Below are 113830 nucleotides of genomic sequence, written 5' to 3'. Positions count from 1 at the left end.
AACGTGCTGGCCTATAACGACACCTATCTTCTTACCGCCGCGCTGGCTTTCATCACCTTAATCTGGGTGCTGTATCGCCTGACGCGTTTACGCTATATCAACTGGCGTCAGACCAAAATGAATGCGGCACAACCAGTAACCCCGACGGAGAATTCATGAGCCAACAGGACGACATTCAGGCGGCAGAGCGCGAGCGCACCAACCGCCGACGCATTCTTTCCATCGCCGCCGGCAGCGGCATTGTTATCGTCGGCGTGCTGGTGATTCTGTATGCCTGGCAGCTGTGGCCGTTCACCAGCACCGTTCAGTCGACGGAAAACGCCTACGTGCGAGGCCAGGTGACCTTTATTAGCCCGCAGGTGAATGGCTATCTGACCGAGGTTAACGTGGTGGATTTGCAGCCGGTGACCAAAGGCCAGCTGCTGATGACCATCGACGATCGTATTTACCGTCAGCGCGTGCATCAGGCGCAGGCGCAGCTGGATATGAAAATTGCCGCGCAGAACAATAACCAGCAGCAGCGTAAAAGTGCCGAAGCCAACATTCTCAGCAACAAAGCCGCGCTGGAAAATGCCAAAGCGCAGGCGCTGAAAAGCAGCCTCGATCTTAAGCGTGTAGAGAATCTGGCGGCTGACGGTTCGCTGTCGGTACGTGAACGCGATGCCGCGCGCGCGGCGAATGCCCAGGCGCAGGCGCAGTTGCGTCAGGCGGATGCACAGGTTGCCGTTTCACAACAGAATCTGCAAACCGTGGTGGTAAATAAGGCTTCTCTGCAAGGCGATGTCGCCAGCGCGCAGGCGGCGTTAGAGCTGGCAAACATCGACCTGGCGAATACACGCATCATCGCGCCGGACAGCGGCCAGCTTGGCCAGCTGTCGGTGCGTAAAGGCACCTATGTTACCGCTGGCACGCGATTGACTTCGGTGGTGCCGGAAAACAAATGGATCATCGCCAACTTCAAAGAAACCCAGCTGGCGCGCGTGCGTCCTGGTTTGCCGGTGAACATCCGCGTCGATGCGCTGGACGGTAGGCATTACGATGGCCGCGTCGAGTTTATCTCGCCTGCCGCCGGTTCCGAATTCAGCGCTATCTCGCCGGATAACGCCACCGGCAACTTTGTGAAAATTGCCCAGCGTATTCCGGTGCGCATCAAAATTCTTAACGACGATCTGCAGGCGCTGCGTCCTGGCATGTCGGTGGAAGTGAGCATTGATACCGCCGCTGAACCGCACAAGGATGCGCCATGAAGCGCTTACTGTTAGCCACGTGCGTGGCATTAATGGTGGGCGGCTGTGCGACGGAAGTGGAAAAAGCGCCGTCATCGTTGCCGATTCCCGATAGCTGGCGTCAACAGGTTGGCCCGCATGCGCTGCCGGAAGCGCAGTGGTGGCAGAACTTTGGCGATGCCGATCTCAATCGCCTCGTTACGCAGGCGTTGCAGCACAACAGCGATATTCTCACGGCGCGTTCACGCGTCGATCAATACCGTGCCGAATTACGTGCCGCGCAGGGCGATAATTTCCCGACGCTGTCGGCGGGCGTTGCGGCTACGCATCAGCGTGCGCTGTCGGCGGCGACCGGTCAGCCGTATGAAAACGCGGTGTTTCAGGGATTGCTGCAGGCCAACTATGAAGTGGATTTATGGGGCCGCCGCAGCAACAGCATTCGCGCCGCGCAAGCTTCGCTGGATGCGCAGCGTGCCGCCGCGTCTGCCGCTGAGCTCACCGTTGCCAGTTCGGTGGCATCGGGCTATCTCAGCTTGTGCGCACTTGATGAGCAGTTACGCGTCACTGAAGCGACGTTAGCAACGCGCGAAAACTCGCTCAATCTGGCGCAGCGCCAGTTTGAAACCGGCTACACCTCGCGCCTCGAATGGATGCAGGCCGCCTCGGAATATCAAACCGCCAAAGCGCAGATCCCGCAGCTGCAGCATCAGATCGAGCAGCAGGAGAACGCGCTCAGCGTGCTGGTGGGCATGAACCCGCGTGAAATTGCGCGCAGTAGCCAGTTCGACCACATCAAACCGCAAACCTTGCCATCGCTGCTACCATCGCAGTTGCTGAATCGCCGGCCGGATATCGTGCAGGCGCAGCGCCAGCTGCTGGCCGCCGACGCGTCACTGGCATCATCCCAGGCCAAATTGTTGCCGTCGCTCAATCTCACCGCCAGCGGCACCTTGCAAAGCGGCGAACTGCATCAGCTGTTGGATAATCCGTTCCGTTTGTGGAGCATCGGCGGCAGCATTCTGGCACCGCTGCTGAATCGCGAAGCGCTGACTGCTCAGGTTGATGTGGCGATGGCGACGCGCAATCAGGCGCTTTATGGCTATGAGAAAGTGGTGCGCAATGCCTTCTCCGATGTGGATAACGCGTTAGATGCCATTCGCCGCAGTCAGGAGCAGCTTGAAGAGTTGCAGAAGCAGGAAGGTTACGTGGCGGAAGCGTATCGCATTGCGCATAACCGCTATCAAAACGGTTACGCCTCTTATCTGGATGAGCTGGACGCCCAGCGCACGCTATTTAGCACTCAGCTCAATATCGTGTCAGTGAAAAATACGCTGCTGCTGGCACAAATCGATCTTTATCGTTCGCTCGGTGGCGGCTGGCAGGGTTAAACATCATGCGACAAGGCCATTTTTCGGTAGAAATTCCGCCGTAAGAGGGCCTGTGAATAGTTTTAAATCGGCATTAAACGATTCTTAAGTGATTCATGCTTATTTTTACTTGTCTTTACAAATAATGTTATTATCCGCCCGCTTTACACAGTCTGAACGGAACAGTGTTGGTAAGTTTACCAGCGCGGTCGCTCACTGAGGCGGCTTGCAAAGACAGGGGAAGAAAAGGAAATGATGAATAAGAAAATCGGTTTTGCTTTGTTAGTATCTGCGGTCCTGTTAACCGGCTGCGCGCCACGTACCGCGCCGATCGAGAATGTTAGCCAGACCGTGGGTCAGAGCTACTCGGATGACCAAATGAAGCAGGCGATCGTCCAGTCAGGTGCCGCTAACCATTGGGTGATGACGCCAGCCGGTCCAGGCGCGATGAATGGTCACCTGGCCGAGCGCGGACATACCGCAGATATTCGCGTGAATTACACCGCGAATAGCTATCAAATCCAGTATGTCAGCAGCCAGAATCTGAAAGCCGGTAGCGGTCAGATTCACCGTAATTACAACCGCTGGATTCAGAACCTGAGTCAGGGCATCCAAACGCGTCTGGCGGTCGAAGCCGCTAAATAAGCGCGAAGCGTGATTGCTGACATAATGTTGTAAAGTTAGCCGACACGCTGCCGAAATAGAAACAGGCGGGCCATGTGCCCGCCTTGTTAATCGGCGACATCCGCATGGGATGACGGGTATTGAGAGCAAGGAAGGGATGCCGCGCAGCGAAAATCTGACCATCCCTGAGGCTGAAGAAAGAATACAGGTATGAAACTCGCTTACTCCCTTGTTGACTGGCACGCCATTGCGCCGGGCAACAGCACCGCAGAAGAGTGGCAACGTTGGGCGCAACAGGCACCGGCGTTAGATGCCACGCAACCTATCGCGAAACCCCAATTTTTGCCGATGATGACCGCGCGTCGTCTCAGCCCAGGCAGCCGTGCGGCGGTTGAGTGCGGGCTGGCGCTATTGGCGCGGCAAAGCGTGGACGCCATCGTCTTCTCCAGTCGCCACGGCGAACTGGAACGCAATCTGCGCATTCTCACCGCGCTGGCGGAGCAGCAAGCGCTGTCGCCGACCGATTTCGCCATGTCGGTCCACAACTCTGCGGTGGGCAGTTTGACTATCGCCGCGCGTCAGCCGTTGGTTTCATCCTCGATTTCGGCCGGTATCGATAGCTTCCAGCAAGGTTTGATTGAAGTAGCGGCGCTGCATCAGGCGGGTTACGCGCAGGTGCTGCTGGTGGATTTTGACGGCGTGGTGCCGGATTACTATCGTCCGTGGCTGCCGGAAATCGAGCGTTTTAATGCGCCCTACGCGGTGGCGCTGCTGCTGCGCGCGGGCGAGGCGTGGCGCTGCGAAGCGCAAGCCGGCAAACCCTCCGATCCGCATGACGTTCTGCCGCAAAGTCTGCAATTCCTGGCGGCGATGCTGCACAACACGCCAGCTTTTAGCGTGGCTGGCGAACGCCATCAATGGCACTGGGAGCGTCAGCATGGTGGATAATTCGCTGGCGCAGGCGCGTCCAGGTTTCAACTATTACTGGCGGCTGGTTATGACCGCCGTCAGCTTCACGCTGTTCAGCGTGGGCGGCCTGCTGCTGTCGCTGATCTGGTTCAATCTTCTGCTGCTGGTGCAGCGCGATGGGCTGCGTCGTCGCCACATTGCCCGCAGCAGCATTGCGTGGAGCTTCCGCTGCTTCCTGCGTTTCTGCCGTTTTGTCGGCGTGTACGATTACCAGATCATTGGCGCAGAACAGCTGCGGCAGGATCGCGGCTGCCTGATCGTCGCCAACCATCCGTCATTGATCGATTACGTGATGATCGCGTCGGTGCTGCCGGAGATGGATTGCCTGGTAAAAGCCGAGCTGCAGCACAACATTTTCTTCCGTGGCGTGATTCGCGCCGCCGATTACCTGATTAACAGCGAAGCCGATACGCTGCTGCCGGACAGCCAACAGCGTCTGGCGCGCGGCGATACCATCCTGATTTTCCCGGAAGGTACGCGCACGCGTTATGGCGAGCCGCTGAAGTTACAGCGCGGAGCTGCCAACATTGCGGTGCGCGCTGGCTGCGATCTGCGCGTGGTACACATTAGCTGCACCGAGCGCATGCTCGATAAGCAAAGCCGCTGGTATCAGATTCCGCTGGTTAAACCGATTTTTACTGTACGCGTACAATCGCGTATTGCTAGCCACGCCTTTAGTGAAGCTGAAGAGGATGCGCAGCCGCTGGCCGCACGTCGTCTGACGCGTCATCTGCAACAGGCGCTGGTGCCTGACGAGACCAACTAAGTTATGCAAGTACTGATTAACGACATCAAACAGATGATTATCGACACGCTGAATCTGGAAGATATCAGCCCTGACGACATCGAAACCGACGCGCCGCTGTTTGGCGAGGGGCTGGGCCTCGATTCAATCGATGCGCTGGAGCTGGGACTGGCGGTGAAAAATCGCTTCGGCGTACAGCTCTCAGCCGAGAGCGAAACGCTGCGCGCGCACTTTTTTTCCGTGGCTACCCTGGCCGCGTTTGTTGAACAACAGCAAGCCTGAGAGCAGTCAACATGATGAACAAAAACGAGATTTACCAGGAAGTGGCTTCGCTGCTCACCTCGCTGTTTGAAATTGAGCCAGACGATATTCGTCCGGACGCTCGCCTGTATGAAGACCTCGAGCTGGATAGCATCGATGCGGTGGATATGGTGGTGCATCTGCAAAAACGTACCGGCCGCAAAATCAAACCGGAAACCTTCCGCGCGGTGCGTACCGTGCAGGACGTGGTGGATGCCGTCGACCAACTGATGCGCGACGAAGCCTGATCGTATGCTGCTGCGGCTGCTAAACGGCGTGGCGCTGCTGGCGTGGCCGTTTCTGGTGTGGTTAACCATCACCCAGCCACAGTGGCGCGGCGTGACGGCTCTGCTGGCGCTGCTGTTTGTGCTGCGCGTCTGGACGCTGCGCCGCGCCGCCGGGCCGATGGCGCGCGTGATGCTGCTACTGGCGCTGGTCGGCAGCGCGTTATGCCTCGCCAGCCTGCTGCTGCGATCGCAACATCTGCTGTTGTGGTATCCGCTGGTGGTCAATGCGCTAATGCTGCTGCTGTTTGGCGCGTCATTGTGGAGCCCAATGTCGCTGGTGGAGCGGCTGGCGCGGCTGCGCGAACCGGATCTGCCACCGCGCGCGGTGCGTTATACCCGCCGCGTGACGCAAGTGTGGTGCGGCTTTTTCATCTTCAACGGCAGCGTGGCGTTGCTCACCTGCCTGCTCAATGATGTCACGCTTTGGACACTCTGGAATGGGTGCATCAGCTATTTGCTGATGGGCACGCTGATGGGCGGCGAATGGCTGCTGCGTCAGCGCATAAGGAAACAGGCATGAACCTACATAGCCTTCGCGACTGGCTCAGCGCGCCGGATCGCATTGTGGCCTGGCACGGCCAACAACAATATACGCTGCACACTTTGCGTCAGCAGGTGCAGGCGCTGGTTGATCGGCTGCAAAATCAGCCCGGCCAATATTGGGCGCTGTGTTTTGACAACAGTTATGCCTTCACCGCCGCGCTGCTGGCGCTGTGGCACGCCGGTAAAACGCCGGTGATCCCCGGACACTGTCGCGCGGCTCAGCTGGAAGAGATGGCCGATAGCCTCGATGGCGTGATCAGCGATATGCCGCTGGCGGTATCCTTGCCGCAGTTGTACTGGGATGGCGCGTTGGCGAGCGACGCATTACCGCCGATCGCCACCGAAGCCACGCTGGTGCTGTTTACGTCCGGTTCGACCGGCACGCCGCGTCGCGTGGTGAAATCGCTGCGCGCGCTGGATCTCGAAGCCCGCTGGCTCAACACCTTGTGGGGCGCACGCTTACGGGATTGCCATGTGATTGCCTCCGTCAGCCATCAACATTTGTATGGCCTGAGTTTCCGTATCGTGCTGCCGATGGCGCTGGGTTTACCCTTCGCCGCGCAGCAAATTTTCTACAGCGAACAGCTGGCCGACCAATCACCCGATCGTCGCTACGCGTTGATCAGCAGCCCGGCGTTTTTACGTCGTCTCGATCCTGCGCTGGCCGGGCCGCGCTGTGAGCTGATCGTCTCCGCCGGTGGCGCATTGCCGTGGACGGCGGCGCAGCATGCGCAACAGGCGCTAAGCTGCACGGTTGATGAAATCTATGGCAGTACCGAAACCGGCGTGATTGGCTGGCGCTGCGCCAGCGAGGAGCGCGCGCTGTGGCACTGTTTCCCGCAGATTACCTTACGTGAGCAGGAAGCCGGACGCTGGCGGGTGTTTTCCGCTTTGCTGGAAACCGATGCCGGTTGCGCGCTCGACGATCGTATCGTGCAGCAGCCGTCCGGCCAGTTTCAGCTGGCGGGACGTCAGGATCGCGTGGTGAAGATTGAAGATAAGCGCGTCTCGCTAAGTGAAATTGAACGCCGCTTGCTGGCGCTGCCCGGCGTGGACGATGCCGCTGCGCTGGCGATTCAGCGTCACGGTCGTCACGCGATTGGCGTGGTGCTGGCGCTGCCTGAGATGCTGGATGCGGCGACGCTGCATCAGCTAAAAATTGAGTGGAAACGCGCGCTGCAACCCTGGCTGGAGCCGGTGGCGATGCCGCGCTACTGGCGCGTGGTGACAACCATTCCTGTCACCGCACAAAGTAAACGCGCTTGGCCACAAATTGAGGAGTTGTTTGATGTTGCCGGTTGAACTGCATGCTGAACAGCAGGGCGATGCACTGACATTGCGCCTGCACGTTGCCGCCGATCTGTTTTGGTTTCACGGCCATTTCCCTACGTTGCCGATTCTGCCGGGCGTGGCGCAGCTCGACTGGGCGCTGCATTACGGCCTGATGCGTTTAGCTGTCGGGAAATCCTTTGCCGCCATCGACAATATCAAGTTTCAGCAGCCGGTGCCGCCGGATGCCGAACTGCAATTACAGCTGCAGTGGCAGGCAGATAAATCGCTGCTCAGTTTCAGCTACAGCCTGATCAATGGCGACGTAGCGACGATCGCCAGCAGCGGGAAGATCCGCCTGTGTTAAGCCCTGACTTCACGCCCTGCGTACTGATTCCCTGCTATAACCACGGCGCGATGCTGGCGTCGGTGCTGGCGCGGCTGGCACCGTTCAACTTGCCGGTGATTCTGGTGGATGACGGCAGCGATGCCAGCACCAAACAGCAGATTGCAGCGCTGGATGCGCCACAGTTGCAGGTGCTGACGCTGCCGCACAATCAGGGCAAAGGCGCGGCGGTGATTGCCGGCCTGCGCGCGGCGGCGGCGGCGGGTTATAGCCACGCGCTGCAGCTCGATGCCGATGGCCAACATCAGGTGGAAGACACGCCGCGTATGCTAGCCGAAGCACAGCGTTATCCGCACTGCCTGATCTCCGGTCAGCCGCTTTACGACGCTTCGATTCCCAAATCGCGCCTGTATGGCCGCTACATCACCCATTTCTGGGTGTGGGTGGAAACGCTGTCGTTTTCGCTGAAAGACAGCATGTGCGGCTTCCGCGTCTATCCGCTCGCACCGTCGCTGGCGTTGTGCGATCGACGTCCCATTGGTCAGCGCATGGATTTCGACACCGAAATTATGGTGCGCTTCTATTGGCAGGGCACGCCGAGCCGTTTTATCACCACGCGCGTGACCTATCCGGCCAGCGGCGTGTCGCACTTTGACGCACTGCGTGACAACCTGCGCATCTCGTGGATGCACACGCGGCTGTTCTTCGGCATGTTGCCGCGCATCCCGCAGTTGCTGCGCCAGCGTGGCGATGCGCAACACTGGTCGGCGACGCCGGAACGGCGCGGGCAGAGCGGTTTGCGCTTTATGCTGTGGCTTTATCGTCGTGCCGGACGCTTACCTTTTATCTTGTTGCTGTGGCCGGTGGTGGCGGTTTACTGGCTAACCGGACGCACCGCGCGCGCCGCCTCGCAGCAGTGGCTGACGCGGGTGCGGGCGATGGCGCAGCAGCAGAACATCGCGCTACCTGCGCCGCTCAACAGCTATCGCCACTTTCTGCGTTTCGGCTACAGCATGCTGGATAAAGTCGCCAGCTGGCGCGGCGATCTGCAATGGGGACGCGACATTGATTTCGCGCCCGGTGCTGAAGCCACCATTCGCGCCGCCGAAGGCAAAGGTCATTTGATTCTCGCCTCGCATCTCGGTGATATCGAAGCCTGCCGCGCGATGGCCAAACAGGTCAGCGGACTGGTGATTAATGCGTTGGTATTTACCGACAATGCGCAGCGCTTCCGCGAGGTGCTGGAGAGCATTGCGCCGCAGGCGGGCGTCAATCTGATGCCGGTCACCGATATCGGCCCGGACACCGCCATTCTGCTGCAGCAAAAACTCGATGCCGGCGAATGGGTGGCGATTGTTGGCGATCGTACCGCCGTGCATCGCCAGCGCGGCGGCGAGCGTCGCGTGGTGTGGAGCGAATTTATGGGCCAGCGCGCACCGTTTCCGCAGGGGCCTTTTGTGCTGGCGGCAGCGTTGCGCTGTCCGGTGCTGCTGATGTTCGCCCTGCGCGAACAGGGCCGCTTGCGGGTGCATTGCGAAGCCTTTGCCAATCCGCTCTCGCTGCCGCGCGCGCAGCGCCAGCAGGCGTTACAAGCCACCGTTGATCGCTACGCCGAACGTTTACAACAGCACGCGCTGATGGCGCCGCTGGACTGGTTTAACTTTTACGATTTCTGGACGTTGCCCGAGGAGAAAAGCCGCGATGAGTGAAAGCAACTACCGCGCTGAGGTGGAAATTACCGTGTCGTTTCACGACTGCGATCCGATGGGCGTGGTGTGGCACGGCAACTATTTCCGCTTTTTTGAAGTGGCGCGCGAAGCCTTGCTGCGCAGCGTCAATTACAGCTACAGCGAAATGGCCGCCAGCGGCTACGTCTGGCCGGTGGTGGATACCCACGTGAAATACCGCCAACCGCTGCGCTGCGAAGAGGTGGTGCGCGTCGCCGCCAGTATCAGCGAATACGAAAACCGTTTGCGCATCGATTACGTGATTCGCAATGCGGCGGGGCAGGTGACCACCAAAGCACACACGCTGCAAGTGGCGGTGCATGCGGCCACGCAGGAGATGTGTTTTGTCTCGCCCGATATTCTGTTTGAACGCCTGGGAGTGAAACCGTGATCAGAACCCTTTGTCTGCTGCTGCTGGTGATCTGTGCCAACGCCAGCGCGGTCACGCTTGAGCAGCTGCAACAGCGCTTCGCCAGTCAACCGGTGATCCGCGCCAATTTTGTTCAGGTGCGCACCATTGCTGGCATGGCGCAGCCGCTGGTATCACGCGGTCAGTTGCTGATCGCTCAGCAGCAGGGTTTGTGGTGGCAGCAAGCCACGCCGTTCCCGCTGATGCTGATCCTCGATGACAAGCGCATGGTGCAGAGCATGAGCGGCCAGCCGCCGCAGGTGATCACCGCCGACAGCAATCCGCAGATGTTCCAGTTCAACCATCTGTTGCGCGCGCTGTTCCAGGCGGATGAAAAGGTACTGCGTGAGAACTTTGAACTCGATTTCCACGATTTGGGCAACAACCGCTGGCAGCTGGGCCTGACGCCGAAAGCCGCGCCGTTGAATAAGATCTTTAACCGTATCGATCTGCAGGGCGAAGCGTTCCTCAACCGCATCACGCTGGATGACAAGCAGGGCGATAAAACCGAAATCACCCTAAGCGCTACTCGCACCGAACCTAAACAATTGACTGATGAAGAGCGAGCCCGTTTTGCCCCAGCGCAGTGAGAAAACCGTTGCGCTGCTGTGGCTGGCGGTGTGCCTGACGTTAGCGCTGGCGCTGGCGGTTTTGCTGCCGCGCAGCCAGCTGAACAGCAGCGTGCTGGCGTTATTGCCGCAGCAGAATCTCGGCCAGGCACCAGCGGAGATCCAGCACGGCTTTATGCAGCGCCTCGATCGTCAACTGGTGTGGCTGGTGAGCGCCAACAATCAAGACGGCGATGCGGTCGCGGCCTGGTGGCAAGCGCAGCTGCAAGCCTTGCCGATGCTGAAACAGGTCAGCGGCGCGCTGGATGACGATCAAATGCAGCGTTGGGGCGCCTATGCGTTTCAGCATCGCAATGGTTTGATCGATCCGGCCACGCGCGCACGCTTGCAGAACGGCGGCGGCACGCAGGCTGACTGGATTCTGGCGCAGCTTTTCTCGGCCTTCGCGGGCGTCGGCAGCAAAGAGATCGGCAACGATCCGCTGCTGCTGGTGCGCGGCGCACAGCTGGCGATGCAGCAGAGTGCCAACAAAATGCTGCTGCATAACGGCTGGCTGACGGTCAACGATGCGCAGCAGCGCCGCTGGTATTTCCTTCACGGCGAACTGGCGAGCAATGCTTTCAGTATCAAAGAGAGCCATCAGCTGGTGACCGCGCTCAATCAGCTAGAGCAACAGCTGAAAACTCGCTGGCCGGATGCGCAACTGCTGACGCGTGGCACGGTGCTGTTTAGCGACGATGCCAGCCAGCGCGCGCAGCGTGATGTTGAAACCCTTGGCAGCGCGACGTTAGCGGGATTGCTGCTGCTGGTGTGGCTGGTTTTCCGTTCGTTGCGGCCGCTGGCGCTCTGTGCACTGTCGGTGGCGATTGGCGCGATGGCGGGCACGGTGCTAACGCTGCTGTGTTTTGGTGAGCTGCACCTCACCACCTTAGTGATGAGCCTCAGCATTGTCGGTATCTCGGCCGATTATACGCTCTACTACCTGACGGAACGCATGGTGCACGGCGAGCAGGCCACGCCGTGGCAAAGTTTGCATAAGGTACGCGGCACGCTGCTGCTGGCGCTGGGCACCACAGCGATTGCCTGGCTGCTGATGCTACTGGCACCGTTCCCCGGCTTGCGCCAGCTGGCGGTGTTTGCTGCCAGCGGATTGAGCGCTTCCTGCCTGACGGTGATCTGTTTTTATCCGTGGCTGGTGCGCGGTTTACCGGTGCGACCGATTCCGGCAATGGTGTGGCTGGCGCGCTGGCTGGCCGCGTGGCGGCGCAATAACTGGCTGAAGCGCGGCTTACCGGCGCTGGTGGCGATCTATGCGCTGAGCGGCATGCTGCAACTTAAGGTCGATGATGATATTGCGCATCTGCAAAGCGCACCGGCGCAACTGTTAGCGCAGGATCGTCAGCTGGCGCAACTGACCGGTCAGCAGGCCGATCAAACCTGGTTTGTGGTGTGGGGCGATGATGAACAGCAAGCATTGCAGCGGCTGAGCGCGCTGGCACCGCAGCTGCAGCAGGCGCAGCAGCAAGGCTGGTTTGCGAGTTATCGCGTGCTGCCACTCAGTTCGCTGGCGCAGCAGCAGCAGGATGTGGCGCTGCTACAGCAGGCCGTACCCACCATTCTGCAACGGTTGAAGCAGGCGGGCATCACGGTGGCGAATGCCAATCTCAGCTCCATGCCGGTGACCGCCGCCGACTGGTTGGCGAGCCCGCTGAGTGAAGGCTGGCGGCTGCTGTGGCTGTCGCTGCCGGACGGACGCAGCAGCGTGCTGGTGCCGATCGGCGGCGTTAAAAACAGCACCGCGCTGCAGCAGCTGGCGTCACAACAGGCGGGCGTCAGCTGGGTCGATCGCAAGGCCAGCTATGATGAACTGTTCCGCTTCTGGCGCACGCTGCTGAGCGGATTGCTGGCGCTGGCGTTATTGCTGATTACCGCCAGCTACATGCTGCGACTGGGCGTGAAAGCCGGCATGCGCAGCGCGCTGCCGTCGTGGCTGTCGCTGGCGGCGGCGCTGGCGACCTTGGGCTGGATCGGCGCGAGCCTCAATCTGTTTGCCTTGCTGGCGCTGATTCTGGTGCTGGGCATCGGCATTAATTACACGCTGTTCTTCAGCAATCCGCGCGGCACGCCGTTAACCTCGATGCTGGCGGTGACGCTGGCGATGATGACCACGCTGTTAACGCTCGGCATGCTGGTGTTCAGCAGCACCGCCGCCATCAGCGGTTTTGGTACCGTGCTGTGCAGCGGGATTTTTTGTGCATTCTTGCTGGCGCCGCTGGCGCTGGCTCCGGGGAAAAGGAAGCAACGATGAAAATGGGCATTTTGCTGCTGTTGAGCCTGCTGGTAAGCGGCTGCGCGCAGCATCAGAGCGATCTCAATCGACCGAGCGCGTGGCTGAAACCGGGCGTGCGCGTCACGCTGCCAGCGCCGGGCATTTCGCCAGCGTTTCAGCAGCAGTTGCTGACCGGCCACGCCAAAGGCAAAACCCAGTCGCTGCTGGTGCTGCTAAGCGCTGATTCGCAACAGCTGAGCCTCGCCGGTTTGTCATCGCTTGGCATTCGCCTGTTCCGCGTCACCTATGATAAAAACGGCATTCACACGCAGCAGATGATAGCGCTGCCGGAAATGCCGCCCGCCAGTCAGGTGCTGGCGGATGTAATGCTCAGCCACTGGCCGATCAGCGCGTGGCAGCCGCAGTTGCCGCGTGGCTGGACGTTAACCGACATCGACGATCGTCGCGAGCTGCGCGATCCGTCCGGTAAGGTGGTGATGCTGATTCGCTATCTGCAGCGCGGCGAGTTGCGCGAGCCGATCAGCATCGATCAACGCGCCTTTGGCTATCAGATTCAAATCCAACATCTGGATGCCTCATCATGATCTACATCTCCGCCTCTGGCATGGTGAATGCGCTGGGCAATAACCTGGCGCAGATTGCCGCGCAGCTGCAAGCCGGTGAAGCGCCAGGCATGCAACCGCGCGACGGCTGGCTGCAGGACGGCAAACGCTGCTGGCTGGGCGAAGTGCAGGGCGCGTTGCCGCTGATTCCTGCTGCGCTGGCGGCGCATAACACCCGCAACAATCAACTGCTGCTGGCCGCGCTGGCGCAGATACGCCCGGCACTGGATGCGGCTATCGCGCAATATGGGCGCGAGCGCGTGGCGATTGTGCTCGGCACCAGCACCTCCGGCGTCGATGAAGGCGATCGTCAGGTGGATGACGCATTACCGGGCTACGATTACCGCATGCAGGAGCTTGGCGATCCGTCGCGCTTCCTGGCGCACTATTTAGAACTGGATGGTCCGGCTTACACCATTTCTACTGCCTGCTCCTCCAGCGCGCGCGCGATCATCAGCGGCCAACGTTTGATCGATGCCGGATTAGCGGATGTGGCGCTGGTGGGCGGCGCGGATTCGCTGAGCCGCATGCCGATTAACGGCTTCGCCAGCCTGGATTCGCTCTCTGAAGGTCACTGCGCGCCTTTTAGCGCCGATCGCGACGGCATTTCGATTGGCGAAGCTGCCGCGCTGCTGCTGCTGACGCGCGAACAGCAGCCATTGGCGCTGCTCGGCTGCGGTGAATCGTCGGACGCGTGGCACATGTCAGCGCCGCATCCGGAAGGCGTCGGTGCCGAGCGCGCCATGCGGATGGCGCTGCAACAGGCGGGGTTACAGCCGCAGGATGTCGGTTACATCAACCTGCACGGCACCGCCACGCCGCTGAACGATCAGGTGGAATCTGCGGTGATTCATCGCCTGTTTGGCGATAGCGTGCCGTGCAGTTCAACCAAACACCTTACCGGCCACACGCTGGGCGCGGCGGGCGCGACCGAAGCGGCTTTGGCTGCACTGATTCTGCAGCACCATCTGCCGCTGCCGCCACAGGATTTCTCGCAGGCAGCACGCGATACCTCGCTGCCGGAATGCGGTTTGATCACCGCGCCGCAGACGCTGGCGCGTCCGGTGATTGCCTCAAATTCGTTTGCTTTTGGCGGGAACAATACCTGCCTGATTGTAGGAAAGCCTCATGAGTGATTTTCTGCCGGTTGATGCCTATCTGCCGCATCGCGCGCCGATGCTGCTGCTGGATCGCGTCATCCAGGTCACCGACGACAGCGTGATCTGCGAAGTCAGCATCAACGCAACGGGCGTGCTGGCACCGTTTCTCACGCCGCAGGGCGATTTACCGGCGTGGTACGGCGTGGAGATCATGGCGCAGACCGTTGGCGTCTGGTCGGGATTTCATGCGCGTCAGCGCGGCGACAGTGAGATTCGTCCCGGCATGCTGCTTGGCGGACGCGGCTATCGTGCCAGCAGCGCCTTTTTCGCCGCCAACAGCACGCTGCGCGTTGAAATGCGCCTGCTGATGCGTGACGACCGCTTGGGCAGCTTTGAAGGGGAAATCCGCTGCGATGACGCGATCATCGCCAGCGGGCGGCTGAATACTTATCAGCCCAATGAACACGAGTTAATTCAATTGCAACAAGGAATTCAGCCATGACACGCAGCGTTTTAGTGACCGGCGCAAGTAAAGGAATTGGCCGCGCCATCGCACAGCGTCTGGCGCAGGATGGATTTGAGATTGTGGTGCATTATCACCGCGACAGCGCCGGTGCAGCGTACACGCTGTCAGAAATTGTGGCGGCGGGCGGATGTGGGCGCACCTTGCAGTTTGACGTGGCGCAGCGCGAAGCCACACGCAACGCGCTGGAACAGGACATTGCCGCGCACGGCGCCTATTACGGCGTAGTGAGCAATGCGGGCATCACGCGCGATGCGGCGTTCCCGGCGCTGACCGATGATGAGTGGGACAGCGTGATCCACACCAATCTCGACAGCTTCTACAACGTGATTCATCCGTGCGTGATGCCGATGATTGGCCTGCGCAAGGGCGGACGCATTATTACGCTCTCTTCGGTATCGGGGATCATGGGCAATCGCGGCCAGGTCAACTACAGCGCCGCCAAAGCGGGCATCATCGGTGCCACCAAAGCGCTGGCGATTGAGCTGGCGAAACGCAAAATTACCGTGAACTGCATCGCCCCCGGCTTGATTGATACCGGCATGACCGATCTTGAGCCGCTGGTGATTGATGAAGCAATGAAGCTGATTCCGATGAAGCGCATGGGCGCGGCAGATGAAGTCGCCGGATTGGCCAGCTACTTAATGTCGGACATCGCGGGCTACGTCACGCGTCAGGTGATTTCAATCAATGGAGGTATGCTGTGATTCAGCGTGTAGTGGTAACCGGCATGGGCGGCGTAACTGCCTTTGGTGAGAGCTGGAGCGCGGTGGCTGAGCGGATCAGGCAGGGCAAAAATGCGGTGCGTCATATGCCGGAATGGCAGGTTTACGACGGCTTGCACACGCTGCTTGGCGCGCCGGTGGACGACTTTACGCCGCCCGCGCATTACACGCGCAAACGCATTCGCTCGATGGGCCGCGTTTCACTGATGGCGACGCGCGCGACCGAACTCGCGCTGGAACAGGCCGGTTTGATCGACCATCCGGTGCTGACCAACGGTGAAACCGGCATTGCCTACGGTTCCTCAACCGGCAGCACCGGACCGGTGAGTGAGTTCGCCACCATGCTGACGGAAAAGCACACCAACAACATCACCGGTACCACTTACGTGCAGATGATGCCGCACACCACCGCCGTCAATGCGGGTCTGTTCTTCGGTCTGCGCGGCCGGGTGATTCCGACGTCCAGCGCCTGTACCTCGGGCAGCCAGGCGATTGGTTACGCGTGGGAAGCGATTCGCCACGGTTATCAAAGCGTGATGGTGGCAGGTGGCGCGGAAGAGTTGTGTCCGTCCGAAGCAGCGGTGTTTGACACGCTGTTTGCCACCAGCCAGCGCAACGACGCGCCGCACACCTCGCCCGCACCGTTTGACCAGCAACGCGACGGTTTAGTGATTGGCGAAGGCGCGGGCACTTTGATTCTCGAATCGCTGGAACATGCGCAGGCGCGCGGAGCCACCATTTATGCGGAGCTTGTAGGTTTTCACACCAACTGCGATGCCGCGCATATCACTCAGCCGCAGCGGGAAACCATGCAGATTTGTATCGAGCGTGCGCTGAAAACCGCCGGTGTTACGGCGGAGCAGATCGGCTATATCAACGCCCACGGCACCGCCACCGATCGCGGCGATATCGCCGAGAGTCAGGCCACTGCGGCGATTTATGGCAATAGCACACCAATCTCTTCGCTGAAAAGCTACTTTGGTCATACGTTGGGTGCGTGCGGGGCGCTGGAAGCCTGGATGAGCATTGAGATGATGCGCGAAGGCTGGTTTGCGCCGACGCTGAATCTGTCGCAACCGGCAGCGGAATGCGGTGAACTTGATTACATCATCGGCGAAGCGCGCCAGATTGAGACGGATTATATCCAATCCAATAATTTCGCGTTTGGCGGTATTAATACTTCGCTGGTGTTTAAACGCTGGCGCGAGGCCTGATAGCAGGTCGCCATGAATGGCGACCCTACATGACCGCTCAGGCGACTTGTTGCACCACCTCTCCATAATGTGAACGCAGAAAGTAGGATTTTTCTTGCTTTCGGGCAACGACTGCGCATAATCGCAAACCGCAATAATAATGATTATCACTTCGTTTGCATTAGGGGATCCCATGCGCGCTATGCCTTTCAATCCCGGACTGAAACCGACGCTGTTGGCCGTTATGGTCAGCGCCGGTTGTTTGCCAGTGATGGCTGCTACCACCAACACCACAACTCAAACCAACGCGAAAAACGAGCAGCAGACGCTGACCGTGACCGCGACACCACAAACCGATTTCAAACCAGGCGGCGACGATCTGGTACCGGCGTTCCTTGATGGCCAGGTTGCACACGGCGGCCGTCTCGGCATGCTGGGTGAGCAAAACGCCATGGACGTGCCGTTCAACGTCATCGGTTTTACCTCGAAAATGATTCAGGACCAGCAGGCGCAAACCATCGGTGATGTGGTGCGCAACGATGCTGGCGTGCAGAATCTGAAAGGCTACGGCAACTTTGCCGAGAGTTATCGCATTCGCGGCTTCAAGCTGGACGGCGATGCCATGACCTACGGCGGCCTGGCCGGTATCGTGCCGCGTCAGGTGATGGATGCCTCGCTGATTGATCGCGTGGAAATCTTCAAAGGCGCTAACGCCTTGCTGAACGGTTCGGCGGAGAGCGGCGTCGGCGGCATGATTAACCTTGAGCCGAAGCACGCTGATGATACGCCGCTGACGCGTATTGGCGTGGATTACACTTCCGGTTCACAAGTGGGCGGCACCGCCGATATCGGCCGTCGTTTTGGCGACAATAACCAGTTTGGCGTGCGTCTGAATGCGGTTAACCGCGAAGGCGGCACGGAGGTGGATGGCGAGAAGAAACGCACCACCGCTGCGTCACTTGGCCTGGATTATCGTGGCGATCGTCTGCGTACGTCGCTCGACGTCGGCTACCAGAAAAAGACCTTCCACGATGCGCGTAACGGCATCAACATCAGCGGCATCGATTTCATTCCTGATGTGCCATCCAACTCGAAAAACTACAGCCAGAACTGGGTGTTCAGCGATATCGAGTCGGAGTTTGGTCTGGCAAAAGCCGAATACGATCTGACCGATCAGTGGACCGCCTATGCGGGCCTCGGCGCGCAGCACACTCATGAAGTGGGCAACTACGGCATTCCGAAGATCCTCGATAGCGCTGGCAACGCCACCATTGGCCGCTTCCGTACCAATCGCGTGCAGGACAACATGAGCGGCATGGTTGGCCTGCGTGGTGATTTCACCACCGGTCCGGTGACGCATAAAGTGAACTTTGGCTATTCAGCAATGACCGCGAATGCGAAAAACAGCTATCGCATGTCGTCGGGCAACGATGCCAATGTGAACATTTATAACCCGCAGGATGTGGCCGAACCGGATAGCGTGTTTGCCGGTGGCGCTAAGTTCAGCGATCCACTGACCACGTACCGTTCACGCTCGCAGGGCTACCTGCTGAGCGATACGCTGGGCTTCTTTGATGACACTTTGCTGGCAACCGTCGGCGCGCGTCATCAGAAAGTGGTGGTGCGTAACTACGGTTATGACGGCGCTGAAGATACCGCGACACGTTTTGACAGCAGCCGCTGGTTGCCAGCGTACGGTTTGCTGTATAAAGCCACGCAGAATATCTCGCTGTATGCCAACCATACCGAATCGCTGACGCCGGGCACCGCCGCGCCGTTTACCGCCACCAACTACGGTAGCGTGACCGGCATCGTACATGCGAAGCAGAACGAAGTGGGTGTCAAAGCGGACTTTGGTCGCATTGGCGGATCGCTGGCGCTGTTTGAAATCAAACAGCCGGTTGGCGTGCTGAACAATTCGGTTTACCAACTGAATGGCGAGCAGCGTAACCGTGGCGTTGAGCTGAACGTATTCGGTGAGCCGGTGCTGGGCCTGCGTCTCAACAGCAGCGCCACCTGGATCGATCCGGATATGACCAAAACCGGTGACAGCGATCAGAATGGCAAAAACGCCATTGGTGTACCGCGCTTTACTGCGGCGCTGGGTGCGGAGTATGACATCAAGCCAGTTGATGGTTTGACTGCCACGGCATTGCTGAACTACACCGGCTCGCAATATGCTGATCTGGCAAACAACATGAAGCTGGATGATTACACCACGCTGGATTTGGGTCTGCGTTACCGCATGAAGGTTAACCAGAACGATATGGTGTGGCGCGTGGGCGTGGATAACGTCACCAATGAGAAATATTGGGCCAACGTCGATGACAGCGGCACCTATTTGTCTCAGGGTGAACCGCGTACGGTGAAGGTTTCACTGAGCTACGATTTCTAATCTGTTCTCACGGGGCGGTTGCGCCCCGTTATTTTCTCCGCCAGAAATAATCCTGTAACTTAGAGCACATTGCATTACACTCTGAGCGGCAATCCTGCACGAAAACTCGCCTTTATTTTTGAGTCATCATGAGTTCACCTGCACCACCAGACGACCACGACGAACCTTATCGGCAGCCGCTCGACGACGCGCTCTTCGCTATTGTGGTACTTGCAGTCACTTCGGTTACGCTTATAATCTTCGTCCTGATGATTACGCTGTGGATGAGTTAAGGTCAGCACCGGGAAAAGGAAGCCTGCAAGGAGATGTCGATGGAATCCAGAGATGACAAACTGATCGCCATAATTGGCCTGCTCTCCGCCTGTTTAATTGGCGTGGTATTTCTCTTCACTATGACCTGGCTCACCGACGTACGTCATCCGGCTGATCCTTCACTTGATGTGCAAACCTGTCCGCAAAAACCCAACACCACGCAACAGTCTTAGCTTTTTGTCTGCCAGTTCTGCCACTTAATCTGTTGACTGCGCAACTCCAGCGCCAGCGCCTCATGCAAGGTGCGATTGCCATTGGGATCGCCGAGGCCGAACAGCGCGCCCGGTGAACGCCGATCGTCGGCCCACGCTGGATATTCCACCACCGGATAAAGCGAAATGCCTTCCAGCGCCACGCCGTGATCCAGCGCCAGACGCGCTTCTTCACTTATGTGACGCAGCCAGGGCGCACGCGCATCACCTTCAGCGCCGGTTTCAGCCAAAATCATCGGGCGCTGATAGCGTTGCCAGCACTGCATTAATAAACGGTGCAGCGGTTGCCGCGTCGGATGGTCAAGCGGAATGGTTTCGCCAGAGAAAAACCAGTGATTGTCGGGATAGTAATTGAGACCCAGAATATCGAGAAAATCCGCGCGGCCACCCAGTTCCGGCGCATCGCGTCCGCCAATCCAATCCCAGGCTTCAAACTGCGCCTGATGCTGCGCGTCGGCGTAGGGTTTGCTGTCGGGATTATCGGGATCTGTCGCCACCTGCACCAGCGGATCGGTCAGCACAAAACGGGCATCGGGATACACCTCGCGAATGGCGTGCATCGCCGCCAGCGAGGCACGCACCAGTTGGCGCTTCAGCTCGCGACCGCGATCGCTGGCGTAAGGATCGAGCCAGGAGACGTCCGCGCCCGCCCACGACCAAAATGAGATTTGGTTAATCGGCGTGAAAAAGGGCTGTTCGATGCCTTCATCGCGCATCAGTTGCGCCATCGCGCGGGCGAAGCGTTCGAAGTGTTCGACAAAGCTGGCTTTCCAGATATCCAGGTGATCGGGATAGCCAAAGTGCGCCAGCTCCCAGATAATCTGCATGTCGTGACGCGCCGCGGCGTGCACCATCGGCAGAAAGGTGCGCCAGTCATATGCGTTGGGCACGGCTTCAATCAGATGCCAGCGCGCGCCATCGCGTGCGGTGTGCAAACCTTCTTGCGCTAACGCGGCATAATCTTTTTCCAGCAGCATGTCGTGGCCGCTGCTGATCACCATATCGAGCCGACGTCCGCCTGCACGACAGGCGGTTGAACAGGGAAAACTGCCCTGAAAGAAACTGCGGAACAGCTGAGGGTGATGGCGCAGGGATTGCTGAGTCATAATCCTCTCCTCACGGTGAACGCCGGATGCAGAATGCAGAATGCAGAACGCCTGGCTAAGTCTAGACTAAATTGACGGTGCGCCATCGGGCAGAAAAGGAAGCCTCCGATTGCTTGTTAGCGCATTGATACCAACAATAATAGGTCCACAGCTTTCAGGGATTCACTATGAGTGAAGCAGCAACTTCTTTGCCGCCTGAGGAACATTCGGGCAACGGGCTAAAACCGAGTGTTGAGGCGCGTTGTGCGCGGCATCCGGGCATGAGCGGCATTCATCCGCTTAACGACGGATTGGACGCTTTTGCTGCGCGCTATCAGATGATGAGCATGGCGCAGCACAGCATTGATGTGCAGTATTACATTTGGCACAACGACATGTCCGGACGCTTGCTATTTAGCGCGCTGCTGGATGCCGCCGAGCGCGGAGTGAAAGTGCGACTGCTGCTGGATGACAACAACACGCCGGGTTTGGATGAAACGCTGGCGGAACTCGATCGCCACGCCAATATCGCCGTGCGTCTGTTCAATCCGTTCTCGTTCCGCACGCTGCGCGCACTCGGTTATCTCACCGATTTTTCCCGCCTCAATCGGCGCATGCACAATAAAAGTTTGACGGTGGATGGCGCGGCGACGCTGGTGGGCGGGCGCAATATCGGCGACGAATATTTTGGTACCGGCGATGAGCCGCTGTTTACCGATCTCGATGTGCTGGCGATTGGTCCGGTGGTTGACGAAGTGACGCAGGATTTCGAACGCTACTGGCGCAGTAAAGCCGTTTCGCCGCTGCGCAAGGTGGTTGATGTGAGCGGCGATGCGCATCAGGCGGTGCGCTTGCCGCAAGAGTGGCAGCAGAGTGAAGCGGTAGAGCGCTATCTGGCGCGGCTGGAGCACTCGTCGTTTATCAGCCAGATGGAACGGGGCGAGCTGGAGATGACGTGGGCGGAATCGCGCCTGCTGAGCGACGATCCGCGTAAAGGGCTCGGCAAAGCAAAACGCCGCAGTTTACTGCCGCAGCGCATGCTGGAAGTGATTGGCACGCCGCAGCAGCAGTTCGATATTATCTCGGCCTATTTTGTCCCGACGCGTGCTGGCGTGGCGCAGCTGCTGGCGTTGAAGCGGCGCGGGGTGAAGATTGCCATCCTTACTAATTCGCTGGCGGCAAATGATGTCACGGTGGTGCATGCCGGTTATGCGCGCTGGCGCAAAAAACTGCTGCGCCACGGCATCGCGCTGTATGAATTGAAGCCGCAGGACAATCCGCAAAGTGCACCACACGATCGCGGCATCACCGGTAATTCGGGCTCCAGTTTGCATGCCAAAACCTTCACCGTCGACAATCGCAAAGTGTTTATCGGCTCGTTTAACTTCGATCCGCGTTCCGCCATGCTGAACACTGAAATGGGGTTGGTGATTGAGAGTGAAACCCTGGCGCAGCAAACCCATCAGCGCTTTATTGCCGGCATGCGCGATCGCGCCTGGACGCTGCGCCTGGATAATTGGGGACGCGTCAATTGGGTGGAGTTTGCGAACGAGCAGGGCGAAGTGGTGCATAAACACGAACCGCAGTGCACGCTGCTGCAGCGCTTGCTGGTGCGACTGGTGTGGCGTTTGCCGGTTGAGTGGTTGCTTTAGATAAAAGGGCCAGCTTAGCTGGCCCTATTTTTTATTTGCGTTGCGGCTTACCGGAAAACAGGAAGCGCAGCAGCGGGATGCGCAGGTGGATTTCGTACAGCGTAAACGCTACGCCAAACACCATCAACAAGCCGATAAAGAAACCGAGCGTGTCGCTACCAATGTGCGGCGTGATGTAGATGCCGTACAAAATGGTCAGCGGATGGTGCACCAGATAGATAAACAGCGAAGCATTCACCAGATACATAATGCGCGGCGAATGGCTGTTCAGCAGCTTATGCCCGAAGCTAAAACAGACGTTTAGCATGCACAAACCCATCAGCGTCGAAATAATCATATCGATCTCGTACAGCCAACCTTCACCGCTGCTGTAACGCTGATTCAGGCTGTAGGCGATAAATACCGCGATAGCGCCAAAGCACATCACCGGATTAAAACGTACAAACAGCGCCTTCAGCGCCTGATGCTTCCAGCTCAGCGCGCCCAGCATAAAGAATGGCAGGAACATTAGCATTTGCATCACGGCAATGCTGAACAGGCCATCAGCAAAAACGGCCGGGACGAAATAAAACAGCACGCGGCGGAAGGCGCACCAAATCAATGCATAAATCAGTAGCGCCAGCGTCAGTTTACCCCAGCCAATTTGCTGATAATTGATGCCGCGCTGCTGCTTGTTCAGCCAGCGAAACGCCACCATACCCAGCGTGGTCAAAATCACCAGTACCAGTAAAAACCACAGATGCGAGATCAACTCCCACATCAGCGTGTTGTACTTGTCGTACAGCGAGAAACTGCTCCAGTCGCCGATTTTATCGGTGAGATTTTTGGTGATGAAAAACTGCGGCAGCGTGATCAGCGGAACGGCGGTCAACATCGGGATGCCGACACGCTCCAGACGCACTTTCAACCAGCGCTGTGGCTGGTAGCGTAAGTAGAGCATGTAGGAAAAATAGCCTGAGATAACAAAGAACACCTGCATGCGGAAGGCGTGAATAAAGTCGTTCAACACCGTCAACCACATCGATGCGTCATGACTGTTCACAGCCCATTTTTGCGTGGAGTAAATCAGGGAGACGTGAAAAGGCACGCCTAATAACATTAAATATGCGCGAATCGAATCGAGGAAATATTCACGTTCGGGTTTTGCTGAACTCATAATCTTCCAATAGTCAGTTTACTTGCCGGTTTCACCCTGAAACCGGATTATGCCGAAGGAAAATTCTACCGGCTGTAAACAGGGTATACTATCAGGTGAATCTGTATGTGATTTTGCGGGGTTTAATTATCCTAAAAGCACACTTTCAGCTTACAAATCAGCGGAACAATCTATTACATACGCTGTCGGAAAACCGAATAATCCTTTAAGATAATCGGGTTTGATCTAAGCACACGAAAGGGGGGGATGTGCTGAATAATGTGAATAATAAAGTGGGACTGGTAAAGATGCGCTGGGTAGGCGCGGCAGTTCTGCTGGCTATGTATGCCAACAATAGTTGGGCGTTTAACATTGATGATGTTGCAAAACAAGCCAAGGCGTTGGCAGGGAAAAGTTTCGAAGCGCCAAAAAGCAATTTACCCTCTCAGTTTCGTGAAATGAAGTTTGCTGACTATCAGCAGATCCAGTTTAACCACGACAAAGCTTATTGGGGCAAACTGCGCACGCCGTTTAAGCTTGAGTTCTATCATCAGGGCATGTATTTCGATACGCCGGTGAAAATTAACGAAGTGACGGCGTCTTCAGTACGTGAAATTAAATATAACCCTGACTACTTCAATTTCGGTAACGTAAAACACGATGCTGATTCAGTCAAAAACCTCGGCTTTGCTGGGTTTAAGGTGTTGTATCCTTTAAATAAAAAGGGCAAAGACGACGAGATCACCAGCTTCCTCGGCGCCAGCTATTTCCGTGTGATTGGCGAAGGCCAGGTGTACGGTCTTTCGGCACGCGGTCTGGCGATTGATACTGCCTTGCCGTCCGGCGAAGAGTTCCCGCGCTTTAAAGAGTTCTGGATTGAACGTCCAAAACCGCAGGACAAACAGCTGGTGATCTATGCGCTGCTGGATTCACCACGTGCGTCCGGTGCCTATCGCTTCATCATCAAACCGGGCAAAGAATCGACGGTTGATGTGCAATCTAAAGTTTACCTGCGTGATAACGTCGGCAAACTGGGCGTTGCGCCGCTGACCAGTATGTTCCTGTTTGGTGCTAACCAGCCTTCGCCGGTGACCAACTTCCGTTCAGAGCTGCACGATTCGAATGGTCTTTCGATTCATGCCGGTAACGGCGAGTGGATTTGGCGTCCGCTGAATAATCCGAAACATCTGGCGGTCAGCACCTTCACCGTTGAGAATCCGAAAGGCTTTGGTCTGCTGCAGCGCACGCGTGATTTCAGTCGCTTCCAGGATCTCGACGATCGCTACGATCTGCGCCCAAGTGGCTGGGTTGAGCCGCAGGGTGATTGGGGCAAAGGTCGCGTTGAGCTGGTAGAGATTCCAACCGCGGATGAAACCAACGACAACATCGTTGCGTTCTGGACGCCGGAAAAACTGCCTGAGCCAGGCAAAGAGATGAACTTCCAGTATCGTCTGCACTTCACCCGTGACGAGAATCAGCTGCACTCCGACGATATCGCCTGGGTGAAAGACACGCTGCGCTCTGCCGGTGATGTGAAGCAGTCGAATCTGGTACGTCAACCTGATGGTTCTATCGCCTTCACCGTGGATTTCGTTGGCAAAGCGATGAGCAAGCTGCCGGAAGATACGCAAGTGGCACCGCAGGTGAGCGTAGGTAATAACGCTGACGTGGTTGAGCAGAGTGTGCGCTACAACCCGGTAACCAAAGGCTGGCGTCTGGTGTTGCGTCTGCGTGTGAAAGATAACAAGCAGCCGACTGAGATGCGTGCGGCGCTGGTGAGCGGCGACAAGACATTGACGGAAACCTGGAGCTATCAGCTACCTGCCAATGAATAAATCGATATTTCTACCTCAATCTTACGTGGAGGCTCTGCCGCTTGATGCGGCAGGGCGCGCCCGTCTGAGCGATTCGCTACAGAATGCGCAGGCGTTCCACGCTATTCATACGTCGCTGGGGCAGGATAACGCCGCCAGCGAGCGCCCGGATGATGCGCCGCTGAAATCGGTGTCATCCCGTGTGCAAATGGCCTGGCCGGACTCTTTGGCGGATGGTCAGCAGCTCAGCAAGGATTATCTCGATCGCACCACACTCAAGGCGATGCCGAAAGTGAAGCGTTCGCTGATGTTCCCGGAGATCTGGCGCACCAACCCGATTGCGCGCGCATGGGATTCCCTGCGTGGCCAGAAATCCAATCCACGTTATGCCACGGTTGAAGAGCAGAAAACTGAGGACAAGTGGCGCCACGTTGGCTCCATGCGTCGTTATGTGCTGCTGATTCTGACGATTCTGCAGACCGTGGTGGCAACCTGGTATATGAAAACCATTCTGCCGTATCAGGGCTGGACGCTGATCGATCCGATCGAGATGTTCAACCAGAACTGGCTGCAGTCGGTTGAGCTGATTCTGCCGTACATCCTGCAGACCGGGATTCTGTTCCTGTTCGCCATTCTGTTCTGCTGGGTTTCTGCCGGTTTCTGGACTGCGCTGATGGGCTTCCTGCAGTTGCTGATTGGTCGCGACAAATACAGCATTTCGTATTCGACCACCGGCGATGAACCGCTGAATCCGGAACATCGTACTGCGCTGATTATGCCGATCTGTAATGAAGACGTAGAACGTGTGTTTGCCGGCCTGCGTGCGACCTGGGAATCGGTCAAACGTACGGGCAACGCCGAGCACTTCGACGTCTACATTCTCAGCGACAGCTACGATGCGGATATCGCCATCGCCGAACAGAAAGCCTGGATGGAGTTGGTACGTGATGTCGGTGGCGCGGGCAAGATTTTCTATCGTCGCCGTCGTCGTCGTGTGAAGCGTAAAAGCGGCAACATCGATGACTTCTGCCGTCGCTGGGGCAGCAATTACAGCTACATGGTGGTGCTGGACGCCGACAGCGTGATGAGCGGTGAGTGTCTTACCGGCTTGGTGCGCATGATGGATGCTAACCCGAACGCCGGTATTATCCAGTCGTCGCCAAAAGCGTCAGGTATGGATACGCTGTATGCCCGTTGCCAGCAGTTCGCCACGCGCGTGTACGGTCCGCTGTTCACCGCTGGTCTGCACTTCTGGCAGTTGGGTGAATCACACTATTGGGGCCATAACGCCATCATTCGTGTGCAGCCGTTTATCGAGCACTGTGCGCTTGCGCCGTTGCCGGGTGAAGGTTCCTTCGCCGGTTCGATCCTGTCGCATGACTTCGTTGAAGCCGCGCTGATGCGTCGTGCCGGTTGGGGCGTGTGGATCGCCTACGATCTGCCGGGCTCCTATGAAGAACTGCCGCCGAACCTGCTGGATGAGCTGAAGCGTGACCGCCGCTGGTGTCACGGTAACCTGATGAACTTCCGTCTGTTCCTGGTAAAAGGGATGCACCCGGTTCACCGTGCGGTGTTCCTGACGGGTGTAATGTCTTATCTCTCTGCGCCGTTGTGGTTCATGTTCCTTGCGCTGTCTACTGCCTTGCAGGTGGTGCACACGCTGATGGAACCGACCTACTTCCTGCAACCACGCCAGCTGTTCCCGGTGTGGCCGCAGTGGCGTCCGGATCTGGCGATTGCCTTGTTCTCAACCACTTTGGTGCTGTTGTTCCTGCCGAAGCTGTTGAGCGTGGTGCTGATTTGGTTCAAGGGAGCTAAACCTTACGGTGGCGCCATCCGCTTGTTCTTCTCGCTGATTCTGGAAATGCTGTTCTCGGTGCTGCTGGCGCCGGTACGCATGCTGTTCCACACCGTGTTCGTGGTCAGTGCGTTCCTCGGCTGGGAAGTGGTGTGGAACTCGCCGCAGCGTGATGATGATGCGACGCCGTGGAGCGAAGCTTTCCGTCGTCATGGTTCACAGATGCTGTTGGGTATCGTGTGGGCAGGCGGAATGGGCTTCCTCGACCTGAACTTCCTTTGGTGGCTGTCGCCGATCGTCTTCTCGCTGATCCTGTCGCCGTTTGTGTCGGTGATGTCGAGCCGTGCAACGGTAGGGCAGAAGAGTAAGAACGCTAAGCTGTTCCTGATCCCGGAAGAGTATGAGCCACCAAAAGAGCTGGTCGATACCGATCACTACCTGCAGATCAACCGTCAACGCGCGCTGAAAAATGGCTTTATGCATGCGCTGTTTAACCCGGCGTTTAACGCGCTGGCGACGGCGATGGCAACATCGCGTCATAAGCAGAGTGATTTGCTGGACCATGCGCGTGACCGTCGTGTCGATCAGGCGCTGAGTGATGCGCCAGAGAAACTGAACCGCGAGCAGCGTTTGCAGCTGATCAGCGATCCAGTGGTGCTGGCGCGTGTGCACTCACGCCTGTGGGAAAGCGCGGACAAATATCATCAGTGGGTAGAAAGCTATCAGAAGTTGAAGCTCAATCCTGAAGCGCTGCCACAGCGCTGAAGATGAGAAAGTGAAAAGCGGCAGAGATGCCGCTTTTTTTTCGCCCGGAATATGACGCAATCTTTACGCGTCAGGAGTAGGTATTTCACCTCACAGGCAGTTAAACTAACGCCAGTTCATTGTGAGTAAATGTTGTGAATTATTTCCTGAAAATAACCGCGCTTAGCGCCGCCATTCTTCTGCTCACTGGTTGTGGCAGTATCATCAGCCGCACCTTTCCTGGCCAAGGTCACGGCAATCAATACTATCCCGGCGTGCAGTGGGACGTTCGTGACGGACCGTGGCGTGTGCTGACCATTCTCGATTTGCCGCTATCGCTGGTGATGGACACGCTGTTACTGCCAGTGGATGCCAGTCACGGCCCGTACGAATAAGCGTTATTACAGATTGTCAGAAGGGCTGTTGTCGTCTTCCCACTCTTGCGCCGCCGCTTCGCCCTCTTCAAGGTCACGCGGAGGTTCCAGCTGGAATTCGCCTTCATCCCATTCGTGCAGCGTATTTTCCGCCTGCCACTCCTGACGCAGTTCGACTTCATCAAAATCGCCGTCAAAAATGGCCTGCGCGGCTTCTCCGCTGGAGATCGGCAGGCATTCACCCTGGCCATCCTCTTCAGCGAAAAACTCGGCCTGCCACATAATGTCGCCATCCTGCATCACATACTTCTGCAGGGCAAACTGGCTGACGCTGGCATCTTCTTCAGCGATCTCAGGTTGGCTGGCAAGGAACTCTTCGCGAGCGGCTTCAATGGCTTCTTCAAGGGTGCTAAACAGGCTCATCATCAACTCCATGTCTGTAAAAAAGGGATTTCACAGAAGGATAGACGAAAAATCGTGAAGTGCGGGGCATAGAGGGAATATCGGTTGGGCGGTTGCATGAAATTCAACCGCCCAACCGGTCAGGCTATTTTCTGAGGAAAGTGTAATACCGGACGTACAGATTCATGAATAATTGGAGCAGAGTAACGAATACAACATTTAATACAGGGCTTAACCTTTTTGAAATTAATACGCGCGGTTGATAATGCCTGATTTAAGTTATACAGAGTGCCGATAAAAACCATATCCTCCTTTACGGGTAGCCGTTTACACTCTTTTCGATGCAGAAGATGATAACCTTCCTGATCGGTACTGATCGTCACGTAGTAGTAGATGCCTTTATTCATTTTATAATTGTCCTGAGATATATTTGCTGTGTGAAATCTTTTTATATTTTTTTAAAAGTGAACTTAATGTTCTTACTGACATCACGAAATTAACTGGATTCGAATTTGCCGACAAATTCCATAAGGTAATAAGAAGGTGTTATTTTCTTTCGAAAAGGAATATGGCGGTTTTTATTAAGACAATACCTTGTTTAGTAAGTTAATTTTACTGCATTGATTAGCGGGGCCGAAGGGTTTAGTAAAATTAAATAGGATTACCCCTGGATGTTGGGGAAAACAGGTCCGAAACGACATATTTTGATTAGTAAATATTTCCGATAAAGCTGCGGCAGAATCAAATACTAGCGCAGTTTTTTGCCGGCGCATTGCTTTGAAAGATTAATTTCTTGCAAAGATATAGCTAAGAAAGAGGGATTTGATGGGTTAAGAGTGGTGCTAACTGAACAATTAGCCCAAGCTCAGGCTGGACCGATAAGCTGATTAATAACCGGATAAAATCACGTAATAAGGTAAATTTCTGCTGAAGGGCGTGGGGCGCGTAATCATGCCCCACATCACATTAATAAACCGAAGGCTCACCTTGTGGACGGGTTTTAAACCGACGATGCAGCCACATATATTGTTCTGGAGCCAGTAACACCGTCTCTTCCACCACTTTATTCATCACTACAGCGGTCTCAAGTTCAGATTCCAGAGTAAATTTATCACGGATATCAGGCATCATTTTCAGCTCATAGCCGCGTGCGTTTGGCAGACGTCGCGCCAGGAATGGCACCACGCTGGGATTTGCCAGACGAATCAACATATGCGTACCGGTTGTTGTCGCCGCGTCCTGAACCGCAAAGAAAGGCGCAAATACGCTGCTGCGCGGGCCATAATCATGATCCGGTGCATACCAGATAATGTCGTTGTTCTTCATGGCGCGAATCATGCCTTTCAGATCTTTGCGGTCCAGCATGCTTTTATTGGAACGCATGCGGCCCCAGGTTTGCAGCCAGTCGATGAGCTTATTGTCGTTCGGACGATACACGCCAATGCCTGGGTTATGCATACCAAATACCCGCGCGCCCAATTCCAGAGTCAGAAAGTGCATACCAATTAATAATATGCCCCGCTTCTCTGCCAGCGCGTTAGCAACATGTTCCAGGCCGCTGGTGGTGACCCATTTACGGATGCGCCAGTCTGGCCAGAACCACGCCATGCCGGTTTCAATCAGTCCCATGCCCACCGATTCAAAGTTGTGCTTCACCATCGCGTCGCGTTCATTAGTCGGCATGGTGGGGAAACAGACTTCCAGATTGCGCTGCGCCACTTCAACGCGACGTTTCATGAAACGCATGGCAATGCGACCCAGTCCACAGCCAATGGCATGCAACACCGGATAGGGCAACAGCACCAGCAGGTAGAGAAAACCAATGCCGAGCCAGGTCAGCCAATAGCGTGGATAGAGGAGTTCACGGGTGAGTTTGGGAAGTTGAGTCATGGAAATGTCAGTATCCTGCGTCTTATGCCAGAGAGTCCGGTTTCTGTAATTTTTTGTCATTATGCCATTTTTTCATTCTGGCTGAAATCAAGCATAGACCGTGGACGGCTATCTGGCAGCAGGTATGCGCACGAAAACGCAATTGTGTCGCAGAAATGCGCCTGTAATTGCACTCGTCAGGCTTATCGCACCAAAATTTTTGTATCCGGCAGAATTCGGGTATCATACGCGCGCTAAATTTCTCTGATTGCTAACAGGACGAACACCATGCCAGTGTTACATAACCTTGTTTCCAATAAAGAGCTGAAGGAACGTATGTTGGCGGAAACCGAACCACGTACCACAGTCTCTTTTTATAAATACTTCCAGATTGCCGATCCTAAAGCCTTCCGTGATGCCCTTTACGTTGAGTTAACCAAACTCAAGGTGTTTGGTCGCGTCTATGTCGCGCACGAAGGTATCAACGCGCAAATCAGCGTGCCAGCCAGCCGCTACGAAAAGATGAAGGCCGCTTTGTATGCCTTTGATGCGGCGCTGAACAACCTGCGCATGAACATTGCGCTGGATGATGACGGTAAATCTTTTTGGGTGCTGCGCCTGAAAGTGCGTGAGCGCATTGTGGCAGATGGAATTGAAGACAACAGCTTCGATGCCAGCGATGTGGGCGCTTACCTGAAAGCCGCTGACGTTAACGCGATGCTCGACGATCCGGATGCGCTGTTCGTGGATATGCGTAACCACTACGAATATGAAGTGGGGCGTTTCGATAACGCCATGGAAGTGCCGGCCGATACCTTCCGCGATCAGCTGCCGATGGCAGTTGATATGCTGCAGAATCAGAAAGACAAAAAGATTGTCATGTACTGCACCGGCGGCATTCGTTGTGAAAAAGCCAGCGCCTGGATGAAGCACAACGGCTTCAATGATGTTTATCACATTGAAGGTGGGATTATTGAATACACCCGTCGCGCGCGCGCGCAGGGCTTACCGGTGCGTTTCAAGGGCAAAAACTTTGTCTTTGACGAACGCATGGGCGAACGCATTTCCGACGATATTCTTTCCAGCTGTCATCAGTGCGGCACGCCTTGCGATAGCCACACCAACTGCATCAATGATGGCTGTCACTTGTTGTTTATTCAGTGCCCAAGCTGTGCTGAAAAGTACAACAACTGCTGCAGCCCAATCTGCATGGAAGAGTCAACGTTGTCGCCAGAAGAGCAGCGCGCACGCCGTGCGGGCCGTGAAAATGGCAACAAGGTGTTTAACAAATCACGCGGTTTGCTGAACATGACGATGGCGATTCCCGCGCCAGATAAAAAATAAGCGCAAAACAGCCTGAAGTCAGCGGACTTCAGGCTGCATTTGGTTTACTTACGTACGCCTTCCACCGAAATAATCAGTTCAGCTTTCTGCGATGCCGGGCCAAGATCTTTGCTGATGTTGAACTCTTTCAACACGATTTCACCGCTGGCTTCAAATCCTGCACGATAGCCGCCCCACGGATCTTTGCCTTCTCCCATCAATTTTGCGTCCAGCATCACGGGCTTGGTCACGCCATTCAGCGTCAGGTCGCCAGTGATTTTGTAATCCTTGCCGTCTTTCTTCACAGCGGTAGAAGCAAAGGTCGCCTGCGGGAACTTACCGGTGTTGAGGAAATCCGCGCTGCGCAGGTGTTTATCACGTTCAGCATGGTTGGTATCGAGGCTGTTAGTGTTGATGGTCACGTTGACTTTATCTGCTGCAGGATTGGCTTCATCAAACGTGAAGCTGCCGTCAAAATCTTTAAAGGTGCCGTACAACCAGCTGTAGCCCAGATGCTGAATGCGGAACTGAACAAACGCGTGCTGGCCTTCCTTATCAAATTTATAGTCAGCTGCGCTGGCCGTCAGGCTGGCGCTCAATAATCCGGCCGCTGCTACTGCCAATAATGTCTTCTTTAGCATGTTACTTTTCCTTTTCAGAGGTTAACGGGATGCGGTAACCCAACATCCTTTTCAGTGTCACATCACGGTCGATAAAATGGTGTTTCAGGGCTGCCAGCGCGTGCAGTGCAGAGAACAGCACCAAACCCCACGCCAGCCAAAGATGAATGTCGCCTGCCAGATCTGCTTGCCGCGCGGCACCGCTGAACAGAGCGGGAACTTCGAACCAGCCAAATACGGAGATCGGTTTGCCATCGGCGGTGGAGATGAGATAACCGCTGAACAGCAGCACAATTAGCAAGCCGTATAACATCCAGTGCGCGGAAGTGGCACCGCGCCGAACGGTGGGGGAATAGCTCGACAACGGTTTGGGTGGCGGTGAAATAAAACGCCAGCCGAGGCGCAGCAGCAGTGCCGCAAACAGCAGGATGCCGATGCCTTTATGAATTTCAGGCGCGTCGTGATACCAGCCGTCGTAATAACCCAATCCGACCATCCACAAACCCAGCGCAAACATGCCGTAAATAGCCAGCGCCATAAGCCAATGCAATAAAATGGAGACAGCGCCGAAATGCTGTGTGGAATTACGCCACATATGAAGTTCCAGGAATGAAATAAGTGGCAATGAGCATCTACATTTTGCAATGAAAGATCAATTAACCTTACTTTTCTATAAAGTTGAAAATCATCTTCGGAATAAATGAGGATTAAATTAAAACTCAGTCAGGATAATTGAATGGATGACTTAAAACATGAGGGCTATTGCGGGGTATTGCATATTGACTACACCAAATGCGGCATATCGCTGCATTGAATGTTTATTTAGGTAATTAAATGTCAACTTGCGTCAATCTTGCCGGCCCGGAATGAGCGCCGGCATCTGCGCATCAGTTAAATCGCGCGAGTGAGAAGGGCTTAATATCGAAAGAAAATGGTTTGTTCTGGGCAAATTCACTGGCAAGTTCACCCAACACGCTGGCGAATTTGAAACCATGCCCGCTTAAACCGGTGATGATCAGGCGATTTGGCTCACCGGGCAGCGTATCGATGATGAAATCTTCATCCGGCGTATTGTCGTAGCTGCAGGCTTCGCCATGCAAACAGACGCCCACGCCCGGCAGAAATTGACGCAGGAAGTTAAATGACTCGTTTCCATCCACCGCGATGCTGCCAAAAGGTTTGCGGTCTGCCGGCGTTTGCATCAATTGGCCGCCATCGTGACGTCCCACTTTAAGCGCGTTGTTATCCGCTGGGAAGCCATAGAAGTGGCTGCCATCGCTCATCTCTACGGTAAAGCCGGGGAATTTGTTGTTCTCGCTGTAGCGACCATCTGCCTGATACCAGGCAAAAACTTTACGCACCGGCGCAACCGGCAGATCGGCGACCAACTGGCTAACCCATGTTCCGGCGCTGACCAGCAATTTACGCGCGCGGAAAATGCCATCGCTGGTGGTGACCTGCTGCAGATCGCCATCGCGACCCATTTCTGTCACCGGACAGTTAAACAGCTGCGCGCAGCCGGCTTGTTCCGCCAGCTGCACCCAGCTGCGCACCGCTTGCTCGCATTTGAGGAATCCGGAGTTAGGTTCGAACACGCCGATATAGCCATCTGGCACCGTGAACTGCGGCCAGCGCGCGCGCACTTCATCGGCTTGAAGGATTTTCACATCCAACTGCCACGTTTTTGCGCTATCGATGACATTTTGGATAAAGGTGGAGGTAATAGGCGCTAAGTTAAGGATGCCGCTGCGATGCATGATGCGCTCGCCGCTCTGGCGTTCCAGTTCATCCCAAAGCGTCTGCGCGCGCAGCACCAGCGGCACGTAGCGTTCACCTTCGCCATAAGCATGCCGAATCAGGCGGGTTTCGCCATGATGCGTGCCCTGGCTGTGCGGGGGATGGGCGCTATCAATCATCAGGACCGATAAGCCAGCCTGCGTGGCGTAAAACCCGGCTGCTGCGCCTACCGAACCGCTTCCCACCACAATCAGATCATAAACCATAACGACATCACTCCAGCAAAACGGCGAAATTTTTCAATAGCATATCAAAAGAGAGCGCCCATGAAAAAGGCACCCTGTTGGGTGCCCTTTCACGCGATAGTAGAAATTAATGCTTTTGATTGTCGCGTAGGTACTGCTCGGTAGACTCTATTTTTGCAATGCCAGCTTCGAGTAGAGAGATGAACTGTCTGGCTACATCGGTAGTCAGCCAGTAGGTCGGGCCCACGTCAGCTTCTTCTTCTTTCTGCCCCTGCGAGGAGAGCGAGTGCAGGCGAATCATCATGGCGTCATAACTGTCTACGGTGCTGATGTCCCATCCTACCAACGGATGAGTCTGGATGACGTCTTTATTTCTGTCCATTATAACCTCCGTATTACTCGTTTAACGAAGTGCTTCTTGAGGTTCAATGCGGCTGTATCGTGCACTAGCGAAACAATTATAACATGAAATAGCGGGTACAATAGTTAAAAGGTATGACGAACCTAATCTGAGTGAAAATAAACGCGCTTCACATTGACGTTATGGCGAATAATAAAATGCCCGAAACGTCAGGCATTTTATTGGAAATATTACTGGCGGTAGTTACGAAATTATCGGCTTTTATAAGAGAAAACTTTAGGCCGAAAAAAGAGAATCTTTTAGGCGTGTGGCTCGCTCGGCAGCAGGCCGTGACGCTTCTGAATCTCTTCCGCCAGCCGGGTAAAATGCTGCTGTAACTGCTCGTCATGGTTCTGGTTTTGCGCTTCCAGCGTCAGATTGTGGACCAGCAACTGATTGGCGCGATCGTCGAGACAGAAGGTCAAGGTGGCAAACGCATTTTCTAATACGGTTAAGCGGCGCTGTTGCTCAGCAATAAATGCCAGCAACTCTCCGAAGGTCATCGCCTCTTCTGGTTTTTCATTAGTCATGTAAAACACCTCCTGTAAGCATGACGAGGCAAGAATAGGGGATCGTTTAACATGAGTCTAGATGCAGGAAGTTTTTCTGGCGAGAGGGAAATAAAAACAAAAAAGCCGGGTGGCGAAACCCGGCAAAAACGGCACAGTGGCTGTTAATCGTTATTAAACCAGTCGTCAGCGCTTTCCCAGGTTTCTTGTAACAGTTCGCTGATGCGTTCACGTGACTCTTTACAGCCACCAAACACGCTAAGTTGGTTGCCGCCGGCATAACGCACTTTGACGTGATGATCGTCGTCAGGGAAATCCAGCGTTATGCGACGAACCAGTTCGATGCTGAGTGCATCAAGTGCACCTGCAGGAAGGGGCGAAGTTTTTGCTACGGTAATTTCAACACGCATAGAAGCCTCCGGAATAATATACTGTTTATTTGTACAGTATAATTATCCCGAAGGCAAGCAGCAGAAAATTATTCTTTGATGCGCCAGTTCAGCGTTTCACCGGCAAGGAAAGGCACCAGCGTGTCATCCGCCAGGGCAATGCTCTCTTCAACTTGCCAGGATTCACGCACCAGCGTCAGCGTGCCTTCATTCAGCGGCAAACCATAGAAGTTCGCGCCGTTTTCCGAGCAGAAGGCTTCGAAATGCTCCAGCGCATTCAGCTCCTCGAATACCGTGGCGTAAGCAGGCAATGAGGTCGGCGCATTAAACACACCGGCGCAGCCGCAGCTGGCTTCTTTCAGGTGACGCAGATGTGGCGCGGTATCGGTCCCGAGGAATACGCGACGATTACCGCTGGCAACCAGTTTACGCAGCGCTTCCTGATGAACATTGCGCTTCAGAATCGGCAGGCAGTAGAGATGCGGGCGCACGCCGCCGACCAGCATGTGGTTACGGTTGAACATCAGGTGTTGTGGCGTAATGGTGGCGCCCAGTAGATCGTTTCCGGCAGCCAGATATTCTGCTGCTTCTTTGGTGGTGATGTGTTCCATCACCACTTTCAGCGCCGGGAACTGTTTGCGCAGCGGTTCCAGCACGGTTTCAATAAAGCGCGCTTCGCGATCAAAAATATCGATATGAGAATCGGTCACTTCACCATGCACCAGCATCGGCATGCCAATCTGCTGCATGCGATCCAGCACCTTCGCAATCGCGGCGATATTGGTGACACCGTGGCTGGAGTTGGTGGTGGCGTGCGCAGGGTAGAGCTTGGCAGCGGTAAAAGTACCGTCACGGAAGCCGCGCTCGATCTCATCAGGATCGAGTGAGTCGGTGAGATAGCAGGTCATTAGCGGAGTAAAAGCATGCTCAGCAGGCAACGCAGCCATAATGCGCTCGCGGTAAGCCACGGCAGCGGCCACGCTAATAACCGGTGGAACCAGGTTTGGCATGACAATCGCACGACCATTTACTGCGCTGGTATAAGGCAGCACGGCGTTGAGCATCGCGCCATCGCGCAGATGGATATGCCAGTCGTCAGGGCGGCGGATGGTGATTTGCTGAGGTTGGGCTGTCATTCAAAAAGACTCCGGCTGAGAAGAAAACGAGAGGCACGTTTAGGCCGGGGAGTAATCATAAGGATGTGGGCAACCGTTTGCACGGGATTTTATTGTGACAAACAAAAACCGCACCCGAAGGTGCGGCTGCGCGGATTAATCAGTAAACGGAATCACCAATTGTCCCGGTTTCACTTCTATCCCTTTAGCGAGTTTCTTCGCCAGCGCTTCGCCTTTGCTGCGGTCTGCGCTCAGCACGTAGGCGGGTTTCTCATTGAAGTAGCGCTTCAGCGACTCATTGAGATAAGGCGTAAGGGTTTTCATGATCGACGCCATTTTTTCTGGCTGCACCTGCGCATCGACAATCTCCATATCATGCAGATAAATCGCGCCTTCCTGTGCGTTGTAAACCGGCTGCGCCTTCATCTTCAGCAGCATTTCGGCCTGCTGCGGGCCAAACAGCGAGCTGACATTGATATTGGCTTTACCCGAGAGGGTGATTTTGCCGGGTTCTTCACGGCCAATCTGGCTGTTGAGATCGCTCAGCACAATGTGCGCATTCACCAGCCCGGAAACGCCGATGTCTTTTTCGAAGTTATTGCGCTTTTGCAGCGCCTGATTCACTTCCTGTTCGCTGATGGTGTATTGCGTCAATTGGTTACAGCCGCTGAGTAGCACGGCAAAAAGCAGGGCGACAAGCCCGGTAAACGCCTTTTTCATATAGTCCTCATCCTGATCGAAACGGCAAAACAGCGATAGCCTGCCTGAATCAGCGGCACCTGTCACCAGGAGAGAGATGAGAAGCGCCGGAGCGCCTCTCGTGGATGAGGATTATGCGGCGATGGAGGAGAGCAGATTGACCTGAGTTTGTTTCGCCATATTATCGCGATAATCGGCAACGCGGCTTGGCCACTCAATGCCGTTGACCAGCGTTAAGGAGCGCAATAGCGGGAACAGATGAATGTCATCTTCCGAAAGTTCGCCATTGACCGCATTGGGTTTGACGATCAGCTTATCGAGCTGGCGCAAATCGTCGCTGATGTTTTTGATCAAGCCCGGCGCGTGTTTCCGCAACTCGCTGAAATCGCCGACGCTGGCCTGCTTCTTCTCGCTAAAGTAACTGCGCGCTTCCGGCGTGGCGAATTCGGCAAAGGAGGCATCGGCAATGCGCGGTAGCAGCAGCTTATTCACGTAGCCATTTACATGGCGCAGCCAGTCGCTAATCGCCGGATTGCTTTTGCCATTGAGCAGCGGCTCGTGATCGTATTTATCCACCAGCCGCACAATATCCATACTTTCTGGTACTGCGCTGCCATCGGCCTTTTGCAGAATCGGCGCCATTTTCTGGCCGATCAGTTTTTTTGGCGTTTGCTCGTCGTCATTCAGCATAACGATGAGTTCTAACGGCAGATTTTTTAAGCCGAAAATCATGCGTGCTTTGACGCAGAAAGGGCAGTGATCGTAGATGTAGAGTTTCATCCCGTTTCTCCTGTGGTTCTAAGGGTGACGGAGGTCACCCTTTTTTCGGACGTGCGGGAAGTATGGAAGAGATCTGTGGCAGGGGCAAACTAGCTGCTGAAAATCGCTGGCGCCACCGAACGCGGCTGGAACTGCCACCACAGCGCCAAAAGGGTGATCATGCCGACGCTGCTCAGCAGCATCCACGGCAGTTCCGGCAGCGCCCATTGCTGGCCCATATCGAACATCCAGCCGCCACCGGAGTAGCCGATCAAGCCGCCAATGGCGAGGCCGAGACGGCTGAAGCCCATATAGCTACCGCGTGCGCGGGAGCTGGCGAGCGAAGCGCTGAGCGTTTCACGCGCCGGTTCAGCAATGATCGAGCCAAGATAAAAGATGGCGATCAGCATAAACAGCGACGGCAGCGAGTCGGTCATGCCAACCGGCAGCAGACTGAACGTCATCAGGAACAAACCGGCCATCAGACGCGTTTCCAGGCGGAAGCGTTTTTCGCTCCAGCGAGCCAGTGGATAGAGCAGGCTTAATGACAGCAGCGCTTCAATGGCGTACATCCACTTCACCGCAGCAGGCGCACCGGCCACCTGATTCACCATCACCGGCAGCATCAACATCACTTGCACGGCGAGAATGTAGTAGCCGGTCAATGTCAGTACATACAGGCGAAAACGCTTATCCTGCCAGACGCGTTGCATCCCTTCACGCATCGCAATGCGTTCGGTTGAGATGCGCCACGCCGGTAACCACATGGCGTTGAACAGCGCAGCAGCGACAAACACCGCCGCGCCAACCCAACATACCAGGCGGAAATCCCACGCCAGCAGCCAGCTACCAATCAGTGCGCCCAGCACCGCACCGGCGCTGTCCTGCATCATCAGTAGAGAGAAGAAGCGGCCGCGATCGCGTGCGCGCACCAGTTTCATCACCAGCGCGCTGCGTGGTGGATCAAACAGCGTGCCGCCAAGACCGGAAAGTAAACAGGCGAACCACAGCAGCCAGGGTTCATGCGCCAGCGCCATACAGGCAAAACCCGCCGCGCGCATCAGCATGCCGGTGACGATCAGCGGACGCGCACCAAAACGGTCGGCAATCGCGCCGCCGAAGATGCCGAATCCCTGCTGGACGAATTGGCGCAAGCCAAGCGCAATGCCGACCATCAACGCGGCCCAGCCCAGCTGTTCGACAAAATGGATGGAGATGAGAGGAAATACCACAAAAAATCCCATCACAACCAGCATGTTATCCACTAAAAGAAATGTTTTACCGAGGCGTCGTGCCCGCGCAACCCGAGACATGCTAATTCCTGAGCAAGTGAGAGGAGATAAGAGACCAATTGGTCTATTTTCCGCCTGCTCAGGGGCGAAAAACAGCTTTCTCAGGATGATATTTTTTCATCGAATCCGCAGAAATATTAATCCTAAATCAGGATGAATCCTGAGGAACGCGTTCAAGGGTTTTACCGCAAGCGGGGTGACGGTTATAGTGAGAAGTATCGCCGCTGGCGTACATCTTTCTTAAGTTATGGATTTCAGGAGTCATGATGTTTGGCTATCGTTCTGCTGGCCCACGCGTGCGCCTCACTACCGATCGCTTAGTGGTGCGTTTAGTACACGAACGCGATGCCTGGCGATTAGCGGATTATTACGCTGAAAATCGTGCGTTTCTTAAGCCGTGGGAACCGGTGCGCGACGAGAGCCACTGTTATCCTTCCGGTTGGCAAGCACGCCTCGGACTGATCGCTGACATGCATAAACAGGGCTCAGCCTACTATTTTGTGCTGATGGACCCGGAAGAGACCGAAGTGCGTGGTGTAGCCAACTACAGCAACGTGCTGCGCGGATCGTTTCACGCCTGCTATCTCGGCTATTCGCTAGGCGAGAAGTGGCAAGGTCAGGGATTGATGTTTGAAGCGCTCACGACCACCCTTCGCTATATGCAACGTCAGCAGCGCATTCACCGCATCATGGCAAACTACATGCCGCACAATCAGCGCAGTGGCGATCTACTGGCGCGCCTCGGATTTGAAAAAGAGGGCTACGCCAAAGATTACTTATTGATTGATGGGCGCTGGCAGGATCATGTCCTGACTGCGCTGACCTACCGGGAGTGGACCCCGGATCGCCGTGGACAATAAAAAAGGATTACCCCAATGAAAATGGCCTTATCCGCGCAGGCGCTGCGCGTAATTGGATGCCTGCTGGAGAAGCAGGTCACCACGCCGGATCAATATCCGCTCTCCCTTAATGGCGTTGTCACCGCCTGTAATCAGAAATCCAACCGCGAACCGGTGTTGAATCTTAGCGAGATGGAGGTGCAAACGCAGCTCGATGAGCTGGTGAAAAAGCATCTGGTGACCTCCAATAATGGCTTCGGCCAGCGCGTTAGCAAATATGAACAGCGTTTCTGTAATTCCGCGTTCGGCAACTTGCAACTGAGCAGCGCTGAAGTTGCGGTGCTGACACTGTTGTTCCTGCGCGGCGCTCAGACGCCGGGCGAACTGCGCACCCGCAGCGGCCGTCTGCACGAATTCACCGATATGAATGAAGTCGAGCAGACGCTTAACGGTTTGACCACGCGCGATGATGGTCCAATGGTGGTGCGCCTGGCGCGCGAACCGGGCAAACGTGAAAGCCGCTATATGCATCTGTTTGGCGGCGAAGTGGTGGAAGACGCGGCCAGCGCAGAAACCGCCAGCGACAATGACGATTTAACCGCGCGTGTCGCGCAACTTGAAGAAACGGTTGCTCAGTTGCAGTCGCAACTGCAACAGCTGCTGCAAAAGGAGCACTGATATGACGCTGCGCATTGGCATTGTAGGTTTAGGCGGTATCGCGCAAAAAGCGTGGCTGCCGGTGTTATCGCAGGCCAGCGGCTGGCAATTGGCTGGCGCGTTTTCGCCGAATCAGGCCAAGGCACAACCGATTTGCGATAGCTATCGCATACCCTATTTTGGTCAACTGGATGCGCTGGCCGCAGCCAGCGATGCGGTATTTGTTCATAGCAGCACCGCCAGTCATTACGAAGTGGTCAAAGCACTGTTGCTGGCGGGCAAAGATGTGTGCGTCGATAAACCGCTCGCCGAAACGCTGCAACAGGCCGAAGCGCTGGTTGCGCTGGCGGACAAGCATAAGCGCAAGCTGATGGTGGCATTTAACCGCCGTTTTGCGCCGCGTTACCAGCAGCTAAAGAATGACATGCCACGTGCGGCCTCGCTGCGTATTGAGAAGCATCGCGCGGATAGCGTTGGCCCGCACGATCTGCGGTTTACCCTGCTGGATGATTATCTGCACGTAGTGGATACCGCGCTGTGGCTGGCGGGCGGCAGCCTGACGCGCGAGCTGGGACATATCGAGACCAATGACGATGGCGCGATGTTGTACGCCGAACACCATTTCACCGCCGGTTCGCTGCAAATCACCACCAGCATGCATCGTCGCGCCGGGACGCAACGCGAAGTGGTCAGCGCCATCTGCGACGGTGATTACATCGAAATTAACGAGATGCGCGACTGGCAGCAGGAAAACCGCAGCGGCATCGTGCGTGATGTGCCGCCCGCATGGCAAAGCCATCTTACCCAGCGCGGTTTTAGCGGCGCAGCGCACCATTTCATTCAATGTGTTGAAAATCAGACGATGCCTGAAACCAGTGGCGAACAGGCGCTGGCGGCGCAGCGTCTGGTGGAAAAGTTGTGGCGCGATGCCGAACGTGAATAATCCCTTGTAACACTCAATGCTGGTCATTTCCCGCCGTGTCAGTAGACTATCGCCGGACATCACGGGATGTCCGCGCTAAGTCGCTCATTTCTCCGACACTTTTCAGGATGCGCCACTCAATATGAATTTGTTGAAATCGCTGGCTGCGGTCAGTTCGATGACCTTGTTTTCCCGCGTACTGGGCTTTGCCCGCGATGCCATTGTGGCGCGCGTTTTCGGTGCGGGGATGGCAACCGATGCCTTCTTTGTTGCCTTCAAACTGCCTAACCTGCTGCGCCGCATTTTTGCTGAAGGCGCGTTTTCTCAGGCGTTCGTACCGATTCTGGCGGAATATAAAAGCAAGCAGGGCGAAGATGCTACGCGCGTGTTTGTCGCCTACGTTTCCGGTTTATTGACGCTGGTGCTGGCGGTTGTGACCGTGTTGGGGATGATCGCTGCGCCCTGGGTGATTGTGGTGACGGCGCCAGGCTTTGCCGATACCGCTGATAAATTCGCTTTAACCAGCGCGCTGTTGCGCGTCACCTTTCCTTATATTCTGCTGATCTCGCTGGCCTCGCTGGCGGGCGCCATCCTCAATACCTGGAACCGTTTTTCCGTGCCGGCGTTTGCGCCGACGCTGCTCAACATCAGCATGATTGGTTTTGCCGTCTTCGCTGCGCCGCATTTTAATCCTCCGGTGATGGCGCTGGCGTGGGCCGTGGTGGTGGGCGGCGTGTTGCAGCTGTTTTATCAACTGCCGCACCTGAAGAAAATTGGCATGCTGGTTCTGCCACGCCTGAATCTGCGCGATGCGGGCGTGTGGCGCGTAATGCGTCAAATGGGACCGGCGATTCTTGGCGTGTCGGTCAGTCAAATTTCACTGATCATCAACACCATCTTCGCCTCCTTTTTGGTTTCCGGTTCGGTTTCGTGGATGTACTACGCCGATCGTCTGATGGAGTTTCCTTCCGGCGTGCTGGGCGTGGCGCTGGGCACCATTTTGCTGCCCTCGCTGGCAAAGAGTTTTGCCAGTGGCAATCAGGAAGAGTATTCACGGTTGATGGATTGGGGTCTGCGCCTCTGCTTCCTGCTGGCGTTGCCGAGCGCGGTAGCGCTGGGGATTTTGTCCGGGCCGCTGACGGTCGCGCTGTTCCAGTACGGGAAATTCACCGCCTTTGATGCCTTGATGACGCAGCGCGCGCTGATTGCCTATTCAGTGGGTTTGATGGGGCTGATTGTGGTGAAAGTGCTGGCACCCGGCTTCTATTCTCGTCAGGACATCAAAACGCCGGTGAAAATTGCCATCGTGACGCTAATTGTGACGCAATTGATGAACCTGGCGTTTATTGGCCCGCTCAAACACGCCGGTTTGTCGCTGTCGATCGGTTTGGCCGCCTGCCTGAATGCCGCGCTGTTGTACTGGCAACTGCGTAAGCAGGATATCTTCCAGCCGCAGCCTGGCTGGTTCAGTTTCCTGACTCGTTTGCTGATTGCGGTATGTGTGATGGCCGCAGCGCTGCTGGGCATTCTGCAGGTCATGCCAGCATGGGAAGAAGGGCAGATGTGGTGGCGCCTGATTCGCCTGGCGGCGGTCTGCGCCATCGGCGGTGGCTCATACTTTGTGATGCTTGGCTTGCTCGGCTTCCGCCCGCGCGACTTCGCGCGCCGCACTATGGCGTAAAAACCAGCTCCCACGCAGACGGAAGTTTGTTTTGGTCCGGCGGTCCTCGCGCCGCTTCGCGGTTCCTTCACTTCGTACGTCAGCCTGACGGACCGGCTCAGACGGGACTTCCTTGTCCCGGCTGAGCCTTTCGCCCGCGTCCTGCGGGCAAATCCTGGCTTCCTTTCTCCGTTCAGCGATGCGGATGCCTGCCCAAAACAAGCTCCCGCCTGCTGTTTATCTCTTGTGCGCTGTGCTTAAAACCAAAACAAAAAGGCCGCCATCCCAAAAGATAGCAGCCTGTTCAAACCCACTTTTTTACCCTTTACGACTCAGCGTCGCCTGACCTTTACCCAAACCATCCGGCCCGTAAAATGCCTGCGTTTGATGCGGTCGCAATACCGCCAATGCTTCATTAGTGAAGCCAATCTGATGCTGCAACAAAATCCCGTTATGCGTATTGGCATCGCGCAAGCGGCGCGTATGCTGTTGAATACGCATCCAACGGTTTTCGCGATCGCTGTGATCACCATAGGGCGCCTGCGTACCGAGGGATTTCTCGGTGGTGCGGCGCATTTCGTCCAGATAATTCAACGTAGTCAGCAGCGCGCTTTTATCTTCAGAAATACGCTGCAGCATGTTGCCATTAACCTGGCCGGCAGAAAGTTGCTGTTGTTCTTCATCCATTACCACCGCAAGGGATGTCAGCACGTCCTGCATTTTGTCTAAGGTGATCAGCAGATTGTCCATTGGGATTAGTTACCCTCTAAATACGCCTTGGTATCGGCGATCAGCGCGTCGGCGATCTTACCGGTATCCATTTTCAATTCGCCATTACGAATGGCCGTCTTCAGCTGCTCAACGCGCGCTGTATTAATGTCTTTGCTGCCAGGCTGCATCAGTTGCGCCTGCGCGGTACTCAACTTCACTTCCGCACCACTTTCACTGGTGGTGCTGGTTGCTGGTGTTGCGCTCTGACGCACTTTGCTGCTGTTATCGTTGGTATCACGTGTTTGAACAGTGCTAACCGGATTCGTAGGCTGCGTTCTGTCGATGCTCATGGTAAGGCTCCTGTAAGGTCAGTTGGGGGTCAGCCAACTGAGTCAGCATAGGGTAATGTCTTTGTTGATATCTCTATCGGCAGAACAACAGGGTTCTTTAACGCTTTATAGCGATATCAGAATATTCCCATCCGCGTCGACGCGACCACTGACAACCTGACCATTTCCCATCCTCACGCGCACCATTTGTGCCGCACTGGCGTTGTTCAGCGCACGTCCTTCGCTGCTGGCATTAAACCCGTTTCCACTGGCGACTACCATCACATTTTGACCGGCTTTCACGCGCCACGGTTGGCGCACCATGCTGGCAGTCACCGGCTGTCCTGGCGGGATATCGCGCAGCGCGACCGCATCAATGACGCCACTGCTATCCATCAAGGCGCGCGCCGGCAGTTCATCCAGCCGCCCGGTTTCCAGACGCACATCAGACTGGCTGAGATTGCTGCCGCGCGCCACCTGACGGCTCGCCACCAGATATTGTCCGGTGACCTGCACCTGCACCTGCAGGAAACGACGATTTTGATCGCAGTTAGCGGCGATGCTGATGTTGCCCCACTGACGGCTATTACCCGGCAGTTGCAGCTCAGGGGTTTCGCAGTTTGGCCACTGCGCCTGCGGCGTACGTACCACCACCGTCATGCCGGCGGCATGTTGTGGGTCGCGCGCCTTAAAAAATTGGGTTAACTGCGCGGTAAGGTCCGCGGCAGAACTGGGTAGCGCCAGTGCCAGCAAAAGTGTGGCTAGCAAAGTGGAATATCTGCGCATAACGCCTCCTGACGAGAAGATGGCACCGAGTCTACGCCTCGCGCAAAAAAATCAATGTCAAAAATAGCCGTCATTTTTGCTGCTATTCAGACGATCGCCCTTGCATTTGTCCACTTAAGCTGTCAGCTCGAAATTCTCATTCGCGGAGGAAGCATGCTCGACAAACTCGATGCCGCGCTGCGATTTGGTACTGAAGCGTTAAACCTACGTGCTCAGCGTCAGGAAATCCTGGCGTCAAACATTGCCAACGCCGATACCCCGGGCTACCAGGCGCGGGATATCGACTTTGCCAGCCAACTGAGCAAGGTGATGCAAAACGGTCGCGCCGAAGGCAGCAGTCTGGCGCTGAATGTGACGTCCTCACGCCACATTGAAGCGCAAACCAACTCTCAGCCGTCACTGGATCTGCTGTACCGCATTCCCGATCAACCCGCCGCGGATGGCAACACCGTGGATATGGATCGCGAACGTACGCAGTTTGCTGATAACAGCCTGAAATACCAAACCGATCTCACCCTCATCAGTAGCCAGATCAAAGGCATGATGAGCGTTCTGCAGGGGCAATAAGCATGGCATTGCTGAATATCTTTGATATCGCCGGTTCTGCGATGACAGCGCAATCACAGCGCCTCAACGTCAGCGCCAGTAACCTGGCCAACGCCGACAGCGTAACCGGCCCTGATGGCCAGCCTTACGTGGCAAAGCAGGTGATTTTCCAGACCGACGCCGCACAAGGTGCAGCGACCGGCGGCGTTAAGGTCGCAGGCGTGGTTAACGATCCTACTCCGGCAAAACTGGTGTATGACCCAGGCAATCCGCTGGCGGATCAGAAGGGCTACGTCAAGATGCCAAACGTTGATGTTGTGTCCGAAACCGTTAACACCATGTCCGCGTCGCGCAGCTACCAGGCCAACGTTGAAGTGCTGAACACGGTGAAGTCAATGATGATGAAAACCCTCACCATGGGTCAGTAACGGAGAACGACGATGAGCGTAGCAGTAGGAATTAAAGACAGTCTGGACCCAACGGTACTGACCTCCAGCAGTGCTTCGAGCGGCAATACCTCCGCCGACCTGCAGAATCAGTTTCTGAATATGTTGGTGGCGCAGCTGAAAAACCAGGATCCCACCAATCCAATGGATAACAGCCAGCTCACCACCCAGTTGGCTCAAATCAACACCCTGAGCGGTATTGAAAAGCTGAATACCACGCTGGGATCCATCTCTGGTCAGATTAGCTCTAGCCAGTCGTTGCAGAGCGCAACCTTAATTGGTCACGGCGTGATGGTTAACGGCAGCCAGGTCCTGGTGGGCAGCGGCACGACCACGCCTTTCGGTGTGGAACTGAGCACCGCGTCAACCGCGACCACCGCCACCATCAAAGATGCCAGTGGCGCGACTGTTCGCACCATCGATTTGGGTGCACTGACTGCAGGCGTCCATACCTTCTCATGGGATGGCACCCTGACCGATGGCAGCACTGCACCGGATGGAAAATATACCGTTTCACTGGCCGCCAGCAGTGGCAGCACCCAATTGGTGGCTCAACCGCTCAACTATGCCTACGTCAATGGCGTCAGCACAGTGGGTGACACCGCAAAACTGGATCTCGGCACCATGGGCTCCGCAACCCTCGATGAAATTCGTCAGATTCTCTGATTAACCTTTAGCAGGAGAAATACTATGTCTTTTTCACAAGCGGTGAGCGGCCTGAATGCTGCCTCCAGCAATCTGGATGTAATTGGTAACAACATCGCCAACTCCGCCACAGCCGGTTTTAAATCCAGCACCATTGCCTTTGCCGATATGTTTGCCGGTTCTAATGTCGGTCTGGGGACTAAAGTTGCCGCCGTCATCCAGGACTTTGGTGATGGTAGTACCACGTCAACCAGTCGTGGACTGGACGTAGCGCTGAGCGGCAACGGCTTCTTCCGTATGACCGACGCCAGCGGCGGCGTGTTCTATTCCCGTAACGGCCAATTCACACTGGATGCCAACCGTAACCTGGTGAACACCCAAGGTCTGAACGTCTCTGGCTACCCGGCCAGCGGTACACCACCCACCATTCAGACCGGTGCGAACCCGGTGGCGCTGAGTATTCCGACCACGCAGATGGGCGCTCGCGCTACGACTACCGCGACTCAGGTTGCGAACCTGAACTCAACCAGCACCACACCAACGGTGACAACGTTTGATAAATCCAACGTTGATAGCTACAACGCAAAAACCACCATGACGGTGTATGACACCCAGGGTAACGATCATCAGTTAGATATGTACTACATCAAAACTGCGGATAACACCTGGACCGTGCATATGGTTGACTCCACCACGGGTAATGAAGTCGGTAACACCGCAGCAGGCGACAACCTGGGCTACCAGATGAAGTTTGATGCCAACGGTAAGCTGACCGGCGTATCAAAAATGATTGACGATCCGGCCAACCCGGGCACTGCAATTCCGGATACTACGACCACCAGCGCCTCACTGGCAAACCTGGTTGTGAGCGGCACCAACGGTGCGGATGGCATGAACATCAGCATGAGCATGTTGGGCAGCCTACAGCAAAACACCGGTGCGACCACCTTTGGTAACCCAACACAGGACGGTTATCAGCCTGGCGATTTGACCAGCTACACCATCAATGATGACGGCACCATTACCGGTACTTACTCCAACCAGAAAACCCAGTTGTTGGGTCAGATCGTGTTGGCGAGCTTCTCTAACCCGGAAGGTCTGAAGTCTGAAGGCGATAACGTCTGGTCAGCTACCAGCTCATCAGGCCAGGCTGCGGTTGGTCTGGCAGGCACTGGTACTTACGGCAACCTGACTTCAGGTGCGCTGGAAGCATCCAACGTCGATATGAGTAAAGAGCTGGTGAACATGATCGTTGCGCAACGTAACTATCAGGCTAACAGCCAGACCATCAAAACTCAGGACCAGATTCTTAACACCCTGGTTAACTTACGTTAATTCGCTAACGGGATTGCTTTATGGATCACGCAATATATACCGCTATGGGCGCGGCCAGTCAGACGTTGGAGCAGCAGTCGGTAACGGCCAGCAACCTCGCCAACGCCTCAACGCCGGGCTTTCGTGCTCAGCTCAACGCGTTGCGCGCGGTGCCGGTCAGCGGCTGGTCACTGCCAACGCGTACGCTGGTTGCCGCTTCCACGCCGGGCGCCGATATGTCACCGGGCTCGATGGATAACACCGGCCGCACGCTGGATGTGGGTGTCGCGCAGGACGGCTGGTTGGCAGTGCGTGCCGCTGACGGTACCGAAGCTTATACCCGCAACGGCAACATGCAGATCAGCTCAACCGGTATTTTGACCATTCAGGGCAATCCCGTGATGGGCGATGGCGGTCCGATCGCCATCCCGCAAGGCGCTGAATTGACCATCGCGGCAGACGGTACCATCACCTCGCGTAACGCCGGTGATGCACCCAATGCCACGGTGCAGATTGGTCGCCTGAAGCTGGTGCGCGCCACCGGTAAAGAGATGCAACGCGGTGATGACGGCATGTTCCGTCCTAACCAGCAAACCCAGGCGACGCGCGGCGCTGCGCTGGCGAACGATGCCACCATGACGGTGATGCCTGGCGTGCTGGAGGGCAGTAACGTGAAGCCGGTGGAAACCATGGTCGATATGATCGCCAACGCCCGACGTTTTGAGATGCAGATGAAAGTGATCTCCAACGTCGATGAAAACGAACAAAAAGCTAACAGCTTGCTCAACATGAGCAGCTAAGGCGTAAGGAAAACACCATGATTCGTTCTTTATGGATCGCCAAAACCGGTCTTGACGCTCAGCAAACCAACATGGACGTCATCTCCAACAACCTCGCGAACGTAAGCACCAACGGCTTTAAACGTTCGCGCGCGGTATTTGAAGATTTGATGTACCAAACCCTGCGTCAGCCGGGCACCCAGTCGTCGGAGCAAACTACGCTGCCGTCAGGTCTGCAGATCGGTACCGGTGTGCGTCCCGTTACGACAGAGCGTCTGCATCAGCAGGGTAACCTGTCGCAGACCAGCAACTCGAAAGACGTGGCAATCAACGGCCAGGGTTATTTCGAAGTGCAGATGCCAGACGGCACCTCGGCGTATACCCGTGATGGTTCATTCCAGGTTGACCAGAACGGTCAGCTGGTAACCAACGCCGGTTATCCGGTTCAGCCAGGCATCACCATTCCGGCCAACGCCACCAGCATCACTATCTCGCGCGATGGCGTGGTGAGCGTGACGCAGCAGGGCCAGACCAACCCGGCGCAGGTCGGTCAGCTGACGCTCAGCACCTTCATGAACGATGCGGGCCTGAATAGCCAGGGTGAAAACCTCTATCAGGAGACGCAGGCATCCGGTGCGGCAACGCAGAGCACGCCAGGCCAGAACGGCGCGGGTCTGCTGTATCAGGGTTATGTCGAAACCTCGAACGTCAACGTGGCGGAAGAGCTGGTCACCATGATTCAGACGCAGCGCGCCTACGAGATCAACAGTAAAGCGATCAGCACCTCCGATCAGATGCTGGCGAAGTTAACCCAGCTGTAATGCTGGTGTCGTTGGGCCAGCCTGGCTGGCCTGATTAAGCAACATGAATAAGGTTAGAACTCCGTGGCGAAGCAAGTGATTCTCAAGCCTGGTCATTGGTTGGTAGCCACGCTGCTACTCACTCTTAACGGTTGTGCGCTGGTTCCGCGCACGCCACTGGTGCAAGGGGCGACAACGGCAGAGCCGACGCCATCCGCACCGCCAGTGGTGAACGGTTCCATTTTTCAGGGCGTCGCACCGCTGAACTACGGCTATCAGCCGCTGTTTGAGGATCGCCGTCCACGCAACATTGGCGACACATTGACGATCACCTTGCAGGAAAACGTCAGCGCCAGCAAAAGTTCTTCCGCCAACGCCAGCCGCGATGGCAGCAACAGTTTTGGTGTGACAGGTGTACCAACCGGCCTCAGTGGTCTGGTGGGTGCCGGTGGCGAAAAAGCCACGCTGGATGCCAATGGCAAAAATGATTTCGCCGGCAAAGGTGGCGCCACGGCGAATAACACCTTTACGGGCACCATCACCGTCACCGTCAATCAGGTGTTGTCGAACGGCAACCTGCGCGTGGTGGGTGAGAAACAGATCGAAATTAACCAGGGCACCGAATTCATCCGCTTCTCGGGCGTGGTTAACCCACGCACCATCAGCGCCAGCAATGCGGTGCTCTCCACCGCGGTGGCCGATGCACGTATTGAGTACGTCGGAAATGGTTATATCAATGAAGCGCAGACGATGGGCTGGTTCCAGCGTTTCTTCCTGAACGTCTCGCCGATGTAAGAGGTATTAAGAATGAATATGACGACTCTGCTTCGCCTGAGCCTCTGCTTGCTGCTCGGTTTCAGCGTTCTGGCGCATGCTGATCGCATCCGCGATCTGACCTCCGTACAAGGTGTGCGCGATAACCAGCTGATCGGTTACGGCTTGGTGGTGGGCCTTGATGGTACCGGTGACCAGACCACGCAAACCCCGTTTACCACGCAAACCGTGAGTAACATGCTCTCCCAGCTCGGCATTACTTTGCCAACTGGTACCAACATGCAGCTGAAAAACGTGGCGGCCGTTATGGTCACCGCCAAGCTGCCGACCTTTGCGCGTCAGGGACAAACCGTTGATGTGGTGGTCTCCTCGCTGGGTAACGCCAAAAGTTTGCGCGGCGGTACGCTGCTGATGACGCCGATGAAAGGCGTCGATAACCAGGTTTATGCGCTGGCGCAGGGTAACATTCTGGTTGGCGGTGCCGGCGCTTCAGCCGGTGGCAGCAGCGTGCAGGTTAACCAGCTGAACGGTGGCCGTATTACCGGCGGCGCAACGGTAGAGCGTGAACTGCAGAGCAACTTTGGTAGCCAGAACACTATCAACCTGCAGTTAAATAATGAAGACTTCAGCATGGCGCAGCGCATCGCCGACGCCATTAACAGCCGTGGCATTGGTTCCGCGCAGCCGCTGGATGCGCGTACCGTGCAGATCCGCGTGTCGCCGAATAACAGTTCTCAGGTGCGTCTGCTGGCTGAAATTCAAAACCTCGACGTTTCGGTGCCGCTGGAAGATGCCAAGGTGATTATCAACTCACGTACCGGTTCGGTAGTGATGAACCGCGAAGTGACGCTGAATACTTGTGCGGTGGCGCAGGGCAACCTGTCGGTTACCGTCAATCAGCAGCAGAACGTCAGTCAGCCTGATACGCCGTTGGCGGGTGGTCAGACGGTGACCACTAACAATACCCAGATCGATCTGCGTCAGAGTGGCGGCGCGCTGCAACGTGTTAACTCCAGCGCTAACCTCAACAACGTGGTGCGTGCGCTGAATGCGCTGGGTGCGTCACCGATTGAGCTGATGTCGATTTTGCAATCGATGGAAAGCGCAGGCTGCTTGCGCGCCAAACTGGAAATTATCTGATGAACGATACGCAATCGCTGGTGAATGCGGCTTACGACAGCCGCTCGCTGAACGACCTGAAACGCGAAGCCGCCGCCGACCCGAAAGGGAAGGCGATGCAGGTGGCCAAGCAGGTGGAAGGGATGTTCGTGCAGATGATGATGAAAAGCATGCGCGCTGCGCTGCCGCAGGATGGCCTGCTGAGCAACGATCAGACGCGGCTTTTCACCTCGATGTACGATCAGCAGATTGCGCAGGACATCGGTAAACGTGGTCTCGGCATGGCCGATATCATCGTTAAGCAGATGCAGCCCGCTCAGGAGCCGGACGAAACCGCCGGTACGGTGCCGATGAAGCTGGATAACAGCTTCATCTATAGCAACCTGCCGTCGAATCAGCTGGAGCAGATGGTGCGTAAAGCGGTGCCGCGTTTGCCTGTCTCGCCGAGCAGTTTGCCGAGCGACAGCAACGACTTTATTGCCCAGCTGGCGCAACCGGCGCAGGTCGCCAGCCAGCAGAGCGGCATTCCGCATCACCTGATTCTGGCGCAGGCCGCGCTGGAATCCGGCTGGGGCCAGCGACAGATTCTGACGCGCGACGGTAAGCCGAGTTACAACGTGTTTGGTATTAAGGCGAGCGGTGATTGGAAGGGCGCAACCACCGATATCATGACCACCGAATACGAAGGCGGCGTGGCGAAAAAAGTGCGCGCCAGTTTCCGTGTGTATGGCTCTTATATGGAAGCGCTCAGCGACTACGTCAAATTGCTGTCCAATAATCCTCGTTATGCCGCCGTTGCCAACGCACCGAGCGCGGAGCAGGGCGCGCGTGCCTTGCAGGCCGCCGGATACGCGACCGATCCAAAGTATGCGCAAAAACTGGTGGGAATGATCCAGCAATTCAAAAACATGGGCGAAAAAGTGGTGAAGGCGTACAGCAACGACATCACCGATTTGTTCTGATTTTTGCTCTCAAGTTTCACTTAAGCACGCCGATAACAATCACATGCCGCGGGCGTTCACCGCCCGCGCAATCGCACTGATGACTGCCAGCCCGGTTAACGGGAAATTAAGGAACCGAGATGTCCAGCATAATTAACTCAGCGATGAGTGGGCTGAGCGCCGCACAGGCTGCATTAAGCACCACCAGTAATAACATCAGCAATTACACGGTAGCGGGCTATTCGCGTCAGACGGCGATTCTGTCGCAGTCGAACAGCACCCTGCAGGGCAACAGCTATTACGGCAACGGTGTGACGCTCTCCGGCGTGCAGCGTGAGTATGACGAGTTCATCACCGCCCAGCTCCGTGGCTCCAGCGCCAACTACAGCGCCGTGAATACGCAGTACAACCAAATTTCTAACATTGATGATCTGCTGTCGACGTCGACCACCAGTTTGTCGACCTCAATCCAAAGCTTCTTCACTAACGTCCAGAACGTGGTGAGTAACGCCAACGATCCGTCGGCCCGTCAATCAATGCTGAGCTATGCACAAGGCCTGGTGAATCAGTTCCAGACCACCGCGCAATATCTCAATAATATGCAGAACAGCGTTAATACAGATATCGCCTCGAACGTCGACCAAATCAACACCTTCACCAGTCAGATTGCCGACCTGAACAGTCAGATCGCCAAGCTGACCACCGGTGGTGGCGCGGCGCCGAACAATTTGCTGGATCAGCGCGATCAGTTAGTGAACAGCCTGAATAATGTGGTTGGCGTTAACGTATCCCAACAGGACGGTAGCTATATCGTCTCAATGGGCAGCGTGACGTTGGTGAATGGTAAAAACTCCACCAGTTTGGTGGCGATGCCGTCCAGCAGCGATTCAACACGTACCACTGTCGGCTATGTCGATAAGCAGGCGGGTAATGTTGAGATCCCTGAGAAGACATTAACCACCGGTTCACTCGGCGGCTTGCTGGCGTTTCGTACGCAGGATTTGGATACCGCGCAGAATCAGCTCGGTCAGTTAGCTGCGGCGTTCACCACTAGCTTCAATACCGTGCACAGCGAAGGGTATGACAGCAACGGTGACCAGGGTGGCAACTTCTTTAATATCGGTTCGCCAACCGTAGTGGGTAACAGCAAAAATACCTCAGCGGCTACCGTTACGGCTGCATGGTCAGATACCAGCGCGATGAAAGCGTCTAACTACACCGTGAGTTATGACGGCAGTAATTGGTCGGTGACCCGCATGTCTGACAACGTGAAGTTTAGCGTTACGCCAGATGCGACTGACGGCACCCTCAACTTTGATGGCCTGAAACTGACGGTGAGCACCTCACCCGCGCCTAACGCTAAAGACAGTTTCCTGGTCAAACCGGTGCAAAACGTCATTGCCGGTATGTCGGTTGCGATCACCGATGAGTCGCAAATTGCTGCGGCGTCCAGCGCAACCAGCGGTGAAAGTGACAACCGTAATGCGCAGAAATTGTTAGACCTGCAGGATAGTAAGTTGGTGAATGGTAATGCGACCATCGCTCAGGCTTACGCCAGTATTGTCAGCAGCGTCGGTAACAAAACCAGCACGCTGGAAACGGCCAGCACCACACAAGAAAACGTGGTGACACAGCTAAGCGATCGCCAGCAGTCAGTTTCAGGGGTCAACCTTGATGAAGAGTACTCTAACCTGACGAAGTATCAGCAGTTCTATATGGCGAACGCGCAAGTGCTGCAAACGGCGAGTACCATTTTTAATGCGCTGATGGGCATCCGCGGCTAAGCATAGAGGATAAAAACCATGCGTCTTAGTACTAATATGATTTTCAACCAGCAGGTGCGCGGGATTACTGATTCGCAAGCTTCCTGGTTAAAAGTAGGTGAGCAGCTCTCTACCGGACTGCGCGTCAGCAATCCTTCAGATGATCCGATTGCCGCCTCACGCGCTGTGGTGCTTTCGCAATCGCAGGCGAAAAGTAGCCAATATGCCACGGCACGCAGCTTTGCCGATCAAAGCTTGTCGATGGAAGAGAACTCACTCTCCAGCGTGACCAGCAGTATTCAGGATGCGCAGACCATGATTGTGTATGGTTCAACCGGTACGCTGAGTGACGATGACCGCGCATCGATTGCCACCAAATTACAAGGTATTCGTGACCAACTGCTGAACCAGGCTAACAGCCGTGACGGCAATGGTCGCTATATTTTTGCGGGCTATCAAACCGATGTCGCGCCGTTCAGTGACGCAGGAGCCCCAACGGGCGTCACGTATGTTGGCGGGACCGATGCCATCACGCAGAAGGTCGATGATGGCCGCACCATGGACGTCAGCAGCACCGGTTCGTCTGTATTTATGTCACTCACCAGCAACGCGAAAGCAGAGCCGGATGGCAGCCCGAGTGAAACCAATCTGTTTAATATGCTGGATAGCGCCATTGCTGCATTAAAAACGCCGCAGGATGATGCTGACGACGCAACCAAGCAGGTTTTCCAGGACGCAATGGATAAATCCAACCGTGGTTTGAGCAACTCATTGAACAACGTGTTGGCGGTGCGTTCAGCAGTAGGTTCACAGTTGGCTGAACTGGATACGCTGGATGCGCAGGGCGATGACCGTGACACCATTATGGCTTCACAAATGACAGATCTGGTGCAGGTTGATTATACGCAAGCCATTTCCAGCTACACCATGCAACAAACGGCTTTGCAGGCGTCGTATAAGACTTTTACCGATATGTCGAAACTCTCGCTGTTCCAGCTTAATTCGTAATTGACCTGAACTTTGAGCGTACTTTAACCGGGTGCGCTTAGTTTCTCCCACCGCCTTTCGGGGCTGTGGGATTTTTTTTGCCTGTTATTCAGGTCGCAAAAATGGCGACCGCAGGAAATAAAAAACCCCGGACTGGCCGGGGTTCGCTGTTTACTGGCGTGCTTTAGCTTACGCGCTTTCCGGACGGGTTGCCGGTGCGGTGGCCTGATGCGTCGCGCTGTGACCACCGGCAGAGCCGCGGCCCTCGAAGCCAAACGCTGGACGGACCCAGTCGCTGTTACGAACCGGTTCAGGTTCCCACGCCGGAGCCGGTGCTTTGGTCATCGGTGCGGTAGCGTGGTGCTTGAAGCGCGTCTCTACCGTGGTCACTGCGGTATCACGAGCCGCAACCGGCGCATGAGGTTCAGTGACCGGCGTGACTTCCGCTTCAGCCGCGACTGGCGCAGCCAGCACTTCTTCAACCTGAGCTTCCACTGCTGGAGAAACATCAGCTGGCGCCTGCTCTACAACCGCAGCGACTTCGCTGACTTCACCTTCAGGCTTCGCTTCTTCAACGACAACAGCAGGTTCCGCTTCAGCCGCAGTTTCCTGAGCAACTTGTTCATCAGCAGCAGAGATCACTGATGGCTCTTCGTTGACAGGCGCGGCAATCGGCGTGACGTCATCAGTGTTTACCACTGGAACATCAGTATGTGACTGTGGTTCAACCTGATGCACCGCTTCTTCAGCGGCAACTTGCTCAACGGCCGGTTCAACAGTAGCCGGTTGAGCTTCTGCATCAGCGGATTGCTGGTAGCCGTAATCCGACACTTCATGCATCGCATCTTGCGTGCTGTACTCTTCCTGCGCTTGCGCAACCGGGTAAGAGATCCACACTTTGCCTGACGCCATTTCTGGTGAGGCAGCAGCCGATTCCAGCGGCATTGCAGACTGCGTTGGGTAACGCTCGTCACGATAACGGCGACGACGCTGGCCACTCACGCGCAGGTGACGCGGTGAACGACGTGAACGGCGCGGCATATTGGCGCTATCACGGTTATCGCTATCATCTTGCTCGTCATTGCTGGCTTCAGGATGTTCGTGGTACTGAGCGCGTGGCGCAGTTTCAACGGCGGCTTCATGAACCACTGGCGCTTCGGCATCAATTTCAGTGGTATCGCCCACACGCACGCGCTGTGACAGCTGACGCTGCTTACGACGCGGCATTACCTGAACGCGTTCTTCTTCCTGCTCGACGTTTTCGTCAACAACTGGAGCCTGAACAACCGGCTCAGCGGCTTTCTGATCCTGCTGCTGAGTGCGCTTCTCTTCCTGACGACGACGCTGGCGATCAGCACGCTGTTCGCGGCGCTGTTGTTGCTGCTCATCACGTTGCTCAAGTGCTTCATCGCTCAGGACCGGACGCGCTTCACGCGGCTCATTCTGACGCTTGTTGCGACGATTGTCCTGATTGTCACGCGGTTCGCGGGCTTCACGTGGCTCACGTGCTTCACGCGGCTCGCGCGGTTCACGACCTTCGCGCACCTGACCATTCTCGCCATTACGCGGAGTACGTTCGCGACGGTTGTTGCGACGGTTGTTATTGTTGCGACGTTCGCCACGCTGCTGGGTATTTTCAGATTCAGCAGCAACAACGGCTGGGGATTCTTGTTTAGTTTCAGCAGGAGCCGCAGCTGGAGCATCACCGGCAAACAGTTTCTTCAATCCGCTCAGCAGGCGTGCCACGAAGCCGGTGTTAGTCACCGCTGGTGCTGCAACAGCAGGCTTAGTTTTCACTTCTGCTGCAGGCTGAGACTCTTTCACCACTTCAACCGGCGCAGGCGGCGCATCAGGCATCGCGAAGGCGGCCAATGCTGGCTGCTCCGGACGACGACGTTCAGCGTGCTCTTCTTCAGAAGGCAGCGCCATTTCCGCTTCGTGCAGTTTCGGTAAGTGATAGCTCAGCGTTTGCGTCTCTTCGCCGGTGCGAACACGCAGTACCGAGTAGTGTGGCGTTTCCATCTGATCGTTTGGCACGATGATGGCACGCACGCCGCCCTGGCGTTTTTCGATGGCGCTAACGGCATCACGCTTTTCGTTCAGCAGGTAAGAGGCGACCTGAACCGGAACAATGGCATGCACTTCTTTGGTGTTGTCTTTCAGCGCTTCTTCTTCAATCAGACGCAGAATAGACAGCGACAGCGATTCGTTATCTCGGATGGTGCCGGTACCGCTGCAGCGAGGGCATACGTGATGGCTGGATTCACCCAGTGACGGGCTCAAACGCTGACGCGACATCTCCAGCAAACCGAAGCGTGAAATGTGGCTGATCTGAATACGCGCACGATCCTGACGCACCGCTTCACGCAGACGGTTTTCCACCGCGCGCTGGTGGCGCACTGGCGTCATGTCGATGAAGTCAATAACAATCAGGCCGCCGAGATCGCGCAGACGCAGCTGACGAGCGATCTCATCGGCCGCTTCCAGGTTGGTGTTATAGGCGGTTTCTTCGATATCACCGCCGCGAGTTGCACGTGCGGAGTTGATATCAATCGCCGTCAGGGCTTCGGTACTATCGATAACAATCGAGCCGCCTGATGGCAGACGCACTTCACGTTGGAAGGCTGATTCAATCTGCGATTCGATTTGGTAGTGGCTGAACAGCGGGATTTCACCGGTGTACAGTTTGATTTTGCTGCTGAAGTCTGGACGACCCAGTGCAGCAATGTGCTGACGAGCCAGTTCCAGGACTTTTGGATTATCGATAAGGATTTCACCGATATCCTGACGCAGATAGTCGCGGAAGGCGCGCACGATAACGTTGCTTTCCTGATGGATCAGGAAAGGCGCCGGGCGGCTGTCTGCGGCTTTCTTAATGGCTTCCCAGTGCTTCATACGGAAGCTGAGATCCCACTGCAGTGATTCGGCTGATTTGCCTACGCCCGCAGTGCGAACGATTAATCCCATGCCGTCTGGAAGTTCCAGTGCGGAAAGTGCTTCTTTTAATTCGGTACGATCGTCGCCCTCAATGCGGCGTGAAATACCACCGGCACGTGGGTTGTTCGGCATCAATACCAGATAGCTACCGGCCAGAGAAATAAAGGTGGTGAGTGCTGCACCTTTATTACCGCGTTCCTCTTTATCAATTTGAACGATAACTTCCTGACCTTCACGCAGCACATCTTTGATATTCGGACGACCATGTGCGTTGTAATTGGCGGGGAAATATTCGCGGGAAATTTCTTTCAGAGGGAGGAAACCGTGACGTTCTGCACCGTAATCGACAAATGCAGCTTCAAGGCTAGGTTCAACGCGGGTGATTTTACCTTTGTATATGTTGGCTTTTTTCTGTTCGTGTCCAGGACTTTCAATATCCAGATCGTACAGACGTTGTCCATCAACCAGGGCAACGCGCAACTCCTCCTGCTGAGTTGCGTTAATTAACATTCTTTTCATCGTGACTTACTCGTTATTCTCACATGAGTGATCTAGCTGCGGGCATCGTTACCCTGGACGAGAATCAACCGATGGCCCCGTGTCTTAATGCACTGACGTCAACCTCACGGTTGTCGGCGGCTAAAGGGGCGCAAATCTTGTCGGTGGCCTGTTTTTCATAAGGAAATCCAGCGCCTGAAGGTGGAAATGTTACAGAGTATTCAAAAATCCACACATCCTAGTCTGTCGTCCAGGCCGCAACCCGCAGCCCGCTAAGTGCCTGATTTAACATTACGTCTTACGCCATTGCTGCGTGTCCGTTCAATCCGGCAAAATGACTTATTTCGCTCTTTTTTCCTGCCTGAATCTTTCCAGGGCAGAAACCCCTGCATTATTCCATTGCTAACCAACATTAAGCAAGGCGACTTTTGCCAAGCTGAGAAGTTTATTCGTCCATAACCTGTTCATTTGCAGGGCTAATCATCGCATCGCTGAAAATGTCGCCATTTTCACCGTTTCATCACGCGACAAAGAGAGAGTTAAGCACAGAAAAAGGGGTGGCGCTATCCAGGGACACTAATTAGAATCGCCGCCATGAAAACAGAGAATCCCGGCGTACAGTATGTCGCCATCACGGCTGAAAATGCCGGACAACGAATTGATAACTTTTTGCGCACCCAGCTTAAGGGCGTGCCGAAAAGCATGATTTATCGCATTTTGCGTAAAGGCGAAGTGCGGGTGAATAAAAAGCGCGTCAAACCGGAATATAAGCTGGAGGATGGCGACGAGCTGCGTATCCCTCCGGTACGGGTTGCCGAGCGCGAAGAGAATACGGTTTCACCGAAGCTGGATAAAGTCGCGGCGCTCACCAATGCCATTCTCTATGAAGATGATTATCTGATGGTGCTTAATAAGCCGTCGGGCACCGCAGTACACGGTGGCAGCGGATTAAGTTTTGGTGTGATTGAAGGGCTGCGTGCGTTGCGTCCGGAAGCGCGTTTCCTTGAGTTAGTCCATCGCCTCGATCGTGATACCTCTGGCATCCTGCTGGTGGCGAAGAAGCGTTCTGCGTTGCGCTCTCTGCATGAGCAGCTGCGCGAGAAGGGCATGCAGAAGGATTACCTTGCTCTGGTGCGCGGTGACTGGCCATCGCATCTGAAAGTGGTGCAGGCTCCGCTGCTGAAGAACATTTTGCAGAGCGGTGAACGTGTGGTTCGCGTGAGTGCGGAAGGCAAGCCTTCTGAGACGCGTTTTAAAGTCGAAGAGCGGTTTGGTTTCGCGACTTTAGTGAAAGCCAGCCCGGTGACCGGTCGTACCCATCAGATTCGTGTGCATACGCTTCATGGCGGCCACCCGATCGCCTTCGACGATCGTTACGGCGACCGCGAATTTGATGCGCAATTAGGTTCGACGGGCTTATCGCGTCTGTTCCTGCATGCAGCGGCGTTAACCTTCACCCATCCCAACACCGGAGAAGTGTTACGGATGGAAGCGCCACTGGATGGCGCGCTTAAGAATTGCCTCGCCAAACTGCGTCAGAAAAAAGCCTGATTATCCGGGCATCAACATAAAGCGTTGATGCCCACCTCTCTTAGCATTTCATTCAAGGCAATCAGCGGTAAGCCAATCAAAGTATTGGGATCGCGACCTTCCAGCCTGTCAAATAAACAAATCCCTAATCCTTCGCTTTTGAAACTGCCAGCGCACTGCAGCGGCTTTTCTTTTTCAACGTAGCCACGAATCTCTTCAGCACTCAACTCGCGGAAATGCACGGTAAAGGGTTCGCAAATGACCGATTGTTTGCCGCTCTGCGGTTGCAGTAGCGCCAGACCGGTATAAAAGGTGATGGCGTTGCCACTGGCCGCCGCAAGTTGCTGGCAGGCTTTCTCCACAGTGTGCGGTTTGCCGGTTATCTCGCCATTCAGCACACAAACCTGATCGGACCCGATTATCCAGCTGTCCGGGTAACATGCGGCCAGCGCCTGCGCTTTGGCAAATGCCAGACGCTGCACCAGCTCGGGGGCCGATTCATGCGGTAGCGGTGATTCGTCGCAATCTGGGGCGGCGGTAATAAAAGGCAGGCCCAGTTTGCTCAGCAGCGCCTGACGAAAAGGGGAAGTAGAAGCTAAAACCAAAGGTGTCGTCATTTTTTTTCAGAATAGATAGCGTAAAGATGACAGTCATTTTAAACTATGCGCCGCACTGGATGCGACTAACGGGTGAAAGATGCCGTAAACCGGCCTTTTTCTTTGACTCTATGACGTTACAAAGTTAATATGCGCGCCCTATGCAAAAGGTAAAATTACCCCTGACGCTCGATCCGGTCCGCGCCGCGCAAAAACGCCTTGATTATCATGGTGTTTATGCACCTGAATTGGTGGCGCGCTTGGCCGAAACGGTCGTGAGTGTGGACAGTGAAGTTGAATGCGATATGTCGTTTGCGGTTGATAACCAGCGCCTCGCCGTTCTGCAAGGAACAGCCGAAGTGCAGGTGACTCTGTCATGTCAACGCTGCAACCAGTCGTTTCCACGTCATGTTCACGTAAGCTATTGCTTCAGTCCTGTCTCTTCTGATGAGCAGGCCGAGGCACTACCGGAAGCCTACGAGCCAGTTGATGTCAATGATTTTGGTGAGATCGACTTGCTGGCAGTGATCGAAGATGAGCTCATCCTCGCGCTGCCCGTGGTTCCGGTGCATGATTCTGAACACTGTGAAGTGTCCGACGCGGACATGGTGTTTGGTCAACTGCCTCCAGAGGCAGAAAAACCAAATCCCTTTGCCGTATTAGCCAGTTTAAAGCGTAAGTAATAGGAGTAAGGTCCATGGCCGTACAACAGAATAAACCAACCCGTTCTAAGCGTGGTATGCGTCGTTCACACGATGCTCTGACCACTGCTGCTCTGTCAGTAGATAAAGTTTCTGGCGAAACTCATCTGCGTCACCATATCACTGCGGATGGTTACTACCGCGGTCGCAAGGTTATCACCAAGTAATCCTCGCGATTACACAAGGCGATACCTTGACACGTTTGACCCTGGCAGTTGATGCCATGGGCGGGGACTTCGGTCCTTGCGTGACAGTGCCTGCAGCCTTGCAGGCACTGGCCTCTCATTCGGAGCTGGTTCTTCTTCTGGTCGGCGATCCCGACATCATCTCGTCATTTCTTGCCAAAGCGGATTCCTCGTTACAGGGGCGTGTGCAGGTTATTCCTGCTGAATCGGTTATTGCAAGTGATGCCAAACCTTCTCAGGCGATTCGTAACAGCCGCGGCAGTTCAATGCGTGTGGCGTTAGAGTTGGTGAAAGAGGGGAAAGCACAAGCCTGTGTCAGTGCCGGAAATACCGGCGCACTAATGGGACTGGCAAAAATGTTATTAAAGCCGCTGGATGGCATTGAGCGTCCAGCGTTGATGACGGTGTTGCCGCATCAGCAGCATGGCAAAACGGTGGTGTTGGATCTCGGCGCTAACGTTGAATCGGACAGCGCCATGCTGGTGCAGTTTGCGATCATGGGCGCTGTAATGGCAGAAGAAGTGCTGGAGATCGCCCAGCCGCGTGTGGCGCTGCTGAATATTGGTCAGGAAGAGACCAAAGGATTAGAAACAATCCGCGCCGCATCTGCGGTGCTGCGAGCGTCACCGCAAATCAACTATATTGGATACCTTGAGGGGAACGATCTCCTCACCGGCAAGACGGATGTGCTGGTTTGTGATGGCTTCGTTGGTAACGTCACGTTGAAGACCATGGAAGGCGTGGTAAGAATGTTCCTCTCTCTGATCAAATCGTCAGAGGAAGGAAAAAAACGGGCCTGGTGGCTAACATTGTTGGGGCGCTGGATTCAAAAGCGTCTGGCAAAGCGTTTCGGCCATCTCAACCCCGACCAGTACAATGGCGCTTGTCTGTTAGGATTGCGCGGGACAGTGATCAAAAGCCACGGTGCGGCGAATCAACGTGCATTTGCCGTGGCGATAGAGCAGGCAGAGCAGACGGTGCGAAAGCAAGTCCCAGAGAGGATTGCTGCGCGCCTTGACACTGTATTAGCCAGGAGTGACAAAGCGTAGATGTTTACCAAAATTATCGGTACGGGCAGCTATTTGCCTGAGCAGATTCGCTCCAATGCGGATCTGGAAAAAATGGTCGAGACGACGGACGAGTGGATTGTCACCCGTACCGGCATCCGTGAGCGCCGTATTGCCGCTCCGGAAGAAACCGTTGCTACTATGGGCTTCACCGCAGCACAGCGCGCGCTGGAAATGGCGGGTGTGAATGCGAGCGACGTTGGCCTGATCATTGTGGCAACCACCTCTTCCAGCCATGCCTTCCCTAGTTCAGCGTGCATGATCCAGCAAATGCTGGAGATCAATGATTGCGCTGCCTTCGATTTGGCCGCTGCCTGTGCGGGCTTCACCTATGCACTGAGCGTTGCCGATCAATACATCAAAAATGGTGTGGTAAAACATGCGCTGGTGATCGGTGCAGACGTGCTGGCACGTACGCTCGATCCTAACGATCGTGGCACTATCATTCTGTTTGGTGATGGCGCGGGCGCGGTGGTACTGAGCCAGAGCGAAGAGCCAGGCATCCTTTCTACCCATCTGCACGCCGACGGCCGTTACAGCAAACTGCTGACGCTGCCGTATCAGGATCGTGCCCATCAGGATGAGCCTGCTTATCTGACGATGGCGGGCAATGAAGTCTTCAAAGTGGCCGTGACTGAACTGGCACACATTGTTGATGAAACTCTGCAAGCCAACAATCTTGATCGTGAAATGCTCGACTGGCTGGTGCCGCATCAGGCGAACCTGCGCATTATTAGCGCAACCGCCAAAAAGCTCGGCATGGGCATGGATAAAGTTGTCGTCACGCTGGATCGTCACGGTAATACCTCGGCCGCGTCAGTGCCAAGTGCACTGGACGAAGCAGTGCGCGATGGTCGTATCAAGCCGGGACAACTGATTCTGCTGGAAGCCTTTGGTGGTGGTTTCACCTGGGGTTCTGCACTGGTTCGCTTTTGATTGACAGGAACGAAAGATGACGCAATTTGCTTATGTTTTCCCAGGACAGGGATCGCAGACCGTCGGCATGTTAGCCGAGCTGGCTGCTGAAAACCCGCAGGTTGAAGCCACTTTCCGTGAAGCTTCTGATGCGCTGGGTTATGACTTATGGCAGTTGGTCCAGCAGGGACCGGCTGAAGAATTGAATAAAACCTGGCAGACGCAGCCTGCGCTGCTGGCGGCTTCTGTTGCTATCTATCGCGTATTGCAGAGCAAAAATGCGGTGCAGCCAACCATGATGGCCGGCCACAGCCTCGGTGAATACTCGGCTCTGGTATGTGCCGGTGTGCTGAATTTCGCAGACGCCATTAAACTGGTTGAGCTGCGCGGCAAACTGATGCAGGAAGCGGTACCGGAAGGTACTGGCGCTATGCAGGCGATTATCGGCCTGGATGACGCATCCATCCGTAAAGCCTGCGAAGAGAGTGCTCAAGGCCAGGTGGTTTCACCGGTTAACTTCAACTCGCCGGGCCAGGTGGTTATCGCGGGCAACAAAGAAGCGGTTGAGCGTGCGGGTGCAGCCTGTAAGGCTGCTGGTGCCAAACGTGCACTGCCGCTGCCAGTTAGCGTGCCATCGCACTGTGCTTTGATGAAACCTGCTGCCGATAAGCTAGCGGTGGCTCTCGAAGCGATCACCTTCAATGCGCCTGCGGTGCCGGTGGTGAACAACGTCGACGTGAAGTGTGAAACTGAAGCTGCTGCGATCCGTAGTGCGCTGGTCCGTCAGCTGTATAGCCCGGTGCGCTGGACTGAATCGGTCGAGTTTATTGCTGCGCAGGGCGTTGAGCAATTGCTGGAAGTCGGTCCAGGTAAAGTCCTGACCGGTCTTACCAAACGTATTGTGGATAGCCTGAGTGCTGCTGCGGTGAACGATTCTGCTTCACTGAGCGCTGCACTTTCACAGGAATAAGAGGAAAAACATGAGCTTTGAAGGTAAAGTAGCGCTGGTTACCGGTGCAAGCCGTGGAATTGGTCGTGCCATTGCGGAAACGCTGGCTGCGCGCGGTGCCAAAGTGGTGGGAACCGCCACCAGTGCAAGCGGTGCGGAAGCAATCAGTGCTTACCTCGGCGACAAGGGCAAAGGCCTGCTGCTGAACGTCACTGATGCCGCCTCAATTGAGAGCGTCCTCGAACAAGTACGCGCCGAATTTGGCGAAGTGGACATTTTAGTCAATAATGCAGGCATTACGCGTGACAATCTGTTGATGCGCATGAAAGACGATGAGTGGGCGGATATCCTTGATACCAACCTGACATCTGTCTTCCGTCTTTCTAAGGCGGTTATGCGTGCCATGATGAAAAAACGCGTGGGCCGTATCATTACCATCGGTTCTGTAGTTGGAACCATGGGTAACGCGGGTCAGGCAAACTATGCGGCAGCAAAAGCAGGTTTGATTGGCTTTAGCAAATCACTGGCGCGAGAAATTGCGTCACGTGGCATTACTGTAAACGTCGTGGCTCCGGGCTTTATTGAGACGGACATGACGCGTGCACTGAACGAAGATCAACGTTCGGGTATTTTGGCAGAAGTTCCAGCAGGTCGTTTAGGTGACCCGCAGGAGATTGCCAATGCTGTTGCATTCTTAGCCTCTGACGAAGCAGCCTACATCACGGGTGAGACGCTTCATGTCAATGGCGGCATGTACATGGTCTGATAATCACGAAAACATTTGCTTTATCTGCAGCAAACACCGCAGAATAACGCAAAATCGTGGTTAGACCAGCCGGGATTTTGTTGCATCTTTTTCAACATTTTATACACTACGAAAACCATCGCGAAAGCGAGTTTTGATAGGAAATTAAATAGTATGAGCGATATCGAACAACGCGTTAAGAAAATCGTAGCTGAGCAGCTGGGTGTTAAAGAAGACGAAGTGATTAACACTGCTTCTTTCGTTGAAGACCTTGGTGCAGATTCTCTTGACACCGTTGAGCTGGTAATGGCTCTGGAAGAAGAGTTTGATACTGAAATTCCAGACGAAGAAGCTGAGAAAATCACTACCGTTCAGGCAGCGATCGATTACATCAATAGTCATAAACACGACTAATGAATATCTTCAGGCGGTCACCTCGACCGCCTGAGTTTTATGTATGCCCCACATAGCGTTATTTTTTCCCTCCCTGGAGGACGTGCGTGTCTAAGCGTCGTGTAGTTGTGACTGGTCTTGGCATGTTGTCTCCTGTCGGCAATACCGTAGAGTCTACCTGGAGTGCTCTCCTTGCCGGTCAGAGCGGCATTAGCCTGATCGACCATTTTGATACTAGTGCCTATGCAACGCGTTTTGCGGGCTTAGTAAGAGATTTTAATTGCGATGATTTCATCTCGCGCAAAGATCAGCGCAAGATGGATGACTTCATCCAATACGGCATCGTTGCAGGCATTCAGGCTATGGCAGACTCCGGTCTGGTCGTAACCGATGAGAATGCTGGTCGCATTGGTGCGGCAATCGGTTCTGGGATTGGCGGACTGGGTTTAATCGAAGATAACCACAGCTCGCTGGTCAACGGTGGACCGCGCAAAATCAGCCCATTCTTCGTGCCTTCCACCATCGTCAATATGGTTGCAGGTCACCTCACCATCATGTACGGCCTGAAAGGCCCAAGCATCTCTATCGCAACTGCCTGTACGTCCGGTGTGCACAACATTGGTCATGCGGCGCGTATCATTGCGTATAACGATGCTGATGTGATGTTGGCCGGTGGTGCGGAGAAAGCCAGTACGCCATTAGGTGTCGGTGGTTTTGGTGCTGCTCGTGCGCTCTCCACGCGTAATGACAACCCTCAGTCGGCAAGCCGTCCGTGGGATAAAGATCGTGACGGTTTCGTGTTGGGTGACGGTGCTGGCATTATCGTACTGGAAGAGTACGAACACGCGAAGAAACGTGGTGCGAAGATTTATGCTGAGATCATTGGTTTCGGCATGAGCAGCGATGCTTACCACATGACGTCACCTCCGGAAGACGGTTCAGGTGCAGCAGCAGCGATGGTTAACGCGTTGCGTGACGCGCAGCTGAACGCTGAGCAGATTGGTTATGTCAACGCGCACGGCACCTCGACGCCAGCCGGTGACAAAGCGGAAGCGCAGGCGGTGAAATCGGTATTTGGTGCGGCGGCCCACAGCGTGATGGTCAGTTCCACCAAGTCGATGACTGGCCACCTGTTGGGCGCTGCGGGCGCGGTAGAAGCGATTTATTCGATTCTGGCGCTGCGCGACCAGGCGATTCCACCAACCATCAACCTCGACAATCCTGACGAAGGTTGCGATCTGGATTTCGTGCCGCATACGGCGCGCCAGGTCAGCGGACTGGAGTACACTTTGTGTAACTCCTTTGGATTTGGCGGCACTAACGGCTCGCTGATCTTCCGCAAGGTTTAATCGCTCCTCAGCCATAAAGAGGCCCGCATTGCGGGCCTTTTTTATATTTTCTACCGGGCTAATCAAGGCGGCCAACATGTGGATAAACGGCATACCGCAAACCGAGCTTTCAGCACGCGATCGCGCAGTGCAATTTGGTGATGGCTGCTTTACCACTGCTGCAGTGATCAACGGCCATATTGTTATGCTGGATGCGCATCTGCAGCGGCTGAAAGAGGGCTGCGCACGGTTATTGATGGATGCGCCTGATTTAGCTCAACTCGCCGCAGAAATGCATCACGCCGCTGCGCAACAAACGCAGGCAGTGCTCAAGGTGATTTTGACACCGGGCGCTGGCGGACGCGGTTATAGCCGCGCAGGCTGCCAAACACCGACGCGCATCCTTTCGCTCTCGCCGTGGCCACAGCATTACGCCACGCTGCAAAAGCAGGGCGCTGTGCTGCACACCAGCCCAATACGACTGGCACGCAATCCATTGCTGGCCGGCGTAAAGCACCTGAATCGCCTTGAGCAGGTGCTGATTCGCCAGCATCTTGACCAGACGGGCGGCGACGAGGCGCTGGTGCTTGACACTAACGGGACGGTGGTGGAATGCTGTGCGGCCAATTTATTCTGGCGCAAAGGCAACAACGTCTTTACGCCGCAGCTTGGGCAGGCTGGCGTGGATGGTATTATGCGTCGTTATCTGATGGCGCAGATGGCCGCGAATGGCCAGACTTGTCAGCTAATTGATGGCAGCAGGGACGACGTGTTGAACGCTGATGAAGTGGTGATGTGTAACGCCCTGATGCCAGTTTTACCCGTGCGACAAATTGACGACGTTTCGTTTACCGCACGCTCGCTGTATCAGCAACTGCGCGCCAGTTGCCCGACGATGGAAGTATCATGACTCGAATGAAAAAAATTCTCGCAGGCGTTGTGGTAGTCGCAGGACTCGCCGCCGCCTTTAGCTATTGGCAGATTGAACGTTTAGCCGATACGCCCTTAACACTGCAGCAGGAAACCATTTACACCTTGCCGGCTGGCAGCGGCCGTGTGGTACTGGAAGCGCAACTGGAAAGCCAGCACATCATTCCGCAAAGCATCTGGTTTGGCCCGTTGTTGAAACTGGAACCGGAACTGGCGCGTTTTAAAGCCGGTACCTATCGCCTGGAAACCGGCATGACGGTGCGTCAGTTGCTGCAACTGCTAGCCAGCGGTAAAGAAGCGCAATTCCCGGTGCGTTTTATTGAAGGTTCGCGTCTGACCGAGTGGTTAGCCGAATTGCGTAAAGCGCCATACCTGAAACACACGCTGACTGACGATCAATTTGCCACCGTTGCCGCTGCGCTCAAGCTTGACGTGGGCCAACTGGAAGGCAGCTTCTACCCTGATACTTATCTCTACACCGCCAATACCAGCGATGTGGCGCTGCTGGAACGTGCCCACGCGCGCATGAATAAGCTGGTCGATGAGATTTGGCAGGGACGCATGGAGAATCTGCCTTACAAGAAAGAGCAGGACATGGTCACCATGGCGTCGATCATTGAGAAAGAGACTGGCGTGAGCGAAGAGCGCGCGCGCGTGGCGTCGGTGTTTATCAATCGCCTGCGTACCGGGATGAAACTGCAAACCGATCCCACGGTGATTTACGGTATGGGCGACAGCTACACCGGCACGCTAACCCGTAAAAATCTGGAAACACCAACCGACTACAACACCTACACCATTAGCGGTTTGCCGCCGGGTCCGATCGCGATGCCGGGCCGTGCTTCACTGGAAGCGGCTGCGCATCCGGAAAAAACCAATTACCTCTATTTTGTCGCGGATGGCAAAGGTGGACACACCTTTACCACCAATCTGGCCAGCCACAATAAAGCGGTGCAGGTTTACCGGCTGGCAATGAAGGAAAAAAATGAAAAGTAAGTTTATCGTCATTGAAGGCCTGGAAGGTGCAGGCAAAACCACCGCGCGTGATGCGCTGGTTGCCGTGCTGCATGAGCACGGCATTCATGATGTCGTCTTCACGCGCGAGCCGGGCGGTACGCCGCTGGCAGAACAATTGCGAGTGTTGGTCAAGCAGGGCATTGATGGCGAGCAGGTGACCGATAAAGCCGAGCTGCTGATGTTGTACGCGGCACGCGTGCAGCTGGTAGAGAACGTGATCAAACCGGCGCTGGCACGCGGTGCCTGGGTGGTGGGCGATCGTCACGATCTCTCTTCACAAGCCTACCAAGGCGGCGGACGCGGTCTGGATGCGCAGCTGATGACCACGCTGCGCGATGCGGTGCTGGGCGATTTCCGTCCCGATCTCACACTCTATCTCGACGTAACGCCAGAAATTGGCCTGCAACGCGCCCGCGCACGTGGCGAGTTGGATCGTATTGAGCAAGAGTCGTTGCGATTCTTCGAGCGCACGCGTGAACGCTATCTGGCTTTGGCCGCTCAGGATTCCTCAATTCTAACTATTGATGCGACGCAAAATATTGCAGACGTGACATCGTCACTTCAAGGCGCCTTGCGTAGCTGGCTGTCAGGCCAATCCACATGAACTGGTATCCGTGGCTGAATCAGCCTTATCGACAAATCATCGCCCGGCATCAAAGTGGCCAGGCGCATCACGCCTTGCTGGTGCAAGCGATTGAAGGCATGGGTGACGATGCGTTGATTTGGGGCGTAAGCCGTTGGTTGATGTGTTTGCAGCCGGAAGGATTGAAGAGCTGTGGCCATTGCCACGGCTGCCAGTTGATGCAGGCGCACACGCATCCGGATTGGTATCGCCTTGAAGCCGAAAAGGGGAAATCCTCGCTCGGTATTGATGCGGTGCGCGACGTCACTGAAAAGCTGTATCACTTCGCCCAGCAGGGCGGCGCAAAGATCGTTTGGTTGCCCGATGCCGCGCAGCTCACGGAAGCTGCCGCCAACGCATTATTGAAAACGCTGGAAGAGCCGCCGGCGAATTGCTGGTTTTTCCTCAGCGTGCGCGAACCTTCGCGCCTGCTGGCGACGCTGCGCAGTCGCTGCATGACGTGGCATCTGTCGCCGCCAGAAGAAGCACATAGCCTGCAATGGCTGCAGAAGCAGCAACCGCAGCCGGAAGAGAAGCTGCGCGCCGCCTTACGTTTGAGTAATGGCGCACCCGCCGCCGCCTTGACGCTGTTGCAGCCCGAGCGCTGGCAGGCGCGTGAAACCCTGTGCGAAACGCTGATCAAAGCGCTAAACGGCGATGTGCTGCAGCTGTTACCCGCGCTGAACAGTGAAGATGTGGCCGAACGCCTCAGCTGGCTGATTTCGCTGCTGGTGGATGCGATGAAAGTGCAGCAGGGCGCCAGTCAGTGGCTGAGCAACTGCGATCGTCCGGATGTGGTCACGCAGTTGGCGCAAAGAATGAATAGCAGTGCGCTCAACAGCAGCGCGCAGCAATGGATGCAGTGTCGCGAACAGCTGTTACATGTCGCCGCGCTCAACCGTGAATTAATGTTGACCGATCGTTTACTCGCCTGGGGACGTTTACTGGCTCCGGCAACGGTCGGCTAAGCGAAAAGAGAGCTCTATGTTTATTGTCGATTCCCACTGCCATCTCGATGGCCTCGATTATGAAAAACACCACCGCGATCTGGATGATGTCATCGCCAAAGCGGCGGCGCGTGATGTGAAGTTTATGCTGGCAATTGCCACCACCTTGCCGGATTACTACAAAATCAAACAGCTGGTGGGCGATCGTGAAAACGTCGCGCTGGCTTGTGGCGTGCATCCGCTCAATCAGGAAGCGCCGTACGACGTCGATGAGTTCCGCCGTCTGGCTGCCGAGGATAGCGTGGTAGCGCTGGGTGAAACCGGGCTGGATTACTTCTATCAGCAGGAAACCAAAGCGCAGCAGCAAGCCTCGTTTCGTGAACACATTCGTACCGGTATCGCGCTGAATAAACCGATCATTGTGCACACGCGTGATGCGCGTGAAGACACGCTGGCAATCCTGCGCGAAGAGCAGGTGGAGAAGTGCGGCGGCGTGCTGCACTGTTTTACCGAAGATAAAGAAACCGCAGCCAAACTGCTGGATCTTGGTTTTTATATCTCCTTCTCCGGCATTCTGACCTTTCGCAACGCCGAACAGATCCGTGATGCGGCGCGCTATGTGCCGCTTGATCGCATGCTGGTAGAAACCGATTCGCCGTATCTGGCGCCGGTACCGCACCGTGGTAAAGAGAATCAGCCGGCGTTTACGCGTGATGTTGCAGATTACATGGCGGTATTAAAAGGCGTGGATATCGAAACCCTCGCCGCTGCCACCACAGAAAACTTCTCCCGCCTGTTCCACATCCCGATGAGTCGTCTCGGCGGCTAAACGCTTTATTTCAAACACTGTAATTAATCTAAAATCACCCAACTGCACTGCGTCTGAATGGACGCAGGCAGTGATTTGTTGCTGTTTATTAGCGCAAGTCAGTCAGAAATGACTGAAAGGAAGGGGCCGCTTTTAGCGAAATGTGATGGCCGTCAATTTAACAATTAGCGATTTATTTTACTCTTCGTAATAAATCAAAAGACGCTCAGCGTCACCCCGGCGAAGGATCCTCCCCCTAAGCCATGCGCACTGCGCAAAAAATTGCACTCATACTCAGGAGTTTCTATGTTCAAGAACGCATTTGCGAACCTGCAGAAAGTAGGTAAATCGCTGATGTTGCCGGTATCGGTTTTGCCGATTGCCGGTATTTTGTTAGGTGTTGGTTCAGCAAACTTCAGCTGGCTGCCGGAAGTAGTTTCCCACGTCATGGCCGAAGCGGGTGGTTCGGTGTTTGCCAATATGCCGCTGATCTTTGCGATCGGTGTGGCGCTCGGCTTTACCAATAACGACGGCGTGTCTGCGCTGGCGGCTGTGGTTGCTTACGGCATCATGGTGAAAACCATGGCGGTGGTTGCGCCACTGGTACTGCATATGCCTGCCGGAGAAATCGAGGCCAAGCATCTGGCGGATACCGGTGTGCTCGGCGGGATCATCGCCGGTTCCATTGCGGCGTATATGTTTAACCGCTTCTACCGCATCAAACTGCCTGAGTATCTCGGCTTCTTTGCCGGCAAGCGCTTTGTGCCGATCATCTCCGGTCTGGCCGCGATTTTCACCGGTGTGGTGCTGTCATTCATTTGGCCGCCAATCGGTACCGCAATTCAGGACTTCTCACAGTGGGCTGCATACCAAAACCCAGTCGTCGCCTTTGGACTTTACGGTCTGATTGAGCGTTCACTGGTGCCGTTTGGTCTGCACCATATCTGGAACGTACCTTTCCAGATGCAGATTGGTGAATTCACCAATGCCGCAGGTCAGGTGTTCCACGGTGATATCCCACGTTATATGGCGGGCGACCCAACGGCAGGCAAACTGTCAGGCGGCTTCCTGTTCAAAATGTACGGTCTGCCAGCAGCAGCGATTGCGATTTGGCATACCGCTAAACCAGAAAACCGCGCCAAAGTGGGCGGCATCATGATATCAGCCGCGCTGACCTCGTTCCTGACCGGTATTACCGAGCCAATCGAGTTCGCTTTCATGTTCGTGGCGCCGATTCTGTATGTGATCCACGCGATTCTGGCGGGCCTGGCCTTCCCAATCTGTATCCTGCTGGGTATGCGTGATGGCACCAGCTTCTCACACGGTCTGATCGACTTTATCGTGCTGAGCGGTAACAGCAGCAAAATCTGGCTGTTCCCGATTGTGGGTATCATCTACGGCCTGATTTACTACACCGTATTCCGTTTCCTGATTGTGAAACTGAATTTGAAAACCCCTGGCCGTGAGGACACCGCAATGGAGCAGAGCAGCGCAACCGGCAGCGAAATGGCTGGCAAACTGGTTACCGCGTTTGGTGGTAAAGAGAACATCACTAACCTTGATGCCTGTATCACTCGTCTGCGTGTGAGTGTGGCAGATGTCGGCAAGGTTGATCAGGCTGAACTGAAAAGCCTTGGCGCACGTGGTGTGGTGGTAGCAGGTTCAGGCGTTCAGGCGATCTTCGGCACCAAGTCCGATAACCTGAAAACTGAAATGGATGACTATATCCGCAGCATGTAACGAGAAAGGGCAGGCAGAGCCGGTGCGATGAAGCGGCGTCAGATCGTAAAGACGCCATAAACCATCCCTGGGGCTCGGCCCAAGCCATCCCTGGCTTGGGACGCTTTACTCCTCTGCCGCCGCTTCATCGCACTTCACTTTCGGTGCGTAAAAATGCCCTCAAATGAGGGCATTTTTTATTTATAAATAAACCCGCAAATACTCCGTCAAACACAGCAGCGCCATCGCCTGACCATACGGCATCGAGGTGAGCGGTATCTGACGGTAATACTCCAGATCGCTACCCATCGCCGTACCAAACGACACCTGTTTCAATTCCCCATCTTCATCGATATTCCCGATCACGCCACGCAATGCTTTCTCCGCCAGCGGCAAATATTCGGGCGAAAGGTAGTGTTTGCGCACCGCTTTAAGAATGCCGTAGGCGAAACCGGCGGTGGCGGAGGCTTCGGGATAGCTGTTGGGATCGTCGAGCAAGGTGTGCCATAAACCGCTGCTGTGCTGACAGGTGCTCAGCGCCTTCACCTGGCTCTCCAGCACCTGCTGCAGGAAACGGCGTGTGGCATGCTGTTCCGGCCAGTTCATCATCTCGAGGAAATCAGGAATAACGATAGTCAGCCAGCTATTGCCGCGCGCCCAGCGCGCGTTGGCGAAGTTGTGCCGTCCCTCGAACGTCCAGCCGTGGAACCACAAACCGGTTTGGCGATCCATCAAATATTGGGTATGAATCAGGAACTGATAACTGGCTTCTTCGACAAACTCCGGACGTTCCAGCAGCTGACCAATCTTCGCCAGCGCCATCACGCTCATCATCAAGGTGTCATCCCACAGCTGCTGGGTGTTTTCGTTGTTGTAGACGATGTGCTGCAAGCCGCCTTGCTCGGTACGCGGCATCTCATACATCACCCATTCAGCCCAACGCTCCAGCACCGGCCGCCACGCGGCATTACGCGTCTCTTCATAGCGATACGCCAGCGTCAGGAACGGACAAACGGTATTGACGTTCTTGGTTGGCGTGCCTTCTGCCAGCCGCGTGCTGAACCAGTCATCGATGATCTTCAGCGTCTCTTGATCGCCGGTTTGCTGATAGTAGTGCAGCATGCCGTACAGGCCGATGCCGTGTGTCCACTCCCAACCGGCCCAGCCTTTGGTATCGATCACGCGGCCATCATCGAGGCGCAGCAAAAACTCGCCGCTGTGATCGGTAATATTCACCAGATTATGGGTTAGCCGCTGAATCAACTGCACCAGCTCACTACGTGGCAACAGATATTCAGGCTGGCGCAGTAACGCGCTGTGCTTTACAGGAAATACAGTCATGGTTCATTCCTATCGTTAATCAGGGTAGAGAGAGAAGGTAAAGATCGTGGCTGAGTCGGCAGCGGCGGTGCGGCAGGCTTATGACGGTTGAGATACCCGACGTTGTTATTGCCCCACAGATTTTCATACGGCATGCCCGCCAGCATTTCGACCACTTCACGCGCTTGCGGCGTAATGCGTTCGGGCACCACGCGCCCGGCTTCGCGCATTTTCAATGTCTCTTCGCGCAACACGGTGTGAGTTTGCAGGTTGAGTTTGAAGCGCAGTGAAATAATGAAACCGCAGGCCAGCACGCAAAGTGTGCCCACGCTGAGGATCGCCAGAATGGTATGGCCGACAGCCGGGACTTGTGTGGCCTTGCCGGAAGAGAAGCCAGCCAGCTGCAACACGATACCGACGAACATCACCGCACCTGCTTGTGACGCTTTGCGCGTCAGCGTCATGATGCCGGCAAAAATGCCTTCGCGACGTTGACCGGTAATCACTTCATCAACGTCAGCGATGTAGGTGTAAGTATTCCACGGCACATAGTTGATGCCACCGCGACCAAGACCAGCAAGGCCTGAAATCAGTACCAGCAAGGCGAAGTTGTCGTTCATGCCGGTGTACCACAATCCGGCGTAGGAAAGGGCGCTCAGACCAAACAGCACCACCACCATACGATAAGCGGGCGCCGGTCCAAGGCGGATACACAGCGGAATCATCGCCATCACCGCAATAAACTGCATCACCGCCATGGTGCCCATCAGGTTGGAGGCGATTTGCGCGCTTTGCATCAGCACAAACACCACATACCAGGTGAACACCGCATTAAATACGTCCTGCGCGATATAGCCGCCGAGATACATACCAAGATGCTGGCGGAAAATACGAATGCGCAGCGTTGAGGCCAGCTCGGTGTAGAGGCGTTTCAGGCTCTGCAGCAAGGTCAGCTGTGATTTTTCCTGCTCTGCGCGGCGTGATTCAGCAGAGAAATCGTTGGGATCGCGCTCCCAGGTAAACAGCCACACCAGCGTTAACACCAGCGCACAAATCACTGAGAACACCAGGCTGGCGTAGAAGAAGGAGATCGGATTATCTTTGCCAAACCAGCCAATCAGCACGCCTGGCAGGAACGCCGCCAGAATGGCCGACAGCTGCGCCAACCCAATACGCGCGCCAGAGAAGCGGGTTTTCTGTTTGAAATCATCGGTCATCTCCGGCACCAGCGTTTCGTAGGGCACCAGAATCATGGTGTAGACCATATCGAACAGCAGATAAGTCAGCAGATACCACCAGAAACTCATGTCGCCAACCCACATCAGGCTGTAGCTGAACACGCACGGGATGCCGAGCAGAATGAAGAATTTGCGGCGGCCAAAGCGCTTGCCGAGCCAGGTCGAACCAAAGTTATCGGTCAGGAAACCCATCAGCGGGCTCACTACCGCATCCAGCACGCGAGCGGCAGCAAAAATGAAGGTCGCCTGAATCGGCGAGAGCCCACAAAAGGTGGTGTAAAAGTAGAGCAGCCAGGCGGCGGTTAACGCCGTGGTGCCTGCACCGAGGAAATCCCCGGACCCATAGGCCAGATAATGGCCCAGGCCAATCTTACGAGAGCGCATGGCAGGTTCTCCTTGAATTAGTCGGTAAACACATCCCTCATCACTCCGTACAACTTGCTCGGATTGGATTGAAAGTAGAGCGGCTTAAGCGTGCAAACCTTCGTGATTTCGCAATGACTTTCTGGTGGATGGCAAAATCACAAAGAAAATGGCGTGATATCTCTAATTTATAAAACAGCGTTTCATTTTTGTGATTAATGAGATGTTAGAAATGCGAGGTGCAGCACAATGCATGGCGAAGGGAGAAAACGGCTTAAAGGCAGTCTTTTAATACAGGAAATGTGGTCCTGAGGTTGAAAGAAATGGAATTCCTCACGCATACTGCCTGACTGAACTCAGGCTTAAGGAAATGCACCATGGCTGAAGAAACCATTTTCAGTAAAATCATCCGTCGCGAGATCCCCGCCGACGTGGTTTATCAGGACGAACTGGTCACCGCCTTCCGTGATATCGCGCCCAAAGCGCCCACCCATATTCTGATTATCCCCAATGTATTGATTCCCACCGCCAACGATGTGCAGGCCGCACACGAGCAGGCGCTGGGCCGGATGATCACCGTGGCCGCCAAAATTGCCCGTGATGAAGGCATTGCCGAAGATGGCTATCGTCTGATCATGAACTGCAACAGTCATGGCGGTCAGGAGGTTTATCACATCCATATGCATTTGGTCGGCGGTCAGCCGCTGGGCCCAATGCTGGCCATCTAACTCAGGCGGACAAATTGATGCGTCAATGGCTGAGTGGCTTGCTGTTGCTAACCCTTGCAGGTTGCAGCAGCGATAAGCCGATGATTAATACCTCGCAGTCGCTGGTAATGGAATCGTCTGTATTATCCGCGGGCATTATTACCGATGATCCGAAACTGACCGAACAAGATGGTCAGCAGCGTGCCATGAGCGTGTTGTATAACCAGCGGGAAACGCCAGTGAAAGTGCACTATCGTTTCTATTGGTACGACGACAAAGGATTGGAAATCACGCCGGAAGAGCCGGCGCAGAGCCAAATTGTCCCGGCGCATGGCAGCGTAGAAGTGGCCTCACAAATGGGCAATCCGACCGCCAGTAAGGTGCGTCTCTATCTTTATCTTTGAGGAGTAAGCTGTGATTCGCAGTGTAAAACGTTCGGGCGCGTTGTTATTTGCGCTAATGCTCACCGGTTGTGTGGTGAAACAACAGACGCCAGCGCCGGTAGAACCCACGCAGCCGACTACGCCAACTCAGCCGGTAGAACCGACGCCGCAGCCGGTGCCGCCGCCAGAAACCGTGCCGCAGCCACCGAAGCTGAAAACCATTAACTGGGATGCCAGCGTCCAGCCGTTAGTCGGCAAGATGGTGCAATCTTCAGGCGTGAATCCTGGCAGCGTGCTGCTGGTGGATCGCATTAAGAACAGCACCAATGGCGCGTTGCAAACTGACAAAGCCACCGATGCGATTCAGAATGCGCTGGCCAACAACGGCAAGTTCACGCTGATCACACCCGAACAGCTGGCGCAGGCCAAGCAGACGCTGGGCTTATCGCCGGATGACAGCCTCAACTCGCGCAGTAAAGCGATTGGTCTGGCGCGCAACGTTAACGCGCAGTATGTGCTGTATAGCAATGCGCAGGGCGATGTGAAAGCACCAACGCTGCAAATGCAGCTGATGCTGGTACAAACCGGTGAAATCATCTGGTCAGGAAACGGTGTTGCTCAACCCTGATCCGCAGCTGCAAAACATGCTTCAGCAACAATGGCCGACGGCGCAAGCTGCCGGTCATTTTTTCGCGCTGCCGGGACTGAGCGGGCAAAGCGTGCGCGTGCAGATGCCGCAGGGCGCGTTGCTGGCGCGACGTGCGCCGCCGCAGCCGATCCCGTTTGTTGATCGCCAGCGCGAATACCGCATCCTGCAGCAGCTCAGATATGCAGATCTCGGGCCGCAGCCGCTGGCATGGCGCGATCCCTGGCTTCTGCAAAGCTGGTTGCCGGGCGAGGTGCTCACCTCCGCGCAGTTTAACGCGCAGCGGGAGGCGATTGTGGCGCTGCTGCAGCGCCTGCATCAACAGCCACTCACCGGCTATCGTTTACGATTAGCGCCACTGCTGCAGCGCTATTGGCAACTTTGCCAGCAGCGTCACTGGCGCTGGCAGCGTCGTCTGCAACGCTTATTACAGCAGGGCGAACCGCAGCCGCTGCGGCTGGCACCGCTGCATATGGATGTCCATGCGGGCAACCTGATTGCTACGCCTGCCGGTTTACGCCTGATCGACTGGGAATATGCCGCCGATGGCGACGTGGCGCTGGAGCTGGCGGCGGTTTGTGCGGTTGATGGCGATACGCGTTCAGCGTGGATTGCCGAGTACGCCGCGCGCGCGAAGTTGGATGAGCATGAACTGGCGCGGCAGATGCAGCGCTGGCAGCCGTGGCTGCAATTGCTGATGGCCAGCTGGTATCAGCTGCGCGCCGAGCAGAGCCAGGATGACACCTTACAACAGCTGGCGCAGGCCAGCTGGCACGACCTTTAACGTAGGATTTTAATCATGACCATGAACACGCCTGGACCGCTGATGCTCGACGTCGAAAGCTATGAGCTCGACGCCGAAGAACGCGAAATTCTCCAGCATCCGCTGGTGGGCGGACTGATTCTGTTTGCCCGCAACTTCCACGATGTCGACCAGCTGGCAGAGCTGGTGCGCCAGATTCGCGCTGCGTCGCGCCATCGTCTGGTTGTCGCGGTGGATCAGGAAGGCGGGCGCGTGCAGCGTTTCCGCGACGGCTTCACGCAGTTGCCGGCCATGCAATCCTTCGCCGCGCTGCACGATCTCAACAGTGCCGGTGAACTGGCGCAGCAGGCGGGCTGGCAGATGGCATCGGAAATGATCGCCATGGACATCGACATCAGTTTCGCGCCGGTGCTCGACATTGGTCATATCAGCGCGGCGATTGGCGACCGTTCGTTCCATGAAGATCCGGCCATCGCCCTGCAAGTCGCGCGTCGTTTTATCAACGGCATGCATGAAGCGGGCATGAAGACCACCGGCAAACACTTCCCCGGTCACGGTGCGGTCAGCGCGGATTCGCACAAAGAGACGCCGCGCGACAATCGCGATGCCGCCACGCTGCGTCAGCATGACATGGCGATCTTTAAGCAGTTGATCGATGAGCAACTGCTTGATGCGGTGATGCCAGCGCACGTTATCTATACTGAGGTGGATCCGTTGCCCGCCAGCGGTTCACCGTACTGGCTGCAAACCGTGTTGCGCAAAGAGCTCAGCTTCAACGGCGTGATTTTCTCCGACGATTTGTCGATGGAAGGTGCCGCCGTGATGGGCAGCTACGCCGAACGCGCACAGCAGTCGCTGAATGCCGGTTGCGATATGATCCTGGTGTGCAATCAGCGCGCCGGCGCGGTAAGCGTACTGGATAACTTGACGCCGATCGGGGCAGAGCGCGTGACGCAGTTATACCATCAAGGGCGTTTTACCCGTCAAAGCTTGCTGGCAAGCGAGCGCTGGCGGCAAAATCAGCGTCAGCTCAGCGCATTGCAAGAGCGCTGGTTGGCGCACAAAGCTTCGGGCAGATAAGCCGCGCTGCCCGGATTTATTCCACGCTGAGGAAAATCATGATCATCTATCTGCACGGTTTTGATTCCAACAGTCCGGGCAACCATGAAAAAGTGCTGCAGCTGCAGTTTATTGACCCGGACGTCAGATTAGTCAGCTACAGCACTCGCCATCCCAAACACGACATGCAGTTTCTGCTGAAAGAGTGCGACAAGCTGCTGCAGCAGGGCGACGATGCGCATCCGCTGATTTGCGGGGTTGGGCTGGGCGGTTATTGGGCCGAGCGCATTGGCTTCCTGTGTGGCATGCGTCAGGTGATCTTTAATCCCAATCTGTTCCCGTTTGAGAACATGGAAGGCAAAATCGATCGCCCGGAAGAGTATCTCGATATTGCTACCAAATGCGTCAATGATTTCCGCGAGAAGAACCGCGATAAGTGTCTGGCGATTTTGTCTCGTCAGGATGAAGCGCTGGATAATCAGCGCAGCGCGGCGTATCTGCAGCCGTTCTATGAAATCATCTGGGATGACGCAGCCAGCCACAAATTCAAGAACATCGCCCCGCATTTACAGCGCATCAAAGCCTTCAAACTCCTCGCCTGACCGTCGGTGCGCCGTGTGACGCGGCGCATAAAATGTGTAACATTCTGATAATGCTGCTTAAAGATTGATGTACATCAATTTTCTTATGTGATGTCTTTGACGCCGTGATATTCTGCCCTCAGCTCGCGATTTAACGTCGCCAACCCTATGTTTATTAAGGTTTTTATTAACCATTAATTAACTATTGGTTTACAACTTTGAGGGGGTCTTTGTTGACTACATCTATGGAAAAAATCGTTATTATCGGCGGTGGTGCTGGCGGCTTAGAGCTGGCAACGCAGCTCGGTCACAAGCTGGGACGCAAGAAAAAGGCCGAGATCATATTGGTCGATCGTAACCACAGTCATCTGTGGAAACCGCTGCTGCACGAAGTGGCAACCGGTTCGATGGACGAAGGGATTGATGCGCTGAGCTATCTGGCGCACGCGCGTAATCACGGCTTCCAGTTCCAGCTGGGGTCGCTGACGCAAATCAACCGTGAAAACAAAACCCTTGAGCTGGCTGAAATCCGCGATGCGGAAGGCGCGTTGTTAGTGCCGCAGCGTGAGCTGGCCTACGATCGCCTCGTTATCGCACTTGGCAGCACCTCAAATGACTTCGGCACGCCGGGTGTGAAAGATCACTGCATCTTCCTTGATAACCCGCATCAGGCACGTCGTTTCCACAACGAAATGCTCAACCTGTTCCTGCGTTTCTCGGCCAGCGAAGGCAGCCTGGAAAAAGTGAATATTGCGATTGTCGGCGGTGGCGCCACCGGCGTTGAGCTCTCCGCTGAGCTGTACAACGCGGTAAAACAGCTGCACAGCTACGGCTACAAAGGTCTGGATAGCAGCTCGCTGAACGTCACGCTGGTGGAAGCCGGTGAACGCATTCTGCCTGCGCTGCCACCGCGCATCTCGGCGGCAGCGCATCAGGAGCTGACCAAACTTGGCGTGCGGGTGTTGACGCAAACCATGGTCACCAGCGCCACTGAAAACGGCTTGAATACCAAAGGCGGCGAATTCATCGATGCCGATTTGATGGTGTGGGCGGCCGGTATCAAAGCGCCAGATTTCCTGAAAGAGATTGGCGGACTGGAAACAAATCGCATCAATCAGCTGGTGGTGAAAGAGACGCTGCAAACCACGCTGGATGACGACATCTACGCGATTGGTGACTGCGCCTCCTGCGCGCTGCCGGGTGGCGGATTTGTGCCGCCGCGCGCGCAGTCAGCGCATCAGATGGCATCGCGCGCGCTGGAGAACATCCTTGCACAGCGTAAAGATAAACCATTGAAAGCCTATGTTTATAAAGATCACGGTTCGCTGGTATCGCTGTCGCGCTTCAGCACCGTGGGCAGTTTGATGGGTAACCTGATGCGCGGATCGATGATGGTGGAAGGGCGCATTGCGCGTTTTGTCTACATTTCTCTATATCGCATGCACCAGATTGCGCTCCACGGATACTTCAAGACCGGTCTGATGATGTTGGTCGGCAGTCTTAACCGCGTCCTACGTCCGCGCCTCAAGCTGCACTGATGATTTTCGGGCGGTGAATGCCGTTCCACGCCACGCCAGCTGCCGTAACCCGCTGAAAACAGCACGTTCAGCTTAAGGTTACGGCACTATTTCACCCGCTCTCAGAACTCTCCTAAAAGCTGGCCCTGATGGGTTTCCGCTGCGTTTCCTCCATTAATCTGATGTTGCAATTACGGTCCATCTGTAAAACTTATTACCAACAAACACGGCGCGGCGCGCACGCCGGTTATGCCTCGGCTACATCAGGATTTCGTAGCGGCAGGAATGCGCGGTAACAACCTTCAGGAGGACATTCCTGTGAATAAATCAATGTTAGCGGGTATCGGTATCGGCGTAGCAGCAGCGTTAGGCGTTGCCGCAGTCGCCAGCATGGATGTCTTCGATCGCGGCCCGCAGTTTGCACAAGTTCTGTCGGCGACGCCGATCAAAGAGAGCATCAAGCAGCCGCGACAGGAGTGTCGCAATGTGACGCTGACCCATCGTCGTGCGGTGCAGGATGAGAATCGCATTGCCGGTTCGGTGCTGGGCGCAGTAGCCGGCGGCGTGTTGGGCCATCAGTTTGGTGGCGGACGCGGACGCGATGTGGCAACGGTAGCGGGCGCGTTGGCCGGTGGTTACGGTGGTAATCAGGTGCAGGGTGCGCTGCAGGATCGCGACACTTACACCACCAACGAGCAACGTTGCAAAACGGTGTACGATAAACAGGAAAAAATGCTGGGTTATGACGTGACCTATAAAATAGGCGACCAGCAGGGCAAAATCCGCATGGAAAATGACCCTGGCACCCGCATTCCGCTCGACCGTAATGGTCAGCTGATCCTGAATTCGAATCAGGCCTAATTGGGCAAAGATGCATCACAGCAGCAGTAACAAAAAAGCGCCGCAAGGCGCTTTTTTTCGTATTACACATCATAGCGGTGTAGGGTCGCCATTCATGGCGACCTTCCGCAACACGGCATCAAACCCGATTTTTCGCCAGCTCGCTGACAAAACCCTGCACCCATTCCATACGGATTTTCCGGTCCGCCATGTCTCGGGTGAATTTCAGGCGCGTTGGGCCATCCAGTTTCCACTGCTTAGGATCTTTCTGCAGCAGGCCAATCAGCCAGCCCGGATCAACCTGATTCTGCGGCGCAAATTCGAAGAAGCCGCCTTTGTCGCTGGCTTCGATCTTACGAATCCCCAATTGGCGCGCCACTAGACGCAGCCCGGCGATATCCAGCAGATTACGTGCGGCATCCGGCAGTTTGCCGAAGCGGTCAATCATCTCGACCTTCAGCTCCGCCAAATCCTGCTCATCCGCCGCGCTGGCCACGCGCTTGTAGAGCGACAAGCGGGTATTCACGTCCGGGATAAAATCATCCGGCAACAGAGCAGGCATACGCAATTCGATTTCAGTTTGATTGCTGGTGAGATCTTCCAGCGACGGCTCGCGGCCCGCCTTCAGCGCATCGACCGCATTCTCCAGCAGCTCCATATACAGCGTGAAGCCGATGGTTTCCATCTGGCCGCTCTGGTCTTCGCCGAGCAGTTCACCCGCGCCGCGAATCTCCAGATCGTGGGTTGCCAGCGCAAAACCGGCGCCAAGATCTTCCAGCGACGCGATAGCTTCCAGACGCTTCTGCGCATCGGTGGTCATCGCTTTTGGATGCGGCGTCAGCAGCCATGCATAGGCCTGATGGTGCGAACGTCCCACGCGGCCACGCAATTGGTGCAGTTGCGCCAGGCCAAAGTGATCGGCGCGTTCGATGATAATGGTGTTGGCGCTGGGAACGTCGATACCGGTTTCGATGATGGTGGTACACACCAGCACGTTAAAGCGCTGATGGTGGAAATCATTCATCACCCGCTCGAGATCGCGTTCGCGCATCTGGCCGTGACCAATGGCAATACGCGCTTCCGGCACCAATTCGGCCAGTCGCTGCGCCGCTTTCTCGATGTTTTCGACGTCATTGTAGAGATAGTAAACCTGGCCGCCGCGCAGCACTTCACGCAGGATCGCCTCGCGCACCACCAGACTGTCGTACTCGCGCACAAAGGTTTTCACCGCCATGCGTCGCGCCGGTGGCGTGGCAATAATCGACAAATCGCGCATGCCGCTCATCGCCATATTCAGGGTACGCGGAATCGGCGTGGCGGTGAGCGTCAGGATATCGACGTCGGCGCGCATCGCCTTGATCCGCTCTTTGTGACGCACGCCAAAGCGGTGCTCTTCATCGACAATCAGCAGGCCGAGATCGTGCCATTTCAGGTCGTTCGACAGCAGCTTATGCGTGCCAATCAAAATATCGACTTTGCCCTCGCGCGCCTGTTCCAGCACCTGACTCTGCTCTTTGGCGGTGCGGAAGCGCGATAGCATTTCAATGCGCACCGGCCAGTTAGCGAAACGATCGCGGAAGTTGTCGTAATGCTGCTGCGCCAGCAAGGTGGTGGGCACCAGCACCGCGACCTGTTTGGCGTTCTCAACCGCGAGGAACGCGGCGCGCATCGCCACTTCGGTTTTACCAAAGCCGACGTCGCCGCACACCAGACGGTCCATCGCCAGCGGCTGACACATGTCGCTCAGCACCGCGTTGATCGCCTGACCTTGATCCGGCGTGGTTTCAAACGGGAAGCCTTCGCAGAACAGCTGATATTGATCGCGATCGTGCTTAAAGGCGAAGCCGGTTTTGGCCGCGCGCTGAGCGTAGATATCCAGCAGCTCGGCCGCTACGTCGCGCACTTTCTCGGCGGCTTTCTGTCGCGCGCGCGACCAGGCATCGCTGCCGAGTTTATGCAGCGGCGCATTCTCATCGGCGCCACCGGCATAGCGGCTAATCAGATGCAGCGATGAAACCGGCACATACAGCTTGGCGTCGCCCGCATAGGAGAGCATCAGATATTCGGCCACGATGCCGCCGGCTTCCAGCGTGGTCAGGCCGATATAACGTCCAACGCCGTGCTCCAGATGCACCACTGGCTGGCCGGGATGCAGCTCGGCGAGGTTACGGATCAGCACATCAGGATTGATGGTGCGGCGATTATCCTGGCGACGACGACTGACGCGCTCGCCAAGCAGATCGCTTTCGCAGATCAATGCCAGCTGGCGTTGCGTATCGATAAAGCCGCGCTCGCTGGCGCCAATCATCAGGCTATGCGGTTGATTGGCGGCCTGATCAAAGTGATCGATGGCATGCGGACGCAGTTTGATGCGCGTCAGCAACTCTTGCAGGCTTTCGCGGCGACCTTCACTCTCAACCGAAAAAATCACCTGACCGCTGAATTGTTCAAGGAACTGACGCAGCAGATCGAGTGGCGCTTTGGCCTGCGCCTGCACGGTTAATTCCGGCAGCGGCTGATAACCCAGATTGGTATTTGCCGCTTTCTCCGGCAGCGTGTCGCTGCTTAACTGCATGCGCGGCCAGGCTTTCAGTTCGCTCATTAGCGTGTCGGGACGCAGCCACAGCGTAACCGGCTCCAGCAACGGACGCATCGGATCGATACGCCGATTCTCAAAGCGCGCGTTGGCATCAAGCCAGAAGCGCTCGGCGCTGGCCAGCAAATCGCCGCTGTTGAGCAGCAGGGTATTGGCGGGCAGATAGCTAAACAGCGTTGGCAATTCCTGCTCAAAGAACAGCGGTTGCCAGTATTCGATACCGGCGGGCAGCGTGCCTTTGCTCACCTGCTGATAGACGTGCTCCGGCTCGCGCCGAACGTCAAAGGTTTCGCGCCAGCGGCTACGGAACAGCTCGATGGCGGCTTTATCCGTGGGGAATTCATGCGCCGGCAGCAGGTTAATCGCGTTAACCGCTTCCAGCGTGCGCTGAGTATCGACATCAAACAGGCGCAGGCTGTCGATCTCGTCATCAAAGAAGTCGATGCGATAAGGTTGATCGCTGCCCATCGGGAACAGATCGAGCAGCGCACCGCGTGTAGCATATTCGCCGTGCTCCATGACCTGATCGACATGGCGATAACCAGCCTGCTCCAGCTGATCGCGCAGCGCATCGCGCGACAGCTTTTGCCCTTGCTGCATCACCAGCGCATGACCGTGCAGGAAGCTGTGCGGACAAACGCGCTGCATCAGCGTGTTGACCGGCATAATCAGCATACCGCGCGTTAAGTTGGGCAGCTGATACAGCGTGGAGAGGCGAGCAGAGATAATGTCCTGATGCGGCGAGAAACTGTCGTAGGGCAGGGTTTCCCAGTCAGCGAGGTTAGTGACCGGCAGATCGGTGAACTGGCGTATCTCCTCCTGCAGACGCAAGGCAGATTGCATATCCGGGGTAATCATCAACACCGGACCGCTGTGGCGTTCGGTGATACTGGCACACTCAAGCGCTTGCGCGGCGCCGACTAGCTGGCCGAGCTGGCGATGGTCGCCGGCTTTGACTGGCAGGGTATAACGACTCTGTTCCGACATGGGATCTCGACATTCTCTCCTTGGATTACAGGGCGTCATCATTCCATAATCCGCCCTGAGGATCATCTGTCGTTTCGGAGTTTCTGCCAGGTCGCCATAAATGACGACCCTACAAAACCCTCACGAATCACTTACTCGATTGCTGTGTGTAGTGCATACGCGGGCGATCGACATTGGCCCATGACAGCTCTTTCTCCAGATGGTAGCTGTGATTGCCGTCGTCCCACTTCACGTAATAGCCGGTTGGCGCATCTCCCTGTTCAAAAACGTTAACGATCTCGCCTCTGATCTCTCCCGATTTATGCTTCACGATACTGCTCTTAGGGAATTTGAACATGGTGTACTCCTCGTCGCCTACGGTAATTCACCTTTAAGTCTACGCCAGCCGATGACCAATAAACGTACAAATAACATCATTAATTTGTCGCAATTTTATGCATAAGCGTTGGCTGGTACGGTTTTTGACACAACTTTGCCGCAGACTCAGAGGGTTAGAGGTTTCATAAAGGGGACGCCTCCTTTATCATCCCACTACTTATTTTCAGGCAACTGCCAAGACGGATCTCATGTATCAACCAGTCGCGTTATTCATCGGTTTGCGCTACATGCGTGGACGTGCCTCAGACCGCTTTGGTCGCTTCGTCTCCTGGCTCTCTACTATCGGCATCACGCTCGGCGTGCTGGCGCTGGTCACCGTGTTATCGGTGATGAACGGCTTCGAGCGCGAGCTGGAGGGTAATATCCTCGGGCTGATGCCGCAGGCGCTGGTCACCAGCGACAAGGGCAGTATCGATCCGAAGGCGTTGCCCGCCGAGGACCTCAAGCTGCAAGGTGTTAAGCGCATCGCTCCGCTCACTACCGCCGATGTGGTGCTGCAAAGCGCGCGTAATGTTTCGGTCGGCGTGATGCTCGGCATCAATCCTGACGAACAGGATCCGCTGACGCCATTCCTCGTCAACACCCAACAAAGCGTGCTGCAAGCAGGCCAGTACAACGTCATCCTCGGTGAACAGCTGGCTTCACAGCTGGGCGTGAAGCGCGGCGATCAGCTGCGTTTGATGGTGCCGTCGGTCAGCCAGTTCACGCCGGTTGGCCGTTTGCCGAGCCAGCGTATCTTCACCGTCGCCGGCACATATGCCGCCAACAGCGAAGTGGATGGCTATCAGATTCTGGTTAATCAGCAGGATGCATCACGCGTGATGCGCTATCCGCTCGGCAACATCACCGGCTGGCGTTTGTGGCTGGATAAGCCGTTGAGCGTTGATGCGCTCAGCCAGCAGAAACTGCCGGATGGACTGGCGTGGAAAGACTGGCGTGAACGCAAAGGCGATCTGTTCCAGGCGGTGCGCATGGAGAAAAACATGATGGGGCTGCTGCTGAGCCTGATCATCGCGGTGGCGGCCTTCAATATTATTACCTCGCTCGGCCTGCTGATCATGGAGAAGCAGGGTGAAGTGGCGATCCTGCAAACGCTGGGTTTAACCCGCCGCCAGATTGTCGCGGTATTTATGGTGCAGGGCGCCAGCGCCGGCATTATTGGCGCGCTGCTGGGCACCGTGCTTGGCGTACTGCTTGCCAGCCAACTGAATAATTTGATGCCGGTAATTGGCCTGTTCCTCGATGGCGCGGCGCTGCCGGTCGACATCAATGTATTGCAGGTGATCACCATCGCGCTGGTCTCAATGGCCGTTGCGCTGCTCTCTACCCTTTATCCGTCGTGGCGCGCTGCCGCCGTCCAACCCGCTGAGGCTTTACGTTATGAGTAATACTCCTTTGTTGCAGTGTCGTGACCTGTGCAAACGCTATCAGGAAGGCAGCGTGCAGACCGATGTGCTGCGCAATGTGGCTTTCAGCCTGCAGCCGGGTGAATTGACGGCGATTGTCGGCAGCTCCGGTTCGGGTAAAAGTACCTTGCTGCATCTGCTCGGCGGCCTGGATGCACCTACCTCGGGCGATGTGATTTTTGATGGTAAATCGCTGAATGCGATGTCGTCCGCCGCGAAAGCCGAGCTGCGCAACCGCGAGCTGGGCTTCATCTATCAGTTCCACCACTTGCTGCCGGACTTTAGCGCGCTGGAGAACGTGGCGATGCCGCTGCTGATTGGCAAAATCGGCAAAGCGGAGGCGGAGTCACGCGCGCGTGAAATGCTGGCGGCGGTCGGGCTGGAAAAACGTGCCGCGCATCGGCCTTCTGAGCTGTCGGGCGGTGAACGTCAGCGTGTGGCGATTGCCCGCGCGCTGGTGAATCGTCCGCGTCTGGTGATGGCCGATGAGCCCACCGGTAACCTCGATGCGCGCAACGCCGATGCAATTTTCGAACTGCTCGGCGAGTTGAACGTCAAGCAGGGCACCGCTTTTCTGGTAGTGACGCACGATCTGCAGCTGGCGAAACGCCTGAGCCGTCAGATGGAGATGCGCGACGGTGAGCTGAGCGACCAACTGACGCTGGGAGTGATCTGATGGCTTCGTCATTATCCCTGCTGCTCGGGCTGCGTTTTAGCCGCGGTCGGCGGCGTGGTGGCATGGTCTCGCTGATCTCCATCATCTCCACCATCGGCATTGCGCTTGGCGTGGCGGTGCTGATCATCGGCCTGAGCGCCATGAACGGCTTTGAGCGTGAGCTGAACAACCGCATTCTGGCGGTGGTGCCGCACGGTGAAATCGAGCCGGTGAATCAGCCGTTCCGCAACTGGCAACCGATGATCGCGCCGATTGAGCAGGTTGCTGGCATTGCCGCTGCCGCGCCCTATATCAACTTCACCGGACTGATTGAGAGCGGCGCGAAACTGCAAGCGCTGCAGGTGAAAGGTGTCGATCCGCAGCAGGAAGCGCGCCTTAGCGCCTTGCCGAGCTTTGTTGCCGGTGATGCGTGGTCGCAGTTCGCGGCCGGTAAACAGCAGATCATTCTGGGTGGTGGCATCGCTAAATCGCTCAACGTTAAACAGGGCGACTGGATCACCATCATGATCCCGAATAATGATGGTGAGAATAAGCTGCTGCAGCCGAAACGCATTCGTCTGCAGGTCAGCGGCGTGCTGCAACTGAGCGGCATGCTCGATCACAGCCTGGCGCTGGTGCCGCTGGCGGATGCGCAGAAGTATCTGGATATGGGCGACAGCGTCAGCGGTATCGCGTTGAAAATGAACGACCCGTTCCAGGCGCAGAAGCTGGTACGAGACGCCGGTGAAGTGACGCACTCTTACGTCTATATCAAGAGCTGGATTGGTACTTACGGCTATATGTACCGTGACATCCAGATGATTCGCGCCATTATGTATTTAGCCATGGTGCTGGTGATTGGCGTGGCCTGCTTCAACATCGTTTCGACGCTGGTAATGGCGGTGAAAGACAAGAGCAGCGACATCGCGGTGCTGCGTACGCTGGGTGCCAAAGATGGCCTGATTCGCGCCATCTTTATCTGGTACGGCTTGCTGGCGGGCCTGCTCGGCAGCGTCAGCGGCGTGGTGGTCGGCGTGCTGGTGGCGCTCAATCTTACGCCGGTGATGCGCGTATTTGAGCACATTACCGGGCATCAGTTGCTGGCGGGAGATATCTACTTTATCGATTTCCTGCCGTCCGAACTGCACTGGATTGATGTGATTTCGGTGCTGGGCACCGCGATTGTCCTGAGCCTGATTGCCAGCTGGTATCCGGCACGCCGCGCCAGCCGTATCGATCCGGCACGCGTGCTTAGCGGTCAGTAAAGATAAAACGCAGCCGCCGTGCGGCTGCTATTATCGGGCAGATTAGCCCGAAAAATACCCGACGCGCGGCGATAAACGCCGCAGATAAGGAGCTTTTATGCGCATACCGCGCCGCCGCCTACGACTCGCCCGCGACAAAAAAAACCGCCGCAAGGTGCATCAGCGCTTTCGCCAGCGCATCTTCGAGCGCGATCGCAAAGCTGAACTGGCCGCGCATCCGCAACCGCGCGTGGTGGTGCTGACCGGCGCGGGTATCTCCGCCGAGTCCGGTATTCGCACGTTCCGCGCCGCCGATGGCTTGTGGGAAGAGCACCGCGTGGAAGATGTCGCTACGCCGGAAGGTTTTCAACGCAATCCGGCTCTGGTGCAGGCGTTTTACAATGCGCGCCGTCAACAGCTACAGCAGCCCGAAATCCAGCCCAATGCCGCACACAAAGCGCTGGCGGAACTGGAGCAGGTGCTGGGCGATAACTTTCTGCTGGTGACGCAGAATATCGATAACCTGCACGAACGCGCCGGCAGCCAGCGCGTGTTGCACATGCATGGTGAACTGTTGAAAGTGCGCTGCGTTAGCAGTGGACAAGTGCTCGACTGGACGGAAGATTTAACCCTGGACGATCGCTGCACCTGCTGCCAGTTCCCGGCCATGCTGCGCCCGCACATCGTGTGGTTTGGTGAAATGCCGCTGGGAATGGAAGAGATTTATCAGGCGATTGAGCAGGCGAATCTGTTTATCGCCATTGGCACCTCGGGCCACGTTTATCCCGCCGCTGGTTTTGTCCACGAGGCGAAACTGCAGGGCGCGCATACCGTGGAGCTGAACCTGGAACCGAGCCAGGTCGGCAATGAGTTTGCTGAGCGTCATTACGGCTTAGCAAGCGAAGTGGTGCCGGAGTTTGTGCATACGTTTTTGCGTGGGTTGTATAAGTAACGATCGTCGTAGGGTGCGCATTTATGCGTACCTGGCATGCCAGGTCGCCATGAATGGCGACCCTACGAAAGATTAACGTCCCGCCTTCAGCTTCTGGAACAGCGTCTCATACTGCACGCTGGCTTCACCGACATCGTTCTGCCATTCGCCGTTTTTAATCACATCCTCAGCAGGATAAAGCGAAGGATCGTTGGCCACTTCCTGTGGCAATAACTTCTTCGCCGCCAGGTTTGGTGTGGGATAACCAATGGTTTCCGCCACCTGCGCCGCCACATCCGGACGCAGCAGGAAGTTAATCAGCTTCAGCGCGCCTTCACGGTTTTTGGCGTTGGCGGGAATCGCCAGGTTATCCATCCAGAAAATCCCGCCTTCCTGCGGCCAGATAATCTGTAGTGGCGTACCCGCCTGGCGCGCAACGTAGGCGGAACCGTTCCAGATCATGCCAACGTTCACTTCGCCTTCCATAAACGGGTTGCCCGGATTATCGGAGTTAAACGCCAGCACGTTCGGCATCAGCTTTTTCAGCTCTTCATAAGCGGCTTCGATCTGTTTGGGATCGCGGGTGTTGCCCGAATAGCCCAGCTTGCGCAGCGCCATCTGGAACACTTCACGCGCGTCGTCGGTCAGCAGCAGGCTCTGCTTATACTCTGGCTTCCACAAATCGGCCCAGCGGGTAATGCTTTTGGCATCCACTTCGTCGGTGTTGATACCAATGGCGGTCGCGCCCCAGATATAAGGGATCGAGTAATCGTTATTAGGATCGAACGGCTTGTTCAGCAGGTTAGGATCGAGATTTTTGAAGTTGCTGAGCTGGGATTTATCGATCTTTTGCAGCATGCCTTCATTACGCATCTTGGCGACGAAGTAGGTGGAAGGCACCACCAAATCGTAAGCGCCATCTTTCCAGGTCTTCAGCTTGGCATACATGCTTTCATTAGATTCGTAGGTGGAGTAAATCACCTTGATGCCAGTCTCTTTAGTGAACTGCTCCAGCAGTCCCGGCGGCACGTATTCGGTCCAGTTATAGAAGTAGAGCGTTTTGCCGGCATCTGCCTGCGCACTCTGCATGCCCAATGCCAGCGCCCCAGCCGCCAGCCAATGAGACCACTTTTTCATCGATTATCCTCTATTTGGTTTTATCACGGAGCAACAGCTGACTGAGCGCCACCAACAGCAGCGACAGCAGCAGCAAAATTGTCGCCAGCGCGTTCACTTCCGGTGACACGCCAACTTTAACCATCGAGTAGATTTTTAACGGCAAAATTTCGAAGCTCGGGCCGGTGACGAACGACGATACCACGACATCGTCCATCGACAGCGTAAAGCTGAGCAGCCAACCCGCTGCGACCGCCGGTAGCGCCAGCGGCAGCAGAATTTTGCGCAAAATGGTGACTTCGCTGGCACCAAGATCTTTGGCGGCTTCCAGCATGCGCACATCAAACCCTTTCAGGCGCGAATAGACGGTGATCACCACAAACGGCAGGCAGAAGGTGATATGCGAGAACAGCAGCGACCAGAAGCCAAGCGAAATGCCCAGCAGCATAAACAGCACCAGCAGCGAAATTGCCATCACAATATCCGGCGACATCATCACCACAAACAGCATGCCGCTGACGAACGGTTTACCACGGAAGTGATAGCGATAGAGCGCGACGGCGGTCAGCGAGCCGATAATTGTGGCGCAGCTGGCGGAGAGCACGCCCATCAACAATGAATGTTGTGCCGCCTGAATCAGGCTGTCGTTGTTCATCAGCAGGCGATACCACTGCGTGCTGAAGCCCTGCCAGTTAATGCCGAAACGCGAACTGTTGAAGGAGTTGACGATCAGAATGATGATCGGGATATAAAACCAGGCGTAAATCAAGGCCATGAAGCCGCCACGTAACCAGCGCGCCATCATTGCAGTTCCACCTTGCTGTTCAGCATACGCGCTGCGCGCCAGTAAGCCAGCAGCATCAATCCCATCAGCAGCGTCATCACAATGCTGGTGGCGGCACCGAATGGCCAGTCGCGGATATTCAGGAACTGGCTCTTGATCACGTTGCCAATTAACAGGTTTTTCGCGCCGCCCAGCAAATCTGCCACAAAGAACAAGCCCATCGCCGGAATAAACACCAGCAGGCAACCGGCAACAATGCCCGGCATGGTCAGCGGCAGAATGATGCGTAAAAAGGTTTTCACTTTACTGGCGCCGAGATCGCGCGCCGCTTCGAGGCAGGATTTATCCAGCTTTTCCAGGCTGGAGTAGAGCGGCAGCACCATAAACGGCAGCAGAATGTAGATCAGTCCCAGAATCACCGCTTCTGAGGTGTACATGATGCGAAACGGTTTATCGATCACCCCAAGCCACAGCAAAAATTCATTCAGCCAACCGCGTGTGCTGAGGAAGATTTTCAGGCCATAGATGCGGATCAGCGAGTTGGTCCAGAACGGCACAATCAGCATGAACAGCATCAGCGGACGCAGGCGCGCCGGCAGTTTCGTCAGACACCAGGCAAACGGATAACCCAGCAGCAGGCAGCACAGCGTGGCGATAAACGCCATATTCAGCGAGTGCAGCAGCACGTCGGCGTAAAGTGGATCGAGCAGTCGCGTGTAGTTATTGAGGGTGAAGGCCATACTGACAAAATGCGCATCGTCGCGCGTCAGGAAGCTGGTGGCGAAGATCATCAGGTTGGGCAGCAGCACAAACAGCGTCAGCCAACTGACGATCAGCGCGACAATCACTTTCTGCAGGCGGTTACGCATCAACTTCATACGGCAGCACCACCTCCCAGTTTGGCACCCAGCTGACCGCCATTTTCTGGTTCAGCGAGTGATCAAAATCGGGATCGTCTTCGTTGAAGAACTCGCTCACCGTCAGCAGCTTGCCGTTCTCCAGCTCAACGGTGGATTCCAGCGTCATGCCTTTATAGTTGCGCTCGCGCACGTAGCCGATCAGGTTGTCGCTACGGCTGTCGTGATCAATCTCTTCGACGCGCAGATCTTCCGGGCGCAGCAGCACAAGTAGCTTATCGCCCGCGCTGACCGGGAAATCACATTGCAGCTCACATTCACGGCCTTCCACGCGCGCGCGGATAGTGGGCGCATGGTCGCTGTTCAGCACCTCGGCATCGAACACGTTTATTTCGCCGATAAAGCGCGCGACAAACAGGTTGGCGGGCTCTTCGTAAATCTCGCGCGGCGTGCCGTCCTGTTCGATGCGGCCATCGCGCATCACCACGATACGATCGGACATAGTCAGCGCTTCTTCCTGATCGTGGGTGACGAAGACAAAGGTGATGCCGAGCTTACGCTGCAGCGCTTTGAGCTCGTTTTGCATCTGGCGACGCAGCTTATAATCCAGCGCCGACAGCGACTCATCCAGCAGCAGCACTTTCGGGCGATTGACCACCGCGCGCGCAATCGCCACGCGCTGCTGCTGACCGCCAGAAAGCTGATGCGGACGGCGATCGGCAAAACTCTCCAGCTGCACCATCGCCAGCGCATCGTTAACGCGCGTGGTGATCTCGGCCGCTGGGGTTTTCTGCATGCGCAGACCAAAGGCGACGTTCTCAAACACCGACATGTGCGGGAACAGCGCGTAGCTCTGAAAAACGGTGTTGATGTGGCGATGCTCGGCGGGCAGATCGGTGATGTCATTATCATCAAGAATGATGTGACCGCGATCGGCATCTTCCAGCCCGGCAATCAGCCGCAATATGGTGGTTTTTCCGCAGCCGGAAGGGCCAAGCAGCGTGATGAACTCGCCGTGACGAATGGTCAGGTCAAAGTCAGAGATGATGCTTTTGCCATCGAAAGCTTTACTGATGCCAGAAAGCGTAACCAGCGCAGGCGCGCGTGTTTGCGTCATTTTAGTCACTCAGTCTGATGGTGAATCAGGTTACAGCATAGCCGCTGGTGGCCGCTTGCTGTGATGAAGGGCGCGATGATACCGCAAAAATGTGTCAATGCCATGTTTTGCCACGGATTTACCTTGAAAACTCTGAAAAATGCCGGAGTATGCGTAACGGATAAGTCGGACAGGCGATAGTGAGCGAATTTTCAGCGCAATTCACGTTGAGAGAGCTAACCTGAAGGATAATGATTTGACGCAACATGGTGCCATCAGGCCACCATGATAATGACGCAGGTTCTTTAGAGGGATGAAAGATGGATCAATTACTTGAGCGTTTTCTCAGTTATGTCGCAGTAGAAACTCAGTCAAAACCTCAGGCACGACAGGTGCCAAGCAGCGAAGGGCAGTGGACGCTGGCGCGTCAATTACAGGAAGAACTCATCGCGCTGGGTTTTGTTGATGTCTCTCTGAGCGATCATTGCTGTGTGATGGGCACCTTGCCGGCTAACGTCGATTGGGCCACGCCGGTGATCGGCTTTATTTCGCATATGGACACCTCACCGGATTTCACCGCTAAAAACGTCAATCCGCAGATTATTGAAAACTACCGCGGTGGCGATATCGCGCTCGGCAACGGCGATGAAATCTTGTCGCCGGTGATGTTCCCGATCCTGCATAAGCTGATCGGCCATACGCTGATCACCACCGATGGGAAAACCCTGCTCGGCGCAGATGACAAAGCCGGTATCGCCGAGATCATGACCGCGATGGCGCGTCTGGCAAAAAGTGATACGCCACACGGCGCGATTCGCGTGGCCTTTACGCCGGATGAAGAGATTGGTCGCGGCGCATCGCACTTCGACGTCGAAGGCTTTGCCGCCGATTGGGCGTATACCGTGGATGGCAGCGATCTCGGCGAGTTCGAGTTCGAGAACTTCAACGCCGCCACCGCGATGGTCAAAATCACCGGCAACAACGTGCATCCGGGCAGCGCCAAAAATGTGATGGTCAATGCGCTGGATCTGGCGATGCGCTTCCACGCGGAATTACCTGCCAAAGAGAAGCCGCAGTTCACCGACGGCTACGAAGGCTTCTTCCATCTGCATACCATCAAAGGCACGGTTGAGCATGCCGAGCTGATGTATCTGATCCGTGATTTTGATGCCGACAACTATGAACAGCGTAAACAGCTGCTGGAAGAGATTGGCCAGCGCGTCAGCAAAGGGCTGCAAAGCGAGTGTTCGGTGAAGGTGGAGATCAGCGATAGCTATCGCAACATGCGCGAGAAGGTTGAACCGCATCCGCACATTATTGAGTTAGCGCTGCAGGCGATGCGCGACTGTGGCATTGAACCGAACGTCAAACCAATTCGCGGCGGCACCGACGGCTCTGCGCTGTCATGGAAAGGATTGCCGTGCCCGAACCTGTTTACCGGCGGCTACAACTATCACGGCAAGCACGAGTTCGCCTCACTTAATGTGATGGCGCAGTCAGTGGATGTGATTGTGCGTTTGGCTGAGCTGGCGGGACAGAAAAAGTAACAGTATCCAGGTGCGCATAAATGCGCACCCTACAACGTCGTAGGGTCGCCATTCATGGCGACCGTAACGCCAGCTTACTCGCCGAAGAACCAATATCCGCTATTCACCAACGCCGCCAGCTGCGCCAGCAGTGAAGGATCATCCAGCGCATCGCCGAAATCTTCCAGCGTCAGCACGTGATTGTGCGCCAATGCCGCCAGCACATGCGGATGGCTGCTGGTGATCGATTCCCCGTTCACGAACACCACATCGCCGATGGTCAATACGCGCAGGCCGCCGAGACGCGTCAGCGCATCGCCTTGCTGCAATGCATCGTAAATCTCATCCGGTTGATACGGCGGCTCTGGCGGCGCGACGTCCAGCTCATGACGCGACTGAGAAATAAACTCGCCAAACCACTGATTAAACTGCTCTGGCTGGTTAATTACATCCATCATCACTTTGCGGATACCTTCCAGTTCTGATGGCAGGATCTGCGATGGGCATTCACGCGATGGCACATCAGGATCGCTGTAGCGATAGCTGCCCAATTCGTTGGCCAGCATGTGATCGGCAAAACCGCTGATCAGCTCGCGACCGTTCGGCGCGCGGAAACCAACCGAATAGTTGATGGCGTTTTCCAGCGAATAGCCTTCATGCGGGAATCCAGGCGGAATATAGAGAATATCGCCGGGCTCCATCTCTTCATCGATGATGGCGTCGAACGGCTCAACCTGCAGCAGATCCGGATGCGGGCAGTGCTGTTTCAGCGGCACTTTTTCACCCACGCGCCAGCGACGACGGCCGGTGCCCTGAATGATAAACACATCGTACTGATCGAAATGCGGGCCCACGCCGCCGCCTGGCACGGCAAAAGAGATCATCAGATCGTCAACGCGCCAGTCGGGCAGGAAACGGAATGGGCGCATCAGCGCGGCAGAAGGTTCATGCCAATGGTTGACCGCCTGCACCAGCAGCGACCAGTTGCTCTCACCGAGATGATCGTAGCTTTCAAACGGGCCGTGGCTGACTTGCCATTTACCTTCGTTATGGCTGACAAGTCGGCTATCCACTTCATTTTCCATTGCCAGACCGGCCAGCTCGTCAGGAGAAATAGGATCGACGAAGTTTTTAAATCCACGTTTAAGCACCACCGGGCGTTTCTGCCAGTAGCGCTGAATAAAGTCGGGCCAGTTGATATCGAGCTGATAGTCCATATGAGGAGTCCGTTTGCTGCAAAGAATGATGGCAAGTATAACAGCCCGCGTCCCTTTCTACTCGCGGTGATGCTCGACTTCCTGGCGCTGGAAAATCACTTCCATGCGCGCGCCACCGAGCGGGCTGGTGGTGGCAATCACCTGACCGGCGTACTGTTCGAGGATGTCGCGCACCACGGCTAAGCCTAATCCCTGACCGGGACGCAAGGTGTCGGCGCGTTGACCGCGCACGAAGATCAGATCGCGTTTGCTTTCCGGGATGCCGGGGCCGTCATCATCAATAAACAGATGCAAAGTGTTGTCGGTTTGGCGCGCGGTGACTTCAATAAATTCGAGGCAATATTTGCAGGCGTTATCGAGTACGTTGCCCAGCACTTCCATAAAGTCATTTTTATCGCCGATAAAGGTCAGTTCCGGCGAGATATCCAGCGTGATCGCCACGCCTTTACGTTGATAGACCTTATTCAATGCCGAACACAGGCTATCGAGCAGCGCCGACACCGAATGCAAATCGCGCTGCAGAGGATTGTGATCGGCCTGCATACTCGCGCGGTGCAGGTAATAACCAATCTGCTGTGAGATGCGGCTGATCTGCTCCAGCATCACCGGTTCGGCCTGCTCAATGGTTAACTCTTTACCATTGCGTAACGATCGGAGCGTACTTTGCAGCACCGCCAGCGGGGTTTTCAGGCTGTGGGTGACATCCGAAAGTGTGGTGCGATAGCGCGTGTAGCGCTGGCGTTCGTTGGTCAGCAGCAGGTTAAGATTGCGCACCAGGCTGCGTAGCTCCTGCGGCGGATTGTCATCGAGATTCTCGCGCTGGCCGGTTTCCAGCTCGCGCACTTGCGAAGTGAGATCGCCAATCGGCCGCAAACTCCAGTGTGCCGCCAGCCACAGCAGCGGAATCACCAGCAATAGATTCGCCGCCAGCACATAGCTAAACCACGACCACACCACATCGGAATGCTGCAACTCTTGCGGAATCGAATCGACCACCACAATGGTTAACGCCGGTAAGTTGGTGGTGGCATCGTAGCGATTGACGGCGACCGAGTGAGTGAAGGTGTCATTGCTGTCGCTATCCAGCGCGTGCAGTCGCTCTTTCGCCTGCGGGTTATTGCCCATCGCCGCCATGCTGGTGCGGTTGCTGGTGTCGATTTCGTAGAAGTCGGGCTTGAGCAGCCATTCACGACGAATCTTTTTACGAATGTCCGGCACATCGCGCTGCTGCCACAGCAATTTGCCGTGTTCATCGTAGATAAAGACCAGCGTGGGGAAATTAAGCGTCATGCGCTCAGGCTGACCAATGGTGAGCTGATTGTCGTGCCATTGCGCCAGCGTGAAGAACAGATTGCTCTCGCCGCGCATCACGCGATAGGTATTTTTATCGAAGCTGACAACGTAGCCGACCACGGCGACCATGCCGTAGGAGAGTGACAAAAACAGTACGATCGCGGCCGTCGCCAACAGGAAACGGGCGCGAAGTGAGAAGGGGCGTAAGCGTTGTAACCACGTCATAAATCAGAGATCAAAGCGATAGCCCTGGCCGCGCACGGTGTTGATCACTTCGGTCGGATAGAGTGACAGAATTTTTTTGCGCAGACGGCCCATCAGCACGTCAATGGTGTGGCTTTCGCGCAGTTCGGCGTCGGGATAGAGCTGCAGCATCAACGAATCTTTGCTCACCACTTTACCCGCATTACGAATCAGGGTTTCGACGATGGTGTACTCGAAGGCGGTCAGTTTTACCGGCTCGTCTTGCACCGTCAGTTCACGGCGAGAGAGATCGACCTGGAACGGCGGCATAGAGATAATTTGCGATGCATGACCGCTGTTGCGACGCATCAGCGCCTGCAAACGTGCAGCCACTTCTTCAATGTGGAAGGGCTTGGTCACGTAGTCGTCGGCACCGGCTTCCAGCGCTTCCACTTTGGCCTGCCAGCCTTCGCGAGCGGTCAATACCAGAATCGGTTGGCGCACGGCATCGGTGCGCCAGCGGCGAATCAGCGACATGCCATCTTCGTCCGGCAAACCGAGATCGACCAGCGCGATGTCGGGGATATGTTCTTGCAGGAAATAATCCGCTTCTTTGGCATCTTCTGCAGCATCGACCTGATGGCCCATGTCACGCAGCTGCACGGCGAGGTGATGGCGCAGCAGCGCATTATCTTCCACAACCAGTACACGCATAGTATTTCCTTAGCTTCGAACGTAGTGATGATGGAATGAGTATATGCGAAGCCAACTAAACCATAGAACAACCAGGCGCGCTAAGCGCGCCTGGTTGATACATTACTTCAAATCATCAACCATCTGAATCGCACGGCCGAGGTAGTTGGCTGGCGTCATCTGCTTCAGACGCACTTTTTCCTCTTCCGGCAGCTCGAGGCTATCGATAAAGGTCTGCATGCCGGCGGCATCAACGCGTTTACCGCGCGTCAGCTCTTTCAGCTTCTCGTACGGTTTTTCAATGCCGTAACGACGCATCACGGTTTGGATCGGCTCAGCCAGCACTTCCCAGTTATGGTCCAGTTCGTCCAGCAGACGATCGCGGTTCACTTCCAGCTTAGAGATGCCTTTCAGCGTAGCTTGATAGGCGATCAGCGCATAACCGATACCGACGCCAAGGTTACGCAGCACGGTGGAGTCGGTCAGGTCGCGCTGCCAGCGTGAAACCGGCAGTTTGCTCGCCAGATGCTGCATCATCGCATTAGCCAGGCCGAGGTTGCCTTCGGAGTTTTCGAAGTCAATCGGGTTTACTTTGTGCGGCATAGTAGACGAACCGATTTCACCGGCGATGGTTTTCTGCTTGAAGTGATTGAGTGCGACGTAGCCCCAAATATCACGATCAAAGTCGATCAGAATGGTGTTGAAACGCGCGATGCAATCAAACAGTTCAGCGATGTAATCGTGTGGCTCGATCTGCGTGGTGTACGGGTTCCAGGTAATGCCCAGCGAGGTGACAAACTGCTCGCTCAGCTGGTGCCAGTCCACTTCCGGATAAGCCGAGATGTGGGCGTTGTAGTTGCCGACCGCACCGTTGATTTTACCCAGCACTTCAATCTTGCTCAACTGACGCAACTGGCGTTCCAGACGATACGCCACGTTCGCCATCTCTTTACCCATAGTTGACGGCGTTGCTGGCTGGCCGTGGGTGCGCGACAGCAGCGGAATGTCACGGTATTCGTGCGCCAGACCTTTAACTGCATCGATCAGTTTGTTCCAGAACGGCACGATCACATTACGACGTGCCGTTTCCAGCATCAGCGCGTGCGACAGGTTATTGATATCTTCGGAGGTGCAGGCGAAGTGGATAAATTCAGACACCGCATGCAGCGCAGGGATATCGGCCACTTTCTCTTTCAGGAAATATTCCACGGCTTTGACGTCGTGATTGGTGGTGCGCTCGATGGTTTTGATACGCGCCGCGTCTTCTTCGCTGAAATTGGCGACAATGGCATCAAGGAAAGCGTTTGCGTCGGCATCAAATGCAGGAACTTCCTTGATCTCTACAGTCGTAGCCAGTTTTTGTAACCAGCGAACCTCAACCTCAACGCGGAATTTCAGCAAACCGAACTCGCTGAAAATGGCGCGCAGTGGGCTGACTTTATCGCCGTAACGACCATCGACAGGTGAAACGGCGGTCAGAGAGGATAATTCCATCAGTGCAACTCCTGAATCGTTTAACAATTATGCCGGGGCGGCGCTTAATACGCCGGGCCCAGGCGGGATAAAATGGTTTTGGCTTCGCTCAGCAAGCGCTGGCGCGAGAACATCAGCTGCAGACGGCCACCGCCAACCTGCTGCCATAACACCGCAGAGCGAATGCCGGCCAGCAGGGCGGCGCGCACTTTACTCTGCACTTGTGAATTCTGTAATACCTGCGGCGAACCGGTCACCTGAATGCGCGGGCCCAACGGGCTAATCACATCGACATAAATGCCGGCCATCGCGCTGGTGATGGTGTCTGATTCCAGTTCGTAATGCGCCAGTTGACGGTCAAGCTGGCCGATGCGCTGTGCCAGCGTGTTCATCGCGGTTTTATTACCGTGCAGCTTACGCTCCAGCACCATCATGCTTAAGGTGTAGCGCGTCAGTTCTGCGCTGGCGCCCTGACGATTGCTGCTGTTCAGCACCGCCATTAAGGTCTCTAATCCAACCTTCAAATTGGCTTCGTCGTTGCCAAATACCGCCAGCGTTGAACCGGGATTGAGATCGATCAGGCTGCGCAGCGACACATTCAGTGCCGCGTTATTGCAATGTCCCTGTTGCGCGAGCTGTTGCACCACATGGGCAGCCTGGCATATGCCCGCCAGCGCAAGTGTAATCTCATAATAGTTCTTAGCCACGCTTAACTCCTGTCATCGCGTCGGGCAGCGCCGACCTTAGGCTTCTGCCAGAGGCAGGCGTTGTTCGATAATGCCGCCGCCGAGGCACACTTCACCGAGATAAAACACGGCAGATTGGCCCGGCGTGACCGCCGCAACCGGCTCGTCAAAACGGACTTCAATACGGTCGTCGCCGTGCGGAATGATTTCACACGGAATGTCAGTCTGGCGATAGCGGGTTTTCACCGTGCAGCGCAGCGAGGCGGTAATCGGCTGGCGATCGACCCAATGCAGCTGTTGGGCAATCAAACCTACAGACATCAGCCGCGGATGCTCGCCGCCTTGCGCCACGATTAGACGATTGCGCGCCACATCTTTGTCGACCACATACCAGGGATCGTCATTGCTCTCTTTACGACCGCCAATGCCCAGGCCTTTACGCTGGCCGAGCGTGTGGTACATCAAGCCCTGATGTTCACCGACGATTTCGCCGTCAACGGTTTCGATTTCGCCCGGCTGGGCAGGCAGATAGCGACCAAGGAAGTCACGGAATTTGCGCTCGCCGATAAAGCAGATGCCGGTGGAATCTTTCTTCTTGGCGGTGATCAGATCCAGCTGCTCAGCGATGCGGCGTACTTCCGGCTTATCCAGTTCGCCAACCGGGAACAGGCTTTGCGCAATCTGCTGGTGGCTGAGCGTGTAGAGGAAATAGCTTTGATCTTTGTTGCCGTCGAGTCCGCGCAGCAGGCGGCTTTGACCGTCCACATCCTGGCGGCGCACGTAGTGGCCGGTGGCGATGAAATCTGCGCCGAGATCGTCCGCCGCGAATTCGAGGAAGGCTTTGAACTTGATCTCTTTGTTGCACAGGATGTCGGGATTCGGCGTGCGGCCCGCTTTGTACTCTTCCAGGAAGTGCTCGAACACGTTATCCCAGTACTCGGCGGCGAAGTTGATTTTGTGCAGTTTGATGCCGAGTTTGTCACACACGGCTTGTGCGTCAGCCAGATCATCGGCGGCGGTGCAATACTCCTCGCCATCGTCTTCCTCCCAGTTCTTCATGAACAGGCCTTCAACCTGGTAGCCCTGCTGCTGCAGTAACCAGGCGGAAACGGAAGAATCGACGCCGCCGGACATTCCGACGATCACTTTTTTCTGGCTGTTGTCAGACATGACGCACTCTTAAATTACGATAAAAACAGGCGGCGCATTCTATCATGCAGAAGCGGGGGGCGCACCCTCATGAAACGGCCACTGGAACGGCGCAACCAGATGCAGCGGATAACGCTCGCCCTGTTGCCACAGCCGTACGCTCTCTGCCACTAGTGGTGAACGCAGGCGATTAGCTGTCAGAATCTGCTCTGGCGGCAGCCACCAGCAGCAATCGATGTCGCGATCGTGCGGCGAGGTTTCAACTTTTTCGGCCAGATCGAGGCCAAACAGGAAACGCACAAAAGGTGTATCGTCTGGGGCAATCCACTGCTGCACGCCGAGGAAATATTCGGGATGGGCGTCGATGCCGGTCTCTTCAAACAGTTCACGCTGGGCGGCTTCGAGCAGGGTTTCATTGGCCTCAAGATGCCCAGCGGGCTGATTCCAGGTAATACGACCGTGCACACGCTCTTCGACTACCAGCAAATGTCCCTGTGCCTGCACAATGCAGGCGACCGTTACATGAGGTTTAAACATCCTTCCTCCGAAATTGTTAACTAAAAGTTATTAAATGGCTGCGCTGATATCGCGCCATTCTCCGGGCGTTAAATCGCCTAGCTGATGTTCGCCCATCGCAAAGCGAATCAAACGCAACGTCGGAAAACCGATATGAGCCGTCATGCGGCGCACCTGGCGATTTCGGCCCTCAAACAGGGTGATTTTCAGCCAGCTGGTGGGAATCGCCTTACGCTCGCGAATCGGCGGCTGGCGCGGCCACAGCCACTCTGGCTCGTCTACTAACTCGATGCCTGCCGGCAACGTTGGGCCGTCGTTGAGCGTCACGCCGTTGCGTAACAGGGATAAATCTGATTCCTGTGGTGCGCCTTCCACCTGCACAAAATAGACCTTTCCGGTGCGCTTGCCAGGCTGCGTCAGCGCGGCTTGCAGCGCGCCATCGTTGGTCAAAACCATCAATCCTTCGCTGTCGCGATCGAGGCGGCCCGCAGCATAAACGTCGCCTACCGGCACAAAATCTTTCAGCGTGCGGCGTCCGGCTTCATCACTGAATTGCGGCAAAACATCGAAGGGTTTGTTAAAGAGTATGACGCGTCTTGGGCCTTTCGGACGGGTATCACGGCGCACGGGCTTACGTGCTGGGGAGTTCGCACGCTTATCCTGGTGAATTCGTTGAGAAGTTTTTCGCATGGGCTTTGCAGTCAGAAACATTCGGCGCATTATAGCGCGAAACTACGGTGATTGGCGTAGCGGAAATAATCAAGTAGTATTGACTCGCATCTTACAAATCATTAACAAAAAATCGCTCGAAGGAGAGGTTGATGGAAAGCAAAGTAGTTGTTCCGGCGGAAGGTCAAAAAATCACCCTGGCTCAGGGAAAACTTACAGTTCCGAATAACCCGATTATTCCTTACATTGAAGGTGACGGTATCGGTGTTGATGTTTCCCCGGTAATGTTGAAAGTGGTTGATGCCGCTGTGAAGAAAGCCTACAACGGCGAGCGTAAAATTTCCTGGATGGAAATTTATACTGGTGAAAAATCAGTAGAACTTTACGGCCAGGACGTCTGGCTGCCGCAGGAAACCCTCGATTTAATCAAAGAATATCGCGTTGCCATCAAAGGCCCACTGACTACGCCAGTTGGCGGCGGTATTCGTTCTCTGAACGTTGCACTGCGTCAGGAGCTGGATCTGTACGTGTGTCTGCGTCCGGTTCGCTACTACAAAGGCACTCCAAGCCCGGTTAAACGCCCTGAAGAAACCGACATGGTGATCTTCCGTGAAAACTCAGAAGATATCTATGCCGGTATCGAGTGGAAGGCGGGCACGCCAGAAGCGGATAAAGTGATCAAGTTCCTGCGCGAAGAGATGGGCGTGAAGAAAATTCGCTTCCCTGAGCAGTGCGGTATCGGCGTTAAGCCATGCTCGGAAGAGGGTACCAAACGTCTGGTGCGCGCAGCAGTTGAATACACCATCACCAACGATCGTGATTCTCTGACCCTGGTTCACAAAGGCAACATCATGAAGTTCACCGAAGGTTCTTTCAAAGACTGGGGCTACCAGTTAGTGAAAGAAGAGTTCGGCGGCGAGCTGATCGATGGCGGCCCGTGGATGAAATTCAAGAACCCGAACACCGGTAAAGAGATCATCGTTAAAGACGTGATCGCGGATGCCTTCCTGCAGCAGATCCTGTTGCGTCCAGCTGAATACGACGTGATCGCCTGTATGAACCTGAACGGTGACTACATCTCTGATGCCCTGGCGGCACAGGTTGGCGGTATCGGTATCGCACCAGGCGCAAACATCGGTGACGAATGTGCCCTGTTCGAAGCAACGCACGGTACAGCACCTAAGTATGCAGGTCAGGATAAAGTGAACCCAGGTTCAGTAATCCTGTCAGCAGAAATGATGCTGCGTCACCTGGAGTGGTTCGAAGCGGCTGACTTAATCGTTAAAGGTGTTGAAGGCGCTATCGCTAACAAAACCGTGACCTACGATTTCGAACGTCTGATGGACGGCGCTAAACTGCTGAAATGTTCAGAGTTTGGTGACGCGATCATCAACAACATGTAATTTGCCTCTCAGGCAGAAAGCATAACGGGAGCCAATGGCTCCCGTTTTTTTTGCTTTAAAATGAGCAACTATTACAGCTAAAAATTTATTTCATTGCCAGTACGGATTGAGCATCAATAATAATGCACTTGCCTGGGCAGTTGTCGTTTCCGGTGATCACTGGCGATTCCGTAAGAGTGAAATTCATACCTGCTTCTTTCTTTACGGTGTATGCCATACCAGCAAATGTCCACGGCATGCCTAAAGATAAAGAACCAAACTCATCATATTTCGATGATTTTGCAATTTTTGGCAAATTCTCAGTATTCAATCGGTAATAAAGAGTGCCATCGAAATCTTTTGGCACCACTTTAGTGATTTCGGCCTGTAAAAGTGCATACTCTTTTTGCTGAGGTGAAGAAAACCCATCTTTAATATTGCTGGCTGCAAGCCATCCTGCAGCAACAGGAAGCAAAAGATAAATGAATCCTGAGTATTTTATTTTATCGATAATAAAGAATAGCCCAATAAGGAAGCAAGAGGTGGTAATCAACGAAAGCGCACTGATAGTACGGTAAGCCGCCCAACTCTCTGTCACCAGCAAGTTTGGTGTCACTGCTGCAACAGCGAAGAGGAAAGATAAAAATACTTTTTCTTTGCCATTCTTGCTAATGTTTTTCAATCCGATCAAGATAAAACCTAGCGATATGATGATCGAGAGTGCTTTTCTGCCGGTGTCATAATTACAGATGGCATTTTTTAATGGTTCTACAAAGAACCATTTAATCTTTCCTATAAGATCAATGGTGATGTTACTTCTTGAAAGTGTCTCGCCGAATAACAGGAGCGGGATGGCTTTAGCTAATACTAATGCCATCAGCATACCAAAGAAAATCATTGCGAAAGTACGAATGAGTTCCTTTTTTTCAATTTTGCGGGAGGTCAGGCAAGTGTCCATAAATGCAAAAAATAGGAAACACATTGCAGTGGGTTGATAAATAGCGAAGGAACACGTGATCAGCAATGCTGATAACATAATCCCTGAAATGCCGCGCAATGTAGTTAGTGCTGAGTAACTCAATCCAGCAAGAATAATAGAGGTGACAAAAGGAAAACATACTGACCACGAGTTGAATACCTGGAAAGAGGGCAGTAAACAGATCGTTAATGAGAATATCACTCTCTGCAGATTATTTTTGAGAATATTTCTATCAGAGATAAATTTGTAAAAGTAACAGCTTAGTATGATAAGAGAAGAAACGGATAGCAGTCTTAACAGTATTAACGAGTCCACACTGGATATAAAGAATGAGAGTAAATAGCGCAAACCGCCGTAGGCCGGCCTTCCTGAAAGAACATCCCATTTAAAAATGCTGGCTGGATCAGTCTGAGAGCTGAACAGATAGTACCAATCATCCGAAAAAGCATAGCTCGAGAGAAAAACAGGGCTATAACTGGCGAGCAAGGCCACGGCTAATAAAAAATAAATTTTAAAGTTATTGCAGGCTATATTAGTCATTTGATTCCTTTTTTATATATCGAGGTCTATGTTTGGTTTCAATATAGATCCTGCCAATATATTCACCTAATACACCTATTCCTATCAACTGAATGCCACCTAAAAAGAGTATTGAAACCAGTAGTGACGGATATCCGGCAACAGGATTTCCCCATATTATTTTATCAATAATCATCCATGCGCCATAAACGAACGACAAGAACGCGACAAAAAAACCAATATAGGTCCACACTCTGAGCGGAAATGTTGAAAAGCTGGTAAGCCCTTCAAGAGCCAGATTCCAAAGTCGCCATCCATTAAATTTTGCTTCTCCGGCAATGCGCGCTGGGCGACTATATTCAACGATGGCAGAATCACCTTCTACCCAACTCAGAAGACCTTTCATAAACAGATTGCGTTCCTGCAATTGCTTAATGTTTTCGACAGTTGCGCGAGAAAGTAAACGAAAGTCGCCAACATTTTCTTCTAATTTTGGTGAGCTGATTTTATTGTGTAACTTGTAAAACCATGCAGCGGTTTTTCGCTTAAAACGACTATCGCTACGCCTATCATTGCGCTTGGCCAATACAATCGGCCAGCCTTCTTGCCATTTATTTATCAGCAAAGGAATGACTTCAATGGGATCCTGAAGATCAACATCAACCGGAATGACTGCATCACCACTAGAATGTTCAAGTCCAGCGAGCAGCGCGGCTTCTTTACCAAAGTTACGAATAAAATTGATGACTAATACAGATTCGTCATTATTCTGAAGCGATTTAATAATCTGTTCTGTACTATCAGTACTGCCATCATTAATAAAGATGATTTCAAGATTGTAAGAAGAAAGCTTTTCTTTAACGGTCCGGTAAAAAACCGGAATTGCATCTTCTTCGTTGAAGACAGGCACCACCAGAGAAATTTTCATTTTTTCACCCTAAAAACAATAAAGTTTGAATAGATGAAGCCGAATATCAGACTTATTATGGAAAATGAGATAAGCGTGATAATCGGATTAATATGCGTATGATCGGCGAAACTGCCAATACCTGCGGCCATCATGCCCATAAAAGCAACAAAGATGACATAGCGGAAAGTTGTCGCTTCGGCTTTAAACGTCCAGCGTGCGTTAGCAAAAAATGAAAATGTTACGGCGACAATGAAAGCCAACAGATTAGCCAGCCACTGGCGGGTATTCAGAGAATACAGGGCTGCAAACACCATCCAATGGATCAAGGTGTTAATGATGCCTACTGATAAAAAACGTGAGAATAATTTCAACATAGTGAAATGTTAGCCATGAGGACATCATTATTTTAAAAATAGTGGGGAATTTTACATGGAGGCTCACAACAAATAAAGTTGTAAAAGCATTGTTCTCACCAACATGTCATTAGCGAAAGCCATTGGCTTACGAACATTAAAGAAACGGGAGCCAGTGGCTCCCGTTTTTTATTGCATCAATCGATTTGCTGCTCATTGGATTTTGCCACCTGAGCTCGCTCCTGCGACAGCCGCCAGAAATCACTACCGCCCGGCTGCTGATACATCCGCAGCGAGAAGTGGCCGACAATCGCGTAGATATACTCAAAAATGGCCGATTGAGAATCCTCGTAATCCACCCACAGCACTGACGAGGTGAAACAATAAACCTCCACCGGCAAGCCCTCGGGTGAAGGCTTCATGGCGCGTACCACGATATACATATCTTTCTTGATATCGTCGCGCTGCGATAGCCACGCCGTCAGGTATTTACGAAACACCGTGAGATTGGTGATGCCGTTTTCGGCAAACCAGCGTTCGCCCACTGCATTGCTGTCGCGACCATCCATCAGCGCCGAGAGTTGCTCACTGACACCGCGAATTTGGCTCATCTGCTGCACCATATCGTGATCGAGAAAACGAATCGACATCTGATCAAGATGGAAACTGCGCATAATGCGGCGCGCGCCGGAGGAGAACATCGCCTGCCAGTTGGTGTAGGTTTCGGTGAGGAAGTTTTTGGTCGGGATGCGCGACAGGGTATTGTCCCAATTGCGAATGGTGATGGTATGCAGCGCGATATCGATCACTTCGCCACTAATGCCATTGTCAGGCATCTCAATCCAGTCACCGAGTTGCAACACATCGTTAGAGGACACCTGAATATTGGCCACCAGCGACATCAGCGTATGCTGGAACACCAACATTAACACCGCCGCTACCGCACCCAAACTGGAGATAATAATCACCGGTGATTTATTCGACATAATCGCCAGAATCATGATCGCTGAAATAATGTGCACCAGAATCTTGCCGACCTGGATATAACCCTTGATCGAGTGATTCTTACGTTTGGCTTTTTTCGAATAGGAGTTATTAACGATCTCCAGCACTTCGGTAAAGAACAGCGATAAATACACAAAGAACAGGATGCCGCAGATAGTCTTTATCGCAATCAACAGATGCTCTGGTAAATCTGGCATAAACTGCAGCAGATAGTAGACCGTGATCACCGGGATAAAGTTAGAGAGCTTCTCCGACAGCCTGACGTCCTTATCCAGAGGCACCTGATTCTTGTGCGTGCTGAAGAACACCTTCCTGACCACCTTCACAATAAAGAATTTACAGATCAGATGGGCGATCATGCCGGCAAACATCAGTAACACCAGGCTAAATGCGGCCGACAGCACCGTGTTGCCCTCAATAAAACTTTGTATCTTGCTTAAATAATTCATTTCAACCACATGCCGGACAGTGTTGGCGGGAATTCAAACATAAACGCGCCAAAGGCGATATGCTACGTGTGCGCAAAGGCGTTGTTAGTGACACGTTAAGAGTGTGATAACGCTTTACGCGCGGCTTCAGCAAGAAAGTGGCTGCGGCTGTTATAGCGCGCATCATTCCCCACGGCCTGATCTATCTTCTCAATCAACAAGTTCGGCATAGTGATGTTGATGCGCTCAGATTTACCCAGATAACGCGTAATATCGATCTCAACATAAATCCAAATTCCTGTCTGGCTAAAATCGGTGATCCAATTCTGCGAAGGTTCGGGAATGAGCATGCTTTTCTCTGCCATTAATTCAAAATGCGCACTCAGCGCAGACTGGGCATCGTAAAGGGTATGCTCTGGCGTATCTCCAGCAAAGTAGCAGCCGGTTACGTCAGGGAAGAAACCGCTGGCAGAGCCATCAACATCAATTTCAACAAAGGCGGGATACAACATAATTTTCACCTGTGGCTGAGTTTAGTAGGGCGTTATCGCGCTATTTAAGTTTGGCATCCTTCAAAATCTGCATCAGCGTTCCTGTTTTTAGGTCCTTTCGCGGGTGCGGAACAGTGATGAGATAACTGAAATCAGGATGGGAGAACTGATGATGACTGCCTTTGATTCTTTCAATACTCCATCCGGTGTTCACCAGCATTTTAATTAGCTCAGAGCTTTTCATCGCCATCCCTGCCATCAAATTATACACACGATACACACCTGTGCAATCGTCCTACCTTGCCTATGGCGTGCTTAACCGCGCTTAAGTTAACCTGATGACGTCAAAGTTGCGGCAGAGCTAAATTGCAATATGTGCAGCGTATTCCTATCACTTTGCGTTGCTTTACAATTCACTTCATGGAAGTTTGAATCAGTTAACATTTACGTGCTGATGGCAGTGTGTATTAAAGACTAAACCGCTATCTTCAGCGCTTACGATTCAGGAGGTGGTATGCAAGGTGTAATCAAGTTTGTCAAAGGCTGGCTGATTTTTTCCCTGTTGTGGGGCATTTTTATGTGGTTTGTTTCGTGGCAGGCGCAGGGCAAAGAGATCGGCATGGTGATCGTGATGAGCTTGTATGCGGGATTAATTTATCAGGCGCTGATGACCATGGTTGCGCGATACAAAGCACGGCGCGCGCAAGTTTAGTTGTACACAACTGACTACACAGCTTTGCGGCAAGTTGACGCTGATTTGCATTGATTCGGGCAATCTGAGCCGACATATCTCAGCTTGCTGGTAAGAAAACGATGGGAAAGAAGGTTATCGCTGCGTGGTTTTTTCTGCTGCTGTCCGTGGCTGCTTGCGCCCAGCCTTCAGGCTTAATTACGCTCACCATGCCGCACGAACGTCATTTGAAGATGGAAAACAGCACTGCAGATGTGGCTGAAACGCCGGATGAGCATATTCAGGAACGCGTTGAGGATGTTGGACATCGCCAATAAATTGGGGCCTTAAGGCCCCATTTACAGATTACTTACGTCCGAGCAGAAAACCGACAATCACACCAATGCTGGCTGCAACTGCCAGGCCGGTCGCGGGATTATCGCGTACCGATTTCACCACACAATCCGCTGCATCCTGAACCGCATAGCTGGCCTGAGCCGGATAACGACGTGCCGCACCTTTGGCTTGCTGACGGCGTGAACCGGTGAATTCGCCAAATTTTTCCTGAACGGCACCTGCCGCTTCATTCAATTTTGCTTCCGCTTTGTCGCTCATAATTACTCCCTGATCGTGGTGAATGTCCTGTAAAGCGTAGTCAGAGAAACTGCAGGCAGCAAATGACGCAGCGGTAAAGGTTGTAACAGCAGTTTGCAGTACGCAAAAATTCTGCGCGCAGCAGAAAGGCGGGACGCAATAGTCTGAACTAGGGCTTTCCGCGATAAGCCGGATACCAGCTCACAAGGAAGTGACGCAGATGATCAAAACACCATTCGGCATCGTCAGCCTGCTGGCAGTAATAGCGCAAGGTCACTTTTTCATAACGCATGTGGCGCTGCTGCAGCGGTGACCAACCCCAATCCAACACGGCACGCGCATAATTGATCAGCGTGCCGCTCTGCATATTGTGCTGCTTCTCTTGTCGGCTGAGGTAGATTTCAAACGCCTGATCGAGGCTTTGTGTCTCTTCCGTGTTAAAGCCTGCAGTCGTCGGACGAAATGCCACATCGATAAAGCCGCACACGCCGTCGTCACGCTGCTGCCAGTCGCAGGCCAGCGTCATAAACAAGCCCTCCTGCAAATTGACCTCTTCCAGTAGACGCCGCATATTTTCGGAATGTTTACCGGCGGTAATCTCATCAATACGATCGGTTTCCAGCGTCAGGTCGAATCCACAAGGATTCACCGAGCCATCCGCATTGGTGCTGGCCGGGAAGGGGAAATCGACATAGCCGTTGTTATCCAGACTCTTTTCCATCAGGCAGGTCCGCAGCGTGAGATGGTCAGACAATAAACCATCTCGCACTGCGACGCACGGCTTATGGGCACGTCCAGGTGATCATGGTGTTCTGATAGGGATTGATCAGGCGGAACTGTTTATCAGACAGCCGTTGCGCGTAGAAGCCTTCTGCGGTGATGGCCGAAGGCACGTACTGAAAGCGATCGGTGGAGTGCAGCGTGCCGCTTTGCACCTTCACGCCTTCGCGCGAGACGGCGAAGGCGTTCACCAAATCAAAGATGCGCGCCTGCGTATTGCCCATCGATTGTCCATAAATCGTCGACACTTCGCCCGGACAGTCGACACCTTTCGGTGCGGAACTGCAGCCAGCTAAAACTAAAAGGGTGAGTACAACCGTGATTCGCCACATGAGCACCTGCTTCATTCCCTGGTTTGCAATGGCACGCCAATGCGTACTGATAAGTGGATCATAGCAGGTCTGGCGCTGCTTCCCATTTGTCATTTGTATAATCGTTAAGCGGAAGGAATGTAAAGGGGTGACTTTACTAGCAGAGAAACGGTATTCTTGCCAGCGTTGCGCACCGGGTAAGCAAAACAAGGGTAAATTAATGAAAGAAGAAGAAGCGAGTTTAATGATTCTTCAGCACGCGATCGACAAATTAGAAGCCGACAAAAAGAAGCAGGTAATGAACTGCGTAGCGGCCATTCAGGAAGTGATGCAGCGTTTTGAAGCCGAAGAGGCCGGGCTGGCATTGATGTTGGTCGCGGCGCAAGTGGCTGCTGAGTAGTTCCTGCTCCCGCGAAATTTCGCCACGTTTGATGTACCAGGCTTTGCTGCTGTTAGATAACGTTCATGGAATGCAGCAGCAAGGCAAATCACTCCACGAAATCATCATTTAACCTCAGCGGAGAACCCAATGAAGGCGATAGTTATGGCCGTTGGCGTGCTGGCTTGTCAGATTGCGCCCGCCTGGAGCGAAACCGAATATCAAATTACCTGTCCCGGCCGTCCCACCATGACGGTATCGCGTGCCGAGTATGGTTTGAGTACCTTAATGTGGCCGACGCGCCACTTCCAGATCGCTGCTGGTCAGCAGCGCACCAGCCTGAAAGGCGGTGACAAAGTTGCCATCACCCGTTTTCGTAATGGCGATCAGTTAATCGTGAATAAAAATAACGATGAAACCTTCTTCGTCTACGCTAATAGCAACAAGCTATTGCCCTGCAGCCGTACCGATAAGCGCGATGCACAGATTCTGTCGCTGGAACGTTACGACGACAGCGCGCGTCCAAACTCGTGAGTTAATAACCCTGTTTGATCAGTT

At 55.0% G+C, this 113830-nt stretch carries 121 protein-coding genes (2 of these 121 cut by a window edge); 75 read left to right on the top strand and 46 right to left on the bottom strand.

Annotation, left to right across the window (positions count from 1 at the left end):
• The 22 genes from FHW71_RS07650 to FHW71_RS07545 form a co-directional block, all read left to right on the top strand.
• Positions 1 to 159 carry the 3' portion of an MFS transporter gene (locus FHW71_RS07650; protein WP_008102306.1) on the top strand. 1509 nt of this gene lie to the left of the window's left edge, so the window shows 159 of its 1668 coding nt (coding positions 1510-1668); the start codon falls outside the window, past its left edge; the stop codon is at positions 157 to 159.
• Positions 156 to 1247 carry an HlyD family secretion protein gene (locus FHW71_RS07645; protein ID WP_154152809.1) on the top strand — a complete coding sequence of 364 codons (1092 nt, stop codon included), beginning with the start codon at positions 156 to 158 and terminating at the stop codon, positions 1245 to 1247. The genes FHW71_RS07650 and FHW71_RS07645 overlap by 4 nt, the downstream gene beginning before the upstream one ends.
• On the top strand, positions 1244 to 2614 hold the full coding sequence (locus FHW71_RS07640) for an efflux transporter outer membrane subunit (protein WP_179451307.1): 1371 nt from the start codon (positions 1244 to 1246) through the stop codon (positions 2612 to 2614). Before FHW71_RS07645 ends, FHW71_RS07640 begins: the two co-directional genes overlap by 4 nt.
• Positions 2615 to 2848: 234 nt before the next feature.
• The gene (locus FHW71_RS07635) at positions 2849 to 3238 is read left to right on the top strand and encodes a hypothetical protein (protein ID WP_179451788.1); all 390 of its coding nucleotides are present in this window, start codon (positions 2849 to 2851) and stop codon (positions 3236 to 3238) included.
• Between the two features lie 189 nt (positions 3239 to 3427).
• Positions 3428 to 4165 (top strand): beta-ketoacyl synthase chain length factor, encoded by a 738-nt coding sequence (locus tag FHW71_RS07630; RefSeq protein WP_179451305.1) that lies wholly within the window; start codon positions 3428 to 3430, stop codon positions 4163 to 4165.
• A complete protein-coding gene (locus FHW71_RS07625; RefSeq protein WP_008102296.1) occupies positions 4155 to 4952 on the top strand; it encodes a lysophospholipid acyltransferase family protein in 798 nt (265 codons plus the stop codon). Before FHW71_RS07630 ends, FHW71_RS07625 begins: the two co-directional genes overlap by 11 nt.
• A 3-nt stretch (positions 4953 to 4955) precedes the next feature.
• Entirely contained in the window at positions 4956 to 5213 is a 258-nt protein-coding gene (locus FHW71_RS07620) for a phosphopantetheine-binding protein (protein ID WP_007887282.1), read from the top strand.
• 11 nt (positions 5214 to 5224) lie between these two features.
• Positions 5225 to 5479: an acyl carrier protein gene (locus FHW71_RS07615; protein ID WP_101760886.1), complete on the top strand. Its 255-nt coding sequence runs from the start codon at positions 5225 to 5227 to the stop codon at positions 5477 to 5479.
• A 4-nt stretch (positions 5480 to 5483) separates the two neighbouring features.
• The gene (locus FHW71_RS07610) at positions 5484 to 6038 is read left to right on the top strand and encodes a hypothetical protein (protein ID WP_179451303.1); all 555 of its coding nucleotides are present in this window, start codon (positions 5484 to 5486) and stop codon (positions 6036 to 6038) included.
• Positions 6035 to 7363: an AMP-binding protein gene (locus tag FHW71_RS07605; RefSeq protein WP_179451301.1), complete on the top strand. Its 1329-nt coding sequence runs from the start codon at positions 6035 to 6037 to the stop codon at positions 7361 to 7363. The genes FHW71_RS07610 and FHW71_RS07605 overlap by 4 nt, the downstream gene beginning before the upstream one ends.
• Positions 7350 to 7697 (top strand): beta-hydroxyacyl-ACP dehydratase, encoded by a 348-nt coding sequence (locus tag FHW71_RS07600; protein WP_179451299.1) that lies wholly within the window; start codon positions 7350 to 7352, stop codon positions 7695 to 7697. Before FHW71_RS07605 ends, FHW71_RS07600 begins: the two co-directional genes overlap by 14 nt.
• Entirely contained in the window at positions 7691 to 9385 is a 1695-nt protein-coding gene (locus FHW71_RS07595; RefSeq protein ID WP_179451297.1) for a glycosyltransferase family 2 protein, read from the top strand. The genes FHW71_RS07600 and FHW71_RS07595 overlap by 7 nt, the downstream gene beginning before the upstream one ends.
• Positions 9378 to 9794: a thioesterase family protein gene (locus tag FHW71_RS07590; RefSeq protein WP_179451295.1), complete on the top strand. Its 417-nt coding sequence runs from the start codon at positions 9378 to 9380 to the stop codon at positions 9792 to 9794. The genes FHW71_RS07595 and FHW71_RS07590 overlap by 8 nt, the downstream gene beginning before the upstream one ends.
• A complete protein-coding gene (locus tag FHW71_RS07585; RefSeq protein ID WP_008102281.1) occupies positions 9791 to 10402 on the top strand; it encodes an outer membrane lipoprotein carrier protein LolA in 612 nt (203 codons plus the stop codon). The genes FHW71_RS07590 and FHW71_RS07585 overlap by 4 nt, the downstream gene beginning before the upstream one ends.
• Positions 10368 to 12689: an MMPL family transporter gene (locus tag FHW71_RS07580; RefSeq protein WP_179451293.1), complete on the top strand. Its 2322-nt coding sequence runs from the start codon at positions 10368 to 10370 to the stop codon at positions 12687 to 12689. The genes FHW71_RS07585 and FHW71_RS07580 overlap by 35 nt, the downstream gene beginning before the upstream one ends.
• Positions 12686 to 13255, top strand: a complete 570-nt coding sequence (locus FHW71_RS07575; RefSeq protein WP_179451292.1) for a DUF3261 domain-containing protein — start codon at positions 12686 to 12688, stop codon at positions 13253 to 13255. The genes FHW71_RS07580 and FHW71_RS07575 overlap by 4 nt, the downstream gene beginning before the upstream one ends.
• Positions 13252 to 14409, top strand: a complete 1158-nt coding sequence (locus FHW71_RS07570) for a beta-ketoacyl-[acyl-carrier-protein] synthase family protein (RefSeq protein ID WP_179451291.1) — start codon at positions 13252 to 13254, stop codon at positions 14407 to 14409. The genes FHW71_RS07575 and FHW71_RS07570 overlap by 4 nt, the downstream gene beginning before the upstream one ends.
• Positions 14402 to 14875, top strand: coding sequence for a hotdog family protein (locus tag FHW71_RS07565; protein WP_179451290.1), 474 nt, complete (start codon positions 14402 to 14404; stop codon positions 14873 to 14875). The genes FHW71_RS07570 and FHW71_RS07565 overlap by 8 nt, the downstream gene beginning before the upstream one ends.
• Entirely contained in the window at positions 14872 to 15603 is a 732-nt protein-coding gene (locus FHW71_RS07560; RefSeq protein WP_179451289.1) for a 3-ketoacyl-ACP reductase FabG2, read from the top strand. Before FHW71_RS07565 ends, FHW71_RS07560 begins: the two co-directional genes overlap by 4 nt.
• The gene (locus FHW71_RS07555; RefSeq protein WP_179451288.1) at positions 15600 to 16835 is read left to right on the top strand and encodes a beta-ketoacyl-ACP synthase; all 1236 of its coding nucleotides are present in this window, start codon (positions 15600 to 15602) and stop codon (positions 16833 to 16835) included. Before FHW71_RS07560 ends, FHW71_RS07555 begins: the two co-directional genes overlap by 4 nt.
• A gap of 172 nt (positions 16836 to 17007) precedes the next feature.
• Complete coding sequence (locus FHW71_RS07550) at positions 17008 to 19209, top strand: TonB-dependent siderophore receptor (RefSeq protein ID WP_179451287.1); 2202 nt, start codon at positions 17008 to 17010, stop codon at positions 19207 to 19209.
• A 311-nt stretch (positions 19210 to 19520) separates the two neighbouring features.
• Positions 19521 to 19694 (top strand): hypothetical protein, encoded by a 174-nt coding sequence (locus FHW71_RS07545; protein ID WP_008103149.1) that lies wholly within the window; start codon positions 19521 to 19523, stop codon positions 19692 to 19694.
• Here the strand turns inward: FHW71_RS07545 and FHW71_RS07540 are convergent.
• A complete protein-coding gene (locus FHW71_RS07540; RefSeq protein WP_179451286.1) occupies positions 19691 to 20839 on the bottom strand; it encodes a beta-glucosidase in 1149 nt (382 codons plus the stop codon). The genes FHW71_RS07545 and FHW71_RS07540 overlap by 4 nt on opposite strands.
• Positions 20840 to 21006: 167 nt before the next feature.
• Between FHW71_RS07540 and FHW71_RS07535 the strand changes: the two genes are divergently transcribed.
• The gene (locus FHW71_RS07535; RefSeq protein WP_286176104.1) at positions 21007 to 22470 is read left to right on the top strand and encodes a phospholipase D family protein; all 1464 of its coding nucleotides are present in this window, start codon (positions 21007 to 21009) and stop codon (positions 22468 to 22470) included.
• A gap of 31 nt (positions 22471 to 22501) precedes the next feature.
• On the opposite strand, the gene mdoC is transcribed toward FHW71_RS07535, so the two are convergent.
• Positions 22502 to 23626: a glucans biosynthesis protein MdoC gene (gene mdoC, locus FHW71_RS07530; protein WP_179451285.1), complete on the bottom strand. Its 1125-nt coding sequence runs from the start codon at positions 23624 to 23626 to the stop codon at positions 22502 to 22504.
• 278 nt (positions 23627 to 23904) lie between these two features.
• Between mdoC and FHW71_RS07525 the strand changes: the two genes are divergently transcribed.
• The 3 genes from FHW71_RS07525 to FHW71_RS07515 all read left to right on the top strand — a co-directional run bounded on the left by FHW71_RS07525 (position 23905) and on the right by FHW71_RS07515 (position 28356).
• The gene (locus FHW71_RS07525) at positions 23905 to 25440 is read left to right on the top strand and encodes a glucan biosynthesis protein G (protein ID WP_175501680.1); all 1536 of its coding nucleotides are present in this window, start codon (positions 23905 to 23907) and stop codon (positions 25438 to 25440) included.
• Positions 25433 to 27982 carry a glucans biosynthesis glucosyltransferase MdoH gene (gene mdoH / locus FHW71_RS07520; RefSeq protein WP_008103139.1) on the top strand — a complete coding sequence of 850 codons (2550 nt, stop codon included), beginning with the start codon at positions 25433 to 25435 and terminating at the stop codon, positions 27980 to 27982. Before FHW71_RS07525 ends, mdoH begins: the two co-directional genes overlap by 8 nt.
• 134 nt (positions 27983 to 28116) lie before the next feature.
• Entirely contained in the window at positions 28117 to 28356 is a 240-nt protein-coding gene (locus tag FHW71_RS07515; protein WP_008103136.1) for a YceK/YidQ family lipoprotein, read from the top strand.
• A gap of 6 nt (positions 28357 to 28362) precedes the next feature.
• Here FHW71_RS07515 and FHW71_RS07510 read toward each other — a convergent pair whose 3' ends face one another.
• From FHW71_RS07510 to FHW71_RS07505, 3 genes are all read right to left on the bottom strand, one after another.
• Positions 28363 to 28758 carry a MysB family protein gene (locus FHW71_RS07510; protein ID WP_008103134.1) on the bottom strand — a complete coding sequence of 132 codons (396 nt, stop codon included), beginning with the start codon at positions 28756 to 28758 and terminating at the stop codon, positions 28363 to 28365.
• A 119-nt stretch (positions 28759 to 28877) separates the two neighbouring features.
• On the bottom strand, positions 28878 to 29144 hold the full coding sequence (locus FHW71_RS24120) for a hypothetical protein (RefSeq protein ID WP_008103132.1): 267 nt from the start codon (positions 29142 to 29144) through the stop codon (positions 28878 to 28880).
• 559 nt (positions 29145 to 29703) lie between these two features.
• A complete protein-coding gene (locus FHW71_RS07505; protein WP_008103130.1) occupies positions 29704 to 30627 on the bottom strand; it encodes a Kdo(2)-lipid IV(A) acyltransferase in 924 nt (307 codons plus the stop codon).
• 267 nt (positions 30628 to 30894) lie between these two features.
• On the opposite strand from FHW71_RS07505, the gene FHW71_RS07500 reads away from it, so the two are divergent.
• Positions 30895 to 31950, top strand: coding sequence for a rhodanese-related sulfurtransferase (locus tag FHW71_RS07500; RefSeq protein WP_179451284.1), 1056 nt, complete (start codon positions 30895 to 30897; stop codon positions 31948 to 31950).
• Positions 31951 to 31994: 44 nt separating this feature from the next.
• Here FHW71_RS07500 and FHW71_RS07495 read toward each other — a convergent pair whose 3' ends face one another.
• The 10 genes from FHW71_RS07495 to mdtH form a co-directional block, all read right to left on the bottom strand.
• Positions 31995 to 32570 (bottom strand): YceI family protein, encoded by a 576-nt coding sequence (locus FHW71_RS07495; RefSeq protein WP_179451283.1) that lies wholly within the window; start codon positions 32568 to 32570, stop codon positions 31995 to 31997.
• A 1-nt stretch (position 32571) separates the two neighbouring features.
• A complete protein-coding gene (locus FHW71_RS07490) occupies positions 32572 to 33144 on the bottom strand; it encodes a cytochrome b (protein ID WP_179451282.1) in 573 nt (190 codons plus the stop codon).
• A gap of 292 nt (positions 33145 to 33436) precedes the next feature.
• Positions 33437 to 34552 (bottom strand): N-methyl-L-tryptophan oxidase, encoded by a 1116-nt coding sequence (gene solA, locus FHW71_RS07485; RefSeq protein WP_179451281.1) that lies wholly within the window; start codon positions 34550 to 34552, stop codon positions 33437 to 33439.
• A 106-nt stretch (positions 34553 to 34658) separates the two neighbouring features.
• Positions 34659 to 34913, bottom strand: a complete 255-nt coding sequence (gene bssS / locus FHW71_RS07480) for a biofilm formation regulator BssS (RefSeq protein ID WP_008103119.1) — start codon at positions 34911 to 34913, stop codon at positions 34659 to 34661.
• Between the two features lie 278 nt (positions 34914 to 35191).
• Positions 35192 to 35461, bottom strand: coding sequence for a hypothetical protein (locus FHW71_RS07475; protein WP_179451280.1), 270 nt, complete (start codon positions 35459 to 35461; stop codon positions 35192 to 35194).
• Positions 35462 to 35604: 143 nt separating this feature from the next.
• Positions 35605 to 35850 carry a DNA damage-inducible protein I gene (gene dinI / locus FHW71_RS07470; protein ID WP_179451279.1) on the bottom strand — a complete coding sequence of 82 codons (246 nt, stop codon included), beginning with the start codon at positions 35848 to 35850 and terminating at the stop codon, positions 35605 to 35607.
• Between the two features lie 68 nt (positions 35851 to 35918).
• Positions 35919 to 36965 (bottom strand): dihydroorotase, encoded by a 1047-nt coding sequence (pyrC, locus tag FHW71_RS07465; RefSeq protein ID WP_179451278.1) that lies wholly within the window; start codon positions 36963 to 36965, stop codon positions 35919 to 35921.
• Between the two features lie 135 nt (positions 36966 to 37100).
• On the bottom strand, positions 37101 to 37664 hold the full coding sequence (locus tag FHW71_RS07460; RefSeq protein ID WP_008103112.1) for a lipoprotein: 564 nt from the start codon (positions 37662 to 37664) through the stop codon (positions 37101 to 37103).
• A gap of 111 nt (positions 37665 to 37775) precedes the next feature.
• Positions 37776 to 38423 carry a glutaredoxin 2 gene (gene grxB / locus FHW71_RS07455; protein WP_008103110.1) on the bottom strand — a complete coding sequence of 216 codons (648 nt, stop codon included), beginning with the start codon at positions 38421 to 38423 and terminating at the stop codon, positions 37776 to 37778.
• 89 nt (positions 38424 to 38512) lie between these two features.
• On the bottom strand, positions 38513 to 39715 hold the full coding sequence (mdtH, locus tag FHW71_RS07450; protein WP_179451277.1) for a multidrug efflux MFS transporter MdtH: 1203 nt from the start codon (positions 39713 to 39715) through the stop codon (positions 38513 to 38515).
• A gap of 245 nt (positions 39716 to 39960) precedes the next feature.
• Here mdtH and rimJ point away from each other — a divergent pair, with 245 nt between their 5' ends.
• The 4 genes from rimJ (at position 39961) to murJ (ending at position 43793) form a co-directional block, all read left to right on the top strand.
• Positions 39961 to 40554 carry a ribosomal protein S5-alanine N-acetyltransferase gene (rimJ, locus tag FHW71_RS07445; RefSeq protein WP_008103106.1) on the top strand — a complete coding sequence of 198 codons (594 nt, stop codon included), beginning with the start codon at positions 39961 to 39963 and terminating at the stop codon, positions 40552 to 40554.
• Positions 40555 to 40569: 15 nt separating this feature from the next.
• A complete protein-coding gene (locus tag FHW71_RS07440; RefSeq protein ID WP_179451276.1) occupies positions 40570 to 41211 on the top strand; it encodes a DUF480 domain-containing protein in 642 nt (213 codons plus the stop codon).
• Between the two features lies 1 nt (position 41212).
• A complete protein-coding gene (locus FHW71_RS07435; RefSeq protein ID WP_154152723.1) occupies positions 41213 to 42133 on the top strand; it encodes a Gfo/Idh/MocA family oxidoreductase in 921 nt (306 codons plus the stop codon).
• 121 nt (positions 42134 to 42254) lie between these two features.
• Positions 42255 to 43793 carry a murein biosynthesis integral membrane protein MurJ gene (gene murJ, locus FHW71_RS07430; protein ID WP_154152720.1) on the top strand — a complete coding sequence of 513 codons (1539 nt, stop codon included), beginning with the start codon at positions 42255 to 42257 and terminating at the stop codon, positions 43791 to 43793.
• Between the two features lie 297 nt (positions 43794 to 44090).
• Here the strand turns inward: murJ and flgN are convergent, their stop codons facing one another.
• The 3 genes from flgN to flgA form a co-directional block, all read right to left on the bottom strand.
• On the bottom strand, positions 44091 to 44522 hold the full coding sequence (flgN, locus tag FHW71_RS07425) for a flagellar export chaperone FlgN (protein ID WP_008103097.1): 432 nt from the start codon (positions 44520 to 44522) through the stop codon (positions 44091 to 44093).
• A 5-nt stretch (positions 44523 to 44527) separates the two neighbouring features.
• A complete protein-coding gene (gene flgM, locus FHW71_RS07420; protein WP_179451275.1) occupies positions 44528 to 44833 on the bottom strand; it encodes a flagellar biosynthesis anti-sigma factor FlgM in 306 nt (101 codons plus the stop codon).
• A gap of 105 nt (positions 44834 to 44938) precedes the next feature.
• On the bottom strand, positions 44939 to 45598 hold the full coding sequence (gene flgA, locus FHW71_RS07415; RefSeq protein ID WP_008103093.1) for a flagellar basal body P-ring formation chaperone FlgA: 660 nt from the start codon (positions 45596 to 45598) through the stop codon (positions 44939 to 44941).
• A 153-nt stretch (positions 45599 to 45751) separates the two neighbouring features.
• On the opposite strand from flgA, the gene flgB reads away from it, so the two are divergent.
• The 11 genes from flgB to flgL all read left to right on the top strand — a co-directional run bounded on the left by flgB (position 45752) and on the right by flgL (position 55733).
• The gene (flgB, locus tag FHW71_RS07410) at positions 45752 to 46165 is read left to right on the top strand and encodes a flagellar basal body rod protein FlgB (RefSeq protein ID WP_008103091.1); all 414 of its coding nucleotides are present in this window, start codon (positions 45752 to 45754) and stop codon (positions 46163 to 46165) included.
• Positions 46166 to 46167: 2 nt separating this feature from the next.
• Positions 46168 to 46572 carry a flagellar basal body rod protein FlgC gene (flgC, locus tag FHW71_RS07405; protein WP_008103089.1) on the top strand — a complete coding sequence of 135 codons (405 nt, stop codon included), beginning with the start codon at positions 46168 to 46170 and terminating at the stop codon, positions 46570 to 46572.
• 12 nt (positions 46573 to 46584) lie between these two features.
• Complete coding sequence (gene flgD, locus FHW71_RS07400) at positions 46585 to 47256, top strand: flagellar hook assembly protein FlgD (RefSeq protein WP_008103087.1); 672 nt, start codon at positions 46585 to 46587, stop codon at positions 47254 to 47256.
• Positions 47257 to 47280: 24 nt separating this feature from the next.
• On the top strand, positions 47281 to 48570 hold the full coding sequence (gene flgE / locus FHW71_RS07395) for a flagellar hook protein FlgE (RefSeq protein WP_008103086.1): 1290 nt from the start codon (positions 47281 to 47283) through the stop codon (positions 48568 to 48570).
• A gap of 20 nt (positions 48571 to 48590) precedes the next feature.
• Entirely contained in the window at positions 48591 to 49349 is a 759-nt protein-coding gene (locus FHW71_RS07390; protein WP_008103084.1) for a flagellar basal body rod protein FlgF, read from the top strand.
• A gap of 17 nt (positions 49350 to 49366) precedes the next feature.
• Positions 49367 to 50149, top strand: coding sequence for a flagellar basal-body rod protein FlgG (gene flgG / locus FHW71_RS07385; protein ID WP_007885801.1), 783 nt, complete (start codon positions 49367 to 49369; stop codon positions 50147 to 50149).
• Between the two features lie 63 nt (positions 50150 to 50212).
• Entirely contained in the window at positions 50213 to 50923 is a 711-nt protein-coding gene (locus FHW71_RS07380) for a flagellar basal body L-ring protein FlgH (RefSeq protein WP_008103082.1), read from the top strand.
• A 12-nt stretch (positions 50924 to 50935) separates the two neighbouring features.
• The gene (locus FHW71_RS07375) at positions 50936 to 52042 is read left to right on the top strand and encodes a flagellar basal body P-ring protein FlgI (RefSeq protein ID WP_286176102.1); all 1107 of its coding nucleotides are present in this window, start codon (positions 50936 to 50938) and stop codon (positions 52040 to 52042) included.
• Positions 52042 to 52983 (top strand): flagellar assembly peptidoglycan hydrolase FlgJ, encoded by a 942-nt coding sequence (gene flgJ, locus FHW71_RS07370; RefSeq protein WP_154152714.1) that lies wholly within the window; start codon positions 52042 to 52044, stop codon positions 52981 to 52983. The genes FHW71_RS07375 and flgJ overlap by 1 nt, the downstream gene beginning before the upstream one ends.
• A 119-nt stretch (positions 52984 to 53102) precedes the next feature.
• Entirely contained in the window at positions 53103 to 54746 is a 1644-nt protein-coding gene (gene flgK / locus FHW71_RS07365; RefSeq protein ID WP_008103077.1) for a flagellar hook-associated protein FlgK, read from the top strand.
• Between the two features lie 18 nt (positions 54747 to 54764).
• Complete coding sequence (gene flgL / locus FHW71_RS07360; protein WP_179451272.1) at positions 54765 to 55733, top strand: flagellar hook-associated protein FlgL; 969 nt, start codon at positions 54765 to 54767, stop codon at positions 55731 to 55733.
• 168 nt (positions 55734 to 55901) lie between these two features.
• On the opposite strand, the gene rne is transcribed toward flgL, so the two are convergent.
• Positions 55902 to 59168: a ribonuclease E gene (gene rne, locus FHW71_RS07355; protein ID WP_179451270.1), complete on the bottom strand. Its 3267-nt coding sequence runs from the start codon at positions 59166 to 59168 to the stop codon at positions 55902 to 55904.
• 573 nt (positions 59169 to 59741) lie between these two features.
• Here rne and rluC point away from each other — a divergent pair.
• The gene (rluC, locus tag FHW71_RS07350) at positions 59742 to 60698 is read left to right on the top strand and encodes a 23S rRNA pseudouridine(955/2504/2580) synthase RluC (RefSeq protein ID WP_061716969.1); all 957 of its coding nucleotides are present in this window, start codon (positions 59742 to 59744) and stop codon (positions 60696 to 60698) included.
• A gap of 11 nt (positions 60699 to 60709) precedes the next feature.
• On the opposite strand, the gene FHW71_RS07345 is transcribed toward rluC, so the two are convergent.
• A complete protein-coding gene (locus FHW71_RS07345) occupies positions 60710 to 61294 on the bottom strand; it encodes a nucleoside triphosphate pyrophosphatase (protein ID WP_179451268.1) in 585 nt (194 codons plus the stop codon).
• Between the two features lie 140 nt (positions 61295 to 61434).
• Between FHW71_RS07345 and yceD the strand changes: the two genes are divergently transcribed.
• The 14 genes from yceD (at position 61435) to ptsG (ending at position 73620) form a co-directional block, all read left to right on the top strand.
• Positions 61435 to 61956: a 23S rRNA accumulation protein YceD gene (gene yceD, locus FHW71_RS07340; RefSeq protein ID WP_007885785.1), complete on the top strand. Its 522-nt coding sequence runs from the start codon at positions 61435 to 61437 to the stop codon at positions 61954 to 61956.
• A 14-nt stretch (positions 61957 to 61970) separates the two neighbouring features.
• Positions 61971 to 62141: a 50S ribosomal protein L32 gene (gene rpmF, locus FHW71_RS07335; protein ID WP_007885783.1), complete on the top strand. Its 171-nt coding sequence runs from the start codon at positions 61971 to 61973 to the stop codon at positions 62139 to 62141.
• Between the two features lie 26 nt (positions 62142 to 62167).
• Complete coding sequence (gene plsX, locus FHW71_RS07330; RefSeq protein WP_061716965.1) at positions 62168 to 63208, top strand: phosphate acyltransferase PlsX; 1041 nt, start codon at positions 62168 to 62170, stop codon at positions 63206 to 63208.
• Complete coding sequence (locus tag FHW71_RS07325) at positions 63209 to 64162, top strand: beta-ketoacyl-ACP synthase III (protein WP_008103066.1); 954 nt, start codon at positions 63209 to 63211, stop codon at positions 64160 to 64162.
• Positions 64163 to 64178: 16 nt separating this feature from the next.
• Positions 64179 to 65111 carry an ACP S-malonyltransferase gene (fabD, locus tag FHW71_RS07320; protein WP_179451266.1) on the top strand — a complete coding sequence of 311 codons (933 nt, stop codon included), beginning with the start codon at positions 64179 to 64181 and terminating at the stop codon, positions 65109 to 65111.
• Between the two features lie 10 nt (positions 65112 to 65121).
• Entirely contained in the window at positions 65122 to 65856 is a 735-nt protein-coding gene (gene fabG, locus FHW71_RS07315) for a 3-oxoacyl-ACP reductase FabG (protein ID WP_007885776.1), read from the top strand.
• 153 nt (positions 65857 to 66009) lie between these two features.
• A complete protein-coding gene (gene acpP, locus FHW71_RS07310) occupies positions 66010 to 66249 on the top strand; it encodes an acyl carrier protein (protein WP_008103063.1) in 240 nt (79 codons plus the stop codon).
• An 86-nt stretch (positions 66250 to 66335) separates the two neighbouring features.
• Positions 66336 to 67577, top strand: a complete 1242-nt coding sequence (fabF, locus tag FHW71_RS07305; protein ID WP_061716959.1) for a beta-ketoacyl-ACP synthase II — start codon at positions 66336 to 66338, stop codon at positions 67575 to 67577.
• 76 nt (positions 67578 to 67653) lie between these two features.
• Positions 67654 to 68466, top strand: coding sequence for an aminodeoxychorismate lyase (gene pabC / locus FHW71_RS07300; RefSeq protein ID WP_179451264.1), 813 nt, complete (start codon positions 67654 to 67656; stop codon positions 68464 to 68466).
• The gene (gene mltG / locus FHW71_RS07295) at positions 68463 to 69482 is read left to right on the top strand and encodes an endolytic transglycosylase MltG (RefSeq protein WP_008103057.1); all 1020 of its coding nucleotides are present in this window, start codon (positions 68463 to 68465) and stop codon (positions 69480 to 69482) included. Before pabC ends, mltG begins: the two co-directional genes overlap by 4 nt.
• Positions 69472 to 70107, top strand: a complete 636-nt coding sequence (gene tmk / locus FHW71_RS07290; protein ID WP_179451262.1) for a dTMP kinase — start codon at positions 69472 to 69474, stop codon at positions 70105 to 70107. Before mltG ends, tmk begins: the two co-directional genes overlap by 11 nt.
• Positions 70104 to 71093, top strand: a complete 990-nt coding sequence (holB, locus tag FHW71_RS07285; protein ID WP_179451260.1) for a DNA polymerase III subunit delta' — start codon at positions 70104 to 70106, stop codon at positions 71091 to 71093. Before tmk ends, holB begins: the two co-directional genes overlap by 4 nt.
• 16 nt (positions 71094 to 71109) lie before the next feature.
• Positions 71110 to 71901 (top strand): metal-dependent hydrolase, encoded by a 792-nt coding sequence (locus tag FHW71_RS07280; RefSeq protein ID WP_061716954.1) that lies wholly within the window; start codon positions 71110 to 71112, stop codon positions 71899 to 71901.
• Positions 71902 to 72186: 285 nt separating this feature from the next.
• Positions 72187 to 73620, top strand: coding sequence for a PTS glucose transporter subunit IIBC (ptsG, locus tag FHW71_RS07275; protein ID WP_008103049.1), 1434 nt, complete (start codon positions 72187 to 72189; stop codon positions 73618 to 73620).
• A 180-nt stretch (positions 73621 to 73800) separates the two neighbouring features.
• Here the strand turns inward: ptsG and FHW71_RS07270 are convergent, their stop codons facing one another.
• Positions 73801 to 74940 (bottom strand): glycoside hydrolase family 88 protein, encoded by a 1140-nt coding sequence (locus FHW71_RS07270; protein WP_061716952.1) that lies wholly within the window; start codon positions 74938 to 74940, stop codon positions 73801 to 73803.
• Positions 74937 to 76541: an MFS transporter gene (locus FHW71_RS07265; protein WP_154152682.1), complete on the bottom strand. Its 1605-nt coding sequence runs from the start codon at positions 76539 to 76541 to the stop codon at positions 74937 to 74939. The genes FHW71_RS07270 and FHW71_RS07265 overlap by 4 nt, the downstream gene beginning before the upstream one ends.
• A 356-nt stretch (positions 76542 to 76897) precedes the next feature.
• Between FHW71_RS07265 and hinT the strand changes: the two genes are divergently transcribed.
• The 8 genes from hinT (at position 76898) to FHW71_RS07225 (ending at position 83037) form a co-directional block, all read left to right on the top strand.
• The gene (gene hinT, locus FHW71_RS07260) at positions 76898 to 77248 is read left to right on the top strand and encodes a purine nucleoside phosphoramidase (RefSeq protein ID WP_007885755.1); all 351 of its coding nucleotides are present in this window, start codon (positions 76898 to 76900) and stop codon (positions 77246 to 77248) included.
• A gap of 17 nt (positions 77249 to 77265) precedes the next feature.
• Complete coding sequence (locus FHW71_RS07255) at positions 77266 to 77631, top strand: YcfL family protein (RefSeq protein WP_008103043.1); 366 nt, start codon at positions 77266 to 77268, stop codon at positions 77629 to 77631.
• Positions 77632 to 77641: 10 nt separating this feature from the next.
• On the top strand, positions 77642 to 78238 hold the full coding sequence (gene lpoB, locus FHW71_RS07250; RefSeq protein WP_008103041.1) for a penicillin-binding protein activator LpoB: 597 nt from the start codon (positions 77642 to 77644) through the stop codon (positions 78236 to 78238).
• Entirely contained in the window at positions 78225 to 79040 is an 816-nt protein-coding gene (gene thiK / locus FHW71_RS07245; protein ID WP_179451258.1) for a thiamine kinase, read from the top strand. Before lpoB ends, thiK begins: the two co-directional genes overlap by 14 nt.
• 15 nt (positions 79041 to 79055) lie before the next feature.
• On the top strand, positions 79056 to 80099 hold the full coding sequence (gene nagZ, locus FHW71_RS07240) for a beta-N-acetylhexosaminidase (protein ID WP_154152676.1): 1044 nt from the start codon (positions 79056 to 79058) through the stop codon (positions 80097 to 80099).
• Between the two features lie 38 nt (positions 80100 to 80137).
• Complete coding sequence (gene ycfP / locus FHW71_RS07235) at positions 80138 to 80680, top strand: alpha/beta hydrolase YcfP (RefSeq protein WP_008103034.1); 543 nt, start codon at positions 80138 to 80140, stop codon at positions 80678 to 80680.
• Positions 80681 to 80892: 212 nt separating this feature from the next.
• Positions 80893 to 82197, top strand: a complete 1305-nt coding sequence (locus FHW71_RS07230) for an NAD(P)/FAD-dependent oxidoreductase (protein ID WP_085982480.1) — start codon at positions 80893 to 80895, stop codon at positions 82195 to 82197.
• Positions 82198 to 82494: 297 nt separating this feature from the next.
• Positions 82495 to 83037: a glycine zipper 2TM domain-containing protein gene (locus FHW71_RS07225; RefSeq protein ID WP_007885735.1), complete on the top strand. Its 543-nt coding sequence runs from the start codon at positions 82495 to 82497 to the stop codon at positions 83035 to 83037.
• Positions 83038 to 83155: 118 nt separating this feature from the next.
• Here FHW71_RS07225 and mfd read toward each other — a convergent pair whose 3' ends face one another.
• Complete coding sequence (gene mfd / locus FHW71_RS07220; RefSeq protein WP_179451256.1) at positions 83156 to 86599, bottom strand: transcription-repair coupling factor; 3444 nt, start codon at positions 86597 to 86599, stop codon at positions 83156 to 83158.
• 127 nt (positions 86600 to 86726) lie between these two features.
• Complete coding sequence (locus FHW71_RS07215; RefSeq protein WP_061717571.1) at positions 86727 to 86936, bottom strand: hypothetical protein; 210 nt, start codon at positions 86934 to 86936, stop codon at positions 86727 to 86729.
• 229 nt (positions 86937 to 87165) lie between these two features.
• On the opposite strand from FHW71_RS07215, the gene lolC reads away from it, so the two are divergent.
• The 4 genes from lolC (at position 87166) to cobB (ending at position 91234) form a co-directional block, all read left to right on the top strand.
• A complete protein-coding gene (lolC, locus tag FHW71_RS07210) occupies positions 87166 to 88365 on the top strand; it encodes a lipoprotein-releasing ABC transporter permease subunit LolC (RefSeq protein ID WP_179451254.1) in 1200 nt (399 codons plus the stop codon).
• Positions 88358 to 89059, top strand: coding sequence for a lipoprotein-releasing ABC transporter ATP-binding protein LolD (gene lolD, locus FHW71_RS07205; RefSeq protein WP_008103026.1), 702 nt, complete (start codon positions 88358 to 88360; stop codon positions 89057 to 89059). The genes lolC and lolD overlap by 8 nt, the downstream gene beginning before the upstream one ends.
• Entirely contained in the window at positions 89059 to 90303 is a 1245-nt protein-coding gene (gene lolE / locus FHW71_RS07200; protein WP_061716936.1) for a lipoprotein-releasing ABC transporter permease subunit LolE, read from the top strand. Before lolD ends, lolE begins: the two co-directional genes overlap by 1 nt.
• A 97-nt stretch (positions 90304 to 90400) precedes the next feature.
• On the top strand, positions 90401 to 91234 hold the full coding sequence (gene cobB, locus FHW71_RS07195) for a Sir2 family NAD+-dependent deacetylase (RefSeq protein WP_179451252.1): 834 nt from the start codon (positions 90401 to 90403) through the stop codon (positions 91232 to 91234).
• 72 nt (positions 91235 to 91306) lie between these two features.
• Here the strand turns inward: cobB and potD are convergent, their stop codons facing one another.
• From potD to potA, 4 genes are read right to left on the bottom strand one after another with little or no spacing between them, the layout of a single operon-like run.
• Entirely contained in the window at positions 91307 to 92350 is a 1044-nt protein-coding gene (gene potD / locus FHW71_RS07190) for a spermidine/putrescine ABC transporter substrate-binding protein PotD (protein WP_154152659.1), read from the bottom strand.
• Between the two features lie 10 nt (positions 92351 to 92360).
• A complete protein-coding gene (gene potC / locus FHW71_RS07185; protein WP_179451250.1) occupies positions 92361 to 93134 on the bottom strand; it encodes a spermidine/putrescine ABC transporter permease PotC in 774 nt (257 codons plus the stop codon).
• Positions 93131 to 93991, bottom strand: a complete 861-nt coding sequence (potB, locus tag FHW71_RS07180; protein ID WP_179451248.1) for a spermidine/putrescine ABC transporter permease PotB — start codon at positions 93989 to 93991, stop codon at positions 93131 to 93133. The genes potC and potB overlap by 4 nt, the downstream gene beginning before the upstream one ends.
• Entirely contained in the window at positions 93975 to 95087 is a 1113-nt protein-coding gene (gene potA / locus FHW71_RS07175; protein ID WP_008103014.1) for a spermidine/putrescine ABC transporter ATP-binding protein PotA, read from the bottom strand. The genes potB and potA overlap by 17 nt, the downstream gene beginning before the upstream one ends.
• 299 nt (positions 95088 to 95386) lie before the next feature.
• Between potA and pepT the strand changes: the two genes are divergently transcribed.
• Positions 95387 to 96613 carry a peptidase T gene (gene pepT / locus FHW71_RS07170; protein ID WP_179451246.1) on the top strand — a complete coding sequence of 409 codons (1227 nt, stop codon included), beginning with the start codon at positions 95387 to 95389 and terminating at the stop codon, positions 96611 to 96613.
• Between the two features lie 74 nt (positions 96614 to 96687).
• Here the strand turns inward: pepT and FHW71_RS07165 are convergent, their stop codons facing one another.
• The 8 genes from FHW71_RS07165 to rluE all read right to left on the bottom strand — a co-directional run bounded on the left by FHW71_RS07165 (position 96688) and on the right by rluE (position 104513).
• On the bottom strand, positions 96688 to 97809 hold the full coding sequence (locus FHW71_RS07165; protein ID WP_008103010.1) for a cupin domain-containing protein: 1122 nt from the start codon (positions 97807 to 97809) through the stop codon (positions 96688 to 96690).
• Positions 97810 to 97866: 57 nt separating this feature from the next.
• Positions 97867 to 99327, bottom strand: a complete 1461-nt coding sequence (phoQ, locus tag FHW71_RS07160; protein ID WP_008103008.1) for a two-component system sensor histidine kinase PhoQ — start codon at positions 99325 to 99327, stop codon at positions 97867 to 97869.
• Positions 99328 to 99330: 3 nt separating this feature from the next.
• Positions 99331 to 99999, bottom strand: a complete 669-nt coding sequence (phoP, locus tag FHW71_RS07155; protein ID WP_008103006.1) for a two-component system response regulator PhoP — start codon at positions 99997 to 99999, stop codon at positions 99331 to 99333.
• A 102-nt stretch (positions 100000 to 100101) separates the two neighbouring features.
• Positions 100102 to 101472, bottom strand: a complete 1371-nt coding sequence (gene purB, locus FHW71_RS07150) for an adenylosuccinate lyase (RefSeq protein WP_179451244.1) — start codon at positions 101470 to 101472, stop codon at positions 100102 to 100104.
• A gap of 44 nt (positions 101473 to 101516) precedes the next feature.
• Positions 101517 to 102158 carry a high frequency lysogenization protein HflD gene (hflD, locus tag FHW71_RS07145; RefSeq protein WP_179451242.1) on the bottom strand — a complete coding sequence of 214 codons (642 nt, stop codon included), beginning with the start codon at positions 102156 to 102158 and terminating at the stop codon, positions 101517 to 101519.
• Between the two features lie 36 nt (positions 102159 to 102194).
• Positions 102195 to 103307: a tRNA 2-thiouridine(34) synthase MnmA gene (gene mnmA, locus FHW71_RS07140; protein WP_154194718.1), complete on the bottom strand. Its 1113-nt coding sequence runs from the start codon at positions 103305 to 103307 to the stop codon at positions 102195 to 102197.
• A gap of 42 nt (positions 103308 to 103349) precedes the next feature.
• Positions 103350 to 103823 (bottom strand): NUDIX hydrolase, encoded by a 474-nt coding sequence (locus tag FHW71_RS07135; protein WP_179451240.1) that lies wholly within the window; start codon positions 103821 to 103823, stop codon positions 103350 to 103352.
• Between the two features lie 30 nt (positions 103824 to 103853).
• Positions 103854 to 104513, bottom strand: coding sequence for a 23S rRNA pseudouridine(2457) synthase RluE (rluE, locus tag FHW71_RS07130; protein WP_179451238.1), 660 nt, complete (start codon positions 104511 to 104513; stop codon positions 103854 to 103856).
• Between the two features lie 110 nt (positions 104514 to 104623).
• Here rluE and icd point away from each other — a divergent pair, with 110 nt between their 5' ends.
• Positions 104624 to 105874, top strand: coding sequence for an NADP-dependent isocitrate dehydrogenase (icd, locus tag FHW71_RS07125; RefSeq protein ID WP_008108175.1), 1251 nt, complete (start codon positions 104624 to 104626; stop codon positions 105872 to 105874).
• An 85-nt stretch (positions 105875 to 105959) separates the two neighbouring features.
• On the opposite strand, the gene FHW71_RS07120 is transcribed toward icd, so the two are convergent.
• From FHW71_RS07120 to FHW71_RS07095, 6 genes are all read right to left on the bottom strand, one after another.
• On the bottom strand, positions 105960 to 107372 hold the full coding sequence (locus FHW71_RS07120; protein ID WP_179451236.1) for a glucosyltransferase domain-containing protein: 1413 nt from the start codon (positions 107370 to 107372) through the stop codon (positions 105960 to 105962).
• Positions 107365 to 108279: a glycosyltransferase family 2 protein gene (locus FHW71_RS07115; RefSeq protein ID WP_179451234.1), complete on the bottom strand. Its 915-nt coding sequence runs from the start codon at positions 108277 to 108279 to the stop codon at positions 107365 to 107367. Before FHW71_RS07115 ends, FHW71_RS07120 begins: the two co-directional genes overlap by 8 nt.
• Positions 108276 to 108635, bottom strand: a complete 360-nt coding sequence (locus tag FHW71_RS07110) for a GtrA family protein (RefSeq protein ID WP_008108178.1) — start codon at positions 108633 to 108635, stop codon at positions 108276 to 108278. Before FHW71_RS07110 ends, FHW71_RS07115 begins: the two co-directional genes overlap by 4 nt.
• 176 nt (positions 108636 to 108811) lie before the next feature.
• On the bottom strand, positions 108812 to 110068 hold the full coding sequence (locus FHW71_RS07105; RefSeq protein ID WP_179451232.1) for a mechanosensitive ion channel domain-containing protein: 1257 nt from the start codon (positions 110066 to 110068) through the stop codon (positions 108812 to 108814).
• A gap of 95 nt (positions 110069 to 110163) precedes the next feature.
• Positions 110164 to 110559, bottom strand: a complete 396-nt coding sequence (locus FHW71_RS07100; protein ID WP_154152625.1) for a type II toxin-antitoxin system HicB family antitoxin — start codon at positions 110557 to 110559, stop codon at positions 110164 to 110166.
• Between the two features lie 40 nt (positions 110560 to 110599).
• Positions 110600 to 110782 (bottom strand): type II toxin-antitoxin system HicA family toxin, encoded by a 183-nt coding sequence (locus FHW71_RS07095; protein WP_179451786.1) that lies wholly within the window; start codon positions 110780 to 110782, stop codon positions 110600 to 110602.
• Between the two features lie 270 nt (positions 110783 to 111052).
• Between FHW71_RS07095 and FHW71_RS07090 the strand changes: the two genes are divergently transcribed.
• On the top strand, positions 111053 to 111250 hold the full coding sequence (locus tag FHW71_RS07090) for a DUF6404 family protein (protein ID WP_008108184.1): 198 nt from the start codon (positions 111053 to 111055) through the stop codon (positions 111248 to 111250).
• Positions 111251 to 111351: 101 nt separating this feature from the next.
• Positions 111352 to 111546: a hypothetical protein gene (locus tag FHW71_RS07085; RefSeq protein WP_061716803.1), complete on the top strand. Its 195-nt coding sequence runs from the start codon at positions 111352 to 111354 to the stop codon at positions 111544 to 111546.
• 28 nt (positions 111547 to 111574) lie between these two features.
• On the opposite strand, the gene FHW71_RS07080 is transcribed toward FHW71_RS07085, so the two are convergent.
• The 3 genes from FHW71_RS07080 to FHW71_RS07070 form a co-directional block, all read right to left on the bottom strand.
• A complete protein-coding gene (locus tag FHW71_RS07080; RefSeq protein ID WP_007891510.1) occupies positions 111575 to 111823 on the bottom strand; it encodes a CsbD family protein in 249 nt (82 codons plus the stop codon).
• Positions 111824 to 111971: 148 nt separating this feature from the next.
• Positions 111972 to 112523 carry a hypothetical protein gene (locus FHW71_RS07075; protein ID WP_179451230.1) on the bottom strand — a complete coding sequence of 184 codons (552 nt, stop codon included), beginning with the start codon at positions 112521 to 112523 and terminating at the stop codon, positions 111972 to 111974.
• A 61-nt stretch (positions 112524 to 112584) separates the two neighbouring features.
• The gene (locus FHW71_RS07070) at positions 112585 to 112914 is read right to left on the bottom strand and encodes a hypothetical protein (protein WP_179451228.1); all 330 of its coding nucleotides are present in this window, start codon (positions 112912 to 112914) and stop codon (positions 112585 to 112587) included.
• Positions 112915 to 113113: 199 nt separating this feature from the next.
• On the opposite strand from FHW71_RS07070, the gene FHW71_RS07065 reads away from it, so the two are divergent.
• The gene (locus tag FHW71_RS07065; RefSeq protein WP_008108187.1) at positions 113114 to 113293 is read left to right on the top strand and encodes a hypothetical protein; all 180 of its coding nucleotides are present in this window, start codon (positions 113114 to 113116) and stop codon (positions 113291 to 113293) included.
• A 129-nt stretch (positions 113294 to 113422) separates the two neighbouring features.
• Complete coding sequence (locus FHW71_RS07060; protein ID WP_008108188.1) at positions 113423 to 113806, top strand: hypothetical protein; 384 nt, start codon at positions 113423 to 113425, stop codon at positions 113804 to 113806.
• 1 nt (position 113807) lies between these two features.
• Here the strand turns inward: FHW71_RS07060 and FHW71_RS07055 are convergent, their stop codons facing one another.
• Positions 113808 to 113830: the 3' portion of an MBL fold metallo-hydrolase gene (locus FHW71_RS07055; protein WP_179451226.1), read on the bottom strand. Its footprint extends 652 nt past the window's final position; 23 of the gene's 675 nt are visible here — the last part of the coding sequence; its start codon lies beyond the right edge, outside the window; it ends in the stop codon at positions 113808 to 113810.

The sequence above is a fragment of the Enterobacter sp. Sphag1F genome (assembly GCF_014193275.1).
Taxonomy (GTDB): domain Bacteria; phylum Pseudomonadota; class Gammaproteobacteria; order Enterobacterales; family Enterobacteriaceae; genus Pantoea; species Pantoea symbiotica.
Note: the sequence above shows the minus strand (reverse complement) of the source record. Positions and strands in the feature narration are given on the sequence as shown.

Coding starts and splice junctions, on each gene's coding strand:
- FHW71_RS07645 (WP_154152809.1), top strand. CDS start 156: ATGAGCCAACAGGACGACATTCAGGCGGCAGAGCGCGAGCGCACCAAC.
- FHW71_RS07640 (WP_179451307.1), top strand. CDS start 1,244: ATGAAGCGCTTACTGTTAGCCACGTGCGTGGCATTAATGGTGGGCGGC.
- FHW71_RS07635 (WP_179451788.1), top strand. CDS start 2,849: ATGAATAAGAAAATCGGTTTTGCTTTGTTAGTATCTGCGGTCCTGTTA.
- FHW71_RS07630 (WP_179451305.1), top strand. CDS start 3,428: ATGAAACTCGCTTACTCCCTTGTTGACTGGCACGCCATTGCGCCGGGC.
- FHW71_RS07625 (WP_008102296.1), top strand. CDS start 4,155: ATGGTGGATAATTCGCTGGCGCAGGCGCGTCCAGGTTTCAACTATTAC.
- FHW71_RS07620 (WP_007887282.1), top strand. CDS start 4,956: ATGCAAGTACTGATTAACGACATCAAACAGATGATTATCGACACGCTG.
- FHW71_RS07615 (WP_101760886.1), top strand. CDS start 5,225: ATGATGAACAAAAACGAGATTTACCAGGAAGTGGCTTCGCTGCTCACC.
- FHW71_RS07610 (WP_179451303.1), top strand. CDS start 5,484: ATGCTGCTGCGGCTGCTAAACGGCGTGGCGCTGCTGGCGTGGCCGTTT.
- FHW71_RS07605 (WP_179451301.1), top strand. CDS start 6,035: ATGAACCTACATAGCCTTCGCGACTGGCTCAGCGCGCCGGATCGCATT.
- FHW71_RS07600 (WP_179451299.1), top strand. CDS start 7,350: ATGTTGCCGGTTGAACTGCATGCTGAACAGCAGGGCGATGCACTGACA.
- FHW71_RS07590 (WP_179451295.1), top strand. CDS start 9,378: ATGAGTGAAAGCAACTACCGCGCTGAGGTGGAAATTACCGTGTCGTTT.
- FHW71_RS07580 (WP_179451293.1), top strand. CDS start 10,368: ATGAAGAGCGAGCCCGTTTTGCCCCAGCGCAGTGAGAAAACCGTTGCG.
- FHW71_RS07575 (WP_179451292.1), top strand. CDS start 12,686: ATGAAAATGGGCATTTTGCTGCTGTTGAGCCTGCTGGTAAGCGGCTGC.
- FHW71_RS07570 (WP_179451291.1), top strand. CDS start 13,252: ATGATCTACATCTCCGCCTCTGGCATGGTGAATGCGCTGGGCAATAAC.
- FHW71_RS07565 (WP_179451290.1), top strand. CDS start 14,402: ATGAGTGATTTTCTGCCGGTTGATGCCTATCTGCCGCATCGCGCGCCG.
- FHW71_RS07560 (WP_179451289.1), top strand. CDS start 14,872: ATGACACGCAGCGTTTTAGTGACCGGCGCAAGTAAAGGAATTGGCCGC.
- FHW71_RS07550 (WP_179451287.1), top strand. CDS start 17,008: ATGCGCGCTATGCCTTTCAATCCCGGACTGAAACCGACGCTGTTGGCC.
- FHW71_RS07545 (WP_008103149.1), top strand. CDS start 19,521: ATGGAATCCAGAGATGACAAACTGATCGCCATAATTGGCCTGCTCTCC.
- FHW71_RS07540 (WP_179451286.1), bottom strand. CDS start 20,839: ATGACTCAGCAATCCCTGCGCCATCACCCTCAGCTGTTCCGCAGTTTC.
- FHW71_RS07535 (WP_286176104.1), top strand. CDS start 21,007: ATGAGTGAAGCAGCAACTTCTTTGCCGCCTGAGGAACATTCGGGCAAC.
- mdoC (WP_179451285.1), bottom strand. CDS start 23,626: ATGAGTTCAGCAAAACCCGAACGTGAATATTTCCTCGATTCGATTCGC.
- mdoH (WP_008103139.1), top strand. CDS start 25,433: ATGAATAAATCGATATTTCTACCTCAATCTTACGTGGAGGCTCTGCCG.
- FHW71_RS07510 (WP_008103134.1), bottom strand. CDS start 28,758: ATGAGCCTGTTTAGCACCCTTGAAGAAGCCATTGAAGCCGCTCGCGAA.
- FHW71_RS24120 (WP_008103132.1), bottom strand. CDS start 29,144: ATGAATAAAGGCATCTACTACTACGTGACGATCAGTACCGATCAGGAA.
- FHW71_RS07505 (WP_008103130.1), bottom strand. CDS start 30,627: ATGACTCAACTTCCCAAACTCACCCGTGAACTCCTCTATCCACGCTAT.
- FHW71_RS07500 (WP_179451284.1), top strand. CDS start 30,895: ATGCCAGTGTTACATAACCTTGTTTCCAATAAAGAGCTGAAGGAACGT.
- FHW71_RS07495 (WP_179451283.1), bottom strand. CDS start 32,570: ATGCTAAAGAAGACATTATTGGCAGTAGCAGCGGCCGGATTATTGAGC.
- FHW71_RS07490 (WP_179451282.1), bottom strand. CDS start 33,144: ATGTGGCGTAATTCCACACAGCATTTCGGCGCTGTCTCCATTTTATTG.
- solA (WP_179451281.1), bottom strand. CDS start 34,552: ATGGTTTATGATCTGATTGTGGTGGGAAGCGGTTCGGTAGGCGCAGCA.
- bssS (WP_008103119.1), bottom strand. CDS start 34,913: ATGGACAGAAATAAAGACGTCATCCAGACTCATCCGTTGGTAGGATGG.
- FHW71_RS07475 (WP_179451280.1), bottom strand. CDS start 35,461: ATGACTAATGAAAAACCAGAAGAGGCGATGACCTTCGGAGAGTTGCTG.
- dinI (WP_179451279.1), bottom strand. CDS start 35,850: ATGCGTGTTGAAATTACCGTAGCAAAAACTTCGCCCCTTCCTGCAGGT.
- pyrC (WP_179451278.1), bottom strand. CDS start 36,965: ATGACAGCCCAACCTCAGCAAATCACCATCCGCCGCCCTGACGACTGG.
- FHW71_RS07460 (WP_008103112.1), bottom strand. CDS start 37,664: ATGAAAAAGGCGTTTACCGGGCTTGTCGCCCTGCTTTTTGCCGTGCTA.
- grxB (WP_008103110.1), bottom strand. CDS start 38,423: ATGAAACTCTACATCTACGATCACTGCCCTTTCTGCGTCAAAGCACGC.
- mdtH (WP_179451277.1), bottom strand. CDS start 39,715: ATGTCTCGGGTTGCGCGGGCACGACGCCTCGGTAAAACATTTCTTTTA.
- rimJ (WP_008103106.1), top strand. CDS start 39,961: ATGTTTGGCTATCGTTCTGCTGGCCCACGCGTGCGCCTCACTACCGAT.
- FHW71_RS07440 (WP_179451276.1), top strand. CDS start 40,570: ATGAAAATGGCCTTATCCGCGCAGGCGCTGCGCGTAATTGGATGCCTG.
- FHW71_RS07435 (WP_154152723.1), top strand. CDS start 41,213: ATGACGCTGCGCATTGGCATTGTAGGTTTAGGCGGTATCGCGCAAAAA.
- murJ (WP_154152720.1), top strand. CDS start 42,255: ATGAATTTGTTGAAATCGCTGGCTGCGGTCAGTTCGATGACCTTGTTT.
- flgN (WP_008103097.1), bottom strand. CDS start 44,522: ATGGACAATCTGCTGATCACCTTAGACAAAATGCAGGACGTGCTGACA.
- flgM (WP_179451275.1), bottom strand. CDS start 44,833: ATGAGCATCGACAGAACGCAGCCTACGAATCCGGTTAGCACTGTTCAA.
- flgA (WP_008103093.1), bottom strand. CDS start 45,598: ATGCGCAGATATTCCACTTTGCTAGCCACACTTTTGCTGGCACTGGCG.
- flgB (WP_008103091.1), top strand. CDS start 45,752: ATGCTCGACAAACTCGATGCCGCGCTGCGATTTGGTACTGAAGCGTTA.
- flgC (WP_008103089.1), top strand. CDS start 46,168: ATGGCATTGCTGAATATCTTTGATATCGCCGGTTCTGCGATGACAGCG.
- flgD (WP_008103087.1), top strand. CDS start 46,585: ATGAGCGTAGCAGTAGGAATTAAAGACAGTCTGGACCCAACGGTACTG.
- flgE (WP_008103086.1), top strand. CDS start 47,281: ATGTCTTTTTCACAAGCGGTGAGCGGCCTGAATGCTGCCTCCAGCAAT.
- FHW71_RS07390 (WP_008103084.1), top strand. CDS start 48,591: ATGGATCACGCAATATATACCGCTATGGGCGCGGCCAGTCAGACGTTG.
- flgG (WP_007885801.1), top strand. CDS start 49,367: ATGATTCGTTCTTTATGGATCGCCAAAACCGGTCTTGACGCTCAGCAA.
- FHW71_RS07375 (WP_286176102.1), top strand. CDS start 50,936: ATGAATATGACGACTCTGCTTCGCCTGAGCCTCTGCTTGCTGCTCGGT.
- flgJ (WP_154152714.1), top strand. CDS start 52,042: ATGAACGATACGCAATCGCTGGTGAATGCGGCTTACGACAGCCGCTCG.
- flgK (WP_008103077.1), top strand. CDS start 53,103: ATGTCCAGCATAATTAACTCAGCGATGAGTGGGCTGAGCGCCGCACAG.
- flgL (WP_179451272.1), top strand. CDS start 54,765: ATGCGTCTTAGTACTAATATGATTTTCAACCAGCAGGTGCGCGGGATT.
- rne (WP_179451270.1), bottom strand. CDS start 59,168: ATGAAAAGAATGTTAATTAACGCAACTCAGCAGGAGGAGTTGCGCGTT.
- rluC (WP_061716969.1), top strand. CDS start 59,742: ATGAAAACAGAGAATCCCGGCGTACAGTATGTCGCCATCACGGCTGAA.
- FHW71_RS07345 (WP_179451268.1), bottom strand. CDS start 61,294: ATGACGACACCTTTGGTTTTAGCTTCTACTTCCCCTTTTCGTCAGGCG.
- yceD (WP_007885785.1), top strand. CDS start 61,435: ATGCAAAAGGTAAAATTACCCCTGACGCTCGATCCGGTCCGCGCCGCG.
- rpmF (WP_007885783.1), top strand. CDS start 61,971: ATGGCCGTACAACAGAATAAACCAACCCGTTCTAAGCGTGGTATGCGT.
- FHW71_RS07325 (WP_008103066.1), top strand. CDS start 63,209: ATGTTTACCAAAATTATCGGTACGGGCAGCTATTTGCCTGAGCAGATT.
- fabD (WP_179451266.1), top strand. CDS start 64,179: ATGACGCAATTTGCTTATGTTTTCCCAGGACAGGGATCGCAGACCGTC.
- fabG (WP_007885776.1), top strand. CDS start 65,122: ATGAGCTTTGAAGGTAAAGTAGCGCTGGTTACCGGTGCAAGCCGTGGA.
- acpP (WP_008103063.1), top strand. CDS start 66,010: ATGAGCGATATCGAACAACGCGTTAAGAAAATCGTAGCTGAGCAGCTG.
- pabC (WP_179451264.1), top strand. CDS start 67,654: ATGTGGATAAACGGCATACCGCAAACCGAGCTTTCAGCACGCGATCGC.
- mltG (WP_008103057.1), top strand. CDS start 68,463: ATGACTCGAATGAAAAAAATTCTCGCAGGCGTTGTGGTAGTCGCAGGA.
- tmk (WP_179451262.1), top strand. CDS start 69,472: ATGAAAAGTAAGTTTATCGTCATTGAAGGCCTGGAAGGTGCAGGCAAA.
- holB (WP_179451260.1), top strand. CDS start 70,104: ATGAACTGGTATCCGTGGCTGAATCAGCCTTATCGACAAATCATCGCC.
- FHW71_RS07280 (WP_061716954.1), top strand. CDS start 71,110: ATGTTTATTGTCGATTCCCACTGCCATCTCGATGGCCTCGATTATGAA.
- ptsG (WP_008103049.1), top strand. CDS start 72,187: ATGTTCAAGAACGCATTTGCGAACCTGCAGAAAGTAGGTAAATCGCTG.
- FHW71_RS07270 (WP_061716952.1), bottom strand. CDS start 74,940: ATGACTGTATTTCCTGTAAAGCACAGCGCGTTACTGCGCCAGCCTGAA.
- FHW71_RS07265 (WP_154152682.1), bottom strand. CDS start 76,541: ATGCGCTCTCGTAAGATTGGCCTGGGCCATTATCTGGCCTATGGGTCC.
- hinT (WP_007885755.1), top strand. CDS start 76,898: ATGGCTGAAGAAACCATTTTCAGTAAAATCATCCGTCGCGAGATCCCC.
- FHW71_RS07255 (WP_008103043.1), top strand. CDS start 77,266: ATGCGTCAATGGCTGAGTGGCTTGCTGTTGCTAACCCTTGCAGGTTGC.
- nagZ (WP_154152676.1), top strand. CDS start 79,056: ATGACCATGAACACGCCTGGACCGCTGATGCTCGACGTCGAAAGCTAT.
- ycfP (WP_008103034.1), top strand. CDS start 80,138: ATGATCATCTATCTGCACGGTTTTGATTCCAACAGTCCGGGCAACCAT.
- mfd (WP_179451256.1), bottom strand. CDS start 86,599: ATGTCGGAACAGAGTCGTTATACCCTGCCAGTCAAAGCCGGCGACCAT.
- FHW71_RS07215 (WP_061717571.1), bottom strand. CDS start 86,936: ATGTTCAAATTCCCTAAGAGCAGTATCGTGAAGCATAAATCGGGAGAG.
- lolC (WP_179451254.1), top strand. CDS start 87,166: ATGTATCAACCAGTCGCGTTATTCATCGGTTTGCGCTACATGCGTGGA.
- lolD (WP_008103026.1), top strand. CDS start 88,358: ATGAGTAATACTCCTTTGTTGCAGTGTCGTGACCTGTGCAAACGCTAT.
- lolE (WP_061716936.1), top strand. CDS start 89,059: ATGGCTTCGTCATTATCCCTGCTGCTCGGGCTGCGTTTTAGCCGCGGT.
- cobB (WP_179451252.1), top strand. CDS start 90,401: ATGCGCATACCGCGCCGCCGCCTACGACTCGCCCGCGACAAAAAAAAC.
- potD (WP_154152659.1), bottom strand. CDS start 92,350: ATGAAAAAGTGGTCTCATTGGCTGGCGGCTGGGGCGCTGGCATTGGGC.
- potC (WP_179451250.1), bottom strand. CDS start 93,134: ATGATGGCGCGCTGGTTACGTGGCGGCTTCATGGCCTTGATTTACGCC.
- potB (WP_179451248.1), bottom strand. CDS start 93,991: ATGAAGTTGATGCGTAACCGCCTGCAGAAAGTGATTGTCGCGCTGATC.
- potA (WP_008103014.1), bottom strand. CDS start 95,087: ATGACGCAAACACGCGCGCCTGCGCTGGTTACGCTTTCTGGCATCAGT.
- pepT (WP_179451246.1), top strand. CDS start 95,387: ATGGATCAATTACTTGAGCGTTTTCTCAGTTATGTCGCAGTAGAAACT.
- FHW71_RS07165 (WP_008103010.1), bottom strand. CDS start 97,809: ATGGACTATCAGCTCGATATCAACTGGCCCGACTTTATTCAGCGCTAC.
- phoQ (WP_008103008.1), bottom strand. CDS start 99,327: ATGACGTGGTTACAACGCTTACGCCCCTTCTCACTTCGCGCCCGTTTC.
- phoP (WP_008103006.1), bottom strand. CDS start 99,999: ATGCGTGTACTGGTTGTGGAAGATAATGCGCTGCTGCGCCATCACCTC.
- purB (WP_179451244.1), bottom strand. CDS start 101,472: ATGGAATTATCCTCTCTGACCGCCGTTTCACCTGTCGATGGTCGTTAC.
- mnmA (WP_154194718.1), bottom strand. CDS start 103,307: ATGTCTGACAACAGCCAGAAAAAAGTGATCGTCGGAATGTCCGGCGGC.
- FHW71_RS07135 (WP_179451240.1), bottom strand. CDS start 103,823: ATGTTTAAACCTCATGTAACGGTCGCCTGCATTGTGCAGGCACAGGGA.
- rluE (WP_179451238.1), bottom strand. CDS start 104,513: ATGTTTCTGACTGCAAAGCCCATGCGAAAAACTTCTCAACGAATTCAC.
- icd (WP_008108175.1), top strand. CDS start 104,624: ATGGAAAGCAAAGTAGTTGTTCCGGCGGAAGGTCAAAAAATCACCCTG.
- FHW71_RS07120 (WP_179451236.1), bottom strand. CDS start 107,372: ATGACTAATATAGCCTGCAATAACTTTAAAATTTATTTTTTATTAGCC.
- FHW71_RS07115 (WP_179451234.1), bottom strand. CDS start 108,279: ATGAAAATTTCTCTGGTGGTGCCTGTCTTCAACGAAGAAGATGCAATT.
- FHW71_RS07110 (WP_008108178.1), bottom strand. CDS start 108,635: ATGTTGAAATTATTCTCACGTTTTTTATCAGTAGGCATCATTAACACC.
- FHW71_RS07105 (WP_179451232.1), bottom strand. CDS start 110,068: ATGAATTATTTAAGCAAGATACAAAGTTTTATTGAGGGCAACACGGTG.
- FHW71_RS07100 (WP_154152625.1), bottom strand. CDS start 110,559: ATGTTGTATCCCGCCTTTGTTGAAATTGATGTTGATGGCTCTGCCAGC.
- FHW71_RS07095 (WP_179451786.1), bottom strand. CDS start 110,782: ATGAAAAGCTCTGAGCTAATTAAAATGCTGGTGAACACCGGATGGAGT.
- FHW71_RS07090 (WP_008108184.1), top strand. CDS start 111,053: ATGCAAGGTGTAATCAAGTTTGTCAAAGGCTGGCTGATTTTTTCCCTG.
- FHW71_RS07085 (WP_061716803.1), top strand. CDS start 111,352: ATGGGAAAGAAGGTTATCGCTGCGTGGTTTTTTCTGCTGCTGTCCGTG.
- FHW71_RS07080 (WP_007891510.1), bottom strand. CDS start 111,823: ATGAGCGACAAAGCGGAAGCAAAATTGAATGAAGCGGCAGGTGCCGTT.
- FHW71_RS07075 (WP_179451230.1), bottom strand. CDS start 112,523: ATGGAAAAGAGTCTGGATAACAACGGCTATGTCGATTTCCCCTTCCCG.
- FHW71_RS07070 (WP_179451228.1), bottom strand. CDS start 112,914: ATGTGGCGAATCACGGTTGTACTCACCCTTTTAGTTTTAGCTGGCTGC.
- FHW71_RS07065 (WP_008108187.1), top strand. CDS start 113,114: ATGAAAGAAGAAGAAGCGAGTTTAATGATTCTTCAGCACGCGATCGAC.
- FHW71_RS07060 (WP_008108188.1), top strand. CDS start 113,423: ATGAAGGCGATAGTTATGGCCGTTGGCGTGCTGGCTTGTCAGATTGCG.